The following is a 114,392-nucleotide window of genomic DNA, read 5'->3' as shown; positions in this document are numbered from 1 at the left end:
TTGATATTGAAGGCCGGTACGCCGTAATCGTTCTCCGCCGCATGGTCGAGCAATTGACGCAACGTGATCCGAGCCATCTGTCTTTTTCTCCCGTTTGGGCCTGCAGGCCCGCTAGCTACTTGCCGACTGACTACTTGACGCGCAAGACCTCGACGCCGGGCAGGGGCTTGCCTTCCATCCATTCAAGAAATGCGCCACCTGCGGTCGAGACATAGCTGAAATTGCCGGCCACCCCGGCCTGGTTGAGGGCCGCGACGGTGTCGCCGCCGCCCGCAATCGAGATCAGCTTCTTGGCCTTGGTGCGCTCGGCGGCATGCTTGGCGGCCGCGACCGTGCCGCGGTCGAAGGGCTGCAGCTCGAAGGCGCCGAGCGGTCCGTTCCAGACCAGCGTCGCCGCATCGTCGATCGCCGCATGGATGCGGGCGATCGATTGCGGGCCGACGTCGAGGATCATGCCGTCGGCCGGGATCGCGTCGAGGCCATAGGCGTGCGACGGCGCATTGGCAGCGAAGTGGAAGGCGACGGTGGCATCGACGGGCAGGATGATGGCGCAGTTCGCGGCGTCCGCCTTCTCCATGATGCGCAGCGCGGTCGCGGCCAGATCCTTCTCCGCCAGTGACTTGCCGATCCCGACGCCTTGGGCGTGCAGGAAGGTGTTGGCCATGCCGCCGCCGATCACCAGCGCGTCGACTTTGCTCACGAGGTTTTCGAGCAGATCGATCTTGGTCGAGACCTTTGCGCCGCCGATGATCGCGATGACGGGCTTGGTCGGTGAACCCAGCGCCTTCTCCAGCGCGACGAGTTCGGCCTGCATGGTGCGGCCGGCATAGGCCGGCAGCTTGTGGCCGAGGCCTTCGGTCGTGGCATGGGCGCGGTGCGCCGCGGAGAAGGCGTCATTGACCCAGATGTCGCCGAGCTTGGCGAGCTCGGCGACGAAGGCCGGATCGTTCTTTTCCTCTTCCTTGTGGAAGCGGGTGTTTTCCAGGCAGAGGATGTCGCCATCGTTCAGCGCCGCCACGGCCGTGGCCGCAGGCTCGCCGATGCAGTCGTCGGCAAAGGCGACGGGCTTCTTCACGACCTTCGACAGCGCCTCGGCGACGGGCTTGAGCGACTCCTTGGGATCGCGCCCCTTCGGCCGGCCGAAATGCGCGAGCAAAATGACCTTACCGCCCTTGTCGGAGATTTCCGTGATGGTCGGCGCGACGCGCTCGAGCCTTGTTGCGTCGCTGACGCGCCCGTTCTCCATGGGCACGTTGAGATCGACGCGCAGCAGCACGCGCTTGCCCTTCACGTCGACGTCGTCGAGGCTGCGGAATGTTTTGGTCATCTTTGGCTCTCTTGTCCCGGGCGCACTGCGGCGCGAAGTGCCGCTGTGCAGAACCGGGGCCTGCGGTGTGGCATGGGTCCCGGCTCTGCGGCGCGCCGTGAAGACACGCTGCGCCGCGTCCGGGACACGAGGCCTTGGCTCAGATCACCTTGCTCATCGCAACAGCGGTGTCCGCCATGCGGTTCGAAAAACCCCACTCGTTGTCGTACCAGGACATCACGCGCACCAGCGTGCCGTTCTGCACTTTGGTCTGGTCCATGTGGAAGGTCGAGGAGTGCGGATCGTGGTTGAAGTCGATCGAGACGTTCGGCGCCGTGGTGTAGCCGAGGATGCCCTTGAGCTGCTGCTCGGAAGCGCGTTTCATCGCCTCGTTGATTTCCTTCGGATCGGTGGCGCGCTTGGCGACGATCTTGAGGTCGACGACCGAGACGTTCGGGGTCGGCACGCGGATCGCGACGCCGTCGAGCTTGCCCTTCAACTCCGGCAGCACGAGGCCGATCGCCTTGGCGGCACCGGTCGAGGTCGGGATCATCGACATCGCCGCCGCGCGGCCGCGATAGAGATCCTTGTGCATGGTGTCCAGCGTCGGCTGGTCGCCGGTATAGGCGTGGATCGTGGTCATGAAGCCGGTCTCGATGCCGACCAGGTCGTTCAGCACCTTGGCGATCGGCGCGAGGCAGTTGGTGGTGCAGGAGCCGTTGGAGACGACCAGATGACCCCTGGTCAGCGTGTCGTGGTTGACGCCGTAGACGATGGTCGCATCGGCGCCGTCGGCAGGTGCGGAGACCAGCACGCGCTTGGCGCCGGCGGTCAGATGCGCGGAGGCCTTCTCCTTAGCGGTGAAGATGCCGGTGCACTCCATCGCGATGTCGATGCCGAGATCCTTCCAGGGCAGCTTCGAGGGATCGCGCTCGGCGGTCACCTTGATCTTGTTACCGCCGAGGCTGATGGTGTCGCCATCGACGGTCACGGTGCCGGGGAAGCGGCCATGGACGCTATCGAAGCGGAGCAGATGGGCGTTGGTCTCGACCGGGCCGAGATCGTTGATGCCGACGACCTCGATGTCCTTGCGGCCGGACTCGACGATAGCCCGCAGGATGTTACGACCGATGCGGCCAAAACCGTTAATTCCAACGCGGACTACCATGTTTCGTCTCCTTATGACCGTTCGATGACGTCTGCTTCAATGACATCCGTTCTTCCCGCACAACGCGCTTAGCGCGCCTGTGAGGGTTTTTTTAGGGCGGACGCCCGGTTCGGCCGGGCGGTGCTTGATCATATGAGGAGTTACGTAATCCTTTTTTTTGGCAAGCTCAACTCTCAGGACACGCGCTTCAGCACAGCGTTAACCGCAGCCTCGGTGGTAATGCCGAAGTGCTTGTAAAGGTCCTTTGCCGGCCCGCTCTCGCCGAAGGAATGCATGCCGACAAATTCGCCGTCCTGGCCGATCACGGCATCCCAGCCCCAGCGTACCGCGGCCTCGATCGCGACCTTCACCGGCGCGTTGCCGATGATCGCCGCTCGCTTCGCCTCTGGTTGCGCTAACAACAGCTCGAGCGAGGGGACCGAGACAACCCGCGACGCGATGCCGCGCTCGGCAAGCTGCTTCTGGGCGGCGACCGCAATCTCGACCTCGGAGCCGGACGCGAACAGCGTCGCCTTGGCCTCGCCCTGGGCGGCGACCAATTCATAGGCGCCCTGCTGGCAGGGATTTTCGTTTGGCGCGTTGGTGCGCAGTTGCGGCAGGTTCTGCCGCGTCAGCGCCAGCACGGTCGGGCCGTCGATGCGGTTCAGCGCCAACTCCCAGCACTCGGCGACTTCGACGGAATCGCAGGGGCGGAACACGCGCATGTTCGGAATGGCGCGAAGCGCGGCGAGATGCTCGACCGGCTGATGGGTCGGGCCGTCTTCGCCGAGCCCGATGGAATCGTGGGTCATCACGTAGACGACGCCGGCGCCCATCAAGGCGGCAAGGCGCATCGCCGGCCGTGCGTAGTCGGTGAACACCAGGAAGGTCGCGCCGTTCGGCGCGAAACCGCCGTGCAGAAAGATGCCGTTCATGGCGGCGGCCATGCCGTGCTCGCGGATGCCGTAATGGATGAAGCGGCCCTTCGGCGTTTTGGCGGAGAAGGCCGTCGCCGACTTCGCCTTGTTGTTGTTGGAGCCGGTGAGGTCGGCCGAGCCCGCCAGGAATTCCATCGGCATCGCGCTGGCGATGACTTCGATCACGGCTTCCGAGGATTTGCGGGTCGCCGCCACCATCGGCTTTTCCAGCAGCTCCTTCTTGTAGGCGCGCACCGCCTTCGCGAGTGACGCCGGACGCTCATGGCGCAACCGGCGCTCGAACTCGGCGCGCTTGCGGCTGCCGAGCTCTCCGAGCCTTGCTTCCCATTCCTGTCGTGCCGCCGCGCCGCGGCTGCCGGCTTCGCGCCAGGCTTTGAGCACATCATCGGGCACCGTGAACGGCTCGAGCGAGATGCCGAGATTCTCCTTGGCGGCCTTGAGTTCGTCGGCGCCGAGCGCCTCGCCATGCGCCTTTGCCGTGCCGGCCTTGTGCGGCGCGCCGAAGCCGATGGTGGTGCGGCAGGCGATCAGCGTCGGCTTGCTGGATTTCTTGGCGCGGGTGATCGCGGCGGCGATCGCCGCCTGGTCCTGGCCGTTGATCTTCTCGGCGGCCCAGCCCGCGGATTTGAAGCGCTTCACCTGGTCGACGGAATCGGAGATCGAGGTCGGGCCGTCGATCGAGATGCCGTTGTCGTCGTAGAGCACGATCATCTTGTTGAGCTTCCAGTGCCCGGCCATCGCGATCGCTTCCTGCGACACGCCCTCCATCAGGTCGCCATCGGAGGCGAGCACGAAGGTGTGGTGGTCGACGATCTTCTTGCCGAACTCGGCGGCGAGCATCTTCTCGGCGAGCGCCATGCCGACCGCGGTCGAGATGCCCTGGCCCAGCGGGCCCGTCGTGGTCTCGATGCCGTTGGTGCGGAAATTCTCGGGGTGTCCGGGGGTCAGCGAATCGACCTGGCGGAACTGCTTGATCTGGTCCAGCGTCATCTCGGAATTGCCGGTCAGATAGAGCAGCGCATAGAGCAGCATCGAACCGTGGCCGGCCGAGAGCACGAAGCGGTCGCGGTCGGGCCAGCTCGGTGCGGTTGCATCGAATTTCAGGAACTGGGTGAACAGCACCGTGGCCATGTCGGCCGCGCCCATCGGCAGGCCGGGATGGCCCGACTTCGCCTTCTCGACCGCGTCCATCGCGAGGCCGCGGATCGCATTGGCCATACGGGTGTGGTCGACCTGCGTATGGGCCATACGGGTGGCATCGAGCTGCATCATGATGAAAATCCGTCTGGAATGAGGTGCTTGATGGCCGTGTGCGCCGCGCTGGATCGAGCCTGGCGGTCACGGGAGGTTGGGGGCTGGATAGCATCTCGGTTCCGGGAGTCCAAGGCAATCAAACGCCGGTTTGGCCGCAAAAGTTGCTTACGGCATGATCCGGAAAAGCCGCAGCCGGAGATGGTGCGGGCCAGGAACCAGCCGGCCGGCATGCTCAAGGCCGATCTATCGGTGCATAGTTTCGCGGCGACGTTGCGATTTGCTAGCTTGCCACGTAAATTTCTGCTTCTAACCGCTTGCCGAACCGAGTCTTTTGCCGGCGGCAAGCCCCGATGCAAAGGCCACCAAGGTCCGCCGCTGAGCGCATGAACGATCGCGTTTCCAACAGTTCCGCCATGACGGAATCGTCTGCCGTCGAGATCGAGATCGCGACCCGCAGGCTCATGGCGGCGCTCGACTCGCTCGAGAGCGCGGTCGAGCGTCGGCGCGATGCCGATCGCGACGAGAACGAGCTCGCGACGCGAATCCAGGCGCTGGGCGCAGACCGTTCGCGGCTTGCCGACGAACTCGACGGCGCGTTGGTCAAGGCGCGCAAGCTCGAGCGTACCAATCGCGAGATCGCCGACAGGCTGGACTCCGCGATCGTCACGATACGCTCGGTGCTTGATACCGGAGAGGACGGATGAGCCACATCAACGTCACCATCAACGGCCGGCAATACCGCATGGCCTGCGAGGAGGGCCAGGAGGTGCGGCTGCTGAAGCTGGCCGAAAGTCTGGAGACGCGAATCCAGTCGCTGCGTGGAAAGTTCGGCGAGATCGGCGATGCGCGCCTCACCGTGATGGCGGCGCTGACCGTCTGCGACGAGTTGGTCGATGCCGGCAATCGCATCCGCACCATGGAGCAGGAGTTGACCGAACTGCGGGATTTCCGCAATGCCGCCGTCGAGCGCGCCCGGATGACCCAGACTGCGGTGGTCAATGCGCTGAACGCCGCAGCCGAACGTATCGAGAAGTCGACCCAGGTCCTGAACCGCACCGTCGGCAACGGGATTGCGATCGGCTGACGCTGGGCTTCTTCTGGTCCGTCCTTCGAGACGCCCGCCTTCGGCGGGCCCTCAGGATGAGGCCCTGCTTTGCGGCGAACTATCGACCCTCATGGTGAGAGCCCGCCCCAAGCGGGCGTCTCGAACCATGCAGGCCGAGTATTCACCGCGACCCGGCAGCCATTGCGGATCGCTATGGCGATTCGTCAGTATCGTTGTTACATTGCGCAGGCGAGGCTGCGACGCGCGTCCGGAGCCATATATCCCCGGGGCCTTATCGATCCTTTAGGGAACTGTCCCTGGCCGGGCCCGTGGGCCCGGACATATGGTGCCCACCTACTTTCGTAGGGAACTCCGGGATCGAGTGCTTCAACGGCGTCTGCGGCTTCGCACTTTTGTCTGCTTGGTTTGTGCTTGTTGAAACGACTGCGGCCAGTTCAACAGGTGTCATGCCCCGGCTCGACCGGGGCATCCAGTACGCCGCGGCCTTTGTGTGAATCACCACCGCCTCTGGAATACTGGATCACCCGCATTCGCGGGTGATGACGTGGGGACCAACGCACATGTCCAATTCCAAAGCCGAACTCCGTGCCAAAGCCCTCGCGGCGCGCGACGGGCTGAGCGAGAAGAAGCGCAGTACCGCCGCCGCAAAGCTCGCCAAGCGCGGGCTGCCGTTCAAGCTCTTGCCCGGCAGCATCGTCTCCGGCTATTCGCCGATCCGCAGCGAGATCGATCCGATGCCGCTGCTGAAGAGGCTCGCCGAGGAGGGCGCAAAGCTGGCGCTGCCTTGCGTCACTGCGCGCGGCCAGTCGCTGGTCTTCCGCATCTTTTATCCGAACGACCGCCTGATGCTTGGCCCGCTCGGTATTCCCGAGCCGTCGCCGGCTGCGGCCGAAGTCGTCCCCGACATCATGCTGACGCCGCTCGCCGCCTTCGATCGTCTCGGCCATCGCATCGGCTACGGTGCGGGGCACTACGACCACACCTTCGCGCACTTGCGCAAGGCCAAGCAGATCGTCGGCATCGGGCTTGCTTTTGCGGCGCAGGAGATCAAGGCGGTTCCGGCACTATCGCACGACGTGGCGCTGGATTATGTGCTAACGGAATCGGACGTGTTTGATTTCCGGAGTTCTGAAGTTGCGCATTCTCTTCGTGGGTGATGTCGTCGGCCGTACCGGGCGCAACGCCATCGCCGAATATCTGCCCGGCATGGTCAAGGACTGGTCGCTCGATTTCGTCGTCGTCAACGGCGAGAATTCTGCCGGGGGGTTCGGCATCACCGAGGCGATCTATCAGGAATTTCTCGATGCCGGCGCCGACGCGGTGACGCTCGGCAACCACTCCTGGGACCAGCGCGAGGCGCTGGTGTTCATTGAACGCGCCGAGCGCCTGGTGCGGCCGACGAACTATCCGCGCGGCACGCCCGGCCGCGGCGCAGCCCTGGTCGAGACCAAGAACGGCAAGCATGCGCTGGTGGTCAACGCGCTCGGCCGCGTCTTCATGACCCCGTTCGACGATCCCTTTGCGGCGCTGGAGCGCGAGCTCGGCGCCTGTCCGCTCGGCGTTGCCGCCGATGCCATCGTCGTCGATTTTCATTGCGAGGCGAGCAGCGAGAAGCAGGGCATCGGCTTCTTCTGCGACGGCCGCGCCAGCCTCGTCGTCGGCACCCACACCCACGTGCCGACCGCCGACCACCAGATCCTGTCCGGCGGCACCGCCTACATGACCGACGCCGGCATGACCGGCGACTACGATTCCATCATCGGCATGCAGAAGGAAGAACCGCTGCGGAGGTTCACCTCCGGGATACCGTCAGGCCGTTTCGAGCCGGCGGCGGGCGTGGCGACGCTCAGCGGCGTCGCGGTGGAGACCGACGATGCGACGGGCCTCGCACTGCGGATTGCGCCGGTGCGCGCGGGTGGCCGGCTTGAGCCGGCGACGCCGAAGTTTTGGTTGAGCTGAATTCTCTCGTGCGGCAAATGCCGCCGCACCTTCTCCCCTTGTGGGAGAAGGTGGCGCGAAGCGCCGGATGAGGGGTTGCTTCCGCGAATTCAAATGCGAGTTGGACGCGCTGAGAGAACCCCTCACCCGGCTTCGCTTCGCGAAGCCACCCTCTCCCACAAGGGGAGAGGGTGCAGTGGCGCTTGTGGCGAGATTTACTCCGCCGTCTGCTCCCTCAACTCCGCCACATCCTTCGCCGTCAGCTTCGAGCCCTTCACGCCAAACCGCGCCATCACATAGTTGGCGACAGCCGCGATCTCGTCGTCGCTGAAGGCGTTGCCGAACGCCGGCATCGACAGCGCACCGTCGGGCGTGCGCCGCTTGCTGCCCGACATCACGATCTGCGCGACGTTGATGGCGGCGGGATCGTTCACGGCCCAGGTGCCGGTCAGCGTCGCCATCGGCGACAGCGGGCTCGCGCCGCTCCAGCCGTGGCAGCTGACGCAGGCGCCCGCGAATACCTTCTTGCCGCGCGCATCCGCCGTGACGCCGTCCTTGTGCGAGGCGGGTGCGAAGGGCGCCGTGCCGGCGGGCAGGTCGGGCGAGGGCACCGGCGGCACGCTGCGCAGGTAGACCACGATGCTGCTTATGTCTTCAGGGGCGAATTGGCTGAAGCTGTGATCGACCGCTTCACCCATCGGACCCGAGGCCGAGCCGTGGCCCGGTGCGTGGCCGAGCGACAGATACGAGATCAGATCCTCGTCGCGCCAATTGCCGAGCCCGATCGCCTTGTCCGAGGAGATGTTGAAGGCCCGCCAGCCCGCCGTGATCGCGCCGGCGAACTTCTTGCGGTTGTCCAGCGCGAAGCCGAGATTGCGCGGCGTATGGCACTCGTCGCAATGCGCCAGCGCCTCCGCCAGATACGCACCGCGATATCATGCAATGACGAAATTCGTGCGATTGGGAAAGTCAGGCGACGGCGAGCACGGTGCGCTTCCGACAGGATCAATCAGAACGGCCCACAGCTGCATCGGCGATGCGATAGCCAGCCTGCGCGACAATGGCATCATGTGCCTGTTTTGCCCGACGGGGCAACGGTTTTACCAGGCGCCTAAGCCAACGGCTTCATCAGTCGCCTAAGCCATTGATTCCGCGCGCACCGGCTACTGTGCATGGGGTTGTTTTGCAGCTTTTTGATGCAGGGACGCCACAGCGCTGTCGCGCGATGCGCATCGCGGCCGTCAGCTCTGCCGAAAGCCCATTCGGAATGCGCCCCAGTGTCTGCCGCGGATCATGATCGGCGACGACAGGTCCTTCATCAGCACGAATTGCCCGCCGCCCATGTCGCGGCGATAGGTTTGCAGCAGGAACGGCTTCGTGTTCGCCGCGACCTTCTGCACCGCCCGATCGGTGAACAGGCGGCGGTTGCGGCAATTGGCGTTATTCCAGACCGGGTCCTTGCCCTGTGGCAGGCGGTAGTTCGGATTGTGGGTCGGCAGATAGCCGCCTTTGGCCCAGGCGACGCAGAACACGATGCGGGGATCGGATTTCTGGATCGGGTCCTGGATCGCGGGCAGCACGCGATCGGTGAATTCGACGTAGTTGGTGAGATATTGTTTGGGATCGGTGCCGGCGATCTCCCGATACTTTTCGTCCATCAGCTGATCGAGGCTGATCTCGCCGCGGTCGATCGCGCCCTCGAACTCGGCCGAGATCTGCTTTGCGGTATCGACGACGGCGCGGATCAAGGGGGCATCCGACGTCTCGACGCCGCTGTCGGCGATCAGTGCGATCAGGCCTTCGGAGGTGTCGAGCAGTTTTGTCACCCGCTGGTCGGCGTTCTTGAGATCGCGGGAGGAGAGGTCGACGCCCTTGGCGAGTTCGCTGAGCTCGCCAATGACGGTGTCGCAATGACCGAGATTGGAGGTCGCGGCGCGCGTGACGCTATCGATCTCGGCTTCCACCGAGGCAAAGCCCCGCTGCACGCGTGAGATGATGCCGGAGATCTGCTGGGCGCCTTCACCCGCGGTCTTGGCACGCAGCGAGGCGTCGCTGCTCTCGCCGATCAGGCCTTCGATCTGGCCGTCGAGATCGCGCACTGTGTCGGAGATCTGGTGCGTCGCCTGGCGGGTCGCCTCCGCGAGGTTCTTCACTTCGCTTGCGACCACGGCGAAGCCGCGGCCGGCATTGCCGGCGCGCGCCGCTTCGATCGTTGCGTTGAGCGCGAGCAGATTGGTCTGCTTGGCGATGGCTTCGATCGAGCCGGACACCTTGGCGACCTGCGCCAGCGCGGACCCGACCGCGCTGAGCCGCGCCTCGATCCTGCCGACAGCCGCGACGAGCTCCGCGATATGGCTGACCGCCGTGTCGACGGCGTTGCGTGACTGGGCGATCTCGCCGACCGCAGCCGAGGTGGTCGATTGCACCGCCTGCGATGCATTGGCGATGTCGTGGTTGGCCGAGACCATCGTCTCGGCCGTCTCCTGAAGGTGATGGAATCGTTCAGACTGGTTCGCAACACGGCTTGCGACCTCCTGGACGTTGCCGGCGATGTCGGCAAGCTCCACGCCGAGGCCGCCGATCCGGTCGGCAAGCTGGTCGATCAGGCGCTCGGCCAGTGTCCGGTTCGATCCGGTGTCCAATACTGCAAGCTGCGCGACGGACATGTTTGGGCTTCCTCCAGTCAGAGCCGTTCGCCGGCCCTCCGCGGCATTCCCATTCCAATTCCGACTCTAAAGGATGATTCGCGCCTGGCGTCTTGCCTGAGCGTGCACTCAAGCGAGAACAATTGTCATCGCGCCCTTGGGTCCTTGTTCGCGCATGGTCTTTCCGAAGAACCGCGGCACGCTTTTTCGGATCATGCGCTAGAGCTTGTAGGCCGTCCTGAATCCGCCCCAGTGCCGGCCCTGCACGCGTATCGGAACGTCGATCTCGCGCATCATGACCGTGTTTCCGTTGCCCATGTCGCGTGCGTAGCTCTGCACCAGATACGAGCGCAGGTTGTGCGCGGCTGCCAACCCCGCCGGATCGTTGAAAATCCGCCGGTTGCGGCTGTTGGCCGTGTTCCAGGCGGCGTCGCCCGGCCGCTGCGGATGCGAATAGATCTTGTTGTGCACCGGCAGGAAGCCGTTGCGGTCGACCATGGCGCAGAACGCCATGCGCGGCTCCTTGGCCAAAAATGCTTCCTGGAACGGCGGCAGCGCGCGGTCGGCCCAGTCCAGATATCTCGTGCGGTACTGCTGCGGATTCGTGCCGGCGATTTCGACGTAATCGGTGTCGAAGAGGTCGTCGATCTTGACCTCGCCGCGCGCGACCGCCTGCTCGAAAATCCTGGTCAGCGCGGTGCCCGCCTCCATGGCGCGGGTGACGTACTCCGTGTTCTCCTCGTGGATCGACCAGAGCTTGTCCTCGATCTTCTCGCTGAGTTCGGCATTGGGGCTGACGAATTGCGTGCGGGCGCCGGCCTTGGTCTGCTCGACCACGCGCAGCCGGCAGGCGCCGACATCTTCGAGGCGGCCGTCGATGATCGCCTGCGCCGCGAGCCGGCCTGCGTCCGCGCCGCCGATCAGCACGCCGTCCATCGAGATCTCGTAGACCGGCAGAACTCCGCGCGCAGTTTCGAGCTTGAGGTGGCAGGGCAATCGCTCGGTCTTGCGGCGATCGTCGTGCTCGCTCTGCCGGAGCAGGATCGCGCAGCGCGATTTCAGCTTCTGGGCGAAGGTGGTGACGGCCTTGCCGGCACTGGCGACGTTCTCGCCGTGAGTCTCGGCAGCCTTGGTCGCGGCATCGATCTCGGCCGCGCTCTCGCCGACCGAGATGATGAACTGCGACGCGCTGGCGGCGTTGCTGGAAACCTCGCCGGTGGTCGCGTTCTGCTCGGCAACCGCGCCGTTGACGGTGTCGAACACGGGGCGAATCGCTTCGATCGCCTGCGAGATGCGGTGCACCGCGTCCGCAGAGCCGGCGGCGTCGCGCTGGAGCGCGTCGATCTTCTTGGTGATCTCTTCCGTTGCGCCCTGGGTCTGCACCGCGAGCGCCTTGACCTCGGTAGCGACGACCGCGAAGCCCTTTCCGGCAGCGCCGGCGCGCGCCGCCTCGATGGTCGAGTTGAGCGCGAGCAGCGTCGTCTGCCGTGCGATCTGCGCGATCAGGTTGACGACATTGCCGATCGCCGCGGATGACTCGCGCAGCCGGTCGACATTGGCGCGAGCCTCCTGCGCCGCGGCGCTGGCCTGGTCGGCGAGCTTGCCGGCCTCGCGGACCTGCGCGCCGATTCCGTGCGCTGACTGGGTGAACTTGTCGGCGGCCTCTGCGAAGGTGGCGGCGTTCGATTGCGCGGAATTGGTCCGGCCGGTCAATGCGTCGGTGCGCTGGCGGATATCGGCAAGCGTCGCCGCGGTCGCCTCCGCGCCGCCGGCCACCGAATTGGCGGCGCGCTCGAGCTGGCGAATCATCGCTCCCAACTCGAGTTCCAGCAGTTCGAGGATTTCCCTGGCCGAATCGCTCTCGGCGGCCAGCGCAGGCGCGGAATTGGCGGCCGGCTGCGCAGCCGGCGGGGCTGCCACCGGTGCGGTCAAATCCGGCAGACGTTTCCTAAACAGTCCGAACGCCATCAGGTCTCTCTTGTCGGGGGACGGGCGGGGGCTATTTTCGCAAGCCGAAATGAAGTCAGGGTTAACGATGCCTGACATCTGGACACGAGCCACTACGCTATTACCTTGAAGTAGACCCTTTCATTCCGGCGGGTTGGCAGCCTATAAGGCCGCGCTTCCCACTCTCGCTGGCGGACGCTTCCCGTAAGAGACCAAGAGACCACGCATGGCCGGACATTCCCAATTCAAGAACATCATGCACCGCAAGGGGCGGCAGGATGCCCAGAAGTCGAAGCTGTTCGGCAAGCTGGCGCGGGAAATCACCGTTGCGGCCAAGCTCGGGACGCCCGATCCCAACATGAATCCGCGCCTGCGTGCGGCGATCACCGCAGCGCGCCAGGAGAACATGCCGAAGGACAATATTGAGCGCGCCGTCAAGAAGGCGCTCGGCAATGAGAGCGAGAACTATGACGAGATCCGCTACGAGGGCTATGGTCCCGGCGGCGTCGCCGTCATCGTCGAGGCCCTGACCGACAACCGCAACCGCGCCGCCTCCGACATCCGCTCCTTCTTCACCAAGTCCGGCGGCAATCTCGGCGAAACCGGCTCGGTGTCCTTCATGTTCGATCGCACCGGCATCATCGAATATGACCGCAGTGTCGCCTCCGACGATGCGGTGCTGGATGCGGCAATCGAGGCCGGTGCCGACGACGTCATCTCCGGCGAGAGCGGCCACGAGATCTACGCCTCGACCGAAAGCTATCGCGACGTTGCCAAGGCGCTGGAAGCCAAATTCGGCGAGCCGCGCAAGGCCGCGCTGATCTGGAAGCCGCAAAACACGGTCGCCGTGGATGACGAGACCGGCGAGAAGCTGCTCAAGCTGATGGACCTGCTCAACGAGCACGACGACGTCCAGCACGTCTACGCCAATTTCGAGGTCTCGGACGCGCTGATGGCGAAGATGGGCGGGTAGGGCCGTCCGTCTGCTCCACTCTCCGCTGTCATCGTCCGGCTTGACCGGGCAATCCAGTATTTCAGAGGCCGGGATGGGATGCGGATAAGCTGCGGCGTACTGGATACCCCGCTTTCGCGGGGTACGACGGCATGTGTTATGGCTCGCAGCGCGGACTCCGCCAGCATAGCTCGCTTTCCCCGGGGACTTCCGTTCTGTTTCTGTTTCGCTCCTCCCGGTCAGCCGCTATCACTGGCCCATGACCGCGCTCCCGATTCGCGTCCCCGTTCGCATCATCGGCATCGACCCCGGCCTGCGCCGCACCGGCTGGGGCGTGATCGAGTCCGAGGGCAATCGCCTCGTCTACGTCGCCTGCGGTTCGGTGGAACCGCCGGACGACCTGCCGCTGGCAAGCCGCCTGCTCGCGATCCATGAAGGGCTTGCGGCCGTTCTCTCCAACCACAAACCGGTGGAAGCCGCGGTCGAGCAGACTTTCGTCAACAAGGACGGCGTTGCGACGCTTAAGCTTGGCCAGGCCCGCGGGGTCGCTATGCTGGCGCCTGCGATGTTCGGCATCAGTGTCGCCGAATACGCGCCGAACCAGGTCAAGAAGACGGTGGTCGGCGCAGGCCACGCCGACAAGCAGCAGATCGCGATGATGCTGAAGATTTTGCTGCCAAAAGCCGAGCCGCCGTCAGCGGACGCCGCCGACGCGCTGGCCGTCGCCATCACCCACGCCCATCATCGCCAGAACACGGCGCTGCGCCTGAAGGTGGTGGGAATATGATTGTTCGCCACGCATCACCGTCGTCATGCCCGGCCTTGTGCCGGGCATCCACGTGCTTTCTTGCCGATGTCAAAGGCGTGGATGGCCGGGACAAGCCCGGCCATGACGAGCGAGACTTGCCTGCCGCCGCCGGGGAATCAATATGATCGGCAAGCTCAAGGGCCTGATCGATTCCTACGGCGAGGATTTCGTCATCCTCGACGTCGGCGGAGTCGGCTATCAGGTGCATTGCTCGACACGCACGCTGCAGCATCTGCCCTCGCCGGGCGAGGCCGCCGTGCTGTCGATCGAGACATACGTCCGCGAAGACCAGATCAAGCTGTTCGGTTTTCGCACCGATCAGGAGCGCGAGTGGTTTCGCCTGCTCCAGACCGTGCAAGGCGTCGGGGCCAAGGTCGCGCTGGCCGTGCTCGGCACCCTGGCGCCGGCCGATCTCGCCAACGCCATCGCGCTGCGTGACAAGGCCGCCGTGGCGCGCACGCCAGGCGTCGGCCCCAAGGTGGCCGAGCGTATCGTCACCGAATTGAAGGACAAGGCGCCGGCCTTTGCCAATGTCGATCCGGCGGTGGTGCATCTCGCCGGTGCCGTCGACGACCAGCGCGCGCCGCGACCCGTCGCGGATGCGATTTCCGCGCTGGTCAATCTCGGTTATGGTCAGCCGCAGGCCGCCGCCGCGATTGCTTCGGCATCGCGCAGCGCCGGTGCGAATGCCGAGACGGCGCAACTCATTCGGCTTGGGTTGAAGGAGCTCGCGAAGTGAGCGACCCGAAGGCAAACCGCATGGTCACGCCCGAGCGCCGCAGCGATGATGTCGGCGACACCACACTGCGGCCGCAATCACTGTCCGATTTCGTCGGCCAGCAGCAGGCGCGCAAGAATCTCTCGATCTTCATCGAGGCGGCCCGCAAGCGCGGCGAGGCGCTGGATCACGTGCTGTTCGTCGGTCCCCCCGGCCTCGGCAAGACCACGCTGGCGCAGATCGTGGCGAAGGAGCTTGGCGTCGGCTTTCGCGCCACGTCAGGCCCGGTGATCGCCAAGGCCGGCGATCTCGCCGCGCTGCTGACCAATCTGGAAGAGCGCGACGTGCTTTTCATCGACGAGATCCATCGGCTCAGCCCGGCGGTGGAAGAGGTGCTCTATCCCGCGATGGAGGATTTTCAACTCGATCTCATCATCGGCGAGGGCCCGGCGGCGCGCTCGGTCAAGATCGAGCTGTCAAAATTCACCCTCGTTGGCGCCACTACGCGCGCCGGTCTTCTGACCAATCCCTTGCGCGATCGTTTCGGCATTCCGGTCCGGCTCAACTTCTATACGATCGAGGAGTTGGAAAGCATCGTCACCCGCGGCGCGCGCGTGCTCAATGTCGGCATGAGCGCGGACGGCGCCAACGAGATCGCGCGCCGCGCCCGCGGCACGCCGCGCATCGCCGGCCGCCTGCTGCGGCGCGTGCGCGATTTTGCCTCAGCCGCCGATGCCGCCTCGATCGATCGCAAGATCGCGGACCACGCACTGAGCGCGCTCGAGGTCGACGCCGCCGGCCTCGATGCCATGGACCGCCGCTACCTCACGACCATCGCGCAGAACTATGGCGGCGGCCCGGTGGGCGTCGAGACCATGGCCGCTGCGCTGTCCGAGCCGCGCGATGCGATCGAGGACATCATCGAGCCCTATCTGATCCAGTGCGGCTATCTCCAGCGCACCCCGCGCGGCCGCCTGCTCACCTCGCACGCCTTCCGCCATCTCGGCATCAGCGAACCCTCGCGCGATGCGGCGCAGTTCGGCCTGTTCGGCACGGATGAGAGCGACGACTGATCTGAGCAAATGCCTATTGCCCCGATCGTCATGAACTGCCGGTAATCTTCGTGCAGACGGTCTGCACATGCGCACCCCAATTTCGCTCCAATCGGGCCGCATCACGGAACGTGCATCACGACTGGGCCTCCATGATCACGCGCCGTCATCTCATCCGTTCCATCGGCGGTCTGTCCGCCCTCGGCATCTCGACCGCCGCCTATGGCGTCGGTGTCGAGCCGGTGCTGCGGCTTCGCGTCACCCGCTATCATCCGACGCCGCGGCAGTGGCCGGCGGATTTTCCGCTGAAGATCGCGATGATCGCCGACATCCATGCCTGCGATCCCTGGATGCCGCTGGAGCGGATCGAGGCGATCGTCGACCGCACCAACGCGCTGAAGGCCGACCTCATCGTGCTGCTCGGCGACTACGTCGCCGGTCTACACCAGGTCACGCGCATCATTCCGTCCAACGAATGGGCCAGAATGCTGGCCGGCCTCAAGGCGCCGCTCGGCGTCCATGCCGTCATGGGCAATCACGATTATTGGGACGACAGAACCGTGCAGCAGACAGGGCACGGGACGACGATCGCGCATCGTGCGCTGGAGGCAGCCGGCATTCCCGTCTACGAGAATGACGCCGTGCGTCTTACCAAGGACGGCCGCCCGTTCTGGCTCGCCGGCCTCGGCGATCAGCTCGCCTTTCTGCCGGCGCGGCGCTTCCGGAGCACGGGACGCTTCGGCGCCGACGATCTCACCGCGACGCTGGCAAAGATTACCGACGACGCGCCGGTGATCCTGCTCGCGCATGAGCCCAACATCGCGCCACGCGTGCCCGCGCGCGTCGCGCTGCAACTGTCCGGCCACACCCATGGCGGCCAGATCCGCCTGCTCGGCTGGTCGCCGGCCGTTTCGCCGCAGCATGGCCTCCGGCTTGCCTATGGCCATTTCCGGCTGAAATGCGACGTCATCATCTCCGGCGGCCTCGGTTGCAGCATCATCCCGGTCCGCGTCGGCGTGCCGCCCGAGATCGTCGAGGTGACGCTGGGGCGGGCGGCGCAGGTTGTGTCCTAGCCTGCTTGCGCGGCCGGCCGTTTTTGCGCAAAACGGGCCGGTAGCGAACAGCAAAGAGGCTCGCGACGTGACAGCTCATCTCGACGGCGAGATCCGCGACGGCCGCCACCACATGCAGGTCCGCGTCTATTACGAGGACACGGATTTTTCCGGCATCGTCTATCACGCCAATTATCTGCGCTTCATGGAGCGCGGGCGCACCAATCATCTGCGGCTGATGGGCGCCGAGCAGCAGGCGCTGTTCGAGCAGGCCGAGGCGGAAGACGCGAGCTTCGCTTTCGTGGTGCGCTCGATGCATCTGGACTTCCTCAAGTCTGCGCGGATGGACGACGTGCTCGACGTCGTGACCTGGCCGATCGCGGTGAAGGGAGCCTCCATCATGCTGGCGCAGGAAGTGCGGCGCGGCGGCGACGTGCTGGTCAAGGCCGAGGTGAGGGTCGCCTTCATCAGCGGCGGCCGCGCCCAGCCCATCCCGAAATCGATCCGCACGCTGATGAAGGCCAATGTGATTTCGTGATCGGGCGATAGCAGATGGCCTATCGACAGCGCCGCGCAGAGAGGGATCGCCGGTTTCACCGGCCGGCGCCGTGGCCGCGGCCACAGGATGTGGCGGGGCTGGGGGAGAGTCCGTTCTAGATTTGGAGAAAACGCTCATTCCTCATGGTGAGGAGCCGCGAAGCGGCGACTCGAACCATGCAGGCCTAGTTGCTGCATCTTGGCCTCTATCCTTCGAGACGCGCGCAACAGCGCGCGCCTCAGGATGAGGAGATGGATTTTCTCGCCAGAAACCTTGTGATCGCGCCGCCCAGCTTCGCGCTGTCCAGCGGCTCCGTCAGTGACACCCTCGCCGTGGCGACCACTGCATCCGGCGCCTTGCCGTCGCGCAGCTCGCAGCAGACCTTGGCAAACCCCACGTCGAATTCCGGATGCGGTTGTACGGTCAGCGTTGCGCCGTTGGCGTAGAGCAGGCCGGCATGCGGCGTGAAGTCGGATGAAAGGATGGTGAGCGCACCCTCCGGCGCCTCGATCACCTGGTCCTGATGCGAGGCGGCGATGGCAAGCTGCTCGCCGTCGATGACGCCGTTGTCCGGCAGCACGCGGTAGACGTGACGCCCGATGCCCCAGCCCTGCTCCGATTGGCGCACCGTGCCGCCGAGCGCCTGCGCGATCAGCTGATGGCCGAAGCAGACGCCGACCATCGGTGTCTTGTTCGCATAGGCCTTGCGCACGAACTCTTCCAACAGCGCGATCCAGTCGAGTCCGTCATAAACGCCGGCGGCCGCGCCGGTGATCAGGATCGCCTCGATCCCGCGCGGATCGGGGAGTGCGTCGCCATTGGGGATGCTGACGATGTCGAGCGTGACTGTCGGGTCCTCGGCACGGACCATGCGTTCGAACATGTCCGGAAACGAGCCGTGGCGCTCACGATATTTTTGCGGGACCTTTCCCGTCTCGATGATGGTGATGCGTGCCATGTGTCGTCACGTAAGTGATTGCGCGTGTCGTCGCAAGCTCAGTCGGCTCCTGTCCCGTGTTCGTGTGGCGTCGCGTGCTCCAGCAGCGCGCTCTCCTGGCGCACCTCGCCGAGAAACGCCTTTGCCAGGCGCGACAGCGGCTCGGCTTCGGACCATAGCATGTAGGCGACAGCGTGCGTCGTCGGCGTGAACGGCCGCACGACCAGGCCATGGCCGCCATTTTGCCGCGGCGAGAATGGATCGACAACCGCGGCGCCGACACCGGCGGCGGCGAGCACGCAGGCCGTGTTGCAATAGCGCACCTCCACGGTCGGCTGGAACGGCGCGCTAGCGCGAGCAAAACTGTCGCGCACGGCTTCGCCCAGCCGCGTGCCGCGCTCCAGCCCGATGAAGGGCAGGCCGGACAGGTCCGCCGCCGAGATGACCGGTTTGTCGCCGAGCGGATGCTGCGGCGGCAGCACGCAGACCATCTCGCCGGTGTGCACCACCTCATGCGCGATGCCGGGATGATGCGTCAGCCCGAGCGCGAAGCCGAGCTCGGCGACATGGCTCAGCACGCCCTCGATGATGCCCTCGTAGCGCCGCACGTCAAAGAACACGCGCGTCTCCGGCCGGCGGCGCAGGAAGCCAGATAGCGCGGATGGAATGATGCTGTAGGCGAGCGGCGGCGTCGCCACGATCGCAAGATGCCCCGATCGATTCTCGCGCAGATCGCGCACCCGGTTCTCGAGTTTTGCATGCAGCGCGAAGATCGCCTCGCTCTCCTTGTAGAGCGCCATCGCCTCGGCGGTCGGAAACAGCCGATTATTGACGCGCTCGAATAGCGCAAAGCCTGCCTGCGCCTCCATCGTCTTCAGCGCGTTGCTGACTGCGGGCTGCGACAGCGCCAGTTCGTCCGCCGCCGCTACCGTGGTGCGGTGGCGGATGACGGCACGCAGGATCTCGAGCTGGCGCAGGTTCATATCACTGCCGATTATACTCAGCGCTAAAAGATCATAGCAGAATGAATTGCTTTTGCAGCCCCGCTTGCGCGTAATGGCCGCGGATTTGCACGCTGGATCAAAGGGTTCATTCGCCCATTGAGGCAGCATTGCGCACAGATTGGAGGCAATTTTGGTTCGTGTCCTTCGCGCCGCCGCCGCCCAGATGGGGCCGACGCAAAAAGCAGATTCGCGCGAGCATACGCTTGGCCGGATGCTCAATTTGCTGGAGGAGGTGGCTGGCCGCGGCGCGAGCCTCGTGGTGTTTCCGGAGCTTGCCTTTACTACCTTCTTTCCGCGCTGGCTGCTGGAGGGCGAGGCGCTCGACCAGTACTTCGAGCGCAGCATTCCGAATCCGGCTATCGCAAAGCTGTTCGACCGCGCGCGTGCGCTGCGTGTCGGCTTCTATGTCGGCTATGCCGAGCTGACGCCGGACCACCGTCGCTACAATTGCGCCATTCTGGTCGACCGCGACGGCGAGATTCTCGGCCGCTATCGCAAGGTGCATCTGCCGGGCTCGGTCGAGCCGCGGCCGGGTGCGCGCTACCAGCAGCTCGAGAAGCGTTATTTCGACTATGGCGACCTCGGCTTTCCCGCGTTCCGCGCCGGGTCGGCCTGGGCGCATGCGATCATGGGCATGATGATCTGCAATGACCGCCGCTGGCCGGAATCCTGGCGCGTGCTCGGCCTGCAAGGCGTCGAGCTGGTCTGCATCGGCTACAATTCGGCGGCGTACGATCCCAACGGCGGCTCCACGGAAGACGCCTCCTTGCGTACCTTCCACTCCACACTGGTGACGCAGGCCAACGCCTATATGAACGCGACCTGGGCGATCTCGGTCGCGAAGGCGGGCGAGGAGGATGGCTCCGGGCTGATCGGCGGCTCCTGCATCGTCGATCCCAATGGTTGCATCGTCGCGCAGGCTGCGACCCTCACAGACGAGGTGATCGTCGCCGACATCGATCTCGATCTCTGCCGTCAGGGCAAGGACAAGATGTTCAATTTCGCGGCCCATCGGCGGCCGGAGCAATACAGGGTGATCACCGAACGTGCCGGGGTCATCGCGCCGGCCGTGCTTGATGCGGACTGACCAAATGGCACGGCGCTGGCAAGGGGTTGGCAAAGGAAAAGATTGGCAAAGGAGCTGACATGACACGCCTCTCGCTTTCTCTCGGTCTCGCCGCGCTGGCTGCCGTCGCTGCTGCGCAAGCGGCGGAGCTTCCAGCGGAGATCAAACAGGCGGGCACTTTGCGGCTCACGGTCAATTCCACCTACGCGCCGATGGAATATCGCGATCCCGCGACCAGCGAGCTGGTCGGGCTCGATATCGATCTCGCGGGCGAGCTGGCCAAGCGGCTGGGCGGCCTCAAGATTATCTGGAGCGAGACGCCGTTCGCCGAGCTGATCCCCTCGCTCCAGACCAGGCGCGCCGATTTCATCATCTCCGGTATCTCGGATCGCGCCTCGCGGCGCGAGACCGCCGATTTCGTCGATTACCTCGCGACAGGGCCGCAGTTCTTCGTGATGGCGGAGAGCGAGGCGAAGGCCGCGAGCGATCTCTGCGGCAAGAAGGTCGGCACTACGCGCAGCACCAGTTTTCCGGTCGAGATCGAGAAGTGGAGCAAGCAGAATTGCGAGACGGGCGGCAAGCCGGCGATCCAGTACGTCCCGGGTGAGAACTCGATCGACGTCCGCAACCAGCTCAAGCAGGGCCGGATCGATGCGGCCGTGCAGGGCAGCGAGACACTTCCTTACGCGCAGACGCAAGAGCCCGGCAAATACCGCGTGGTCGGCGAGCCCTTCGCCAAGGGCTATCAGGGCATCATGTTCCGAAAGGATGATGCAGCTTTGCGTGATCTGGTGACCGGAAAGCTCACCGCCATGATCGCCGATGGCTCCTACAAGGCGGTTCTCGACAAATGGGGTCTGGGCGCGAACGCGGTCGCCCAGCCGATGCTGAACGCGGCGCCGCAATGAAGCCGGCGCCGGCACTCGCAGAGGGATTTCCCGACCTGTCGGGCATGCGGATCGCGCGCGAGCCGCACTGGTTTCGCTGGCTGAGCGCAGCCTTGATCGTGCTCGTGCTGGCGGCGATCGGCCGCGCATTTGCAGGCGGCCAGATCGAATGGTCCTATGTCAGCCGCTTCCTGACCGCCAAGGTGATCCTGGAAGGCATCGTCAACACCATGGTGATGGCGGTGCTGGCGATGGCGCTCGGCATCTTTCTTGGCGTGGTCGTCGCGATCATGCGGTTGTCGCCGAATCCGGTGCTGAAGACGGTCGCTGCCGGCTACACTTGGCTGTTTCGCGGCACGCCGCTGATCCTGCAACTGCTGCTGTGGTTCAACCTCGCACTGGTGTTTCCGACCATCGGCATTCCCGGCCTATGGAGCGGCCGCGCCGTCGATGTCATGACGCCGTTCCTCGCCGCGCTGCTCGGGCTCGGCATCAACCAGGGCGCCTATACCTCGGAGGTGATGCGCGCCGGCATGCTCTCTGTCGACATCGGGCAATACGAGGCGGCTCAGGCGATCGGCATGGGCCGGCTGCGCGCGCTGCGCCGGATCATCCTGCCGCAGGCGATGCGCGTGGTGATCCCGCCGCTCGGCAACGAGTTCATCGGCATGGTGAAGGCGACGTCGCTCGCGAGCGTGATCCAGTATCCGGAAGTGCTGCACAACGCGGAAAACATCTACTACGCCAACTCCCGCGTGATCGAGCTCCTGATCGTCGCCGGGCTCTGGTACCTGCTCGTCGTCTCGATCCTGACGCCGCTCCAGATGCTGCTCGAACGCCGCTTCGCGCGCGGCACTTTGCAGTTCGCCCGATGACAAAACCCCTCGTCGCGATCCGCTCCGTTGCCAAGAATTTTGGTGAGTTTCAGGCTCTCAAGAGTGTTTCGCTCGACATCTGGCCCGGCGAGGTGATGTGTCTGATTGGGGCGTCGGGTTCGGGCAAGACCACGCTGCTTCGTTGCATCAACCAGCTCGCCGCGATCGACGGTGGCGGCATCTGGCTCGACGGCGAGTTATTGGGCGTGCGCGAGCAGGGCGGCCGGCTCCATCGGCTCAGCGAGCGCGAGATCGGGCGGCAGCGGCTGAAGACCGGTATGGTGTTCCAGCGCTTCAATTTGTTTCCGCACAAGACGGCGCTTGAGAATATCACCGAAGGTCCGCTTCAGGTCCATGGCCGCAAGTTCGACGAGGTGCGCGCCGAGGCGGTCGAGCTGCTACGGCGCGTCGGACTATCGGCCAAGGCCGATGCCTATCCCGCGCAGCTCTCCGGCGGCCAGCAGCAACGCGTGGCCATTGCGCGAGCGCTCGCCATGAAGCCGATGCTGATGCTGTTCGACGAGCCAACCAGCGCGCTCGATCCGGAGCTTGTCGGCGAGGTGCTTGCGGTGATGAAAGAGCTGGCGAAGAGCGGCATGACCATGATGGTGGTGACGCACGAACTCGGCTTCGCGCGCGAGGTCGCTGACCGCGTCGTCTATATGGACCAGGGCGCGATCATCGAGCAAGGCCGCGCCTCGGACGTCTTGGGCGCGCCGCGCGAGGAGCGCACCAAGGCATTTCTATCGGCAGTAATCTGAACAGTGACCTGAATTGGGGGCGTGTTGATGAAGAGACTTTTCGTTGCGGCGGCGCTGGTTGGTGCCATGACCGTCTCCGCGATGGCCATCGAGCTGCCGGCTGAGCTCAGCAAGCGCGGCAGCATCAAGATCGCGCTGGTGCCGAACTATCCGCCGATGGAGTTCCGAGATCCCGCCACCAGCACGCTATCCGGCTTCGACATCGATTTCGGCGAAGCGATCGGCCGCAAGCTCGGCGTCAAGATCGAATGGCAGGAGACCAGCTTCGACCAGTTCATGCCGTCGATCTCGACCGGCCGCGTCGATGCGATCCTGTCCGGCTTCACCGATTACGCCAGCCGGCACGAGACGGCGACCTTCATCGATTATCTGCGGAGCGGGCCGGCCTTCTTCGTGCAGCAGTCGCGTGCGGCCGAGTTCAAGGACATGCCCGCGCTGTGCGGCAAGAAGGTTGGCGCCAGCCGCCGCACCATGTTCCCGGCCATGATCACGTCCTGGAGCGAGAAGAGCTGCGGCAGCACGCCGATCCAGGTCGTCGGCACCGACGGCTCGGCCGACGCCCGCACCCAACTCAAGCAGGGCCGCATCGACGCCGCCGTGCAGGGCAACGAGACGCTGCCCTACATCATGGATCTCGAACCCGGCGCCTATGCGCCGGTCGGCACCGCGATCGCGCGGCAATTCACCGGCATTGCCCTGCCGGTCAAGGAAAAGGCGCTGCAGCAAGCCATGCTGGAGGCCGTCGATGCGCTGATCGCCGACGGCACCTATCGGACGCTGCTGGCGAAATGGAAACTGAGCGATAACGCAATAGAGAAGGCGACCATCAATGCTGGACAGTAAGGCACTCCAGAGCATCCCGATCGTTCCGGCCAACACCGCGGATCCCGCGCCGGACTATCCCTGGCCGAAATCCCATACCTCGGCAATGTTCCTGTCGTTCGACGTGGATGCCGAGAGCGCGTGGACGAGCAAGGACGCCGTGCATGCACAGCGGCTCATCACCATGAGCTATGGCGGCTACGAGGCGCGCGTCGGTACGCCGAAGCTCTTGGAGCTGCTCGATCAGCTCGATCTCAAGGCCACCTTCTTCGTCACGGGATGGTCGGTCGACGCGCATCCGGCGATGGCCGAATCCATCCTCAAGGCCGGTCACGAGATCGGCCATCACGGCTATCATCACCTGTTGCCCGATCCCGGCGATCCCTGGATCGAGGAGGAGCTGGAGCGCGGCTTCGAGGCGCTGAAGCGCCGGCTCGGCGTCAGGCCGACCGGCTACCGCGCCCCTTATGGCGAGTTCACCGAGGAGCTGCGCGCCGCGCTGGTGCGCCACGGCATCGTCTACACGTCCTCGTTCCGCGATGACGTACGGCCCTATCGCCATCGCCTGGCCGACGGCAAGCCCGGCACGATCGAGCTGCCGGTGACCGCAAGCTATGACGACTGGATGCACGGCCTCTCCGCCCGCTTCAGCCCGCGCTCGATCTTCCCCAAGGAGCATGTGCTCTCGATCTGGAAGGACGAGCTCGACGAAACCAGGGACTGGGGCGCGATGGTGACGACGGTGCTGCATCCGCAATGCAGCGGCCGCCCGATGCGGCTGCGCCTGCTGCGCGAATTCCTGACCTACGCGAAATCGTGCCCCGACGTGTGGATCACGACCGGCGAGAAGATTGCGGCCAACTTCCTGCGCCACGAGGCGGCCAACCGTTGAGCAGCGCCATGACCCGTCGCCGCATCCTCGTCATCAATCCGAACTCCTCCGCGTCGGTGACGGCGGCGATCGACGATGCGGTCGCACCGCTGCGCATCGCAGGCGGACCGGAGATCGATGTGGTCGGCCTTGCCGAGGGGCCGCCCGGCATCAGCTCGCAGCGCGATGCTGACAGCGTGGTCATGCCGCTTGTGAGCCGCGTCGCGCGCGATGATGCGGATGCCTTCGTGCTGGCCTGCTTCAGCGACCCCGGCCTGCATGCGGTGCGCGAGGCGGCGGGCGGCCGCCCCGTGATAGGCATCGCCGAGTGCGGGATTTTTCGCGCCCTGATGCTCGGCGAACGCTTTGGAATCATCGCGCTGTCGCCGTCGAGCATTCGCCGCCAGCAGCGCATGGTGCGGCTGATGGGCGTCGACAGCCGCTATGCCGGAAGCTGGTCGGTGGGCGCCAGTGCTGCGGAAACGGCGGGCGCTGACATTCGCGGCAGGTTGATCGAGGCCGGCCGCGCGCTGGTCACGCAGTGCCGCGCCGATGTCGTGGTGATGGGCTGCGCCGGCATGGCCGCGCATCGGTCTGCGATCGCGGAGGCCATCGGCGTGCCCGTGGTCGAGCCGGCGCAGCAGGCGGTCGCGGCTGCGATCGGTGCGGTTTTGTTGAACGCCTGAAATGCCAATGATGCAGTTCGATCTCGTCAGGAGCCCCTCGTAATGCCCGTCTCCCGCCGCTCCTTGTTGAAGGCTGCAGCTGCCGTCCCGGCGCTCTCGTTTCCGGGCATCGTGCGCGCCGAAGCGCAGACCACGTTGCGCTTCATTCCGGTGATCGATCTCGCCTTTGTCGATCCCATCTATTCGACCGCGCAGGTGTCGCGAAACCACGGCTTCATGGTTTACGACACGCTCTACGGCATGAGCTCCTCGCTTCAGGTCTCGCCGCAGATGCTGTCCGGCCACGTCGTCTCCAGTGACCAGCTCCAGTGGGACCTTACGCTGCGCGATGGCCTGCTCTGGCACGATGGCGCACGCGTGCTTGCGCGCGACTGTGTCGCGAGCATCCGCCGCTGGGCCGCGCGCGACGGCTTTGGCGGCGAGCTGATGGAAGCGACTGACGAACTCTCGGCGGCCGACGACCGTACCATCCGCTTCCGCCTCAAGCGGCCGTTCCCGCTGCTGACGCAGGCGCTCGGCAAGGCCGCGATCAACGCCTGCTTCATGATGCCGGAGCGGCTAGCGAGCCAGGATCCGTTCAAGCCGCTGACCGAGGTGGTCGGCAGCGGTCCGTTCCGCTATCTCGCCGACGAGCGCGTGCAGGGCGCCCGCAACGCCTATGCCCACTTCGAGCGCTACCAGCCACGCACCGACGGCAAGCCGGATTGGACCGCGGGACCGAAGATCGTGCATTACGACCGCGTGGTCTGGACCACCACGCCCGATGCCGGCACCGGCGTCGCCGCGCTCCAGACCGGCGAACAGGACTGGCAGGAAACCACGCCGCACGACCTGCTTCCCGTCATCAAGGCCGCCGGCGACATCGAGACGCGCATCCTCGATCCCAGAGGTTACGCCTGCATGCTGCGCCTCAATCACCTCCAGCCGCCGTTCGACAATCCGGCCATCCGCCGCGCGCTGCTGGGGGCGATCGATCAGTCCGCGTTCATGACGGCAGTCGCCGGTACCGACCCGGCGTTTCAGGTGTCGCCGATCGGCTACTTCGCGCCGGGAACGCCGATGGCGAGCGAGGTCGGCCTCGATGTCTTCCGCGGCCCGCGCGACTACGCCAAGGTTAAAGCCGACCTGAAGGCCGCCGGTTATAACGGCGAGAAGATCGTGCTGCTGGTGCCCACCAACTCGCTCGCGCAGAAGCCGCTTGGCGAGATCGCGGTCGACAGCCTGCGCAAGGCCGGCATGAACGTCGAATATGCTGGGCTCGATTTCGCCGTGATATTGCAGCGCCAGCTTAAGAAGGATCCGATCGGGCAGGGCGGCTGGAGCGCTGCGGTGGGCAACTGGCAAGGCATCGACTGGCTCAACCCGGCCGGCAATACCAATCTGCGCGGCGAGGGCAAGGTCGCCGGCTGGTATGCGAGCGAGAAGATGGGCGGTCTGCGCAGCCAATGGCTGGCCGCCTCCGAGCTCGCCGAGCAGCAGCGCATCTGCCGCGGGATTCAGGCGGTGGCGTTCGAGGAAATCCCCTATATTCCGATCGGCCTGTACAAGCAGCCGACCGCCTATCGCAAGGCCATCACCGGCATTCTCGACGGCACCGCCGTCTTCTGGAACGTACGCCCCGCATGAGCACGATCGCAATCTTCGGCAGCTATGTGCTGTCACGCAAGGACGGCGCGCAGGACGTTCTGCGCGACCACTGGGTCCTGATCGAAGGCAAGAAGATCGCCGCGGTCACGCGCGACAGGCCGAGCGCGGATCAGGTCTACGATCGCCCCGGCCGCTTCGTGCTGCCGGGCCTGTTGAACCTGCACAATCACTGCTTCTCTGAGGCGGTGGCGCGCAGCCACACCGAGGACGGCAACGGCCGCCGCAACAACCAGAGCATCGTCTATACGGTACTGCTGCCGCTGACCAAGCGCGGCGCCGATCTGCTGTCGGCGGAGGAACGTCTCGCGGTGGCGCGGCTCGGCGTCCTCCAGCTTCTCAAAGGTGGCGCCACCACGGTGATGGAGCCATTCCGCAACTCGATTCCCGAGATGTTCGATGCCGCCGAGGAGATGGGCATCCGCTTCTACGGCGCGCCCTATCTCTTCTCCACCTCAGACGCCAAGGCCGGCCCCGATGGCGTGGTCCACTATGCCGGCGACGACGGCACCGCCGACATGGTGACCTGGGACGCGCTCTATCAGCGCTGGAACAATCGCGGCGACGGCCGCATCGGCCTTGCGATGAGCCCGCATGCCACCGACACTTGCGGCCCGGATTTGCTGAAGGCTTGCGCGACGCGTGCGCGCGAGCTTGGCGTGCCCATCACCACCCACATGGCGCAGAGCCGCGCCGAGGTCGAGACCATCGGCAAGCGCTATGGCGGCCGCACGCCAGCGCAATATCTGGACTGGCTCGGCCTGCTTGCGCCGGACCTGATGGCGGCGCATTGCATGTTCAGCACAGATGACGATCTCAAGCTGATGGCGGCGCGCAGCATGACCGTGCTGAACTGCCCCCGGGTGTTTGCGCGCGCCGGCATCACCGCAGCCTTCAGCCGGTTCGCAGAACACGGCGTCCGCACCGTGGTCGGCACCGACGGCTACAACATGGACCTGCTCGGCGAGCTCAACGCCGCCTCATTCATCTCCAAGACCACTTCGCAGCGCGCCGATGTCGCCAACTCGCCGGAGCTGATCGAGGCGAATACGGCGGTTGCCGCCGACGTCATCAGGCGGCCGGATCTCGGCCGGATCGAGCCGGGCGCAACCGCCGACCTCACCGTCGTCGACCTCACCCATCCGCATCTTCAACCGCTGTTCGACCCGCGCCGTGCGCTGATCGCGCTCGCCAACCGCGCCAATATCGATCAGGTCGTTGTCGATGGCCGCGTGCTGGTCGATGCCGGCCGTTATCTCGGCGCGGATGAAGCGGCAATTACGGCTGCAGGCACCGCGGCGATCGGCAAGATCTGGGATTTGCCGGAGGCACAGGCCGCGTTCAACGGCTGAGGCGCTTCGGGTCGCCACGAAGAAAGTGCGCTCCCTCTCCCGCTTGCGGGAGAGGGCGGGGGAGAGGGCTCTCTCCACAACGGGACACTCCCCGTGTGGAGATAGCCGTCACCCGGAGCTACGCGCCGACCTCTCCCGCAAGCGGGAGAGGTTGAACGAGCCCGCGGCTTGCATCGTCTAACCCAACGCCATTCCGTTTTGATCCTCGAATTCTCCAAGCGCCTTGCGCATGGTCTCGACGAGATCCAGGGCCACCGGTGAGGGGCTGCGCTGCGCGGGAAAGACGGCGGAGAATTCGAAGTCGATGCGCGGCAGGAAGCGGCGCACGACGACGCCGCGGGTGGAGAATTCCTGCGCGGTGAAGGGATCGCAGATCGAGACCCCGAGCCCCGACGACACCATGCCGCACATGATCTCCGACAGCGTCGTCTCGACCCGCAGCACGCGGCGGACGTCGCTGCGGTGAAAGACCTGGTCGACGAGGTGGCGACTTGACGACCCCGCTGACAGCGAGATGAACGTCTCACCCTCGAAATCGCGCGGCTCCAGCACTTCTTTTTTGGCCAGCCGATGTCCAGTCGGCAGCACCGCGACGCGCGCCAGTGACGGCAGCCGCAGGCTCGGCAGGCCGGAATGGGCGATCGGCACCTCGGCAAAGCCGATGTCGCATTGATTGTTCAGCACCCAGTCGACCACGATCGGCGAGATCACGCCGAAGAAGGCGAGGTTGAGGTTGGGCCGCTCTTTGAGGAAATGTCCGGCGAGCCGCGGCAAATAGCCGTTCGACAGCGCCGGCAGTGCAGCGATCCGCAGCGAGCCGGTGCGGCGGCCGCGGATCTCCTCGGCGGCGGCGGTGATGCGTTCGAGGCCGACGAACGATCGTTCGACTTCGGTGTAAAGCGCGGTTGCGGCGGCAGTCGGCACCAGCCCGGTGCCGCGCCGCTCGAACAACTCCATCTTAAGCAGCGCCTGGAAGTCGCGCAGCAGGCGGCTGACCGCTGGCTGGGTCACCGCCATCAGCGCCGCTGCCTCGGTCACGCTACCCGTCAGCATGGTCGCGCGGAAAGCTTCCACCTGCCGCGAATTGATCCGCGCCATTCTGATTTCCATTCATAATATTTAGGCATGCAGAAGGTGCCATTATTCATTGGACGATGGAAGTGAAGGTTTGCGATCTTTTTCATCAGAGCTGGAGACAGCCCGCTTTTTCGGCAATCTGGAGGGCTTCGAAGCTCTCCGGATTGCAGCAATACCGCTGGGCAGGGGCCGGAGCCCTGGACAGAGGGGAATTGCGCCGAAGGACAGGTGGGATGCGTTTTGGCCTCGCGAGACTCATCGGCACGTCACCTCATCCCGGTATTGGAGATCGGACCACATGAAGACTTTTCGCCTTCTGACAGCGGTCAGCATCGCAGCGCTCGCCGCCGCCCCGTCGATCGCCTCGGCGCAGCAGAAAACGCTCTACGTCGCCGGCTACGGCGGCTCGTTCGAGAAGACGATCCGCGACGAGGTGATCCCGTCCTTCGAGAAGGAGAACGGCGTCAAGGTCGAATACGTCGCCGGCAATTCCACCGACACGCTGGCAAAACTCCAGGCGCAGAAGGGCAATCAGCAGATCGACGTTGCCATCGTCGACGACGGCCCGATGTATCAGGCGATCCAGCTCGGCTTTTGCGGCAAGCTCGACGGCCTGCCGGCCGGTCTCTACGACACCGCCCGCTTCAAGGACGATCGCGCCGTCGCGATCGGCATCGTCGCGACCGGCCTGATGTACAACACCAAGGTGTTTGCGGAGAAGGGCTGGGCGCCGCCAACCTCCTGGAACGACCTCAAGGATACGAAATACGCCAAGCAGCTCGTCATCCCGCCGATCAACAACACCTACGGCCTAGAGGCGCTGGTGATGCTGTCGAAGATGAACGGCGGCGGCGAGTCCAATGTCGATTCCGGCTTCAAGATCTTCAAGAACGACATCAATCCGAACGTGCTGGCCTATGAGCCGTCGCCGGGCAAGATGACCGAGCTGTTCCAGTCCGGCCAGGCCGCGATCGCGGTGTGGGGCACCGGCCGCGTGCAGAGCTTTGCCAACACCGGCTTTCCGGTCGACTTCGTCTACCCGAAGGAAGGCGCGGCAACGCTGCTGACGACCGCCTGTCCCATCACCAAGCCCAACGCTTCGCCGCTGGCTTCGAGCTTCATCAAGATGCTGCTCGACCCAAAAATCCAGCTCGTGTTGTTGAAGGACTACGGCTACGGCCCGGTGCTGAAATCGCTCGTGATTCCGCCGGAGCTCGGCAAGATGGCGCCGATCGGCGAGCGCGCGGCAAAGCTCTACAATCCGGATTGGACGGTGATCAACGAGAAGCGCGAGGAGTGGACCAAGCGCTGGAATCGCGAGGTCGAGCGCTGATCGGTCACACCGGAGACAGTGCCGTGGCCTATCTCGAGCTCGATCGGGTCGCCAAGCAGTTCGGGGCGCAGACTGTGGTCGACGACTTCAGTCTTGCGGTGGGTAAGGGGGAGTTCATCTCCTTCCTCGGCCCCTCCGGCTGCGGCAAGACCACGACGTTGCAGATGATCGCGGGCTTCCTTGATCCCACGCGCGGCGTGATCCGCCTCGAGGGCAAGGACCTCACCGCGATCCATCCGGCCAAGCGCGGGCTCGGCATCGTGTTCCAGAGCTACGCGCTGTTCCCGCACATGACCGCGGCGGAGAACGTCGCCTTTGGCCTCGAGATGCGCAAGGTGGCGCGCGGTGAGCGGGCCGAGCGCGTCCGCGCCGCGCTCGCGATGGTCGGGCTCGCCGGCTATGAGGACCGTCACCCGCGCCGCATGTCCGGCGGCCAGCAACAGCGCGTGGCGCTGGCGCGTGCGCTGGTGATCAAGCCGAGCGTACTGCTGCTCGACGAGCCGTTGTCGAATCTCGACGCGAAGCTGCGCGAGGAGATGCAGATCGAGCTGCGCCAGATCCAGCGCACCATTGGCACCACCACGATCCTGGTCACACACGACCAGAACGAGGCGATGTCGCTGTCCGACCGCATCGTTGTGATGAGCCAGGGCCGCATCGAGCAGATCGCGACCCCGCAAGAGACCTATGAGCGTCCGGCCTCGGCCTTTGTCTCGCAGTTTCTCGGCAAGACCAACGATTTTGCCGCGACGATCGATCGGACCAGTGCGCCTGCGCGATTGATCGCCGGCTCGTGGAGCGCGCCGGCGCCTGCCGGACTCAGTGGCCCCGTGACGGTCAGCATTCGTCCCGAACGGATCGGGTTCGGCGATGCTGGCCTCACGGCAAAAATCGTCACCCGCATCTTCCAGGGCAATCACTGGCTGTTTCAATGCGAGAGCGAATGCGGTCCGGCGATCGTGATCCGCCAGAATGACGGCCAGTCCCAGCCGGTCGAAGGCGAGGCCGTTCGCCTTGCCTGGCGTCCGGAGGACATGAGCGTGCGCGGAGCCTCCGCATGAGCACGGCCGCCGAGGAACGCAGTGCGCGTGCGCCCTGGGCGCTGACGGCGCCTGCCTTGATGCTGTTCGTCGGCGTGCTGCTGATTCCGCTGGCGATGACGGTGATGCTGTCGTTCCACGATTGGGGCCAGTACAAGGGCATCGAGCCCGTCTTCATCCTCAAGAACTGGCGCGAGATCGCGACCGATTCCTATTACGCCGAGATGTTCGGGCGAACCTTTCGCATCGCGATCCTGACCACGCTGCTCACCGCGGTGTTGGGTGCGCCCGAAGCCTACATTCTCAACCGCATGAGCGGACGCTGGAAGAGCTTTTTCCTGCTCGTCATTCTCGGGCCGCTGCTGATCTCCGTCGTGGCGCGTACGCTTGGATGGGCGCTGTTGTTCGGCGGCAACAATGGGCTCGTCAACAAGCTCATGATGTCAGCCGGGCTGATCCGCTCCCCCATTCCCTTCATGTTCACCGAAACAGGCATGGTGGTTGCGCTGGCGCATGTGATGATGCCGTTCATGGTGCTGTCGGTGTGGGCGGCGCTGCAGCGGCTCGATCCGCAGATCGAGAATGCCGCGCTGTCGCTCGGCGCGAGCCCCGTGACCATCATCCGCCGCATCATCATGCCGCAGATCATGCCGGGTGTGCTGTCGGGCGCGATCATCGTGTTCTCGCTGTCGGCCAGCGCCTTCGCAACGCCGGCGATCATCGGCGGGCGCCGGCTCAAGGTCGCAGCGACGCTCGCTTATGACGAGTTTCTCAACACGCTGGACTGGCCGCTCGGGGCTGCGGTCGCCACGCTCTTGCTGGTGGCGCTGGTTCTGATCGTCGTCGGCAGCAACGCGCTGATCGAGCGGCGCTATGCCGAGGTGTTCCGATGAGACGGAACGGACCGCTCGCGCTGGTCTTCCACGCCATCTTCGTCATCGTCATGGTGGCGCCGATCCTGGTGGTCTGCCTCGTCGCCTTCACGCCGGAAGGCTATCTGTCGCTGCCGACCAACGGCTTCTCGCTGCGCTGGTTCAGGACAATCGCCAATTACCCAGAATTCATCCATGCCTTCTGGGTCAGCCTTGGTCTCGGCGCGCTGTCGTCCTTCGTCGCGCTGCTGTTCGCGGTCCCGGCGGCGCTGGCGATCGCGCGCTATCGTTTCTGCGGCCGCGATGCGCTCGCGGCGCTGTTCCTGTCGCCGCTGATGATCCCGCATGTCGTGCTCGGCATCGCCTTTCTGCGCTTCTTCACCTCGGCCGGTATGGGCGGAAGCTTTGCAGCGCTGATCATCGCGCATGTTATCATCGTGTTTCCGTTCGCGCTGCGGCTGACGCTGGCGGCTGCGACCGGCATGGACCTCGCGGTCGAGATGGCGGCGGTCTCGCTCGGCGCCGGCGGCTGGACATTGTTTCGGCGCGTCACACTGCCGTTGATCCTGCCCGGCGTCATCAGCGGCTGGGCGCTGGCCTTCATCCAGTCCTTCGACGATCTCACCATGACCGTCTTCCTTGCTGCACCCGGCACCGAGACGCTGCCGGTGCGCATGTTCCTCTACATCCAGGACAACATCGATCCGCTGGTGACGTCGGTCTCGGCCTGCGTGATCGCAATCACCATGACCGCCCTCATTCTGCTCGACCGCTTCTACGGGCTCGACCGCGTACTCGCCGGCAAGGGCGACACGGGACGATAGGAGAACTCATGTCTAGAGCGTTTTCGAGCGAAGTGGACGCCGGTTCGCGTGAAGAAAACGCGTCTAAACAAGAATCTGAAGTTCCGTTCCGATTCAATCGGAACGGAGCTTCTAGGGATTACGACGTCGCCGTCGTCGGCGGCGGATTGCTCGGCTCCGCCATCGCCTGGGGCCTCGGCCGGCTCGGCAAGAGCGTGGCCGTGCTCGACGAGGGCGACATCACCAAGCGCGCCTCGCGCGCGAACTTTGCGCTGGTCTGGGTGCAGAGCAAGGGCTTGGGCATGCCGGCCTATACGGTCTGGACCGTGCAGGCGTCACAGGCATGGAGCAGGCTTGCGGCGGAGTTGAAGCAGCAGACGGGGCTCGACGTCGCGCTTCAGCAGAATGGCGGCTTCCATCTGACGCTTGGCGAGGACGAATTCGGCCAGCGCACCGAGCTCGTCAAGCGCATGCACAATCAGGCTGGTGCCGCCGACTACAAGATGGAGATGTTGCCGGCCTCCGAGGTGAAGAAGGCGCTGCCGCTGATCGGTCCGGAGGTCTCCGGCGGCAGCTTTTGTCCGCTCGACGGCCACGTCAACTCGCTGCGCACGTTCCGTGCCTTCCACACCGGTTTCAAGGCATTCGGCATCGACTATCTTCCGGAGCGTCCGGTCTCGGCGATCAGCAAGAGCGGCGGTGAATTCCGCCTGACCACGCCAAAGGGCGAGCTTCGCGCCAGCAAAGTCGTGCTCGCCGCCGGCAATGCCAACCAGACGCTGGCGCCGATGGTCGGTCTCTACGCACCGATGGGCCCGACCCGCGGCCAGATCGTGGTGACCGAGCGGACCATGCCGTTCCTGCCGCATCCGCTGACCACGATCCGCCAAACCGACGAGGGCACGGTGATGATCGGCGACAGCAAGGAGGACGAGCTCGACGATCGCGCGCTGAAGCATTCCGTCAGCGCCGTGATGGCGGATCGCGCGCAGCGCATGTTCCCGCATCTGGCGCGGCTCAACGTGGTCAGGAGCTGGGCCGGCATCCGCGTCATGCCGCAGGACGGCTTTCCGATCTACGACCAGTCGGAAACCCATCCCGGCGCTTTCGTCGCCTGCTGCCATTCCGGCGTGACGCTCGCCTCCAACCACACCTTCGAGATCGCGCGCATGGTCGCCCAAGGCGCGCTCGAACCGGAGTTGGTCGGGGCGTTCTCGGCCAGCCGCTTCGGCGCGGGCGCGGCGAACACCAGCGGCTATTAGAGATTTTGAGAAGGAGCCAAGAGGCATCCCATGTTCAAGCGATCCGAACAGGACAAGCGACCGCCAGTGCAAATCTTTGTGGACGGCACGGCCATCACGGCGCGCCAGGGCGACACCGTCTCTGCTGCGTTGCTGGCCTCGAGCCGCGACGTGCGGAGGTCGACCGCAGTGAGCGGCGCGCCGCGTCTGCCCTACTGCATGATGGGCGTGTGCTTCGACTGTCTCGTCACCATCGATGGCGTCGGCAACCGCCAGGGCTGCCTCGTGCCCGTCGCCGAGGGCATGAGAATCGAGATCCAGAAGGGCAAGCGGGAGATCGGAAAATGACCATGGCTCCCAAGCGCGAAGCCTACGACGTCGTCGTGGTCGGAGCCGGGCCCGCGGGGCTCGCCGCCGCGGCGACATCGGCCGAAGCCGGCCTGTTAACCCTGTTGCTCGACGAGAACATCGGCCCGGGCGGCCAAGTCTATCGCGCCATCGCCTCGACGCCTGTGACCGAGCGCAATCAGCTCGGCGCCGACTACTGGGTGGGCGCCGACCTCGTGCAGGCGTTACGCACGAGTGATGCCGAGATCATCCAGCGTGCCACGGTCTGGAGCCTCGACCGCAATCTCGAGATCGCCGTCTCCGTCGGCGGTGCTTCCGCCTTCGTCAAGGCAAGGCGCGTGATCCTCGCCACCGGCGCGTTGGAGCGGCCATTTCCGATTCCGGGCTGGACCCTGCCGGGGGTGATGACCGCCGGCGCCGCGCAGACCATGCTCAAATCATCGGCCCTGGTGCCGGATGGCCGCACGGTGATCGCGGGGCAGGGGCCGCTGCTTTGGTTGCTCGCCGCACAGATCCTGCGCCTCGGCGGCCGCATCGACCGCATCCTCGACACCACCGAGCGCGGCAATTATTTCGCCGCGCTTCCGCACGTCTTCGCTTTCCTGACCTCGCCCTATTTCGCAAAGGGACTTGCGATGATGCGCGAGGTGCGGGCGAAGGTGCAGGTTGTCTCCGGCGTCACGGAGCTTGCCGCGTCCGGTGACGGCCAGCTCGCGAGTGTGAACTATGTAGCCGGTGGCAAGCGCGAGACCACCCCTGCGGACCTGCTGCTGCTGCATCAGGGCGTCGTGCCCAACGTCAATCTGGCGATGGCGGCCGGCATCGAGCATCGCTGGGACGATCTGCAATTGTGCTGGTCCCCGGTGCTCGATGCGAGCGGCAATTCGTCGGTCGCCGGTATCGCGATCGCCGGCGACGGCGCCGGCATCGGCGGCGCGGGCGCGGCCGTGGTGCGCGGCCGGATCGCCGCGCGCGCGGCGGTGGAGGCGCTGGCCCCTGCGGTCGCAGCGAAGCTGACGCCGATGGCGGCGTTGCGGGCCGATCTGGCCAAGGCCGAGCGCGGACGCATCTTCCTCGACACGCTGTTCCGGCCGGCACCGCAGTTCCGCATTCCCTCGGGCGACACCATCGTCTGCCGCTGCGAGGAGGTTACTGCCAAGGACATTCTCGATGCCGTCGCGATCGGCGCGACTGGACCCAATCAGCTCAAGGCCTATCGCCGCACCGGCATGGGCCCGTGCCAAGGCCGGCTCTGCGGCCTCACCGTCACCGAGCTGATGGCGCAGGCTCGGGCCAAGAGCCCGCAGGAGATCGGCTATTACCGGCTGCGCGCGCCGGTGAAGCCGATCACGCTCGCCGAGCTCGCCGCCGTCCCGAAGACCGAAGCCGATGTCAAGGCGGTGGTGCGCGGATGACAAGACACGTGGATGCGATCGTCGTCGGCGGCGGCATCCACGGATGCTCCACGGCGCTTCATCTGTGCCTCGCCGGCCTGAAGCCGGTGCTGATCGAGAAAGACTATGCCGGCCGGCACGCCTCCGGCGTCAATGCCGGCGGCGTGCGCCAGCTCGCGCGGCACATCCCCGAAATCCCGCTCTCGATCCGCTCGATGGGAATCTGGGAGAAGATCACCGATCTCCTCGACGACGATTGCAGCTTTGAGAGCCACGGCCAGGTGCTCGTCGCGGAGAACGAGGATGAGCTCGCCGCCTGCCGCGCGCGCGTGGCGGAGCTCAATGCGCTTGGCTTTGTCCATGAGGAGCTGATCGATGCGACAGAGTTGCGGCGGCTGGTGCCTGCCGTGGCCGACACCTGTCCCGGCGGTGTGGTCTCGCGCCGCGACGGCGCGGCCAATCCGGCGCAGGCGACGACAGCCTTCCGTCGCAAGGCCGAGCAGCTCGGCGCGACCGTGCATGAGGGTACGGCCGCCACGAACATCCGGCATAGCGATGGCATCTGGCACGTGGATGTCGGCGCCCAGAGCTACACCGCGCCGGTCTTGGTCAACGCCGCCGGCGCGTGGGCCGGAACAATCGCCGCTGCGCTCGGCGAGCCGGTGCCGGTCGAGACCGTGGCGCCGATGCTGATGATCACCTCGCGCGTGCCGCACTTCATCGACCCCGTCGTGATCCTGCGCGGGCGAAAACTCTCCTTCAAGCAATTCAAGAACGGCACCGTGCTGATCGGCGGCGGCCATCTGGCGACGCCCTATCAGGATCGCAACGAGACGGTGCTGGACTGGAAGAGCCTCGCGACCAGCGCTCGCACCGTGTTTGAGCTGTTTCCAGTGATGCGCGATGCGACGATCATGCGGGCCTGGGCCGGCATCGAGGCGAAGACTAAGGACGATCTTCCGGTGTTCGGGCCGAGTGCACGCCACAGGGGCCTCTATCACCAGTTCGGCTTCTCGCTGCACGGTTTCCAGCTCGGCCCCGGCGCCGGCGCCGTGATGGCGGAGCTGATCGTCAATGGCGGCACCCAGACCCGGATCGGCGATCTCAGCATCGACCGCTTTCATTCTCCCACGCTCTAGAACAAGAGGACATCATGAGCATCACCCGCAGCATCCGCACGCCCATCATGCACCGCGCCGTCGAGGCAGGCGGCTTCGTCTTCATCGGCGGCACCATCGCCGACGACACCTCTGTCTCGATGGGCGAGCAGACCCGCAACATCCTCGGCAAGATCGCCGGCTATCTGAAGGAGGCGGGCACGGACAAGAGCCGCGTCGTCAGCACCTCGATCTTCGTCACGGATCTGTCCAAGAAAAAGGAGATGGATGCAGTCTGGACTGAGTTCTTCGGTGACAATCTGCCGACGCGGGCCACCGTCGGTGTCGCCGATCTCGGCGGCGGCGCGCTGATCGAGGTGGTGGTCACCGCGCTGAAGGGCTGACCCGGTCAGTCCGATCTGGCGAACATCCCGACCAGGGTATCGCGCAGCCAGCGCTGCGCGGGGACCGTGTCGTTGCGCTGGTGCCAGAACAGGCTGACGATGCGCGGCGGCGCCTGGAGCGGAAGCGGCATCGCGTGCAGGAGCGGCGCATGGCGGGACTGCGAGCGCAGATCGCGCGGCAGTACGGCGATGAGGTCGGACTGCCGCACGATCTCGTAGGCGGCGCTGTAATGATTGACGGTTGCGACCAAATTGCGCGACAGCCCGCGCGAGGCAAGGAAGAGGTCGTAGGACGGCAGGGTCTTGCCGGCGAGGCTCACATCGACATGCCGGGCGTTGAGGAAAGCGCGCGTGCTCAGCCGCTTTTTGGCGGCGAATGGATGGTCGCGCCGCATGAAGCAGGCATAGTCGACGGTCCACAGCGAGCGTGAGCGAATGGCGGCCGGCTGCTGCGCCTCGTTGACATAAACGCTCAACACGCAGTCGACCCGGTTGTCCTCGAGCTGATCGGCGATCTCCAGGATGGTGTTGGGCACGGTATGAACGCGTGCCTTCGGCGCCGTCTCACTGAGGTGGTTCAGCAGGTTCGGCATCACCAGTGAGGCCACGTAGTCCGACATCGACAGGGTGAATTCGGTCTGCGCGCGACCAGGATCGAAGACCTGCTCGTCGAGCGCGCCGCGCACGCTCTCCAGCGCCTCGCCGATCGGCTGCCACAGCACCACGGCGCGCTGGGTGGGACGAATTCCAGTGCCTGACCTCACGAACAGAGGGTCCCCGAGTGCGCCGCGCAGCCGCGCCAGCGCGTTGCTGACGGCCGGCTGCGTCATCGTCAACGCGTTGGCGGCGCGGGTGACGCTGCCCTCGGTCATCAGCGCCTCGAAGACTTTCAGGAGGTTGAGGTCGAGCGCGCGGAATAACACGGAGCACATTCACCACAGTGATATATTAGATCATGATTATAAATTATGACGATAATGTCACTTTGTCTATGGTTCCCTGACGCGGCGTGCCGGGCCGTCGGAATCGAGGGGGACTTTTCATGTCGATGATATCGGCTCGCATCGAGCGCCTTCCGTTTGCACGCTTCCACACGCACCTGCTGCTGATGGGCGGGCTCGGCTACGCGTTCGACGCAATGGACGCGGCGGTGCTGGCCTTCATCCTGCCGGTGCTGCGCACCGCATGGAATCTCTCAAGCGTCCAGATCGGCGTGCTCGGCAGCAGCACCTATATCGGCTTCCTGTTCGGCGCGCTGCTCGCCGGCACGCTTGGCGACCTGATCGGCCGCCGCGCGGTGATGATGTCGGCGCTGGCGCTCTACTGCGCCGCATCGATTGTCAGTGCGACCGTCGACACTTGGCCGGCCTTCTTCGTCGCCCGTGTCGTCGCCGGCATGGGCACCGGCGCGGAGAGCGCGATCATCGCGCCTTACCTGGCGGAGTTCGTCGCGCGGCGCTACCGCGGCAGTTTCACCGGCGCGCTGGCCGGCTTCTTCTCCTTCGGCTTCGTCGCAGCCGCCTTGCTCGGCTACTTCATCGTTCCCGCCTATGAGAACGGCTGGCGCATCGTGCTGGTCATCACGGCGGTGCCGGTCGTCATGCTGCTGTGGTGGCGCAGGGCCTTGCCGGAATCGCCGCGCTGGCTCGAGAGCCGCGGACGGGAGAAGGAAGCGGAAGCCATCCTGGACAGGATCGAGGCAGGCTTTGCGCGCAACGGCCTTGTGCTGCCGCAGCCGGTCGTCGAAGCCATAGCGCCGGTCGGGACTGCCGGGACCCTGCTCGCCAATTTCGCGGCGCTGCTGGCGGGCCGGCAGGCGCGCATCACCATCATGACCTGGATCATGTGGCTTGCGATCACCTTCAGCTATTATTCGTTCTTCGTCTGGATCCCCGGGCTTCTGGTCCAGAACGGCATGAGCATCACCAAGAGCTTCGCCTACTCGATCGCGATCTATTGCGCGCAGATCCCCGGCTATTTCAGCGCCGCCTGGTTCAACGAGCGCGTCGGCCGGCAGGCGACGATTGCGTCCTATATGGTGCTCGGCGGCGTCAGCGCGCTCGGGCTCGCCTTCGCGCAGAGCGACCAGCACATCATGCTGGCGGGCATCCTGCTGTCCTTCTTCATGAACGGCACCTATGCGGGCGTCTATGCCTACACCGCCGAGGTGTTTCCGACGGCGGTCAGAACCACCGGCGCCGGACTCGCCTCCGCGATCGGCCGCATCGGCGCGATCGTCTCGCCGATCCTGGTCGGCTATCTCTATCCCAATTTCGGCTTCGCCGGCGTGTTTGGCCTCACCACCAGCGTGCTGCTGTTAGGTGCGCTCACCGTGGTGCTGATGGGGGTGCCGACGCGCGGCCGTTCGCTGGAAGAGATTGCGGCCGGTGAAGCCGCATGATCCGGACGCGACATCGCGCCGATCCCTTGCTCTGCGCCGTTGCGGCCGCGCAGGGCAGGCCGGATCAGCCGGATGCGCTGTTCGCGGCGCTCGACGACGCCGTGAAGGCGGCGATCGGGCACAAGCTGTTCACGATCCTGACATATGACGACCACAGCGGCGAAGCGGCGCGGGTTTATTCCAATCTCCCCGGCCCGTATCCTGCCGGCGGCCGCAAGCGCCTGGCGCCGGGCACCTGGACCGAGGCCGTTCTTGACCGCGGCGAAGCCTATATCGGGCGCACACAGGACGATCTCCGCACCGTGTTTTCCGATCACGAGTTGATCGCCTCGCTCGGCTGCGCCAGCGTGCTCAACATGCCCGTGCGCTGGCGCGGCCGCACGCTCGGCTCGCTCAACCTGCTCCACGAGGCGGACTGGTACGGCGAGGATGATATCGCCGCGTGCCTTCCGTTCGCCCAGTTCGCCTTGCCCGCGCTGCTCACACCATCCTGACCAGACAGGAACCGCCATGCCCAGCATTCTGCTCAAGAACGCCGCTCTGCTCGATCCGCTCAAGCCGGACCTGCTGGAAGGATATCATGTCCTGATCGAGGATCATCTGATCAAGGAGGTCTCCGACCGGCCATTATCGGCCTCCGCTGACCGCACCATCGATCTGAACGGCAAGACGCTGATGCCCGGCCTGATCGATCTGCACGTGCATGCGATCGCCGTCGAGCTCAATCTGGCGCAGCAGGTGCACATGCCCAACGTGCTGGTGACACTGCGCTCGACGCTGCTGCTCCGCGGCATGCTGCGGCGGGGTTTCACCACCGTCCGCGACGCCGGCGGCGCCGGCCATGCGCTGAAGCAAGCGATCGAGACCGGCCTCACCGATGGTCCGCGGCTGTTCGTCTCCGGCCGTGCGCTGAGCCAGACCGGCGGCCACGGCGACATGCGGGCGCGCTCGGATTATCTCGCCAGCGACGCGCCCTGTCCCTGCTGCGTGCGCGTCGGCGCGCTGGCGCGCGTTGCCGATGGTGTCGACGGTGTGCGCAAGGCCGCGCGCGAGGAGCTGCAGATGGGCGCCGACCAGATCAAGATCATGGCCTCGGGCGGCGTCGCATCGCCGACCGATCCGGTCGGCGCCTTCGGCTACTCCGAGGACGAGATCCGCGCCATCGTCGAGGAGGCGCGGGGCCGCCAGACCTATGTGCTCGCCCATGCCTATACCGCCGCGGCGATCGAGCGCGCCGTTCGCTGCGGCGTGCGCACCATCGAGCATGGCAACCTCGTCGACGAGCCGACCGCGCGCCTGATGGCCGGGAAGGGCGCCTATGTGGTGCCGACGCTCGTCACCTATGAGGCGCTGGCCAACGAGGGCGCACAGTATGGCCTGCCGCCCGAAAGCGTAGCCAAGATCGCCGACGTGCGCGACGCCGGCCTGCGCTCGCTCGAGATCTATCGCAAGGCCGGGGTGAAGATGGGGTTTGGCAGCGACCTGCTTGGACCGTCCCAGCGCCTGCAGAGCGACGAATTCCGCATCCGCGCCGAAATTCTCGGCGCGCGCGAGACCATTGCCAGCGCGACCGTGGTCGGGGCCGAGGTGCTCGGCATGGAGGGCAAGCTCGGCCGGATTGTGCCCGACGCTTTTGCGGACCTGCTGGTGGTCGAGGGCAACCCGTTGCGTGACGTTGCGTGCCTGCGCGGTCAGGGCGAGCGCATTCCACTGGTGATGAAGGCGGGCAAGATCCAGTTCGACAGGCTGGCCGCGTAGCCTGAGCGACGGGCAGCTATTTCGGGCAGCTCCCGCCTGTGTGCTGGGCGGGCCGACGCCACCATCGCTGCTGATCCTGGACGAGCCGACCAATCATCTGGCATCGAGTCCGTTGAAGCCGTCGAAGCAGGACTAAGCGCCTATGATGGTGCGTTGCTCGTCGTCAGTCATGATGAACCGTTCCTGCAGGCCATAGGAACCGCGCCGGCTCGATCTCGCCGGTCAGTTCGCCGCCCAATGGCGGGATCATTTGATCCCGCCTCACGATCCGGACATGGCTGCGAATTGTTCAAAAGCCCGACGCCCTGCCCCCAGCGCGCCGGGCGGAAAGATTGAATATCAATCCGTGATCCCAATGCCGCCAGTTGTGACTTGTGCCGCGCTGGTTTGCTACTCCGGGAAACTACCGCAACGGAACCGGGCTGCTGTTGTCTTCGATGGGCGCAGCCTCATGCGCGGCCGCCCGGTTCCAGGGCCTCGCCCATCTCGAACGGATGGGCCATGGTCTCATGCAGCGCGTTACGGTCGAGCTCGCCTTCGGAGATGCTGATGACGACGCAGGCGACGCCGTTGCCGATCAGATTGGTCAGCGCGCGGCATTCGCTCATGAACTTGTCGATGCCGACCAGGATCGCGATCGACTGGATCGGAATATCAGGCACAATCGACAGCGTTGCCGCGAGCGTGATGAAGCCGGCGCCGGTCACGCCCGAGGCGCCCTTCGAGGTGATCATGGCGATGCCGAGAATGCCGAGCTCCTGCCAGATCGTCAGATGGGTGTTGGTCGCCTGCGCCAGAAACAGCGTCGCCAGCGTCATGTAGATGTTGGTGCCGTCGAGATTGAAGCTGTAGCCGGTCGGGATCACGAGGCCGACCACCGAGCGCGAGGCGCCGAGATGCTCCATCTTCTGGATCATCTGCGGCAGCACCGTCTCCGACGACGAGGTGCCGAGCACGATTAGCAGCTCGTCCTTGATGTAGGCGATGAAGCGCAGGATCGAGAAGCCGGCGAGTCGCGCGATCGAGCCCAGCACGATCAGCACGAACAGGATGCTGGTGAGGTAGAACGTGCCGATCAGCGCGGCGAGGTTGAGCAGCGAGCCGAGGCCATAGGCGCCGACGGTGAACGCCATCGCTCCGAAGGCGCCGATCGGAGCGACGCGCACGATGATACGGATGATGCCGAAGAACATCTTTGCGGCCTTGTCGATGGCGTCCGCGATCGGTTCGCCGGCCTTGCCGAGGAACGCGATGGCGAAGCCCGACAGGATCGAGATCAGGAGCACCTGAAGCAAATCGCCGCGCGCGATCGCGCCGAGATAGCTGTCGGGAATGATCGCCATCAGATGGGCGACGATGCCCTCTTCCTTGGCCTTGGTGACATAGGTGGCCACCGACTTCGGATCGATCGTGGCCGGATCGATGTTGAAGCCGTGCCCGGGCTGAAGCACTTCGCCGACGAGCAGGCCGACCGCGAGCGCCACCGTCGAGACCGTCTCGAAATAGATCAGCGACTTCAGCCCGACCCGGCCGACGCGCTTGAGATCGCCCATTGATGAGATACCGTGCACCACGGTGCAGAAGATCACCGGCGCGATCATCATCTTGATCAGCGCGATGAAGCCGTCGCCGAGCGGCTTCATCGCCTTGCCGAGATCGGGATAGGAATAGCCGATGAGCACCCCGAGCGCGATCGCGATCAGGACCTGGATGTAAAGGATCTTGTACCAGGGCTGATGCCGGCGATGAATGGCTGGCTGGATCGCGATCTGTGTCATACTGTAGGCCCCGGAACATATTGGTCTGGCATGATTTACATCATGTGATCGTGACCGCCGAAGCGACAATCACATTTTTGTCGGATCGCACGAAGATCAACCGCTGTAGCGCAACTCGGGGGGAATATGTCGACCGCAACGGGCTCCAAAGAGCAAGCGCAAGACCGTTCTTCAAAGGGCTATTTTCCAAATTGGAAACTGAAGACCTCCGGCGTCATCATGCCCGAGGAGCGGTTGCCGCTGGGACAGACGATCGTCGCGGGCCTCCAGCACGGCGTCGCGATGTCGGGCGGAACCATCATCGCGCCGCTGCTGATGGGGTTTGATCCCAATGTTGCGCTGCTATTCTCCGGCATCGGCACGCTGATCTTTTTCGTGGTCGTGGCCGGACGTGTGCCGAGCTATCTCGGTTCGAGCTTCGCCTTCATCGCCGTCGTCATTGCCGCCACCGGCTATGCCGGCCACGGGCCGAACCCGAATCTGTCGGTTGCGCTCGGCGGTATCATCGGGGCCGGCGTGCTGTACGGACTGATCGCGCTGATCGTGATGTGGTCGGGCGTGGGTTGGATCGAGCGATTGATGCCGCCGGTCGTGACCGGCGCCGTGGTTGCCGCTATCGGCCTCAACCTCGCGCCGGTCGCCGTGAAGTCGGTGAGCGGCAGCACGTTCGATACGTGGATCGGGCTTTTGACCGTTCTGATCATCGGTGTGGTCGCCGTGGCCGCTCCCGGGCTTTGGCGGCGCCTGCCGATCATCCTGGGCGCGGTCGCCGGATATCTCATGTACTGGTTGCTCGCCAACGGCTTCGGCTTGGGCAAGCCGATCGACTTCGCGCAACTCTCGGCCGCGCCATGGATCGGCCTGCCGAATTTCACCACGCCGAGCTTCCAGGCCGATGCGATTGTCTTGATCACCCCGGTCGCGATCATCCTCGTCGCGGAGAACCTCGGCCACATCAAGGCCATCGGTGCGATGACGGGGCGGAGCCTCGATAGCTTCCTCGGACGCGCGTTCCTCGGCGACAGTTTTGCGACGATCGTGTCGGCCTGCGGCGGTGGCACCGGCGTCACCACTTATGCCGAGAACATCGGCGTCATGGCGGCGACGAAAGTCTATTCGACGCTGCTGTTTGCCGTCGCAGCCCTGGTGTCGATCCTACTCGGCTTCTCGCCGAAATTCGGTGCGCTCATCCTGTCGATTCCGGGTCCCGTCATCGGCGGCCTCTCGATCGTGCTGTTCGGTTTGATCGCCGCAATGGCAGGCCGGATCTGGGTCGAGAACAAAGTGGACTTTGCAAACCCGGCAAACCTGATCACCGTCGCCGTGGCGCTGACTGCCGGCGCCGGCGACCTCACGCTCAAATTCGGCGCGTTCACGATTGGCGGGATCGGCACTGCAACCTTCGGCGCCATCATCCTCTACCAGATCCTGACCTCGCCGCTCGCGCGCCGCGCGGAGTGACTCCCAGGAATGCAGTGAGGGATGGAACAAAATGCGCGTTCCGCCGATGATGAAACGTTCCGGAGAAAACTCATGCCACAGACCGATCGCTCGACCCAGTTTCCCTCGCGCCTTATCGGCCAATATGCGCTGGTGACCGGCGCCTCCCAAGGTATCGGGCGCGCCGTCGCCATCCGTCTCGCCCAGGAAGGCGCGATGGTTGCCATCAACTATTTCGGTCATCCCGAGCAGGCCGAGGAGACGCTCGCGCTCGCGCGCACCGCATCGAGCGATCGCGGCCACGGCAGACTCGATCATTTCATCGTCAAGGCCGATATCGGCAACGAGCAGGAAATCGCCGCGATGTTCGAGGCGGTCCTGGCGCGCTGGAAGCGGCTCGACTGTCTCGTCAACAATGCCGGCTTCCAGCGGGAATCGCCGAGCGAGGCGCTCGACGTCGAAACCTATCGCCGCATCATCGACGTCAATCTGAACGGCGCCGTGATCTGCGCGCAGAAGGCGCTGGCGCATTTCGTCGCCCGCGGCGGAGGCGGCAGCATCATCAACTGCTCGAGCGTGCACCAGATGATCCCGAAGCCCGGCTATCTCGCCTATTCGATCAGCAAGGGCGGCATGGCCAATCTGACGCGCACGCTGGCGCTCGAATTCGCCGGCCGTGGCATCCGCGTCAATGCGGTCGGGCCGGGTGCGATCGATACACCGATCAACGCGGCCTGGACTGGCGACCCCGAAAAGCGCGGCGTCGTCACAAGCCATATTCCGCTCGGTCGCGTCGGAACGCCGGAAGAGATCGCCGCCGTCTTCGCCTTCCTCGCCTCGGATGACGCGAGCTACATCACCGGACAAACGATCTACGCCTGCGGAGGCCTGACGTTGTTTCCGGAATTCCGCGAGAACTGGGCGAGCTAGCGCGCTTCCTGGCCCATCTGGCAAAAGCGGGCGCCGCAGACTACATCTGCGCCATGGCAAACGCTCCGCTGGCAAACCGTCCGCTTGAAGATTTCGTCGGCCGGCACGAACGTCTGTTCGTGCTGACTGGCGCCGGCTGTAGCACGAATTCGGGCATTCCCGACTATCGCGACAGTCACGGCAACTGGAAGCGGACCCAGCCGGTCAATTTCCAGGCCTTCATGTCGGACGAGCATACCCGCCGGCGCTATTGGGCCCGCAGCCTGATCGGATGGCGGCGGTTCGGCCAGGCGAGGCCGAACGATGCCCATCATGCGCTCGCCCGGCTCGAGGCGAGCGGGCGGTGCGAGATGCTGCTGACCCAGAACGTCGACCGGCTGCATCAATCCGCCGGCCATCGGCAGGTGATCGACCTGCACGGCCGGCTCGATCTGGTCCGCTGCATGGGGTGCGGACAGAAGATGCCGCGCAGCGAATTCCAGGATGCGCTCGGCCGCGCCAATGCGGAATGGCTGACGCTCGATGCTGCGGACGCGCCCGACGGCGACGCCGATCTCGAGCATGCGGATTTCTCGTCCTTCAATGTGCCGGCTTGCGACTCCTGCGGCGGCACGCTCAAGCCCGACGTCGTGTTCTTCGGCGAGAACGTGCCCCGCGACATCGTCGCGACCGCGCAGGATCATCTGGAGCAGGCCGACGCCATGCTGGTCGTCGGCTCCTCGCTGATGGTCTATTCCGGCTTTCGCTTCGTGCAGACGGCTGCGCGCCGGCAAATCCCGATCGCGGCGGTCAATCTGGGACGCACCCGCGCCGACGATCTGCTCACGCTTAAGGTCGAGGAGCGCTGCGAAGCGGCGCTTGCATTCCTGCTCTGAGGGCGCGCGAGGCGAACACGCCTTGCCTATTGCATGGGTGCCAAGCAGAATGGCGACGTGGCGCTGCGGGCGTGGTCGCTGGCACGGAAATTGCTGCGATTTTGTCCCCGGTCTTGACGATCAGCACGGAGAATTTTGGAATGGTTGAGGGAGCCGAAGTGCGGCTTGCCGTCGATATCGGTGGCACGTTCACGGATATCGTGCTGGACGTAGGTTTGGATCGCAAGACGCGCAAGGTGCTGACGACGCCGGCGCGTCCCGAGGAAGCGGTGCTGGCCGGGATGCGTCTCATTCTCGCCGATGCGCGCGCGCGCATCAGCGATATCGACGTCTTCATTCACGGCACCACACTCGCAACCAACGCCATCATCGAGCGGCGCGGCGCCAAGACCGCGCTGGTTGCGACCGAAGGCTTTCGCGACGTGCTCGATATCGGCACCGAGAGTCGCTACGACCAATACGATCTGTCCATCGACAAGCCGAAGCCGTTGGCGCCGCGCAGCCTTCGCTTCACCGTGCCCGAGCGCATCGACGCCCACGGCGCCGTTCGCCTCCCGCTCGACGAGATGGCGGTGCGCGTGCTCGCTCCGAAATTGCGCGCGTTGAACGTCGAGAGCGTCGCGATCGCCTTCCTGCATTCCTACGCCAATCCCGAGCACGAGCGCCGTGCGGCTGCGATCTTGCAGGAGGAAATGCCCGGAGTCTCGGTGACAGTGTCGTCCGCGGTGTGTCCGGAGATCCGCGAATATGAGCGCACCTCCACCGCAGTGGCCAATGCCTATGTGCAACCCCTGATCGACGGCTATCTTGCGCGCATGGCGGATGCATTGCTGGTCGAACAGTTCCGCGGCGCGATTTACCTTGTCACCTCGGGCGGCGGCGTGACCTCGATCGAGACGGCGCGGCGCTTTCCGGTGCGCCTGGTCGAATCCGGGCCTGCGGGGGGCGCCATCTTTGCAGCGCAAATCGCTGCGCGTCTTGGCGAGAGCAGGGTGCTCTCGTTCGACATGGGCGGCACCACGGCAAAAATCTGCCTGATCGAGAAATACCAACCCGAGACCTCGCGCGTGTTCGAGGTCGATCGCGCCGCACGCTTCCTCAAGGGCTCCGGCCTGCCGGTGCGCATTCCCGTGATCGAGATGGTCGAGATCGGCGCCGGCGGCGGTTCGATCGCCCATGTCGACGCCATGAAGCGCGTCACCGTCGGTCCCGAGAGCGCCTCGTCGGAGCCGGGACCTGCCTGCTACGGCCGCGGCGGCTTGCGGCCCGCCGTGACGGACGCGGATGTCGCGCTCGGCCTGATCGATCCCGACGCCTTTGCGGGCGGCACGATCAGGCTCAGCCCGGAGCTGTCGAAGCAGGCGCTGCTGCGTGCCGTCGGCGAGCCGCTGGGTCTATCGGCGGAAACCGCGGCCTATGCCGTGCACGAAGTCGTCTGCGAGAACATGGCGAGCGCGGCGCGCGTGCACGCGGTCGAGCGCGGCGCGGTGGTCGGGCAGCACACGCTGATCGCCTTCGGGGGCGCTGCACCGCTGCATGCGGCGCGCGTCGCCGAGAAGATCGGCGTTTCCCGGGTGATCGTACCGTCGAACGCCGGTGTCGGCTCGGCCGTCGGCTTTCTTGCGGCCCCGATCGCCTATGAGCTGGTGCGCAGCCGCCACGTCCGGCTCGACGATTTCGACACCGAGGCGGTCTCCGACCTGTTGCAGGAGATGGCGACCGAAGCGCGCGCGCTGGTCGAGCCGGGCGCCGCAGGGGCGCCGATGCGCGAGCGGCGCGCCGCTTTCATGCGCTATGTCGGCCAGGGCCATGAGATCTCGGTCGCGCTGCCGAACCGGCGGCTGGCGACAGCCGATCTCGCCGGCCTGCGCCAACAGTTCGAGGCTGACTATGCGGCGATGTTCGAACGCTCGATCCCCGGCGCCGCGATCGAGGTGCTGAGCTGGTCGGTGCTCGCCGCCACCGAGGCGCGCAATCCGCCCCGCGTCACCGATGTGGCACGTATGCCCGCCGGCAAGGCGTCCGGCAGCCGAAAGTTCTTCGATGGCCGGGCCGGGGAGGTGATCGAGATTCCGCTCTATCGCCGCGAGGACATGGCGCCGGGTGCGACGATCGCAGGCCCGGCGGTGATCGCGGAGGACGAGACCTCGACCTTCGTCTCCACCAGTTTTGACGCCCATATCGACGGTGCCGGCAGCATCGTCATGGAACGGAAGGCGGCGTAACCATGAGCAAGCCAAGCGGCGCGAGCCTGATCGATCTCCAGATCATGTGGCACCGGCTGATCGCCGTGGTCGAGGAACAGGCGCAGGTGCTTTTGCGCACGGCCTTCAGCCCGATCGTGCGCGAATGCGGCGACCTCTCGGCCGGCGTGTTCGACCTCAAGGGGCGAATGCTGGCGCAGGCGGTGACGGGCACGCCTGGCCACGTCAACTCGATGGCGGAATCGGTCAAGCACTTCATCGCGCATTTTCCGCTTGAGACGATGAAGGAGGGCGACGCCTACATTACCAACGATCCCTGGATGGGCACCGGCCATCTTAATGACTTCGTCGTCACCACGCCCTGCTTCAAGGACGGCAAGCCGGTCGCGCTGTTCTCCTGCACCAGCCATCTCATGGACATCGGCGGCATCGGCTTCGGACCTGATGCCACCGACGTGTTCATGGAGGGGCTCTATATCCCGATGCTGAAGCTGATCGACCAGGGCGTCGTCAACGAGACGCTGATGGCGATGATCCGCACCAACACCCGGCTGCCGATCGACACCGAGGGCGACACCTATTCGCTCGCGGGCTGCAATGACGTCGGCTGCGAGCGCCTGGTCGAGATGATGACCGAGTTCGGCATCGACACGCTCGACGGGCTCGGCGACTACATCTGCGACCGGTCGCGTGAGGCCGTGCTCGCCGAGATCGCAAAACTGCCGAAGGGAAGCTGGCGCAACAGCATGGTCGTCGACGGCTACGACGCGCCAGTGACGCTGGCCGCGACGCTGACGATTTCGGACGCGGGCATCCACGTTGATTTCGACGGCACCTCGCCGGCCTCGAAGTTCGGCATCAACGTGCCCTTGTCCTACACCACGGCCTACACCGTGTTCGGCCTCGGCTGCGTCGTCGCCTCGCAGATTCCGAACAATGCCGGTTCGCTCTCGCCGCTGACGGTGTCGGCTCCCCCTGGCGCGATCCTGAATGCGCCGAAGCCCGCCCCTGTCGCCTCGCGGCACATCATCGGCCAGATGCTGCCCGACGTCGTGTTCGGCTGCCTGCGCCAGATCATCCCCGAGGACGTGCCGGCGGAAGGCACCTCCTGCCTTTGGAATCTCAACGTGCGCGGACAGACTCGCAGCGGCGCCGGCGGCAATTACGGATTCTCGATGGCGGTGACCAGCAATGGCGGCACCGGCGCGCGCTTTGCGAAGGACGGGCTGTCGGCCACCGCCTATCCCAGCGGCGTGCGCGGCACGCCGGTCGAGATCGCGGAGACGCAGACGCCGCTGATCTTCTGGCGCAAGGAGCTGCGCCCGGATTCCGGCGGGGCAGGGCGCACCCGCGGCGGCCTCGGCCAGATCATCGAGGTCGGCAGCGGCGTCGATGCTCCCTTCGACATCCTGGCCGCGTTCGACCGCATCGAGCATCCGCCGCGCGGCCGCGACGGCGGCCATGACGGCGAGGCTGGCTATGTCGGCCTCAAGTCCGGAAAGAAGCTGCGCGGCAAGGGCTTTCAGCAGGTGCCGCCGGACGACAGGCTGGTGGTCCTGACGCCCGGCGGCGCCGGCATCGGCGATCCCCGGCAGCGCGCCCCGACGGCGGTCAACGACGATGTCGAGAGCGGCCTGGTGTCCTCGGACAATGCAGTTGCGGTTTACGGATACGCGCGGTGATGAGCCGGCGTTGTGCGCAGGTAACGAACGGAGAGACGGAATGATCACGCGACGGAGCTTCACCGCAGGCGCAGCGACGCTGCTCGCTGCCGGCCATATCTCGACCCGCGCGCGGGCTGCAACGGTGAGCTGGGATATGTCGACGGTCTGGCCCGACGGAAATTTCCACACCCAGAACGCTTTTGCCTTCGCCGAGGAAGTGAAGAAGCAGACCGGCGGCGGCGTCGCGATCACCGTGAAAGCCGGCGGCCAGCTCGGCTTCAAGGGACCCGAGCACTTGCGCGCCGTGCGCGACGGCCTGGTGCCGCTCGCCGACGTCCTCAACATCCAGCAGGTTGGCGACGAGCCCTTCATGGGCGTCGAGAGCATCCCGTTCCTGTGCAGCTCGATGGACGAATTGAAAGTGCTGCACAAATATGTGCGGCCCGAATACGAGAAGGTCGCCGCACGCAACAATCAGAAGATCCTCTACATCGTGCCGTGGCCGACGCAGTATCTGCACCTCAAGGTGAAGGTCGCCGATGTCGACGGATTGAAGAACATCAAGATCCGTGTGCCCGACAAGAACGCCGTCGACATGCTGGCCGTGGTCGGCATGGCACCGGTGATGATCCCCTGGGGCGAGACGATTCCCGCGCTGGCCTCCGGCGCGGTATCAGGCGTCTCTACGTCCGCGGTGTCGGGCGTCGACGGAAAATTCTGGGAATTCTTGAAATTCATCTACCCGACCAATCACGTCTGGTCGTCGCAAATGCTCACCGTCAATCTCGATTCCTGGAAGGCGCTCTCCGGCGATCAGCAGCAACTGGTTTCCGGCATTGCTGCGAAGATGGAGCCGGCCTTCTGGGCAAACTCGCTCAAGGCCGACGTCGACAGCCTCAACCGCCTGAAGGCGGGAGGCATGGAGGTGGTGCCGGTCTCGGATGCGATGATGACCGACATCCGCAACAAGACCGCGCCGCAGCTCGACGCTTTCCTCAAGCGCGTGCCGGCGGCGGACAAGCCGGTGCGGGCCTATCTCGCCGATATGAAGCGCTGAGGTTATGGCCAGCGTCGCGCCTGCAGCTCCCCGAAGCCTGAACGCGGCGGCGCCGGCGCCGCTGCGGATTCTGCTCGACGGCATCGACCGGCTCGGGCGGCTCGACGGCTGGATCGGCGGTGGCTGTCTGCTCACGCTGACGCTGTTGATGCTGTGCGAGGTCGCAACCCGTTTCCTGTCGAACTTCCTATCGTTCTTTCCACCGACGATTTCGATCGCCTGGGAATATTCCTCCTACCTGATGGCGGCGTCGTTCACCTTCGGCGCGGCGATGACGCTGCGCGTCGGCGGCCACATCCGCGTCGTGCTGCTGCTGAAGAACGTGCCGCCGTCGGTTCAGCGTGCGATGGAAGTCCTCTCGGCGGCCGCCGGCTTTGCCTTCATGGCGTTCCTGACCTCGGCGATGGCAAAATTCGCCTTCGGCGCGTTCGTCCGCGGACAGGTGTCGACCTCGAGCGACACCCCGCTGTGGTTTCCGCAAGGAGTCGTCACCTTCGGCATGCTGCTGCTCACGCTCCAGTTTCTGGCGCGCGCGATCCAGGCGGTGCTCGGCCTGCCGCTGGAGGATCACCGCATGAAGGCCTCTCCCGTCGAATGACTGCACTGCTCGCCATCGGACAAAAGATCACATGACCATCGAAGTCGTCAGCCTGTTCGTGATCCTGTTCGCGCTACTGGCGGGAGGCGTGTGGATCGGCCTGACGCTGGCGCTCACCGCGACGCTGCTGCTCGCGATGTTCCGCTCGATCCCGCTCGACAAGCTGCTGCCGCAATACGCCTGGAACATCCTGACCACACAGGAGTTGCTGGCGCTGCCGTTGTTCATTCTGATGGGCGAACTGTTGTTCCGCACGCGCCTGTCGCGCTCGCTGTTCCAGGGGCTCGCGCCATGGGCCGGGTTGCTGCCGGGCCGGCTTCTGCATGTGAACGTGATCGGCTGCACCATCTTCGCGGCGATCTCGGGCTCCTCGGCGGCGACCACGCAGGTGATCGGCCGCATGTCGCTCAACGAACTCGTGCGCCGCGGCTATTCGCGCGACATCGCGATCGGCTCGCTTGCCGGCGCCGGCACGCTCGGCTTTTTGATTCCGCCGTCCAACATCATGATCATCTACGGCGTGCTCGGCGACGTTTCGATCCTGAAGCTCTTCACCGCGGGTGTGTTGCCCGGCCTGTTGCTGGCGGCCACCTTCATGGGCTGGGTGATGCTACACACGACGCTCGACGGCACGCTGGTGCCGGAGACGGAAGCAAAGCTGTCGCAGGTGCCATGGCGCGAACGCTTCGCCGCGTTGAAGGATCTTGCGCCGGCGCTGTTCCTGATCGCCTGTGTGCTCGGCTCGATGTATGGCGGGCTTGCGACGCCGTCGGAGGCCGCCGCCGTCGGCGTGCTCGGCGCAGCGCTGGTCGCCTGGGCACAGGGCTCGATGTCTCAGCAGGTGATCCGCGACGTGCTGATCGGCTCGGTCGTGACCTGCTCGATGATCGCGCTGATCGTCCTCGGCGCGTCGATCCTCGGCAACGCGGCCGCCTTCCTCGGCATTCCGCAGGCGGTCGCTGCGTTCGTGAAGGGGCTCGGCTTGTCGCCGTTCATGTTGATCGTCGCGCTGATCGTCTTCTATCTGATCCTCGGCTGCTTCCTCGACGGCTTCTCGATGATCGTGATGACGCTGCCGATCGTGCTGCCGATCGTGAAGGGGGCCGGCTTCGACGAGATCTGGTTCGGCGTCTTCCTCGTGCTCGCGGTCGAGATGGCGCAGATCACCCCGCCGGTCGGTTTCAACCTGTTCGTCATCCAGGGCCTGACCGACGATGGCCTCGGCTACATCGCGCGCGTCACGATGCCTTATCTCATCATCATGGTCGGGTTCGTGCTGCTGCTGACGCTCTGGCCCGGCATCGTCACGATCCTGCCGCGGCTGCTGTACGGATAAACCTGCGCTGCCCTGGCGCGGTCGGGAGAAGAGGGCAATACACACCGAGTTTGCCGGCCGCCATGATGTCGAAGGCGCAGAAGGTTCTTTATTTGGACATGCCTCGCACTGCGAGGGAACGTTGGATGGCGCGTCGGCATTGAGAGGCGTCGGCACTCCAGCCGGCTCATGATGGAGGAGATCAATTCATGAGGAAGCTTCTTCTATCGGCGGCGGTCAGCGCCGCAATGTTAGCTGGCGGCACATTCGCAAACGCGCAAGGAACTTCGACGGGTGGGTCGAGCGGCCACGATCTCAAGCAATGCTGGGACGTGAGCAGTAAGGTGGTCCGCGACATGAGTGGCACCACTGCAACTGGACCGTCTGGAAACACTACGGTTGGTTCAACAACATCGCCGGGAGCAAGCTCTGGCACTACTTCTTCTTCTACTGCTCCTTCTTCCGCTACCAGCGCCAATGCCAATGCTTCGGCACGCCCCGCAGGAATGCCAGACTGCTAGCCTTCCGTTCACGGCGAGCTACAGAGCCACGACGGTGACTCCCCCCGCTTTACGGGGGTTTTCTTTTGTTTACTGGCCAGCCAACGCCGCGGTTGATGGCGCGGTCGTGGAGAACCGCTCCTGAGACTAGCGCCGTGCTGCCGGCAAGCCGCCAGTCGCTCCTTCGAATGTGGGTTTCTGCTCACTGAAGGCAGCAGGCAAATCGTCGTTGATGAATAGGTAAGCCGGTCTGTCGTTCCGCGTGACTATCGCATGCGCATCGCCGTTGCACTCCATGCGATCCGGCGTACTCTATGTGTCGAGCAGGAGGCAACAGCAGCCACGCCCAACGAACGTAGCTTAGTAGCTTCTTTGTAGCTTCTTTGGCGATCTTCGCTGGAGAGATCGAAATTTGCTGAGGCTCGTACAGGGAGGAACCGACGGGTACTGAATCCAATCACACCACGCGGTCGGCTTTGAGAATAATGCAGTCAAATAATCGCAAAAGCGGGAGGACGTGCACATGAAAAAGCGGTGGCGAAAATCAGGTCTTGTTGTTATCGGCGCGACGCTGATCGCGTCGTCAGCCCTGGCTCAATCGGTGGATACTGCGCGGATCGCGTCCGCCGGTCAGAACGATTGGCTGACCTATCACGGTTCATACAAATCCTATCACTACAGCCCGCTTGCGCAGATCAATGCAAGCAATGTCGGCAATCTGAGCGTCGCCTGGATGCATATTCCTGGACGCTCTACCCGTGGCCTGCAATCAATGCCGCTCGTGGCTGATGGCGTGCTCTACTACACGGGTTCTTACAGCCGGGTTTTTGCGCTCAACGGCGCGACGGGCGAGGTGATCTGGTCCCATTTTCCGGAACTGGACGAGGTGCTGATCGCGCGCCAGACCCATTCTCCCTACAACCGCGGCGTGGCGCTCGGCGAGGGCAAGGTCTTTGTCGGCACCATGGATGGCAGGCTTCTCGGTCTGGATATGAAGTCGGGGAAGGTCCTCTGGGAAACCAGGCTAATCGACTCGCAGAAGCTCACGGTCGGTTTTACCGGTGCGCCGCTTTACGCGAAGGGTACGGTGATCATCGGAGCGCAAGGCGGTGAATGGCCGGGCCGCGGCCCGATCTTCGCCGTGGATGCCACCACTGGAAAGAAGAAGTGGGAATTCCTGACGGTTGCAGGCACCGACGAGGCCATGAAGACGTGGGGAAGCGACTCCTGGCGCACGGGCGGGGGCGGCGGCTGGATGCCGGGCACTTACGATTCCGAGACCAACACCATCCTGTGGGGCACCGCAAATCCGGCGCCGCTCTACGATTGGTCGGGCGCCGACTACAAGACGCAAGGTGCGCGTCCCGGCGACAATCTCTATACGAGTTCAGTGATCGGTCTCGACATCGATACCGGAAAGCTGAAATTCTATCATCAGGAGTTGCCGCACGACGCTTGGGACTTTGACAGCGCCGTCGGCGAGTTTGTGATGCTGGAACGCGACGGCCAAAAGTTCGTGGTCCATCCGAACAAGGGCGGTTTCGTCTTCGTCTACGACCGCAATCTCGCCGTGAAGAATGTCTGGCGGCTCGTTGAGAACATCAATTTCGTCAAGGATATTGACAAGACGGGCGCTCTGATCGGCCGCCGCGACTTCACCGCGGGGAAAGTCACCGAACCGCCGCTGTGCCCATTCATTGGTGGCGGCGTCAGCTGGAACGCCGGCTCGTACAATCCGAAGACCGGCCTCTACTACAAGATCGGCCAGGAATGGTGCATGACGCTCGACGTCCAGAAGACGACGCCGGTCACCACGCCCCAGGTCCAGCTCAACATCGGCGCTGATTTCAAGATGGCGCCCCCTCCGGGCGGCGAGATTTATGGACATCTCGACGCGCGCGATCCCATCACCGGGGCCAAGAAGTGGGAGGTTCGCTATCCCGAGCCGCCGCTTGGGAGTGTCCTGTCGACCGCAGGCAATCTCGTATTCGTGCCCGACTCCCGCGGCATCCTCCATGCCTACGATGCTGAAACCGGGACGGAGCTGTGGAATCACAACAACGGCACCGGCCATCAGGGCGGCATCGTCAGCTATTCCGTCAACGGCAAGCAGTACATTGCCGTGGCCGCAGGCTTTGGCGGCATGCTGGCGGACGAGTACGCGCCAAACTTCGGCGGCGTGTACAAGAGCATGCCGCGTGACGACGGGGCGCTCGTCGTCTTCAGCCTGAAATAGGTCGTCGCAGATTGCCGGGGAGCAGGCGCAAGCTTGCTCCCCGTGCATTGAAGTTGCGGGCGTGCTTCAGGACATGGAGCTGGATATCTTGAAATTGCATATGATGAAGTTCACCGCACTGCTATCGGGGGTGCTGGGCGTCTCGTCGCTCTGTGCTGCACCGGTTCAAGCGCAGTCTGCTACCCCTGCACCCGACAACGGGACATTCGACGTCGAGCAATTGTTCGCGGGGACTTGCGGCTTTTGTCACTCCGACGGCGGCCGGACCGCCGGCAAGGGACCGCAACTGATGAATTCGCCACGCGACGACGACTTTCTTCACAACCGCATCAAGAACGGCAAGTCTGGCGCGATGCCGGCATTCGGCGGGGCCTTCACCGACGCGCAGATCGACCAGATCATCAAATATATCCGTGCCTTGAAGCCGCGCGAGGGCTGAATCGCCGAGGCCTGGTCCACCGATGCGAGGATGCGGAATGAAGGCAATTCTCTCGCTTATGGTTGGTGCCGTCATCGGACTGTGGGGGCCGGTGCAGGCGCGAACCCTGGACGCGATCCGTTCGTCCAGCGTACTCGGGTTATGCGCCCATCCCAATTCGCTTCCGTTCGCGAGCAAGGCCGGCGATCCTCCCGGCTTTCAGGTTGAATTGGGCCAGGCGCTGGCACGCGAGCTCGGCGTCTCGCTGCGGCTCGACTGGATCATCACCCAATACCAGATGCGGAGCACCGGCTGTGACATACTTCTCGATGTCATTGCCGACCGTGAGGCGCAAGGCGAAACCCGCTTGAGGATCTCAAAACCGTATTATCGCACGGGCGTCGCACTCGCCGTGCCGCCATTCAGCACGCTCGCCTCGTTCCAGAGCCTCAACGAGCATACCAAGGTTGGGGTGCAGGTCGGATCCGTCGCGGCCATGATCATCAGTCGACGGCACGTGCCTACATCGACCTTCGGCTTCGAGAGCGACAGCCTCGATGCCCTGTTAAACCATGAGATCGATGCCGCTGCGGTTACTCCCACGGCGGCGAGCTATTTCAATCTGACGCATCCGGACAAGGCACTCCGCATCCTGGATCGTGACGAGAGCGTAACCGATCTCAACTGGAACGTTGCCGTCGGCATGGTCCGTCCGGATGATGCGTTCCGCGAAGCCATCGATGGAGCCCTCGAACGATTGCGAAACGACGGCGCGATCGATCGGATATACGGCCGCTACGGGGTCGTACTGCAAGCGCCGAGGTAGCAGCCATCGTCCCGGCCGCCGTTGCCGGGACGATCTCTCGAATGTCGCTACGCCGCCGCCTTCTTCCGCGCCTGTTCGGCCTTGTACAGCTCGAACTCCTCCGCGATCGCCTTCGCGATCGAAGGCCGCTGCCGCAGACGCTCATAGTAGGCCTTCACGTTCGGCCATTTCGCGAGCTCGATCGGCGGCGTCGCCATGGTCCAGTTGATCACCGTGACGAGGTAGGCGTCGGCGACGCTGAAATGATCGAGCAGGAATTCGCGGTCTTTCAGGTAGTTGTCGAGATAGTCGAGCCGCGACAGGTTCTTCTCCAGCACGTAGGCTTTTGCTTCCTGCGGCGCCTTGCGGTCGAGCACGGGCACGAACAGGCCCTTGTGCAGCTCGGTCCCGATGAAGCAGAGCCATTGATGCAGGCGCGTGCGCTCGATGCCGGGTCGCGTGCCGATGCCGGACTGCGGAAAGAGGTCCGCGACATATTGCAGGATTGCGGCGTTCTCGGTCAGCACCACGCCCTCGTCGGTGCGCAGCGTCGGCACCAGGCCAATCGGGTTCACGGTGCGAAAGTCGGAGCCGTCGTTCAGCACTGTCTTGGTCGACGGGTCGATTTCGAGATAGTTCGCCTCGGCGCCGGCTTCATACAGCGCGACGCGGGTCGCCATCGAACAGGCGAGCGGCGAGAAATAGAGATCCATCTGTAGCCTCCTTGGGCAAATTCCCTGGGTGTTTCTTCGGAACTCAACCTGGCCAGATTGATTTTTGTACTGTCTTGCATATTATATCGATGGTCAAGGATTATTTTGCGAAATGGTACAAAAACATAAGGGGCCGCCCGCGGCGGCATCCGAGCAACCCAAGCGACGCGGCCGTCCGCGCGCGTACGAGCCTGACGTCGCGCTCGGCAAGGCACTCGACCTGTTCCGCACGCAGGGTTTTGCCGCGACCTCGCTCGACGATCTCAGTGAAGCCACCGGGATGAACCGGCCGAGCCTCTATGGCGCCTTCGGCGACAAGCGCGAGCTCTACATCAAGAGCTACCAGCGCTACCGCGACGACGCGCGCGCCTCGATGACCGAGATCTTTCGCGAGGAGATGCCGCTGCGACAGCGTCTGGAGGGCATCTTCGCCTGCGCGCTGAACATCTATCTCTCAGGCGAGACCGGTCCGCGCGGCTGCTTCACGGTGGTCACCGCGGCATCCGAAGCGGTCAGCGATCCCGACATCCGCGCCATGGTGCTGGAGGGTCTGTCCGAGCTCGATAAGGCCTTTGCCAATTGCTTCCGCCGCGCCAAGGAAAAGGGCGAATTGCCCGAGACCGCCGATCCAACCGTGCTGGCGCAACTCGCGTCCGCCACCGTCCACACCATCGCCATCCGCTCGCGTGCGCGCGTGCCGCGCAAGGAGCTGGAGGCAATCGTGACGGGTGCGATTGATGTGATGGTGGGGGCGAAAGCTAACTCTGCCGTCGTCCCGGCCTAGTGCGCAATTGCGCACGGGGGGCCGGGACCCATAACCACAGGGAGTAGTTTGACGAAGACTCTCGGTTAAGTGTTTAACCGGTACTTGCACCGCGCCTTATCGATGGATCACGCGGTATGGATCCCGGCCCCCCGTGCGCAATTGCGCACTAGGCCGGGACGACAACGAGTTTGTAGTGAGATATCCCGCATCCGCTACGCCGCGCGGATATGTGCGAGGAAGCGGTCCACCTCATCGCGCAGCCGTTGCGACTGTTTCGACAGCTCGACCGCCGAGCCCAGCACTTCCTCCGCCGCCGTGCCCGTGGCGGCGATGCCGTCGGTGACGCCGGCGATGTTCTGCGAGACTTCGCCGGTGCGGGCCGCGGCCTGCTGGACGTTTTGTGCGATCTCCTGGGTTGCCGTGCCCTGCTGGCCGACGGCGGCAGCGATTGCGGCCGATATTTCGTCGACTTGCTGAATCGTCGCGCAAATCGACTGGATGCCTTCCACGGCGCCACTGGTCTCGCCTTGCACGGCCGTGACCTGCGCACCGATCTCCTCGGTTGCCTTCGCGGTCTGGGTTGCCAGCGCCTTCACTTCGGAGGCGACGACGGCGAAGCCGCGGCCGGCCTCGCCCGCGCGCGCCGCCTCGATGGTGGCGTTGAGCGCCAGCAAATTGGTCTGCCCCGCGATGCCGCTGATGAACGAGACGACGTCGCCGATCTTCTGGGCCGCCTCGGCCAGGCTCTGCACGCGTGCATTGGACTGCCGTCCGTCGCTCGCGGCCTTGCCCACCACCTCGGTCGCATGAGCCAGCCGCCGGCTGATCTCGGTCATCGACGACGACAATTCTTCGGCGGCGGCCGCGACCGTCTGTACGTTCTCCGAGGCGAGCGCCGAGGCCGATGACACCGTGCGCGTCTGCTGCCGCGACTGCTCGACGATGGCCGACATCGAGCGCGCCGTGTGCTCCATCTCGACCGCGGCCGCGGACACCGTGGTGACGACGTCGCGGATGCTGGCCTCGAAATTGTCGGCGAGCGCGGCGAAGGCGCGCCGCTTCTCCGCTTCGGACTGCGCCTTGGCGTCGGCCTGGTCGGCCTGGAGCTTGTTGAAGTTGACCGCATTGTCGCGGAATACCGCAACCGCCTTCACCATCGCGCCGACCTCGTCATTCGCCTTGCTGGCGGGGATGGCGACGTCGAGCCGACCGTCCGCGAGCTCGCGCATCACGGAGGTGATGGACAGGATCGGGCGCGAAATGCTCCGGGCAATGAGATAGCCGACGATCGCTGCCAGCACGAGTCCGAGCGCGGCGATGCCGATCGCCAGCAGCCAGGCGCGGTCGGCGGAGGCCTCGTAGTCGCCATTGTCCATCACCAGCTCGACCGCGCCGAGCGGCTTGCCGGAAAAGTCCTTTATCGGTCCGAGTAGCGCGGCGACCGGCGTGCCCTCGAGGTTGGCCCGCCGCACGGTGAAGCCACCCTCGGTGGCGCGGCCGTACTCGGCCGCATCGAAGAAGCTCCTGCCCTTCAGCGTGCCGCCGAACAGCTTGAAGCCGCTGCCGTCGACAAGATGGAAAGCGACGTCGACATGGCGGTTGGTCTTGAAGTCGTCGAGGAACGGCTGGCCGAAGGTCAGGCCGAACTCGACGCTGCCGAGATGCTTGCCGCTTTGCGCGATGGGCACCACGCCGCGAATCCCGAGTCCGGCGACCCCGCCTTCGAGGCCGACCACGACCCTGCGCTCCTGGTTGGCGATAAGTACGGTCTTGCGGAAGCCCGAAAGGTCGTCGCCGAATTTGGCGGGCTGGTGCACGCGCAGATACGACGTCGCCGGCGGCACGTGGAACTGGAACTGATCGACGCCATAGTCCGACTTGATGGCCGCGAATACGGGCCCGAACAGCCGCACCAGCGCCTCGCGGTCCTGCTTTGCCATGGCCTCCTGCGTCGCCGGCATCGCCGCCGCCACGGCGCTCATCGCGGCGGCGCGGTGCGATTCCTCGGCGATGCGCGATTGCAGGGCGTCGTAATGGCTGCGTAGCTCGCGCTGGTCGGCGCGATCGATGATGCCGGCGATGATCCACATCGCCCCGAGCACGGCAAAGAGCGCCGTCGCCGCCGCCGTCACCGCCAGCGCAACCGTGATCCGCATCCTGAGGTCGAGTGTCGCCCGCATGTCCGACTCGTTCTTTGCGCGTTGGTCAAGAACGTCTATCAACTTCTCGCTAAGAGAGGGTGAACGGGAGTGGGGGGAGCAGTGGTTGTGCGGGCAATTTGGGACGGCGGCTCGAGCCAAATGAAGAATGTCGTCCCGGCCTAGTGCGCAATTGCGCACGGGGGGCCGGGACCCATAACCACAGGATTCAATTTGGCGAAGACCCGTCGTTCGGGACTCGTACCGCCCACACCCGGTAGATTCCGCGGTATGGGTCCCGGCCTTCGCCGGGACGACACTGACTGTGAGGCGCCTGCGCTCTCCAAAATCCAGGGCGCCTAATACCCCCGTGCGCGGTCCACCACATTCTCCAGCGCGCCGCCGGCCTCGAACCGCGCGATCTGCTCGGCGACATAGGCTGAGATTGCTTCCGCGTCGGTGTCGGCGGCGTTGTGCGGCGTCAGCACCACCTTGGGATGGGTCCAGAGCCGGCTGTCCGCGGGCAGCGGCTCCTGCACGAAGACGTCGAGCGAGGCGGCACCCAGCGTGCCGTCGTCGAGGCAGGCGAGAATATCGGTCTCGTTCTGAAGGCCGCCGCGGCCGGCATTGATCACGACGGGCGCGCCGAGCGGGCTTTTGCGGCTGAGCTTTGCGAATACGTCGCGGTTGAGGATGCCGTGTGTGTCCGGGGTCAGCGGCAGCAGGCAGACCAGGATGTCGGTTGCGCGCAGGAACGCATCGATCTGCGCGGCGCCGTGGAAGCACGCGACTCCCTCGATGGCACGCGGACTGCGGCTCCAGCCCGCGACACAGAAGCCAAGCCGCCGCAGCACGTCGGCCGCGTCGGCGCCGAGCGTGCCGAGCCCCATGATTCCAACCGTGACGGCGCTCGCCGGCCCCTGATATTTCGGCTCCCAGCGCTTCTCACGCTGCGACTGCCGCAGGTAAAGCTCCTGGCGATGGTGCATCAGCACGTGCAGCACGACATATTCGGTCATGCGGCCCGTGAGGTCCGGCACGGCGACGCGGACCAGCGGCACATCGGGTAGGCTCTTGTCCGCCATCAGAGCATCGACGCCCGCGCCGAGATTGAAGATCGCACGCAGATTGGAGAAGGCGCCAAGGTCGCCCGGCACCGGCTTCCATACCGCGGCATAGTGCACTTCCGCGGGATCGAGCCCGGCATCGGGCAGCAGCACCACGCGGCGGCCGCCACAGACCGCGTCGAACCGGGCCTTCCAGCGCTCCGGCAGCCAATTCTGCTGCGTGCTGTTGATCAGGACGGCCAGTGTGCCTTTGGTCATTCATGTGCCTCGTCGGTTCCGCTTTGAAAGGCCCTCCTTGGCATGAACGGGCGGATTTTTCCTGCAAATTATTTCCGCAATCCTGTCGGGGCGAGGCATATTGGTTCGTCTTCAGAACAAGAGTTCAAGGAAAGTACGACCCATGCTCTACGCCATTCTTTGCTATCACGATGAGGACTTCGTCGGCTCCTGGAGCAAGGACCAGGACCAGGCCGTGATGAAGAAGCTCGCCGTGGTGCAGGACAAGCTCACCAAGGAGGGCCGGCTCGGGCCGGTGGCTCGGTTGTTGCCGACCACCGCGGCGGCGACGCTGCGCAAGGAGGATCCGCCGCTGGTGCTCGACGGTCCCTATGCCGAGACCAAGGAGCAATTGCTCGGCTTCTACATCGTCGACTGCAAGAATCTCGACGACGCGCTCGACGTCGCGCGCGACCTTGGTGCCGCTAATCCCGGCGGCGCCTACGAAGTGCGCCCCGTCGGCGTGTTCAGGCCCGGAGGAAATCTGACGTGAGCGAGGCCGATACTGCCTGGATCGAGACCGCGCTGACCTCGGCGCGACCCCAGGCCGTCGGCGCGCTGCTCCGCTACTTCCGCGATCTCGATACCGCGGAGGAGGCTTTCCAGAACGCGTGCCTGCGCGCGCTGAAGACCTGGCCGCAGAATGGACCGCCGCGCGACCCCGCGGCCTGGCTTATCATGGTCGGCCGCAACGTCGCGATCGACGAGGTCCGCCGCGCGCGCAAGCAGGCGCCGTTGCCGGAAGACGACCAGGCGATCTCCGATCTCGACGATGCCGAAGGCGCGCTCGCCGAGCGGCTCGACGGCTCGCACTATCGCGATGATATTTTGCGGCTGATGTTCATCTGCTGCCATCCGCAACTGCCGGCGACTCAGCAGATCGCACTCGCGCTGCGCATCGTATCGGGATTGACGGTGAAGCAGATCGCACGCGCCTTCCTGGTGTCGGATGCGGCGATGGAGCAGCGCATCACCCGCGCCAAGGCGAAAGTCGCAGAGGCCGGCGTGCCGTTCGAGGCGCCCGGCCCGCTCGAGCGCTCCGAGCGGCTCGCCGGCGTCGCGGCGATGATCTACCTGATCTTCAACGAAGGCTATTCGGCGAGCGGCGATACTGCGGAGATCCGCAAGCCGCTGTGCGAAGAGGCGATCCGGCTGGCGCGGCTGTTGCTGCGGCTGTTCCAGAGCGAGCCGGAGATCATGGGGCTGACGGCGCTGCTGCTGTTGCAGCATGCGCGCAGCAACGCGCGCTTTGCCGACGACGGCTCGCTGATTCTGCTGGACGACCAGGACCGCTCGCTGTGGAACGGCACCATGATCGCGGAAGGATTGGCGTTGATCGACAAGGCGATGCGCCACCGCCGCAGCGGGCCCTACCAGATCCAGGCCGCAATCGCCGCGCTGCATGCGCGCGCGGCAACGCCGGCAGAAACCGACTGGGCGCAGATCGATCTGCTCTACGGCGCGCTGGAGTTGGTGCAACCCTCGCCGGTGGTGACGCTCAACCGGGCGGTGGCTGTCTCCAAGGTGCGGGGGCCGCAGGCCGCGCTGGACGTGATCGAGCCGCTGGCGCCGAAACTTGCCAACTACTTCCATTTCTACGGCGTGCGCGGCGCCTTCCTGATGCAACTCGGCCGCAACGACGAAGCTCGCATCGCCTTCGACCGCGCCATCGCGCTTGCCAACACCTCGGCCGAGGCCGCCCACATCCGCATGCATATTGACCGTCTGATCAGGGACAGCCAGCCAAAGGACGTTAACGGCGGCGCCAGGCAGGGCGCGAAGACGAAATAGGGCGGGCCTACATCAACGTCGTCATAGCCGGGCTTGTCCCGGCCATCCAGGTTCTGTCTTGCTCTCCGAGTACGTGGATGCCCGGGACATAGGCGAGCGGAAGCGACGCCGTCCTTCGGACGGCTATGCCCGGGCATGACGCGAGGTTGGCAGCATGCCAAAAAAGTTCTGTTCCGTGTTGTCGGCCCTAGCCCGTCCACTTCGTCCTAAGCCTGTATCCCGGGAGCCATTGATGCTAAAAGCAGTTGCCATCGTCGCCGTCGTGTTCGCGGTCGGTATAGCTGCCGTCCTCGTGCTGGCGCTGACCAAGTCCGACACTTTCCGTGTCGAACGCAGCCTCGCCGTGAAGGCGCCGGCCGATGCGATCTATACGCAGGTCGCCGATTTCCACCGCTGGACCGGTTGGTCGCCCTATGAGGGCCGGGATCCCGCCATGAAGCGGACGTTCGGCGGCGCGGCGCAGGGCAATGGCGCCGCCTATGCCTGGGACGGAAACAACAATGTCGGTGCCGGCCACATGGAAATCCTCGAGGCGAATGCGCCGTCGAAACTTCGCATCAAGCTCGATTTCGAACGTCCCTTCGAAGGCCACAACACCGCCGAGTTCACTTTTGTGCCGCAAGGCGATGCAACACTGGTCACATGGGCGATGTACGGTCCGGCCCCGTTCATGTCCAAGGTCATGCAGGTCTTCATCAACATGGACAGCATGATCGGCAAGGACTTCGAGGCTGGCCTCGCCCGCCTGAAGAAGCTCACCGAGAAGTAGCGAGCCTCACTGCCAGAAGGTGAAACAAGGAGAGAAACGATGCTCAATCCCTATCTGTTCTATCAGGACACCTGCGAAGCGGCGTTCAACTATTACGCCAAGGTTCTCGGCGGAAAGATCGATGCGATGATGCGCGCCTCCGACGCGCCGCCGGACGTGCCCGCCGCACCCGGCCGCGAGAAGACGATCATGCATGCACGGATGTCGCTGCCCGGCGGCAGCGTGCTGATGGCCTCCGACGCGCCGCCGGAGCATGTTCAGAAGCCGCAGGGCTTTTCGATCTCGCTGACCGTCGCCGACGGCGGTACGGTCACCATGCCCTTCGGCAAGACGTTCTGGGCCAAAGGCTTTGGCATGTGCGTCGACAAGTTCGGCATTCCCTGGATGGTGAACTGCCCGGCGGAAGGGATGTGAGCGCGGGCGTGATCGCCCGATGCATCAACTGGCGCCCCCCTTCTCTCTGCGTTGTTGCGGGAGAGGGGGAGCGCATGAGTTGTCAGTGCGTGCGCTCGGCCGTGGGTTCCCTCAACGGACCGATCCCGTCACGTCTTCGCTTGGCGGCGGAACGCAGCGAGGGCAGATCACGAGCTTCGTGCCGAGCTGTCTGTCATTCTCCGCTTCGATCTCGTCATGGACTGCCCACCATGCATCGGAGTACGGGCGCAACGTAGCCAGCACTCTTTCCCGTTCCCGATTGGGATCGCTCGCGGCGGGTGCTTGATTCACCACACGACGCTTCGTGACGGGGGGCCGGTTCGGATCCTGGCCGAGGCCGTCCCATGCGATGGGGCGGCGCTCCTGCGCCGCCGCCACTGTGTATCCCGTGATCGCTGCGCAGAAAGTGAGCAGGATAAAGCCGTGTCGAATCATGCCGGGCCTTCGGTGCAGTACGCGTCACGCAAACATCCACGTGGGAAACTTTGCATCGCGTCCGTCAATGGAACTTAAGGGAAACAACGTAGCCGGCATGGCCGAATATCGAATCATGCTTCGCATTACATTGCGAGAGCAGTGAGGCCGCTTCGTGAAAGGTGCGGCCCGCATCGCACAACAATTGGCGCAAGATTAGGCTGTGAACTCCGCGTCAGAATCGTTAATTGTCGTTCATAAAATCTACAAACTAGGGTGGGGCGTGACTTGGAAGGGGAGCGACCGATGGCGGCGGCGCTGCAAATCAATTTTGCTCTGTGGGGAATGCTGATCTGCGCAAGCATGAAGCTGGCGCCGTTGATTCAGACTTTCCTTTAGAAGAACAACCAGTCTGTGATGATCACGGCTCCCTCTACGAGCACGTAGAGCCAGCCAACGGTTGCGACTGCGCTCGCGGAGAGAAACGTCAGCGCGAAAGCAAGCTCGCTTCCCGATGCTGGTCATGAACGCCTCCGCCAACATCCGAGTTCGTGGCGTCGGATGTGCCAAGCCAACTTGACCTTAGTGTGGCGCAGTTCGCAGATGCAGCACATTTCACCGACGCTGCGCGTCGCGTCAGCTCATGAGCAATGCGGGCTAATCGTCCGACACCGGCGTGTTGATCCGCGTCACGCTGCTGCGGGCCGTCGAATCGTCATCGGCAGCGCGAAAAGATCGCGGCGAGATCGCGCCCCTTCAATACGAGCAACCGCGATGTGAGGCCGCCGTGGCGGCTGATCCAGTCGCGCACCGGACCTGGATAGGCTTGCAGCACCGCTTCGGACGCTTCCGGCTCGGCATAGAACCGCCCGCGCCGGTCGACCGAACGTGCCGCATGGAAGCCGAGCGCGGCGCGCTTCGTGACACAGATGCGCTCACCCGGCACGATGCTCAGCACCAGCGTGCAAGCGGACAGGCAGGGCCCGTCGATCACCACGCGCTCGCCGCTTTCGCGCACCTTCTCGAACAGATCGAGGAACGTCCCGACCTGGCCGCCCGGACTCTGTATGATGCGGATTTCGGCGGCAGCGGGTGTGGCGGCGAACATTACCGCTGCGAGCGCCCAGGTCTTGACGATCGTCGTGATATGCATGGAACGCTCCACGAACTCGATCCCCAGGGCCTACGCATTGCGGCGCTGTCCGCGCAGCGTCGGCAGACCGATGCCGGCCGCATCGAAGCCGCCATCGACGGCCAAAATTTGGCCGGTGATGTAGCTGGACCGTTCCGAGCACAGGAAGAAAATCGCTTCCGCGAGTTCCTCTTCCAGGCCGTAGCGGTTGAGTGGAATGGCATCGTGATAGTCGGCGCGGATCTCCGGCGAATGCACCTGCTTGGCCATCGCGGTGTCGACCGGCCCCGGCGCCACCGCGTTGACGCGGATGTTGAGGGACGCGAGCTCAACCGCGAGCTGCTTGGTCAGATGCGCAAGCCCGGCCTTGCTGGTGCCGTAGGCCGAGCGCAGCGTCGAGGCCCGCACCGCTGAGATCGAGGTGATGTTGACGATGGCGCCGCCGCTGCGGTCGCGCATCAGGGGCACGGCCGCCTTGGTGCAGAGAAACGGGCCGGTGAGGTTGACTTCGAGCACGCGGCGCCAGTCGGCGTCCGATGTCTCCATCAGCGGCGCGAACACCGCAATCCCGGCATTGTTCACCAGTGCGTCGAGCCGGCCGAACTGCCGCTCGATCGTCTTGATCGCGGCGCCGACCGCGGCCACGTCCGAGACGTCGCAAGTCAGCGCCAGCGTCGCCTCGCTTTGGCCGATCTCGGCGACCGCGCGGCCGAGCAATTCGCGCTCGATATCGAGCAGCGCCACCCGCCAGCCCTCGGCCAGAAATTTTTTCGCGGTCGCAAGTCCGATGCCGCGCGCGGCTCCGGTGACGAGGGCGACTTTTTGCGGGGCTTGCGGCATTTTGCTGATCTATCCAGTGTCCGGGAGGTCGGTTGCGCGCGAGCGCCGGCTCCTTTTACTTCGCTTTCGCTCTGATGAGAAAGGCCCAGCCCCGCCAATCGAGCGGAACGGGCGCGATCGGCAGAAAGGCCGCAGCGCAAGCTGCCGAAAATATTCTACGTTCCGGCAACGCAACGCTTGGCGCGATGTCGGACCGGCCACCGCTGCATCGTCTTTCAACGGGGTGTTGCCGAGGAGACCGATCGATGCCTGACGACCGCGAGAGCCTGATCCGGAAGCTATTTGCCGCCTACCTTGCCAACGACCGGCAACGGGTTGCCGACGCGCTGGCCGACGAGTTCCGCTTCACCAGCCCTTTCGACGACGATCTCGACAAGGCGGCATATTTCGAGCGCTGCTGGAGGGATACCGGCTGGATCGCGCGTCATGACATCGAGCGCATCTTCGTCGCCGGCGACGAGGCCTTCGTCACCTATCGCTGCCTGGCAACGGATGGCAGGAGCTTTCGCAACACCGAGTTCCTGACATTTGAAGGCGGCAAGGTGCGCCGCATCGATGTCTATTTCGGCGCCGCCTTCCAGGACGGCCACTTCGTGCCGCAGTCGCGCTAGCGGGCGGCCGAGACCTTCGGCACAAGACGTCTGCAACAAGACCTCCGGGCCAAGACCTCCAAAATAATTCTACCCCCGGTGTCGGTCTTGTAAGAGGGCGCTCGTCTTACAGGGGAGTGCGAGCCAGCTCGGCCCCCAAGAATGTCGGCGACGCTGGCCGCCATGGATGAATGGATTCCGGGCCTGCGCCTTGCGGCGCATCCCGGAACGACGAGAAAGGCGAGGAACACCCCATGCGATTCATGATGCTGATGATCCCGCTCGGTTACGAGACCGCGCCGCCGGACGTTCAACTCGATCCCGAGCGCGTCGCCGCGATGATGCGCTACAATGAGGCGCTGAAGGATGCGGGCATCCTGATCACCCTCGACGGCCTGCATCCGCCGTCGACGGGTGCGCGTATCTCGTTTGCAACGGGCGAGCCGATTGTGACCGACGGTCCCTTCGCCGAGGTCAAGGAAGTCCTGGGCGGCTACTGGATGATCGAGGTTGCCTCGCGCGACGAAGCCATCGCCTGGGCGAAGAAATGTCCGGCCTCGCCCAACGAAATCATCGAGATCCGGCAGGTGCAGGAGATGAGCGACTTTCCGCCTGAGGTGCAGCAAGCCGCCGCGGGCTTCGCCGACCTGATGAACAAATAGCCAAGATGGCGGCCACGGCCGAAGCCCGAATTTTTGTCGGACCCATCAAACCTGAGGAGACACCCATGAGCACCGAACACACGTTTCTTGCCATCTATCTCGGCAGCAAGACCGGCACAAAGATGGCGGCCTGGCAGGCGATGCCTGAGGCTGAACGGAAGGCGAAGGAGCAGGAGGGCATGGCCGCCTGGCACGGCTGGGTCGAGAAGCACAAGGCCGTCATCGTCGAGATGGGCGGCCCGCTCGGCAAGACCCGGAGGATCGACGCCGGCGGTGTCACCGAGGTCAGCAATGCGCTGACCGGATTCACGGTGGTCCGCGCCGCTTCGCAGGAGGCTGCCGCAGAGCTGTTCAAGAACCACCCGCATTTTGCGATCTTCCCGGGCGAGGCGATCGAGGTCATGCCGGTGCTGCCGATCCCGGGCCGCTAGTCGCCCCGCAACGGCGGGACATGCAGTTCATCAAATCCCGCCTGCGCTAGTGACCTTCACGTCCAGCTCATGTAAAAGCCGTTCACATGAGCTGGCGCAAGGAGACGCGCCGCGCCGAGCGCGGCTATCACCACGGCAATCTGAAGGAAGCCTTGTTGCAGGCCGCCCTCGGATTGATCGCCGAGAAGGGCGCCGCCGGGTTCACCTTTGCCGACGCCGCGCGCATGGCCGGCGTCAGCGCCGCCGCGCCGTACCGCCATTTCCGCGATCGTGACGAACTGCTGTCCTCGATCGCACAGCGCGGCTTCGAGCAGTTCGAAGCGCGCCTGACCGCGGCCTGGGACGACGGCCGGCCTGATACGGTCACGGCGTTCGAACGCGTCGGCAAAGCCTATCTCGCTTTTGCCCGCGAGGAGCCCGCCTTCTACAACGCGATGTTCGAATCGGGCCTGCCGGTCGATGCCAATCCGGCGCTCCAGGCTGCCAGCGAACGCGCTTTCAACATCATTCGCGCTGCGGCCGAACGGCTTGCGGCCCTGGCACCGCCCGGTACGCCGCGACCGCCGGCGCTGATGATGGCGCTGCACATCTGGTCGATGGCGCACGGCGTGGCCTCGCTGTTCTCGCGTGGCGATGCGGCGCGACGAAAACTGCCGATGTCGCCGGATGAGCTGCTTGAAGCCGAGGTGCTGATCTATCTGCGTGGGCTCGGCTTCCCGACCGACCGGCGACCGCCTGCGAAAAGCGCCGAGCCGCCGCCGGTGCCGCCGGTGGCACCCTCCGGTTCTGGCGTGCCGCCCGGCGGCCCCTGGGGCAAGCCGAAATAAAATTGCGCAAATAAATGGCCTGCCCTGTCAGGCGGCCGGCTTGACAAAATCGCGGGATGGTCTAGCTATGTAAATGTTATTTACATTCACAACGGCGCTGATGCCGTCATGGAGAAGGAAATGGCCTACACCGCTGATGTCAATCGATGGCGCGGCCCTTCGGACCAACACTACGAGCGCCCTCACATGCTCGATACGCCCTGGCACCCCGGCTGGATCGCGGTGACCATCCTCGGCTTCATCATCTGGTGGCCGATCGGACTTGCCCTTCTCTTTTTCACACTCGGGAGCCGAAGAATGTCGTGCTGGAATCACTCGGATCGCTGGCAGAACAAAATGGAGCGGATGCAGTACAAGATGGACCGCATGCGCGGCCGCATGGAGCGTCGCGGCTTCGGCTTTGGCTTCGGCCCGCCCTCGAGCGGCAACCGCGCCTTCGACGAATATCGCACCGAGACGCTGCAGCGGCTCGAGGAGGAGCAGGTCGAGTTCAAGAACTTCCTCGACCGTCTGCGCCACGCCAAGGACAAGGAAGAGTTCGACCAGTTCATGGCGCAGCACAAGACCCGTCCGACCCCGCCGCCGCCGACCGACCAGCCGCAAGGTTGATCCGGAGGCCGACCTGGAAGCCGACATCTCGCAAAGCCTTCAGGCGCATGCCCCCAAAGTCCTGATGGCCCCGAGCCGCCCGCCTGCGCATCCCGCAGGCGGGCGGTTTGGTTTTGAGGGGAATGCGGCTGGCGGCCGCGACATTCAGAGCGTCTTGGTCAGCTCGCCGTGGCAAGCTGTGCGCGAACCGACGTCAGGAAATGTTCGTAAGCGTGATCCACGATCTCGTTGAGCGAACGCGTTCGCGCGAACATCGCCTTGGCCTCGGCAAGGAACTCGTCGCGGGTCGGTATCTTCGGCAAATGCAGGTGCGTCAGCGCATCGACGCCTTCATGGGCGCGATTGAGGATCTCCTGCAGCGTTGGCCATTGCAATTGGGCCAGATCGGCGCGGCGCCGTGCCGACGAGATCGCATCCGCCAGAGTCTGTGCATCGAACCGTCCGGCCAGTTCGCGGGCCGCGCGGTTGATCACGCGAGCACCGAGCGGCTGCTCGTTGCGCAGCACCTGTTCGGGCGGCGCCTTCATGTTCCAGACGATGCCGATCCAGGACAAGACCTTCAGGATGTAATAGGTCACGTCGATTTCCCACCAGCGAAAGCCCTGTCGCACGCTGCTCTGGTAGGCGTGGTGATTGTTGTGCCAGCCTTCGCCAAGCGTGAACAACGCCAGCAGCCAGTTGTTGCGGGAGTCGTCGCCGGTCACGTAGCGCTTGCGTCCATGCACATGGGCGAGCGAGTTGATGCAGAAGGTCGCGTGATAGAGCAGCACAGTGCTCCAGAGGAAGCCGACGACCAGACCGGACCAGCCCGCAATCAGGAAGCAGAGCGCAGCAAGCGCAACGGCCGGCAGGAGCTCCAGCCGATGCAGCCACATCAGCTCCGGATAGTCCGCGAGATCGCCGACCTTCACCAGATCGGTCGCGTCGTGCTGCCGGTGGAAAATCCAGCCGACATGGCTGTACAGGAAACCGCGGTGACGCGGCGAATGCACGTCGATTTCGGTATCGGAATGCAGATGATGGTGTCGATGCTTGGCCGCCCACCACAAAACGCTCTTCTGCGCAGTGCTCTGGGCGAGGCAGGCGAGGATGAACTGAAAGACCCGGCTGGTCGCAAACGCGCGATGCGAAAAGTAGCGATGGTAGCCTGCTCCGATCGCAAACATCCGCACGACGTACAGTGACACGCAGATCGCGAGGGCCTGCCACGTGATGCCGGTCCAGATGGCCGCAACGCAGCTGAGATGGACCAGCAGGAACGGCAGGGCGGAGGGATACATGACGTCGTCGTGGTGGTCGTCGGCGGGGGCGTTGGGCGACATATTTCAGCGAGACCTTGGATGAGGCGGGTGTGGAATTTGCTCGGACGCGCCAAGGCGTCCCGCGTGCGAAAATCCCTGGGGTGGCGGACCACCGCGGGGTCTTGAACGAGATGTTTTGAGGGTACATCCCTGGTCAAGCAGTGCGGCGGAGTTGGTCGCCGCTCACAGGGCGTGCAGATTGTCCGGGGTCGAGTTGCCCATCGAGGTCATATGCAGTCTGCCCAAGTTGTTGGCTGAGATGTCGTTGGCCGACACACTCCTGGCCGAAACTCGATCATTTATATGGTTGCACATGACTGCCATGCAAGCTCGTAGTCTCACGGGAGCTGCGATGCGGCGTCGCGGTTGCCGCCGACGCAGCCTGGTGCGCGGGGAGCGCCGACGGCCTATATTCGATTCACAAGGAGCGAGGCGGCGATGGCGCTGCAAGTCTGGCGCGTCTCTGTTTCAGAACGAGGCGTCGAACGTCTTGCAGGTCAGCATTCATCCGGCAGCACACATCGGGACCAATTGCCCCGAACCCGCCTCGGCGGCCTGCCCCGCCAATCGAACCACCGGCTTTCAATCTCCGGGGACTGCAATGAAGCCGGCAAATCGTGATCGGCGTCGCAGTGCCGCTGCTCAAGCCGCGCGCCGGCCCTCGCTGCCATGCTGCGGCGTGACCGGCTCCGAACTGGTCTGGCCCGGTGCGTCCAGCACGGCAACGTGGTGCCGGTGGACCATCTCCCAGCCCTTCCATCCCGTGAACAGGAGGATGCCGACGACGACCAAAGAGAGCACCACGCCCCACGGCTTGATCGCGGCCTCCGCGCCTTGGGCATAGCGGAGATAGAAGTTGATCAGGGCCAGCACGACCGCCGCGAGATTGCCGGCCATATGGTACCAGGCGTCATTGAGGCTGCGAATGCGGGGCTCGCTGAAGAAGTCCGTAAAGCCGGCCACGGCGGCAACGAGCGCCATGACGATACCGGCGCCGATCAGCCACATCGCCGCCCTGGCCCAGAAGCCATCGCCGGTGCCAATGAACGCCAGATCGGCGATCGGCGCGCTGACCAGGAATGCCACGGGAAACGGGATAATCATCGGGTGGAGCGGGTGATCGCCGATGGCGGCGGTCGTCTTGGGGTTGATGGTCATGGCAAAACCTCGGAAGGTGATTTTCGGGACAATTTTCCGGATGATCGCTGGTTCCTCCCCAGGAAGCTGGGCTTCGCTTCTCTTTCGGCGTGCGGTAAAGGGACGGAACTGCATCTCCCTGTTGGGGGCGCCACGCACCTGCCCCCAACCGCCTGCACTGGCTACCTTTCCCGCAGCCAAATTCGGTCCCGGTAACCGCGCATTAACCAACGCCGGGCTCTGGTAATTGCGGACAATCGCGCCCAAAGCCCGAAGTCAAGGCCTTGGGTCGGGGCCCTTAGTTTTGACATCTTGGCAGGGAATGCAGACGGCCGGCTTTGGACGAGCCCTGCACCCCAGAAAAGACCAGGCTTTAAGCGGGCTTGCCGGCTGTGCCGGTTGGCGCGGCTGTTGGGGAACCGGCAGCCATATGCTGCCGGGGGACGTTGGATAACGATCGCCTTGAGAGGATACTGCTTATGAATCCGGCCGACGTGGCTCAGTCAGCCCTTCCGGTTGCCGCTTCCGCGGACGTGTCGCTGATTGCGCTGTTCTGGCAGGCTCACTGGATCGTGAAAGCCGTCATGCTGGGACTTCTGTCCTGCTCGGTCTGGGTCTGGGCGATCGCGATCGACAAGATTTTCCTGTTTGCCCGCACCCGCCGCTCGATGGACCGCTTCGAACAGGCCTTCTGGTCCGGCGAGTCGATCGAGGAACTCTATCGCACGCTCTCGGCCAAGCCGACGCATTCGATGGCGGCCTGCTTCGTGGCGGCGATGCGGGAGTGGAAGCGCTCGTTCGAAAGCCATGCGCGCTCGGTCGCGGGTCTTCAGATGCGTATCGACAAGGTGATGAACGTCTCGATCGCGCGCGAGGTCGAGCGGCTGGAGCGCCGGCTTCTGGTGCTCGCGACGGTCGGCTCGGCCGGGCCCTTCGTCGGCCTGTTCGGCACGGTCTGGGGCATCATGTCGAGCTTCCAATCGATCGCGGCGTCGAAAAATACCTCTCTGGCGGTGGTCGCCCCCGGCATCGCCGAGGCGCTGTTTGCGACCGCCGTCGGTCTGATCGCCGCCATTCCTGCCACTATTTTCTATAATAAGTTCACCTCCGAGGTGAACCGGCAGGCCCAGCGGCTCGAAGGCTTCGCGGATGAATTTTCAGCCATTCTGTCGCGTCAGATCGACGAGCGGGGCTGACGACGGCATGTATAGTGTCAGGGCACATTTGGGCAGCAGATCATGGGCATGAACGTAGCCAGTTCGTCCGGCGGCGGGCGCCGCAGCCGGCGCAAGCCGGTCATGGCCGAGATCAACGTCACGCCGATGGTCGACGTGATGCTGGTGCTGCTCATCATCTTCATGGTCTCGGCGCCGCTGCTCACGGTCGGCGTGCCGCTCGACCTGCCGCAGACCCAGGCCAAGAGCCTCGAGCAGAACGACCAGAAGCCGATCCAGATGTCCGTCGACATCAAGGGCAAGGTGTTCATCGCCGACGCCGAGATCGCGATCAACGAACTGGTGCCGAAGCTCAAAGCGATCACGGATGCGCGCGGCGGGCTCGAGGAACGCATCTACCTGCGCGCCGACAAGAAGGCAGATTACGGGACCGTGGCCAAGGTGATGGGCTTGTTGTCCGGCGCCGGATTCAAGAAGCTGGCGCTGGTCACGGAAGTGGAGCAGGGGTCCTAAGCCGGTGAAGGTGAATGTCGACAAGACATTGGTTGCGTCAATCGCCCTCCACGTCCTCGTGATCGGATGGGGGCTGGTCACCTTTAGCAGCAGGGCTTTCGTCGCGCCGGAAGAGTCGCTCCCGATCGACATCATCTCCAGCGACCAGCTCGCGCAGATCACCGCTGGGCAGAAGACTGGCGAAAAGGACAAGCCGAAGCCCAAGGTCGAGAAGATCGCGGAGGCCAAGCCCGAAGAGGACGCCGTCGGCAAGGTCACCGAGAAGAAAGAGCTGATCAAGACCAACTCGACCCCGGAGCCGCCGCCAAAGCCCGTCGAGAAGCCGGTCGAGAAGAAGCCCGAGCCGCCGAAGCCGGTCGCCGAGGCCAAGCCGAAAGAAGAGCCGAAGCCGCAGGAAAAGAAGCCTGATCCGGCCAAGGAAGATCCGATTGCCGAGCTCCAGAAGAAGCTGGAGACCAAGAAGCCGCCGCCCAAGCCGCCGGAGCCCAAGGTCGCGGCGGTGCAGCAGCAGCCCAAGCCCAAGGAGCGCCCGTTCGATCCGGCGCAGATCCAGCGCGAACTCGACAAGCGCGCAACGACCCGGCACGAGCTCACCGGGACGACAATGAATGCATCCGCTTCGCTGGGATCGACGACCGGGACCGCCGTTACCAACGTTGCGACCTGGCGAGGCGCTTTCCAGGGTGCGGTCAAGCGCTGCTTCACGCCCACCTATAACGGGCAGGACGCCGATCAGTACGAGGCCGACATCGATATTCCCATGAAGATCGATGGATCGCTCGCGTCCGAGCCCATCGTCGTCGCGGTGAGGGGACCCTCGCGATCCATTGCGCAGGCCGTGGCGGAGAGCGCCAAGCGCGCCATCGTGCAGTGTCAGGTCTATTCGTTCATGCCAAAGCAGCAGTACGACAGCTGGAAGCTCATTCCGATGACATTCGGCCTGAAAGATATGTTGTGACATCCGAACAAAAGAATTTTGCGATGAATGACGTCCGATCGATGAACCGCCGCCGCTTCATGACCCTGACCGGATCGACGCTTGCGATGCTCGGGGGCGGACGGGCCTTCGCCCAGCAGGCCCAGCCGCGGCTCCGCATCGACCCCACCGAATTTCAGCCTGTACCGATCGCGATCACCAACTTCCTGCCGGGCTCACCGTCCGACGGCGACGTCGGTAACGGCGTCACCCAGGTCATCACGAACAATCTCAAGCGCTCGGGCCTGTTTGCCCCGATCGACCAGGCTGCGTTCATTGAGCGCATCAGCAACATCGACGTGGCGCCGCAATTCCAGAACTGGAAGACCATCAACGCGCAGGCGCTGGTCACCGGCCGCATGACGCGGCAGCCGGACGGCCGGCTCAAGGCCGAATTCCGCCTCTGGGACGTGGTCTCCGGCCAGCAGCTCGCCGGCCAGCAATATTTCACCTCGCCGGAATATTGGCGCCGCATCGCGCATATCATCTCCGACCAGATCTATGAGCGGATGACCGGTGAGAAGGGCTATTTCGACAGCCGCGTGGTGTTCGTGGACGAGACCGGTCCGAAGGAGCGGCGCGTCAAGCGGCTCGCGATCATGGACCAGGACGGCGCTAATGTGCGCTATTTGACCCGCGGTGCCGAACTCGTGCTGACGCCGCGCTTCTCGCCGAACTCGCAAGAGATCACCTACATGGAGTTCGGCCAGGGCGATCCGAAGGTCTATCTCTACAACATCGAGACCGGGCAGCGCGAAATCGTCGGCAACTTCCCTGGGATGACCTTTGCGCCGCGGTTCTCGCCGGACGGCCAGCGCGTCATCATGAGCCTGCAGCAGGGCGGCAATTCCAACCTGTTCGTGATGGACCTGCGCTCGCGCTCGACCACGCGCCTCACCGACACGCCGGCGATCGACACTTCTCCTTCTTACTCCCCCGATGGCACTCGCATCTGCTTCGAGTCCGATCGCGGCGGCAGGCCGCAGATCTACGTGATGGCCGCGGGCGGCGGCGCGGCGCAGCGCATCTCCTTCTCCAAGGACGACACCAACGCCAGCTACTCGACGCCGGTGTGGTCGCCGCGCGGCGACTACATCGCGTTCACCAAGCAGGGCGGCGGGCAGTTCTCGATCGGCGTCATCAAGCCGGACGGCACCGGCGAGCGGCTCCTCACCTCTGGCTACCATAATGAGGGGCCGACCTTCTCGCCGAACGGTCGCGTGCTGATGTTCTTCCGCGATCCCGGCGGCGCCGGCGGACCGTCGCTGTTCTCCGTCGATATCTCGGGCCGCAACGAACTTAAGGTGCCGACGCCGGGCTTCGCGTCCGATCCGGCGTGGTCGCCGCTGCTATCCTCAACGTCCGGTCAGTAGCGGCCGGACCTCGGCGCGCGTTCGCTTGAACGCGCGCCTTTTTTCGAAAACTTTGCGAGATGTTTGTCCGCGGCAACAAATCTTTAAGGTTGTGCCCGGCAAACTTTTCCCAGTGCTTTGTTTCTATTGGCTTATTTCGATTGTTGAGGGTTCAAAACAACTCGACTTTAACGATGTTCCCTCAGAAAGACTTCACCTGAACTAGGTAGAAGTACGCGCCGGACAGGATGCGCGTACAAATCAGATGCAGTTCGACAGCCAGAGCGGAGAGATCGATCAAAAGTCCTCGCCGAACCTTTCGGCGGCGCTGATCGATTCACTGTTCGAAGCGTCCGGCCCGTTGCTCGCTGGTATAGTCTTCGTCGCATTTGCGGCAAGCCTGACGGCGCTGAAGACGGGACAAAGTATGCTTTGGGCATGCGTCCTGTTTCTTATCGTCGCGGGCGCGATCCGGGTGTTCGATCTCCGGCGCTTCAGCCCCCGCAAATCGGCCCTCACTGCCGAAGAAGCCGGCAAGTGGCAGAAGCGCTACCGAGTTGGAGCACTGATCCAGGCTGCTGCTATCGGCACGTGGTGTTCGGTCGCCCTATTGAGCAACGACGATGCCGTAGTCCACCTCATTGCCCTGTCCGTCACCACCGGCATTGTGGCGGGCGGAGCGGCCAGGGCCTACGGGCGGCCGTCGATATTTCACCAGCAGGCCATGCTTCAGTTCGGTCCGGCGGTGATCGCACTGGCGGTGCGCGGCACGCCGTACTACATCGCCATGGCGTTCGTGAGCGCCGCGTTTTTGCTTGCCGTGATGCAACTTTCGGCCAATCTGCACAGAATATTCATGCGCGCGGTCGTGGCGCGGGGACGCGAAGCGGCGCTTGCGGGCCAGTTCGACACGGCTTTGAACAACATGCCGCACGGGCTTTGCATGTTCCGTGTTGACGGACAGCTGGCGGTCATGAACCATCGCTTCGGCGCGATGATGAACCTGCCGCCGGCTATCACGCAGAGTGGCACTAATGCGCGTGACATCGTTGCGGCGTGCGTGGCCGCCGGATCCGTGTCGGCCGCCAGCGGCGAGTTGATCGTCGCTGCCGTCGAGAGTTCGCAGGCCAAAGAGATCATCACCTCCGATCCCGACATGCAGCGAAACCGCTCACTGTCCTGGACGACCCAGCCAATGGCCGACGGCGGCGCGGTGGTGCTGCTCGAGGACATCACGGAGCGGCGCAGCGCCGAGGCCAAGATTACGCACCTGGCACGCTACGACGATCTCACGGCGCTGCCCAATCGCGTCCATTTCCGCGATGAGATCGAGAGGCTGCTGGCGGACTCGCAGCACGCCGCGTCCCTTTCGGCGCTTCTGTTCATCGACCTCGACCAGTTCAAGCAGGTCAACGACACGCTGGGTCATCCCTGCGGCGACCAGCTTCTATGCGCGGTCGCCAACCGCCTGCGCGAAATGTTGCGGCCGGAGGATTTCGTCGCCCGCTTCGGCGGCGACGAATTCGTCGTGTTCCAGCAGAACATCTCTTCGCCCGAGGACGCCGCGAGTCTTGCCCGGCGTATCGTCGAGCGATTGAGCGAGCGTTACCGCATCGATAATCACCTGGTCGAGATCGGTGCCAGCGTCGGGATCGCGCTAACCTCGCCGGACGGGACCAGCGCCGATACGCTGCTCAAGAACGCCGACATGGCGCTGTACCGTGCTAAGGCCGACGGCCGCGGCACCTTCTGCTTTTTCCGCGACGAGATGGCGGCGACCGTCGAGGCCCGCCGCATTCTCGAGCTTGACCTGCGCAAGGCGCTCGCCAACGAGGAATTCGAGCTGTTCTACCAGCCACTGGTCAATTTGAAGTCGGGCAAGATCACCACCTGCGAGGCGCTGCTGCGCTGGAATCATCCGGTGCGCGGGACGGTCTCGCCGGTCGACATCATTCCGGTCGCCGAGGACATGGGCCTGATCGTCGATCTCGGCCGCTGGATCCTGCGCCGCGCCTGCATGGAATGCATGAAGTGGCCCGAAGGCGTCAGCGTCGCCGTCAACTTCTCGCCGCAGCAATTCCACCAGCGCGACGTGCTGAGCGAGATCCGCTACGCGCTCGAGGTCTCGGGGCTTCCCGCCCATCGGCTGGAGATCGAGATCACCGAGTCCTCGCTGTTGCACAACACCCAGCTCACTCATGACATCCTGTCGCAATTGCATGCGCTCGGCGTGCGCATCTCGCTGGATGATTTCGGCACCGGCTATTCGAGCCTCAGCTATCTGCACAACTTCCCGATGCAGAAGGTCAAGATCGACCGCTCCTTCCTCGAGGGCATCGACACTGACCGCCCGCTGACGCTGCTGCGCGGCGTGGCGAGGCTATCCGCCGACCTCGGCATGTCCGTGGTTGTAGAGGGGATCGAGACCAGCGAGCAGCTCGAGCTCATCAGCGCCGATGGCACCGTCACGGAAGCGCAGGGCTATCTGTTCAGCCGTCCGGTCCCTGCGGTGCGGGTCCGCCAATTGCTCAATGCCTCGCATGGCAACCGCATGCAGGACCAGCTGATCGTCGTCTCCTCGCGGTCACTCGCCTAATTCGCGCGACGCGCGATCCTCACAGATTTTGATTTGAGACCAGGCTGTACCCGTGGTTTTGCGGGCCGCAAAGGTTAACCTTACCTCCCCTAAAGCTTTGCAATCTTGTTAAGAAACCATTAATCTTTGCATACTCGCGTAAGTTGATTGAACGTTTGGGAGTAATCGGATGTCGTCTCAAGTCGAGCCACGCAGGCCGTCGCTGGTGCGCGGTGCGGCGCTGTTCGATCGCATCGATTACCGGCTGATCGAGACTCCCGAGGACAGAGAGTCCATCTACCTGCTGCGTTACAAGGCGTATCTGAATAGCGGATTGATTTTGCCGTCAGAGACTCGTCGCGTTTGCGATGTCTATGACGATGCGCCCAACGTCTGGATATTCGGCGTTTACGTTGACGGAGAGCTATGCAGTTCCGTCCGCATCCACGTCCTGACGTCGGAATGCCGCATGTCCTATTCAACCGAATTGTATGGCGATGTTCTTCATAGGCGCCTCGATCGGGGCGAGGTTTTCGTGGATCCAGCGCGGCTTGCCGCGGATCCCGAAAAAGCCAAGGGACTCCCAGAGCTTCCCTATTTGACCCTGCGGCTGGCCTATCTGGCTTGCGAATATTTCAATGCCGATACGGGCCTTGCGATGGTGCGCCCCGATCACCAGCCGTTCTACCGGCGCGTGTTCCTGCATGAGCCCGTCGCCGAACCGCGCGCGTTTCCGGGCTGGCATACGATGAAGACGTCCTTGATGGCGTCCGATTTCCAGAACCTTCGGGAAAAGGTGCTGACACGCTTTCCCATTATGCGCTCGAACGCGTTCGAACGGCGGATGCTGTTCGAACGGAGCAGCCAGAGGAAGGCTGCGTTGCGGCCGGTGCTCGTTGCGGGCGCTGCAGCGCAGGCATGATCCGGTTCACCTCAATCATCAGGTTCCGCCGGCAGTCGGGGCGCACGATGGCCGTGGCCCATATTACCGGCAAAAGCGGTTCTTTCGGCGCCTAAGAGGGCTTGCCTTCACCCTCGCGCCACATTTACAACCCATTAACCATGGTGGTTGCTTTTCGCCGGTGGGGGGCATTTGACCGGCTCTGGCAACGTCCCATCAAGGTTGACGGAACGTTCGCTTAACCAACCCCCTGTAGACCGGACAGCAGTGGACTAACGTGAGCGTGGAGGCTCCGGAATGAAACATCCTATGCGCATCCTCCAGGGATTGAAGCTGGCTGCGGTGCTCGCGGTCGCGCTGTCGATGGGCGCCTGCGCCAACAAGAACCTGGGTGCCGATGCGATGGCCAGCGCGGCGACGCCTGGCAGTCAGCAGGACTTCGTGGTGAACGTGGGCGACCGCGTGTTCTTCGAAAGCGACCAGACCGACCTGACCCCGCAGGCGATCGTGACCCTGGAGAAGCAGGCGCAGTGGCTCCAGAGCTATCCGCGCTACAGCTTCACCATCGAAGGTCACGCCGACGAGCGCGGCACCCGCGAGTACAACATCGCACTCGGCGCCCGCAGAGCCCAATCGGTGCGCTCGTTCCTGGCCTCGCGCGGCATCGACCCGAACCGCATGCGCACCATCTCCTACGGCAAGGAGCGGCCGGTCGCCGTCTGCAACGACATCTCCTGCTGGTCGCAGAATCGCCGTGCCGTCACCGTGCTGAACGCGAGCTCCTAGACAGCCGCCCGCTCCACGACCAGGAAGCAATTTGCCGGCGCCCTCTCGGGCGCCGGTTTCGTGTCAGCGTCCTGTGATAGAAACCCCTTTGTTCGAGTCACATTTTTGGCGTACTCCCCTTCAATGTGTGGCGCGTCGAAGGTTCCGTCGCAGGCCAGTTTCGCTTTCGTCGTCAGGGTAAAATGTCATCGAAATTCAAGGCAATTACCGGCACCGTGGCGATCGCCGCGCTGCTCTCTCTGTGCTCGCCCGTCCTCGCGCAGTCGGACGATGCCGACCCTGAAATGCGGATCGAGCGGCTGGAGAACCAGCTGCGCCAGCTCACCGGCCAGAACGAAGAGCTGCAATATCGTAACCGCCAGCTTGAAGAGCGCCTCCGTCAGTTCGAAGGCGGCGCACAAGCCGCCCCCGGACAGCCGCCGGCGCAGCCCAACACCGCAGCCGTGCCGCCCGCCCAGTCCGCGCCGGTCTATCGCCAGCAGCAGCAACCCTCCCAGCCGAGCTACGAGCCGCAGATTGCAGCTCCGGCCCCGATCGTTCAGGAACCGCCTCAGCCGGGCGCACCCGGCACGCGCCGCCGCGGCGATGCGTTCGACCCGAGCCAGAATCCGAGCGCGCCCGGCGCGCCGCGCGCGCTCGGCGGCGGACAGCAGCCGATGACGGCAGGAGCCCCGGTCGGGGCACCCGGCGGGCGCGGCGCCGGCGAACCGCTCGATCTCGCCAACACCGGCGGGCGCATCCCGCAAGCTGCCGCGCCGGCGCCGACCCAGCCCGGCTATCCCGCGCCGGCGGGCGGCGGCCTCGCCACGCTGCCGCCCTCGGCATCGCCGCGCGACGAGTTCGACCTCGGCATTGGCTACATGCAGCGCAAGGACTATGCGCTCGCCGAGCAGACCATGAAGACCTTTGCGCAGAAATATCCGAGCGATCCGCTGCTCGGCGACGCGCAATACTGGCTCGGCGAGAGCTACTTCCAGCGCCAGCAATATCGCGACTCCGCCGAAGCCTTCCTCGCCGTCACCACCAAATACGAGAAGTCGGCCAAGGCGCCGGATGCCCTGCTGCGGCTCGGCCAGTCGCTCGCCGCGCTGAAGGAGAAGGAGGCCGCCTGCGCCGCCTTCGGCGAGGTCGGCCGCAAATATCCGCGCGCCTCTGCCGGCGTTAAAGCCGCGGTCGACCGCGAGCAGAAGCGGGTGAAGTGCTAGAGCCTAAGGACCGCGTTCGCGCGAAATGCGGAGCGGTTTTCCCTCGCGACAATCGCGGAGCGCGTTTGCGCGAGGTCCTGACAATACGGCCGGAGCTGCGCTAAACAGGCGGTCCATCCTCGGACGATTGCAGCGTCATGTCAGACGACAACTCACCGATTTCGGCGCGCGAGGCCAGGCGGCTGTTCGCCGATCTCAAAAAAGCGCCGGCGCTGGTGCTCGCGGTCTCCGGCGGGCCCGACTCGGTCGCGCTGATGTGGCTTGCGGCGCGCTGGCAGCGCAGCCTTGCGCGCGGGCCTCGACTGCTGGTCGTCACCGTCGATCACGGCCTGCGGCCCGAGGCGGCGCGCGAGGCGCGCGAGGTCAAGCGACAGGCCGCGGCTCTCGGATTGACGCACCGGACCTTGCGCTGGCGTGGGGCAAAGCCGAAGACGGGGCTGCCTGCCGCTGCGCGCGAAGCCCGCTACCGCCTGCTCGCACAAGCCGCCCGTGCGGCCGGCGCGAGCCACGTGTTGACCGCGCACACCCGTGACGACCAGGCCGAGACCTTGTTGATGCGGCTGCTCCGCGGCAGCGGAATTGCCGGGCTGTCGGCGATGGCGCGCCTGGCGGAGCGGGACGGCATCGTGCTGGCGCGCCCGCTGCTCGACGTCCCGAAGTCGCAGCTCGTTGCGACCCTGAAGCGGGCCAAGCTCGGCTTTACCGACGATCCCACCAACCGCGATACTGCCTTCACCCGGCCGCGGCTGCGCGCGCTGTTGCCGCAGCTCGCAACCGAGGGCGGCGATATCCGAAATCTAGCGCGGCTCGCTGCGCGGCTGGCGCGGGCCAATGCGGCTGTCGAGGTGCTGGCCGACGGCGCCGAGCGTTTCCTTCGCCTGCGGGATCGCGGCGATGCGCCGCATGACCCGGGTGCGCGAAGCTTCGAAGCCGCTGGCTTCGCCGCTCTGCCGGAAGAGGTTCGATTGCGGCTGCTGCTGCGGACTATCAACGCTCTCGGTCATGAGGGGCCGGCGGAACTCGGCAAGGTCGAATCCCTCCTGGCTGCGCTCGATCAGGCCATTGCGTCAGGCGCCCGTACAGCCACAAAGGGCCGGCCAAGGCTGAAGCAGACGCTTGCGGGAGCCTTGATCAGCCTTGCCGGGGGGCGTATCCACATTGCGCCGGCGCCGGCCCGGCGGCGCAAGGAACGGATCAGGAAAGCGGATCCGGGCGGATGCGGATCATGACACCGGCCGTATTGAGCCCGCACCGTCAGGCCAGCCTTAACCAGGCGGGAAAAACCCCGACCCGGGCGCCATTATTTCAGCGGGAATCGGACTAAGATGGGATAAATAGTCCCACCTCGTTCCCTTGGCAGCGACCGGGACGGCACCTAAATTGTATGCGTCTAACCGAGAGGATTCCTTGGGGATTTACTCGCGCTGTCCGAGTAACTGCCCGAGTAACTGCCCAAGGATCAGGGCCGCGATCCGCGCGACCACGAAGGAAGATCGATGAACGCCAATCTGCGCAATTTCGCCCTCTGGGTCATCATTGTTTTGCTGCTGTTGGCGTTGTTCACGCTCTTCCAGAATCCGGGTCAGCGCGCCTCGTCCCAGGACATCGCCTTCTCGCAGCTTCTGAGCGAGGTCGATCGGGGGAATGTGCGCGACGTGGTGATCCAGGGTCCGGATATTCACGGCACCTTCACCAACGGCTCGAGCTTCCAGACCTATGCGCCGAACGATCCGACGCTGGTGAAGCGCCTCTATGACAGCAAGGTCCAGATCTCTGCGAAGCCGCCGGGCGACAACGTGCCGTGGTTCGTTTCGCTGCTGGTCTCCTGGCTGCCGTTCATCGCGCTGATCGGCGTGTGGATCTTCCTGTCGCGGCAGATGCAGGGCGGCGCCGGCAAGGCGATGGGCTTTGGCAAGTCGCGTGCGAAGATGCTCACTGAGGCGCATGGCCGCGTCACGTTCGAGGACGTCGCCGGCGTCGACGAGGCCAAGCAGGACCTCCAGGAGATCGTCGAATTCCTGCGCGATCCCGGCAAATTCCAGCGCCTCGGCGGCCGCATTCCGCGCGGCGTGCTGCTGGTCGGCCCTCCTGGCACCGGCAAGACGCTAATCGCACGCGCGGTTGCCGGCGAAGCCAACGTGCCGTTCTTCACCATCTCGGGCTCTGACTTCGTCGAGATGTTCGTCGGCGTCGGTGCTTCTCGCGTGCGCGACATGTTCGAGCAGGCCAAGAAGAACGCGCCCTGCATCATCTTCATCGACGAAATCGACGCGGTCGGTCGTCACCGCGGCGCCGGTCTCGGTGGCGGCAATGACGAGCGCGAGCAGACGCTGAACCAGTTGCTGGTCGAGATGGACGGCTTCGAGGCCAATGAAGGCGTGATCCTGATCGCCGCGACCAACCGTCCCGACGTGCTCGATCCCGCGCTGCTGCGTCCCGGCCGGTTCGATCGCCAGGTCGTGGTGCCGAACCCGGATGTCGTCGGCCGCGAGCAGATCCTGAAGGTTCACGTTCGCAAGGTGCCGCTGGCGCCGGATATCAACCTCAAGACCATCGCGCGCGGCACGCCGGGTTTCTCCGGCGCAGACCTGATGAACCTGGTCAACGAGGCCGCCCTGACAGCCGCCCGCCGCAACAAGCGGATGGTGACCCAGGCCGAGTTCGAGGAAGCCAAGGACAAGGTGATGATGGGCGCCGAGCGCAAGTCGCTCGTCATGACCGAGGAAGAGAAGCTGCTGACGGCCTATCACGAGGGCGGTCACGCCATCGTCGGCCTCAACGTCGTCGCGACCGATCCGATCCACAAGGCGACAATCATTCCGCGCGGCCGTGCGCTCGGCATGGTGATGCAGCTGCCCGAGCGCGACAAGCTGTCGATGTCGCTGGAGCAGATGACGTCGCGCCTCGCCATCATGATGGGCGGCCGCGTTGCCGAAGAGCTGATCTTCGGCCGTGAAAAGGTGACTTCGGGTGCGTCGTCCGACATCGAGCAGGCGACGCGGCTGGCGCGGATGATGGTGACGCGCTGGGGCCTTTCCGAGGCGCTCGGCACCGTGTCCTATGGCGAAAACCAGGACGAGGTTTTCCTCGGGATGTCGGTGTCGCGCACCCAGAACGCATCGGAGGCGACGGTTCAGAAGATCGACACCGAGATCCGGCGTTTCGTGGAAGAAGGCTACAACGAAGCGACGCGCATTCTCACCGAGAAGCGCGCCGATCTTGAAGCGCTCGCGAAGGGCCTGCTCGAATTCGAGACGCTCTCCGGCGACGAGATCATCGACCTGCTCAAGGGCAAGAAGCCGAACCGCGAGTCCGTGCTCGAGCCGACCACGCCGCGCGCCTCCGCCGTGCCCCCGGCCGGCAAGTCGCGCCCGCGTCCAGATCCGGATCCCGGCCTGGAGCCGCAGCCGCAGGCCTGATCGCAAGCGGCAGATCGAATTGAAAAACGCGGCGGAAACGCCGCGTTTTTTGTTGGCCGGGTCTCGTGCCCCGGACGCAGCGCAGCGTCCCTTCGACGGTGCGCTGCTGAGCCGGGGCCCATGCCGCAGCGGTTCGCGTGGCATTCTGGGTCCCGGCTCTACGCAGCAATGCCAAGAGCGTTGCAGCGCGTCCGGGACACGAGCGGGACGCGCGCGATGGCCTTCTCGCTGGCCTTGGCCGCCCTGTCCGGGGTCGGCACCTTCTGCCAAAGCGCCAGGAACCATTCGTCGGCGACATCGTCGGTCAACTTGGTGGCTTGGGGATAATAGCGCCACAACTGCTGACGAAGGCGGTTGGCGAGACGAGTGCGCTCCTGCTGCAGTTCGTCGGCCATGCGCGACCACTCGCGCAGTTCGATCATCGTCGGATCGTCGACCACAAGCCGGCGGAAGGCCGCGCGGTCCGTGCGCAGCGAGTCTGCGAGCACATGGGCATCGCGGCGGTCGTCCTTGGCACCAGCTACCGTGAAGCGATCACGGAAGCGGTCGAGCTGCTTGGGATTGATGGCAAACACCGCAAACCCGTGCTCGAGCAACATCTCCACCACCGGGCCGTGCGGCATCTCGATCGCCACGGCGATCTGTCCCGGTGCGGCCTTGGTCTTCTCAAGCAACCAGTCACACAACTCCGTCAGCCCAGCGCCGCCATGGGCGAACTCGCGCCGGGCAACCTGTCTTCCTTCGGCATCCAGCAGGCCAACGCTATGGCTCTGCATTGCCCAGTCGATCCCGGCGAACCAGTGTACATCTTCGATCATTGTTGGGACCTCCTCGCTCTCCAGGCGGGCCACCGCGATCCTGATCAATCCCTGTACCGGCGCTCTCGGGCGCGACCTCCTACTGGATCTCGATCACGGCCGCTCCGCCGGGGCGTGGTTCCTACGAAGGTGCTCAAGGCACAGGTGGGCAAGGCTGCTCCCGGCAGATCGGCCCGCACGGCCAGTCTACGTCGCGACAAAAGTGGTGGGCACGCTACGCTTTTGCCCACCCTACGATCCTCTCACTTCGCCGCCGGCCTCTCCCCGCCACGCTCCAGAAAACGCAGCACATCGTCGGTGAACTGCTCCGGATCCTGCAGGAACGAGAAGTGGCTGACCTCCGGCTGGATCAGCAGGCCCGCCCCCGGAATGTTCGCTGCCATGAACTCGGTGTTCTCGCGCTTGATCGCCTCGTCGTGATCGCCGTCCACGATCCAGGTCGGGACCTTGATCGCCGCAAGATCTGACGCCGTCCATTTCGGCTGGCTCTCCCACATCTTGGTGATGTCAGCGACGAAGCTCTTGTACTCCGTCGGGGTCGGCGAGAGGCGCTTGTACTCCTCTCCGGCCCTCGCAATGTATGCGTTGAAGACGTCGCTTGACGCAATATCCGCGACGCCCGACGGATCCGAGTTCGCTGCGAAGGCGAACAGCTTGCTCACCCGCTCCGGGTGTTTCATGGCAATGTCGAGGCCGATGATCGCGCCGTCGCTCCAGCCCACGATCGCTGTTTTCCTGATCTTGAGATGGTCGAGCAGCCCGACCGCGTCCGAGGCCATCAGGTCGTAGCCATATGGCTCCCGGTTGCGGCTGCTGCGCCCGTGCCCGCGGCTCTCCATGACGATGACCTGATAGCGCCGCTGCAGCGCACGGACCTGGTGGCCCCAGTAGTTGGCGTTGGCGAGGCCGCCATGCAGCAACAGGACGGGCTGGCCGCGGCCGAACACGGCGTACCAGACCTTGACACCGTTGACGGGCGCGAAGCCGCTCTGTGTTGCCTTGGGCAATGTCGGCGTCGGCGGTAGGCTCAGCCACTGCGGCGCCGCGTGCGCCGCTGTGATCGAGACCATGACGAGAAATGCGGTGAAAAGATTGCGAAACGGCATGACACGCTCTCCTGTTCGACCGTCGGATATTAGCGCAGGCCAAAGTGGCTGCGTTACGTGCCAAGATAGAACGTAGGGTAGGTTAGCCCTGCGGTTGCACGAAGCACAGTCCGCTGGCGTAACCCACCACTTCTGTCGCAATCCGTGGCGCGGCAGGTTACGCCTTTCGCCGTCGCGTGCTGAATGAGCGTGAACATAGAGGTGAATCGCCGACGAATCTCAATTCTCAAGGGCCAATTAATCCGCCATTAGCGTTTTCCAGGTTAGTTCTGCTGTTGTCCGTCTCCATCGCTCCGCGGGCCCGGACCAGCCAGTTGCTTGAAAGCGGGCGGTACACGGCGCTTAACCGAGGCTGATCCGCAGCCGTTAGTTCCTCCGGCACCCCCATGGCGGACGTCAACATCACCTCTGACTTGGTCCGCTGCGATCGCGCGGCCAGCGTCCCGAATTTCTGGTTTGAGACATTCTCGATCGCCGTGTTTGCGTCGGCGATATCCGTGCTGCGCACTGGATTTGTCTTCGGACTGACCAACAACCTCTATCATTTGCCGATCGTCGCCGGTCTCTACAATGAGCCGCAGTATCATGACGACGGGCATATCCAGTCGTTGCGCTACTTCGCTTCCGGCGTCTGGCTGATGTTGAGCGACACCGAAAAATATATCGGCAGCGTTCCGTTGCTGTTCTTCATTCTGTTTTTCCTCTCCCGGCTGGTCAGCTTTGTCGGGTTCCTCTGCTGCGCCTCCCTGCTCGGGGTGACGGAAAGACGCGACAAGATCGTCTTCAGTCTGATTCTCTGCTTCACCGCGTTTCTTGACGGCTACAGCTACGCCGGCTCCGGTGGCCTGTTCATCAACTACTTCACCCATTCGGAGATCGCGAATGGTGTGGCTCTTATGGCGATCTACTTTGCCGCACGAGGCCGCTTCATGGCAGCGGCCGTTGCTATTGGCATAACGTTCTTCATCAACGCCTTCTTTGCGGTTTGGCTCGTGCCGCCGGTGGCGCTGATCGGGATCTGTCGCCTGTCGCAGCGGAAAGCCACATTCGGCGAAATCTCTTCGCGTGTGCTGATCGGCCTCATCTTGTGCTTGCCGCTTGCGCTTGTCGTGCTGCGCGGGTTTCTCTCAAATCCGGAGTTTGGTCATCCGCCAAGCCTCGGTTTTACGAGTTTCCTTCGCGAGTATTTTCCTGGGCATGTGTTGATAGACTCGACCTCGCTCGGCGACATCGTGGGGCTGTCGGGCGTCACTCTCATCGGAGCGCTTGCGCTGTTCTGGCCGAGGTCGGCCGCCCCCGAATTGCGGGCAGCCTATCTCGGCGCAATTCTGGTCTATCTGATCGGCATCGCGCTTCCGTACATCACCGAATCGCCAGTTATTCTCAGTCTTAATCTGCTGCGTTCGAGCACGATCATCCATCTGCTTGCCGCACTGGCGATTGCGGCACTGGCGACGAACTGGTTGCGGCACGACAAGGAGACGACTTTCCTTCCTGCCTGTCTTATCGTGCTGTTCTTGACCTTCGATGGCTGGATCGGTCTGGGTTTGGTCACGGCCGTCTTGGTCGTTGTTCTTCGAACAATTGTACCGGGACCGGCCCCATCCTATCAGCGCACCATGGGCTATCTGGTTGTCGCCACGGCTGTTCTCGTCGCATACCCGCTCGCCATCTGGTCCGGCGTCAACTTCGAACGAATCTGCAATGAGGCGGTCGCGGAGTGGGCCGAAATTGGCAAGTGGGCGCGGAATAACACGCCTGCGACCGCAACCTTCCTGACGCCAAGAAGGTCGGAGCTCGACGGTCGGGCTGAAGTGAGCATTGCGGACATGGCGCTTGATCGTGAAGGGGTATTTGAATGGGCCTCACATCGCCGCGTCTGGGTCGATTTCAAGCGTGGCGGATCGTCGATGTTGACGCCGTCTTATTATCCGACGTGGCGAAGCAGGTTGACGGATGTCGAGAGCTTGAATTCGCTCGCGGAGCGGATGGCCTATGCGTCGCGCAACGGCATCGGCTATGTCATCGATATCTGTCAGAGCCCGGAATCAGGGAACGGCGTCATCTTTCGAACGAAGCGGCTCTGCGTATTCTCGACGGAGACAAGCGGACCTACGATCCGGAAGGATGCATCGTCGGCGATGAAACGACTTGCCGGCTGAGCATCGAGCTCTGCATGCCTGGCGACAACGCGCCAAGGACGACGCGCCAAGGCGGATAATTGAAGGCGCGGCTTGCGCGCTCTCTCACTTGCGCACGCGCCAGACCGTCCAGCCGGATTTCGACACTGCCTGGACCGGCTCCAGATAGTCTGGAGCTTCGCCGCGGCCGAGATGCGCGGCCAGCCCGTCCGGCGCGATGCGGACGAGATCCTGCTGATCGGCAGAGCCGTTGCAGGTCAGGATGTAATCGACCTGTCGCTCACTGAGCATTGCACGGGCGGCTTCCGGTGTTGCCATCATTGTATGCACCATGACGAGGTTGCCGTCATTGTTGCGGTGGTAGGGACCAGCGAACACGAAATGTCCCGTCGCGGCCAGGATCGCAGGACCCGAATCGATCGGCGCCATCACCCGCCCCGGCGGCAGGGTGGCGAGAGGTGCGGCGCTGGAGATGGTCTGGCAGGAAGCGGTCGGATCGGCTACCGCGATCTTGTGTCCGCCCGTGCCGGCAGCGAATGCCGGCCAGACCACAAAGCCGATGCCGCCAAGTGTGGCGGGCGACACGAGCAGTGCCATGTACAGCAGCCGCCAGCCGGCCGCGGCATCCGCGCGAAGCCTTGCAATTCCGATGACGCATAGCGGGGCGGCAACGATGTTGGCGGCGGCGGCGCCGCGCAATTCCCACAGGCTTACGCCGAACAGCGCTACGAGCGTGACGGTCGAAACGATCCAGCGAAAGCGCGTCTGGCGTGTGCCGCCGATAATACCTGCAACGCACAGGCCGAGCGTCAACAATGGAAAAGCATAATACGCCAGCAGTTTTTGCGGCTGCAGCTGTGCCAGCTCCGTCACCGGAATGGTCTCGGCGACGCGGTCGAGCCAGAAGCTGACGAGCAGGGGATCGACCTGCGCATAGGGCGACGCAATGCAGCTCGGATAGGACTTGAAAAATGCGCCCAGCAGGAGCGCGCCGGCAAGTGCAGCCGCCCCCAGCCGCGTCCACAAGGTCGGGCGCAGGCGGCTAACGCCGGCAACCGCGAGCAGCGCCACGCCGCCGCCTGCGGACAGGAGCAGGATGGGGCCTCCGAAGGCATCGCAGACCGGTCTGGCAAGATCGTTCATCGGAAGCAGCAGGAGCGCGAGCAGCAGCGACGACCCGGCGAGGCTTGCACCAAAAGCGCAGGCGGAGTGCAGGACCTCAGTGCCCTTCCAGATCAGGAGTCCCAGCACAGCCGCGCTCGCCAGGGCGATGGCAGGCAGCATTTCCAATCCGATCGCCAGCGAAAGCGCCGCAAGGAATCCCGCCAAGGCCGCTTTGGCTGCACGGTGCTCCAAATCGGAGACGCAGAGCACGAAGCCGAGCAGCAGCACGATCTGCAGATTGTGATGATCGATCGCGCCGGCGCGAAAGTGCATCAGGGCAGGAATCGACAGCGCCGTGACCAGAATCGCTGCGAGCCGTGTCTGCGGCCGGTCGGCCGCGGCGCTTGCCTGACTTGCGATTGTCGCTGCAAGCCATAGCGCGGCGCCCATCAGCAGCGACGGCCACAGCACCAGCGTGAGCGCTTCGGAATAGTGCTGGCCGAGCAGAGGGCGAAACAGCAGGATCAGCATCGCCAAGGGCGCATCGACGATGCGGGACCAGTGCATGGCAGCTCCGGGCGGGTCGAGCCGGTATTGCGTCAGGTCGAACCAGTCCTGTCCGGCGAGAAGATCTCGCACTTCGACCAGACGCATCGCGTCGTCGGTCGACAGCATGTCGAACACGCCGGACTTGATCGCAGGAAGTCCGAGCGCCGCCACGATCACCGCCCAGGCGATCGCGAGCATGGTCGCAGGCTTCGGAGCAGCTGTGGAGCGTTGCTCGGCCGGCGGGACGAGGTGCGGCATTGTCCAGCGCCTCAATTTGATATTGCGGGCATCGGCGTGGTATCCGCGCTCCGGTCGTCCCGCACATGGATCACCGCGATATCGTCCGTATAGATCCGCTTCCAGCCCTTGAGATGATCGAGGATCTGGGGACCAGGAGCATCGGCAACCAGGAGCGTCGCGTCGATCTTGTACTCGTCGAGCAGGCGAGGAAGCAGCTCAGGCGTTTTCCCCTCCGTCGCCTTGAAGAAGTCCATGACGAACTTTTCGCCATAGAGCTCGGCGCGGCCGTCAGCGAAGACCGGGATATCGCGCGAGATCAGATAACCGCCGAACTGATAGGCGTTGAAGATGCGCTGTGCCTTGCGCTGCTGGAGCAGGTCGACCGCCGCAACCGGTGTCTGCGCCATCGTGAAGGTGAAGCGGTGGTGCCCCATATAGATCGACGTCGAGGTCCAGGCCGCGGCTACGATCATCAGCGCGCCAAGCGTAGTCACATAGCGGGCCGGCCAGCCGTCGGTCCCGGCTGGGTCCGACGCCGGGCGCGCGGACATCTGGCCAAGCGGCTTCGCCAGCACCAGCGGCACCAGGAATGCGAAGGCTTCGATGCTCCTGACATGGGTCAGCGCGCTCCAGGTCAGGAACAGGATCAGGAAGATCCGGGGCGCCGAGAGCACAAGGCCGCGATAGTAACCGAGCGCGATCAGGCCGAGCAGTGCGCCCTCGAACGCCGTGAACGAGGAAAAGTTCGCCGGCATCCATTCGAAGATCACCGTCAACAGCTCGCCGAGGCTGAGGATGTTGGTCGCGCCCAGTGGCGTCCTCCAGCCGTAGGGCGTACAGCAGCTCGCGACCAGCGCGCCGATGCCGAACAGCACCCAGCGCATGAACAGCTGAAGCCGTCGTCCCTTTTCAGCATGCTCGACCGCCTCGAGCGCGATCGGGCCGATCAGCGCCAGACCGAGCACAAAGCCGCCATGCAGGTTCGCCCAGAGCGCCATCAGGGGCAGCCAGCCCCAGGACGGCGCGCTCCTGCGGTCCGCAGCCGCCATCAGCAGGCCAACCCAGGCCAGCATGACGGGCAGCGCCAGGATATGCGGTCGTGCCAGGACATGATGCAGCGACAGCAGCAGTGCCAGCATTGTAAACAGCACCGAGCGCGGAATCTCGAGCTGTGCGTCGAGCAGATAGACGAAGATTGCGGCGGTGAGCGCGATCGTGGTCGCGGTGAGGATCACCGGTCCGGCCCAGTCCCATTGCGCATAGGAGAAGGCGAACAGCACCTGCGACAGCCACGACGTCGAGATCCAGGGTGCGCCTGGCCGCGTGAAGGAATAGAAGTCGGTGTAGGGCAGGGCACGGTGATCGAGAATCCATTGCCCGATCTTGATCTGCCAGAATGAATCGGAATCCATCAGCAGCGTGTCGCCGACATAGACGAAGAAGAGGTAGGTGGCCGCACCGACACACAGCGGCACCAGCGCTCGCGCGCGGCTCTGCACCGCGATGCCGTTGGCGAAGGAAAGGGACATGCCGCCTCGTCGTCCTGCTTGTTCTTGTCGGGCTGGAAGAGCAGGCCGCATTGGACCATGGCGGTGATAACTTCGGGTAAATCGCCGAAGGCGGCCGCACCGGATGTCTCGACAATTTAACGGATTGTTTTCAATTTCGGTTTACCATCGCCCGGTACACGCAAACCGCTCCGGGTTTCCGCAGTCGAATTAACTGCGGCGCAATTCTTTGCCTCTAGGTTCGGTTTCATGGTCGGGCGGCGCTGGGAAGCCGAAAAGACCAGATCAGTTGTAGCCACGTGTAGTTTTTGGAGCAATCTATGAAGAACCTCGTTTCGCGTTTCGTGAAGGACGAATCCGGCGCCACCGCGATTGAATACGGCCTGATCGCCGCCGGCATCGCGCTGGCGATCATCACCGTCGTCAACAACCTCGGCAGCACGATGAACACCAAGTTTGGTTCGATCTCGTCCAGCCTCAAGTAAGACCGGAAGAACCGGAAATTCAAAGAGCCCCGTCCTGGACGGGGCTCTTTTCTTTTGGGCGAACGACGTCAGAAACAGACTGCCCCGCTCTATGGCAAGAGGCGGCGCAATTGCGGTCTATTGCGCTGCTATTCCGCAAGGCCGGATTGCCAGGCCGGTGAAGCAGGCGCGGCAGAAACAGGCATCTTCCCGTCGAGCCATGCGAGATGGAGTTTTGCCGCCCATATCGCCGACGCGGCGACTGCGATGCCGCCGGCAATGTCGATGATGTAGTGCGCGCCGATCACCGGCGTCGCCGCGATCATCAGCAGGTTGAGCGCGGCCGCGATGCCCCCGATGCCACGCACCGGCCACAGCGCCCACACGTAGAGCACGGCGGATGCGGCGTGAAAGCTCGGAAACGAGACGATGCCGGACAGGAAGAACGGTCGGAGTTCGTGCAGGCTGCCGTCTCGGAGTGCGAGGATGTCACGCAGTTGCCCGGCATAGACCGCGGTGTTGATCTCGGGGAAATGTGCGGCCGGCAGTTGCAGTCCGTAATAAGTGCCGATCGCCGGTACTACGGCGGAGATCGCGATGGCGACCGCGAGCGCGAGGCTCATCGCAAGCATGAAAAGTTGCAGCCGCACATAGCGCGCCGTCAGTGCCAGCACGAGAGGGATGCCGAGCAGCGGCCATTTGATCAGCCCGTAGCCGCGGGCGAGAGCGTTCGCGAGCCAGGGATGGTCGTTGACGTATCGCGCGATCGGTTCGGGATCGAGACCGAGCGCGCGGTCGATCGCAAGCAGCGCCTGGTCCTGCAGCGGCCAGTTCAGCTTGCCAGCGACGTAGCTGAGCGGTCCGACGATGGCGCAGGTGAGGATGACCTGTCCGATCGTGCCGAGCGAGAACACAAGCTTCGGATACGCAAGCTCGCCTTTAGCCATCCGGTGGCAATAGACGATCGCGAGCAGGAACGCGGCGGTCGCCAGCGTCAGGCCGTAGGCGACCGGCTCGAGACTCAGCTGGGTGATGGGAAGGCCGAGCGCCAGCAGGCTGCCCATGGCCGCGATAGGAAGCCAGTTCAGCTGGAAGAGCCGCCAAGCCGTCCGGGAGTCAGTGTCGATCATGCTGCACCGAGGTCAAATCGCAGTACCAAGGTACAGTCGTTGGTACACGCTAAAATAGATATAACGGATGCTCTCGCCTTTTCGCCAACCCGTTCGATACACTTTTAGATGTTTCGCGATCCCGCCGCTTTGATGTGACGCTTCAAGCATTTCATCTTGTCATCCTCCCTGAATAGTTGTTCAGTCCTTGCGGGGCGATTTGCAGCTATTGCAGTGACGAAGCGTTCGGCCGCGGGCGTGCGGCAAGCGTGTGGGACAGGAAGCGCGCCATGGTTTATCGGCGGACGCATCAAGTGGTTAAGCGCCTGGCGGCCCGGCGCAGTGCGATCCTCGCTGCGGCGCGCGAGGCTGCGGCGGAAGGCGGGATGGCGGCGGTGCAGATCGCGCCAGTCGCGGTCCGGGCCAATGTCGCGGCGGGCACCGTCTACCGCTACTTCCCCTCCAAGGCCGAACTGATCTCCGAATTGATTGCCGAGGTGTCGCGCGACGAGCTCGCGGCGATCCGGCGGGCGGCCGATGCCGCACCCGGCCCATCCTCGGCGCTGGCGGCTGCCGTGACCACGGTTGCGGTCCACACCCTGTCACAGCGCAGGCTGGCCTGGGGCATCCTGGCCGAGCCGGTCGATGTCGATGTCAGCGCCTCGCGCCTCGCCAGCCGCCGCGAAATCGCCGGCGAGATCGCAGCGAGGATCGACGCTGCCGTGCGCGCCGGTCATTTGCCGGCGCAGGACACTGCGCTCGCCGCCACCGCGCTGCTCGGTGCGCTGCACGAGGCACTGGTAGGGCCGCTTGCGCCCGACAATCTCGATGATCCCGCCAAGATGCGCGACGCCGTGCAGACCGTGACGCTGCTGGCGCTGCGCGCCGTCGGCGTCATGGATGCCCGCGCCCGCGGCCTGGTGGTGCAGCAGACGCTGCTGCCGGCCACGAAAGCGCTGGTCGGGGCCTAAAAATCGCTGCGCGACCGAGGCGGAGGCCTCAATCCGCTCAGGCCGTTGCCGGAGCGTCAGTTTTCAGAAAACAGCAGCACGCTCGCCGGAATGGCCGGCTACTGTGCATGGGGTTGTTTTCGCGCTTTTTTGTCGTGCGCGTCCGGAATGACGCACGGACTAGATATTGGCCTCGCCCTCGGGACCGACGGAGGCGATGCGCACCATGTTGGTGGTGCCGGGGATGCCGAGCGGCACGCCGGCGACGATGATCACGCGCTGGCCGGCGCGGACAAAGCCATCACGGAACGCGATCTGGCCGGCGCGGCTCACCATGTCGTCCTGGTCCCGCGCGTCCTCCGCCACCACGCAATGCACGCCCCAGACGACGGCGAGCCGGCGTCCGGCCGTGATGTTCGGCGTGATCGCTACGATCGGCGGCTTCGGCCGCTCGCGTGCCACCCGCGTCGCGGTCGAGCCCGAGCTGGTCCAGCAGATCAGGGCCGGCAGGTCGAGCGTCTCGGCGATCTGCCGCGCGGCGTCCGCGATGGCATCGCCGGCGGTGGATTCCGGCGCGGGCCGCTGCGCGGTGAGCACGTCCCGATAGGTCGGGTCGCGCTCGACCTCCTCGCCGATACGGTTCATGGTCGAGACCGCCTCGACCGGGAATTTGCCGGCCGCCGATTCCGCCGACAGCATGATGGCGTCGGCGCCTTCATAGACGGCGGTGGCGACGTCGGAGACCTCGGCGCGGGTCGGCACCGGCGACTGGATCATCGATTCCAGCATTTGCGTCGCGATCACCACCGGCTTGCCGGCGCGCCGTGCCATCCGCGTCATCTGCTTCTGAAGGCTCGGCACGCGTTCCAGCGGCAGCTCGACGCCGAGGTCGCCGCGCGCCACCATCAGCGCGTCGGAGGCCTCGATGATCTCGGCGAGGCGGTCGATCGCCTGCGGCTTCTCGATCTTGGCCATCACGGCGGCGCGGCCGCGGATCATCTTCTTGGCCTCGGTGACGTCGTCGGCGCGCTGTACGAAGGAGAGCGCAATCCAGTCGACGCCGGTGACCAGCGCCGCCTCGAGATCGGCGCGGTCCTTCGGCGTCATCGCCGAGACCGGCAGATCCGTGTCGGGCAGGCTGACGCCCTTGCGGTCGGACATCCGGCCGCCGACCACGACGCGGGTCACCGCGCGCTCCTTGGTGGTCTCCTCCGCGATCAGCCGCACCTTGCCGTCGTCGAGCAGCAGCGCATGGCCCGGCCGCAGCGCAGCAAGTATTTCCGGATGCGGGAGATGGACACGCGTGGTGTCGCCCGGCGTCTTGTCGGAATCGAGGGTGAAGATCTGGCCGTTCTGGAGCTGGACCGCACCCTCGGCGAATGAGCCAAGACGGAGCTTCGGGCCCTGGAGATCGACCAGGATGCCGATCGGGCGCCCGTAGCTGCTCTCGACATTGCGGATCGTGGCGACCAGCTCCCGCATCTTGTCATGCGGGGTGTGGCTCATGTTGATGCGGAAGAGGTCGGCACCGGCCTCGAACAGGCGGCGGATCATCGCGAGATCTGAAGAGGCGGGTCCCAGGGTCGCGAGAATCTTGATACGGCGAAGTCGCCTCATGGCTTATTTCCAGGCGGGGGCGGAGCGGCCGGTGGGAGGCCGGGCGAGCCCGGGGGCGTACCACCCGGCGGGCCATTGGGCAAACCTGGAACTCCGCCCGGGCCAACCGTGCCGGGCATGCCCGGTACGCGCTGCTGCGCCGGCTGCTCGTTGGCATCGGTGAGCTGTACCGTCCAGGCCCGCTGCTCGCCGGTATCGACCTCGAAATAGCCGGTCCGGTCATAGCCGCGCGCCAGGCAGTCCTCGGTGCCGCGAATGGTGAATTCCTTGTCGCGCGAGCACATGAAGGCCTGGCCCGACCATTCGCCGCCGCGGTCATAGTCGATCGCGTAGATGTAGTAGTAGCGGGCGACCAGCGTTCCCCGCAGCAGCGTCTCGCAGGAGCGGGACGAGATGTTCCACCAGCCCTCGGTGGTCCAGCCCTCGGCGTCCTTGTAGCCGAGCGCAATGCCGACCCGGCTCGAGGTGTTGTTGCAGAGGCGGAAGTCCGCGGACGCGGGACCGTTCCAGAGGCAGAACAGGGCAACCACCAGCACCGGGGCGAACCGGGCGAGCAGGCGAACAGGGGAACGGGGAGATTCGGCGATCATTGTCGCGGAAGCTATATCAGATCATTGACGATTTGGCGTAGGGGTGCGGAACCGGCCCAAGCCGGCTCTGCTCCCGTGTGCGCCGCGATATGGCAAAATCTGTGACAGGACCCCACCTGATCCCGTAAGGGTTTAGCCAGACAACGGGCCACGGCCGGGGAAGCGAACGATGGCAATCGACGACAAGACCAGAACGGAGCTCGAGGCAGCCGCTTTCCGGCGCCTGGTCGAGCATCTGCGGACGCGGACGGACGTCCAGAACATCGATCTGATGAATCTGGCCGGCTTCTGCCGCAACTGCCTGTCCAACTGGCTCAAGGACGCCGCGGATGCCCAGGGCGTCGCCTTGAGCAAGGACGAGAGCCGGGAAGCCGTCTACGGCATGCCCTACGAGACCTGGAAGTCGAAACACCAGGGCACGGCCACGCCCGAGCAGATCGAGGCGATGAAGAAGGTTCATCCCGGGCACTGAGTTCGCCCGGCCGTCCGGCTCGTCCCATCTCGGCGCCAGACCCCTGAGTCGTGCGCGACACAACCGGATTCTTGCTTCGGTGCACGAAAGTGTGGGCGCGCTGTGGACGAGCGCGATGCTGCCTTGAATGCGAGGGTCGCCAACTCTAAGGGTCTAACCAGCACGCGCGGTGACGATGCCGGCGTCACCTCGTTTTGCCAGTTTCATTAGGAGTACCAAGATGGCCACCTCCGCCGCCGTCCGCGACGACGAGCCCGCGACGAAATTTGCCAAGGACCAGCTCAAATCCATCATCGAGCGCATCGAGCGGCTGGAGGAGGAGAAGAAGGCGATTTCCGACGACATCCGCGACGTCTATGCCGAGAGCAAGGGCAACGGCTACGACGTCAAGGCGCTGCGCACCATCGTGCGCCTGCGCAAGCAGGATCCCAACGAGCGCGCCGAAGCCGAGACGATCCTCGAGACCTATATGCAGGCGCTCGGCATGCTCTGAGGCGCCGCGCCGGTTGGCGTTGCAGCGCACCAAGCTTGGGCAAAATCCCGTCGTCTGCTAGAATGCTCGGTGAAGGGACCGAGTAATGGACGTGCCCGGACCAGAGCGCAGGCTCGCGGCGGTTCTCGCGACTGATATGGTCGGCTTTAGCCGGCTCATGGAGGTCGACGAAGGGGGTACCCTTGCGCGCCTCAAGACCCATCGGGTCGAGCTCATCGATCCAGCCATTGCCAAAAATCGCGGTCGCATCATCAAGACGACCGGCGACGGGATGCTCGCCGAATTCCATAGCGTCGTCGATGCCGTGCTATGTGCCGCCGAAGTTCAGCGCCGCATGGCACGGCGCAATGCCGACGTTCCGCCGCCGCGATGGATACAATTCCGCATCGGCATCAATCTCGGCGATGTAATCGTCGATCAAAACGACATATTCGGCGACGGCGTCAACGTCGCAGCGCGACTTGAAGCCTTGGCCGAGCCTGGAGGAATCTGCGTTTCAGGCGCGGTGCGTGATCAGGTCGGCGACCGGCTGGACGGGGTTCAATTCGACGATCTCGGCGAACAGAGCGTCAAAAACATCGCCCGCCCGATCCGCGTCTTCCGCGTTCGGCTGGCGGAGGGCCCTGCAAGCCCGCCCGATGGGGCAAAGGCTGCTGCTATGGCACCGGGTATCTCGAAGAAGCCGTCCATCGCCGTGCTGCCGTTCGCCAACATGAGTGGCGATCCCGAACAGGAGTTCTTCGCGGACGGTCTTACTGAAGACATCATTACGGAGCTTTCACGCTTCCACGACCTGCTTGTCATCTCCCGCAACTCGACCTTCGTCTACAAGGGCAAGGCCGTAAAGGTCCAGGCCATCGGCCGTGAGTTCGGAGTCGACTACGTCATTGAGGGCAGCGTGCGGAAGGCCGGAGGGCGCGTACGCGTCACCGTGCAGCTGATCGATGCGGAAACCGACCGCCATATTTGGGCCGAACGCTACGACCGCGAGCTCCAGGATATTTTTGCCATCCAGGACGAGATGACCCGCGCGATCGCCGCGACGCTCCCCGGTCGCGTGGAAGCAGCAACGCACGACCGCACCAAGCGCAAGCCGACCGATAATATGGCCGCCTACGAATGCGTGCTGGCGGCAAAGCTCCTGCATCACCGTTCGACCCGCGAAGACAACGCTCAGGCGCAGATGCTGCTTAACCGAGCGCTGGCGATGGATCCGAACTATGCCCACGCCCACGCGTGGAAGGCATGCGTGCTCGGCCAGTGCTGGATCTACGGCTGGTGCGCTGATCGCGATGCGACATTTGAACAGGTGGCTTCGGAACTCGAGACCGCGTTGGCGCTCGATGACAATGATGCGGACGTGCACCGGATCCTCGCCGCGCTCAATCTGACGCGCCACGATTACGAACGAGCCACGTATCATCAGGAGCGTGCGCTCGCCCTCAACCCGAATTACGATCTAGTGGTCGTGCAGCAGGGAGAGCTTCTGACCTGGCTGGGTCTGCCTGAGGAAGGCATCGACTGGATCAAGAAAGCGATGCGCCTCAACCCTTATCATCCCGAGCGCTTCTGGAGCCATCTGGGCCGTGCTTATTACTGCGCGGAGAAGTACGCCGATGCCGCTGAGGCCTTTTCAAGGATCACACGAGCCGACTATACCCATCACGCGTTCCTCGCGGCGACATTCGCGCAGATGAACAATCCCGTCGCGGCTGGAGCTCATGCCGCCGAGGTGCTGAAGCGCGAACCAGGATTCTCGGTGGCAGCCCATCTTGCAACCCTGCACTACAAGCGCGAAGTCGACCGCCAACGCCATGAAGCTGGCCTCGTCAGGGCCGGCCTGCCGGCATGATCGATTCGAGTGGGAAAGAAGGCAGGGGACCGCTTTGCGGGCCCCGAGCTCTCAGCGCAGCGCCGCCGTGCGCACGACGAAGGACGTCGTATCGAGCTTCGCAGTCGCGGTGCCCGAGAAGCTGTCGCAGGACAGGCCCTGCATCGGATCGTCAACAAAGCCCATCGCGATCACGGACTGCGGCTTGACGAAATAGGCGCGCATCGCCGCCATGTCGAGCTCGCCCATCAGCGTGACCGACATCGAGCGGCTGGCGCTCGGCGACAGCATCACGATCTTGAGCCAGATGCTCTCGCCCTTGGCCGCGGAGAGCCGGGTCGCAGTTGCGACCATGCCGTCGATGCGCTTGCCGACCACCGTGTTAATCTCGGTCGCGGGCGCGAGGTTGCGGGACGCGGGGCGGGCGGAGCGCGGGATCGGCGCGGAGGCGGCGACCACGTTGGCGCGGTCGACCGGCGAGGCGGAGGCCGGTGCGTAGGCCAGCGCCTGATAGGCCGACGACGATACGCTTGCGGTCGGCTGCGGGTCGGTGGCGAGCGCCTGGCGCGCCTTCAGCGCGGCGACCTGAGCCGGCGTTGCCTGCTGCGGCGTGGCCGGGAAATCCCAGAAGCCGCGGGCATTGATGATGTCTGCCGGGGTCTCCGGCTTGGCGGCAGCCGGCCTGTCAGCCACGGGCGCGGGCTTCGGCTTGGGCGGCGCAACGATTTGCGCATCCGCCGAGGCGAGCTGGAGCGTGGCGGCGACTGGCTTGGCGCGCGGCGTCGGCACCGGATCGGAGGACTTGGCTGCGGCTGCGACCAGGGTCGGCGCGGACGGTTTGGAGGCCGCGGCGGGGCCGCCCTCGTCATCCTCGTCGCTGCTGCTGGTGGCCGGAGCCGACTTGCCCCTGAACAGCGCGGCGAAGAAATTCGGCTTGCTGCCGGCGTTCTCGCCACTGCCGCGCCGCTCAATGTCAGCCTTGGCGAGCTCATAGCCCTTCAGCGGCGTGCCGTCGGTCGGGAGATGGACCGTGCGGCCGTCCGGGAAGACGCGGGCGAGCTGGTCATGCGTCATGCGCGGCCAGTGCCGGATGCTGCCGGTGTCGAGATGCACGAAGGGCGAGCCGGAGGTCGGATAGAAGCCGACGCCGCCGCGCTGCAGGCGCAGGCCGGCGAAGCGGATCTGCTCCAGCGGCACGCCCGGAATGTGGAAGTCCATCGCATGTCCCAGCATGTGCTGGCTGAAGCGCGCAACACCCGAGGAGCGGCGGCGGAGCATGGCGTTGGTGGCGGGGGAGCGGTAGGAGGAGATGATCTGGATCGGCTGCTTGGCGTCGACGTCGCGATAGACTTCCCAGAGGATGTCGAAGAGGTGACGGTCCATGACCGTCTCATCCTGGGTGCGCCAGTCGCGCAGGAAATGATTGAGCTGCTTCAGCGCCGCTTCGTCGAAGCGCCCGTCGCGCTTGAAGGTGACGGTGAGATCTTCGCCGGAATGGGTGTGGTGGAAGGAGAGCGTCTTGGTCTCGTTCAGCGCGGCGGCGTCGTGAACTGAACCCGCCGCAGCAAACAGCAATACGGATGCGAGGCCGATCCGCGATCCAGCCTTCACGCCCGCATGGGACAACGACAGCACAGCGAATTGGCGTGCGAGACCAGTCAGCACGTTAGAGCCCACCCAGTCGACCAGCGTTCAAAATGGACTCTCCCGCCAACCCCGTTAGCGCGCGAAAGAGGATGAACGCTTTGTTAAAGCGAGAAGGTTAATTTGAGGTTGACCTTCCCGCCCCCAAACCAAGTCAGAATGCAAACCTAACCGGTTGAGTGTGGCGAAAAAACGCCCGCTGCCCGAGTTCGGGTCGAGAATGGTTAACGTTAAGCGACCCCATCGAGAGGATGATGTCGCTGTTTTGATTGAAGAATTTCAGGAAGACTGATCAGGAAGGACTCAGCGGGTGAACACCCGCTGCTGCTGCGGACGGCGACCAACTGGAGCCGGCGGCGGGGTCGGCGCCCCGAACAGCCGCTCGAAGAAGTTCAGGCCGGACGAGCCGCCGCCATTGTTGGCTATCGCCACGCCGGACGGCAGCGTCGTCGCCGGGCGCGAATAGCTCGGCTGGGAGTGAGCCACGACGTTCTCGAGATCCTTGCCGCGGTTGTTCTTCAGGATGTTGATCATGGTCGCGTCGCGGCCATAGACGTCCTTGCGGAATTGCAGCTTGCCGGCATCGTCCACGAACGCGGTCTGATAGGTGATGTTGACCGGGATCGGCGTCGGGAATTTCAGGTCGATCTCGCTCTTGCCGTACATGCTGCGCACGCGCTCCGGCGTGTACTTCTCGTTCGGCATGGCAATATTGAGCAGAACGGATGCGTACTGATCCGGATTCTGCACGCGCATGCAGCCATGGCTGAAGGCGCGCTCGTCCCGTGCGAACAGATTCTTGTCCGGCGTGTCGTGCTGATAAACCAGGAACTTGTTCGGGAAGTTGAAGCGGATGCGGCCGAGGGCGTTCGCTTCACCCGGCGGCTGCGAGATATGCACCGAACCGTCGCGATTCTGTTCGAGCTTGAGGCCCATGCGCTGAAGCACGGTCGGGTCCTGCTGAAGCGCCGGCAGATATTCGTTGTAGACGATCGAGGGCGGCACGTTCCAGGTCGGGTTGACCGTGATGTACTTCATCGTCTCGGTGAGGAGCGGCGTGGCGTGCTGGCCCGGCTTGCCGGTGACGACGCGGGTGGTCCAGACCTGCTGGCCACGCTGCATCACCTTCAGCGTATAGTCGGGAATGTTGAGGATGACATAGGCGTCGCCCAACGCGGGCACGCCGAGGTCACGCGGCAGCCAGCGCCAGCGCTCCATATTCACCAGCACGACGTCGATCTGCTTGTCGCGCTTCGGGCTGTTGAGCGCCTTGACGGTCTTGTCGTCGAGGATGCCGGTCGCCTTGATCTCGGCGCCGTCCTGGAATTTTCGGACGGCCTCTGCGACCGTGGCGTCATAGCGGGTGTCGCTGGCATTTTCGGCAATGCCGAGCTTGGCGCGCAGCTGCGGCACGCGCGGATCTTCCACGACGATCTCCGCCTGCTTCTTGCCGCGGGCCGGCGTGTACTTCAATGCGGGGCCGTCGGCGATCTCGATCACCGGGCCGTCGGTCTGGCCGCGCAACTGTGCGAGCTTCGCCTTCAGTTCTTTGTAGAGCTTCTGCGGCGGATTGTAGCTGTCGAGCGCCGCGGAGGCATCAGTTGAGGTCGTCACCTTGGCGAGCACGTCGTTCGGGTCGACAGGATGCTCGGGATAAAGGATGTCGGCGCTGACTTGGGACCAGTGCATGCGGCCGCTCTGGGCCTGGCGTGCATAGTCGAACATGCTGGCGGTGAGCTTCAGCTCGGCATCGGCGAGGGCGTCGGGCGTCGTGGCGGCGGCGAAATCCGGCACCGGATAGTCGGCGGGATTGAGGCCGTCGGAGGCCGCATCCTTCAGCCGGGCGATCACGCCCCTGGCCGCAGCGGTGAGGCTGCCGCCCTGTGTCCAGACCGGCGCGTAGTCGCGCGCACCGTAAAATTTCTCGACAGCGGCGCGCTCGTTCTTGCGGTCGAAATGGCGCGAGGTCTTGGCGCCGATGATGTCCTTGAGCTTGTCGGCGACCGGCTGGTCGGCGGCGGGAACGTTGCTCGCGGCCTTCACCGGCTCGGACGCCGGGGTTGCGGCGGCGGCAGCGGGCGCCGCGGGAGCGGCCGGCGCTGTTGCAGTGTCAGCTTTGGCGGGCTCGGACTTTGCGGGCTCGGACTTTGCGGGTTCTGTCTTGGCTGTTTCGCTCTTTGGCGCCTCAGTTGCGGGCGTGGTCGCGACCTCGGAGGGCTTGGTCTCGACCTTGTCTGGAGCTGGCGCAGCTTCCGCCTTCACGGCGTCCTTGGCCGGCTCCTTCGCGGGGTCCTGAACCGTAGCGGTGGTGTCGAGCTTGATATCGGCTGCGCTCGGGGGCGGGACGTTTGCGGGCTCGGGGCGCGGGATCGCGGCTTCGATCGCGAGCTCGGCGGCGCTGCTGCGCGCCTGATCCTGCGCCAGGGCTGAGCTGGCCGACACCGTGAGGAAGGTCGCCGCGACCGCCATCAAGACGCGGTCAAAGCCTGCACGGTGGTTCAAACAGTCACGCATTGTGTCACACCCCTTGGGTGAACCGCCCCTGGTGGAACGGCTTTGTTATGTCTTTTCAGCTTCGGCTAAACCGCGCCGGCCTCTCGCAAGTTGCACGCCTGCACGCAACGATTCTTACGCAGACGATATACAGGCCCCGTTTTTGCAGCCAGCGTTACCCGGGACAACTCACGACAAACTGACTTCAAGGAAGCCCCTTTGCAACGGATAGTGCGCTTCTGCCACGCAGTTTTCCCTTTGTCTGTCACTTCCAAGTCACGGTTCGAATCGCAGTCGAATTCTTTCGTCATGCGAATGGTTTAATGCGACATCGCACGATCGGGCAGCCGGCCGTTGGCAGCGCTGCTCAGTGCGTCTCCTCGCCGCTTTTGCCGCCATGTCCGGGCACGCCGGCTTCATCGAGTTTTCGGTAGAGTGTGGACCGGCCGATTTTGAGGCGGCGGGCGACCTCCGACATCTGTCCGCGGTAATGCGAGATCGCAAAGCGGATGATCTCGTTCTCCATCTCCTCCAGCGGACGGACATCGCCGGTCGCGGTCAGCATGGCCAGGGTTCCTGTCGAGGGTAGGGGTGCAATCGGTATTTCATTACCCGAGACCAGCGAGGGCGCCGCAATCGGCTCGAGCATCAGCGGCGCGGTCGGAATCTCGCTTGCCACGTGCTGATGCGAGGCGAGCAGCGGGAAATCGCCGAGGCCGAGCTGGTCGCCGTCGCTCATCACCACCGCGCGGTAGACCGCGTTTTCGAGCTGGCGGATATTGCCCGGCCATTCGAGCTCCGAAAGATGCGCCACCGCCTCGCCGCTGATGCCTGCGATGGGGCGGTTTTCTTCGGCGGCAAAGCGCGCCAGGAAATGCCGCAAGAGATGCGGAATGTCCTCGCGGCGGGCCCGCAGCGAAGGGATCGTCAGCGGCAGCACGTGCAGACGATAAAACAAATCCTCGCGGAAATGGCCCTGCTTCACCCGCTCCAAAAGCCTGCGGTTGGTCGCCGAGATGATGCGGACATCGACCTTGACCGGCTTGCGGCCGCCGACCGCCTCCACCGCGCCCTCCTGGAGCGCGCGGAGCAGCTTGACCTGCGCGGTCAGCGGCAGCTCGCTGACCTCGTCCAGAAACAGCGTGCCGCCATGGGCTTCGACGAACTTGCCCATGTGCCGTTCGGTGGCGCCGGTGAAGGCGCCTTTCTCGTGGCCGAACAGGATCGACTCGACGAGGTTGTCGGGGATCGCGCCGCAATTGACCGCAACGAACGGCTTTGCCTTGCGCTCGCCGCTGCCATGGATGGCGCGTGCGAACATCTCCTTGCCGACGCCGGACTCGCCCTCGATCAGCACGGGTATCGACGAGCCCGCTGCCTTCTGCGCGGTCCGCATCACGCTCGCCATCGCCTCGGCGCGGGTGACGATGTCCGCGAAGGTCAGCCGTCCCTCGCGGCTGTGACGAATGCGCTGCAATTCACCCTTGAGCGCGGAGGCGTTGAGCGCATTGCGAAGCGAGACCTGGAGCCGCTCCATGCCGACCGGCTTGACCACGAAATCGGCAGCACCCGCGCGCATCGCCGAGATCACGTTATCGATGCCGCCATGGGCGGTCTGCACGATCACTGGAATGGTCAGCCCGGCTTCGCGGATCTTCGCCAGCACGCCCATGCCGTCGAGGCCGGGCATCACCAGATCGAGCACCATGGCATCGATGGCGGGCGCGTCGGGGGCGGTGAGGATGGCAATCGCGGCATCGCCGGAGTCCACGACGATCGTCTCATAGCCGCATTTCTGCACCATGTTCTCGACCAGCCGGCGGGATACAGCGTCGTCATCGGCGATCAAAATACTGGCAGCCATGGTGTTCCCCGCACGCTACTACTATCTGTCTCGAATCGGGGCACTCTGGCCGAAGCCGATTAACGCACTCTTAAACCTTGATGGCCCCGCCCGCCGCCGCGATTGTTGAACACAGGTTTCCCACACAATGAATTCGCGCTCCAAATCCGCTCGTAATAAATCCGCTCGTACCAAGCCCGCCCTCGGCAAGCCGACCACCAAGAACTCCGCCGGCAAATCCCCTCCCAAGGCAAAATCCTCCAGGCCTGCGAGCAAGACCGCCAAGCTTCCGGAGTGGAACCTCGCCGATCTCTATTCAGGGATCGATGCTCCGGAAGTGGCGCGCGATCTCGAAAGGATGGACGCCGATTGCGTCGCGTTCGAGACGGACTACAAGGGCAAGCTCGCGACAGGAACAGCAAACGAAGATGGCGGAAAATGGCTCGCGGAGGCCGTGCGACGCTATGAGTTGATCGACGACCTCGCCGGCCGTCTCGGCTCCTATGCCGGTCTGGTCCATGCCGGCGACAGCGTTGATCCCAAGATTTCAAAGTTTTACGGCGACGTCTCCGAGCGTCTGACGGCTGCGTCCACCCACCTTCTGTTCTTCGCGCTCGAACTCAATCGCATCGATGACGATATTTTGACCGGCGCGATGCAGGCGCCGGAGCTGGCGCATTACCGTCCCTGGATCGAGGATTTGCGCAAGGAGAAGCCGTATCAGCTCGACGACAAGCTCGAGCAGCTCTTCCTGGAGAAGGCGCAGACCGCCTATTCCGCCTGGAACAGGCTGTTCGACCAGACCATCTCGGGTCTTCGCTTCAAGATCGGTGCAAAGGAGCTGGCGATCGAGCCGACGCTGAATTTGCTGCAGGACCGCGACGGCGCCAAGCGCAGGAGCGCGGCGCAAGCGCTGGGAAAAACCTTCAAGGCCAATGAGCGCACCTTCGCACTGATCACCAACACCCTCGCCAAGGACAAGGACATTTCCGATCGCTGGCGCGGCTTCAAGGACGTCGCGGATTCCCGGCATCTGAACAACCGCGTCGAGCGCGAGGTCGTGGATGCGCTGGTCGCCTCCGTGCGCGCGGCCTATCCAAAGCTGTCGCATCGCTACTACGCGCTTAAGGCGCGCTGGTTCAAGAAGAAGCGGCTCGCCCATTGGGACCGCAATGCGCCGCTGCCCTTTGCCACGACCGGCACCATCGCCTGGCCCGAGGCGCGCAACGTGGTGCTATCGGCCTATCGCGGCTTCTCGCCTGACATGGCCGACATCGCCGAGCGCTTCTTCACCGACCGCTGGATTGATGCGCCGGTGCGCCCGGGCAAGGCACCGGGCGCCTTCTCGCATCCGACAACGCCGTCGGCGCACCCCTATGTGCTGATGAACTACCAGGGCAAGCCGCGCGACGTAATGACGCTCGCCCACGAACTCGGCCACGGCGTGCACCAGGTGCTGGCGGCCAAGAACGGTGCGCTGATGGCGCCGACGCCGCTGACGCTGGCGGAGACCGCGAGCGTATTCGGCGAGATGCTCACGTTCAAACGGCTCCTGGCGCAGACCAAAAATGCAAAACAGCGTCAGGCCCTGCTCGCCGGCAAGGTCGAGGACATGATCAACACCGTGGTGCGGCAGATCGCGTTCTATTCGTTCGAGCGCGCGGTCCACAGCGAGCGCAAGAACGGCGAGCTCACCGCGACGCGGCTCGGCGAGATCTGGCTCTCGGTGCAAGGCGAGAGCCTGGGGCCGGCGATCGAGATCAAGGCGGGCTACGAGAACTACTGGATGTACATCCCGCACTTCATCCATTCGCCGTTCTACGTCTACGCCTATGCGTTCGGCGATTGTCTCGTGAACTCGCTCTATGCCGTCTACGAGAACGCGGCCGAAGGCTTTGCCGAACGCTATCTCGGCATGCTCGCCGCCGGCGGCACCAAGCATTATTCCGAGCTGCTGCGTCCGTTCGGGCTGGATGCCAAAGACCCAAAATTCTGGGATGGCGGTCTTTCGGTCATTGCCGGCATGATCGACGAGCTCGAGGGCCTCGGCTGAGGCGACGTCGCGCGTTCCTCGGAGCGCGTGGCTGCGACCTGATGTCTGCGACACCGGCTGCTCAGCGGAGCTACGCCGGATAGAGGCGTAAGCTGCGTCTTGGCACATTCATGCCGAACGGGGGCGTTGCAAATATTTGTAGCGCTGTGAGTTCCAATCCGCGACTCCACTCTCCCTGGCGGTCCTCGCGATCGTCTTGATATTTGCTACGTGGGATTGAACGTTCGCGCGGCCCGCAAGACTAACCTTGATAGACTGCGGATATAATTTTCAACTATTGATTGTGGATCGGTCGATTTTTGCCTGGGGAGACGCCCATGCGCGATCAAGGGCCCGCCGCGCCGGTTCCCGAAGCACGAAATACTGCAGCGGTCGATGAGGAGACGCCCTGGTGCGAGAAGCACCATCAAATCGTCCGCGACGAGATCGCGGCAATCAACACGCGGCGTGAGCCGGAACGGCGCCTCGATTCCGCTACCCTGGAGCCTTGCCAGTTGCTCGACGTCGTCGGGCTCGCGTTGTCCGGCGGCGGCATCCGCTCGTCGGCCCTTTGCCTCGGCGTGCTACAAGCCTTGAATCACCACAACCTGATCGGGCGGATCGACTATCTCTCCACGGTGTCGGGTGGCGGCTATATCGGCACTTCGCTCAGCGCGACCATGACGGCGGCAGGGCGGTTTGTATTCGGTGAAAGGCCGGTCGCAGGTACCGTAACCGCTGCCGAAATCAGCGACACGCCTTCGGTCGGACATCTCCGCAACTATTCCAACTATCTGATCCCCGCCGGCGCACGCGATCTTCTGACCGGATTTGCGATTGTCGTGCGCGGCCTGGTGGCCAATATCGGCCTGACGTTGCCCATCGTGCTGCTGCTTGCCGCCGTCACCATATGGTCGACGCCGTTGCGCAGTTGCCTGACGGTCGCGAACGTCCTTGGTATCGGCCTCAACGATCGCAAATTGTGCGAATTGCATGATTTTGGCAGCATCGATCGTTACGGCTTCAGCGCCTTTGGCGCGGCCGCGGCGCTGGTGCTGCTTCTCTGCAGCGGGCTGACCTATTTGAGCTCCCGTTCCGTTCGCGGCAATGGCCCCAGCATCGTTTGCGCCTACCTCGCCGGTATAGCCTTGCTGCTCGGCGTCGCCTGCGACTTTGCACGATTTCTCAAGGTCCAGCACTTTGCGCTGAGCCTGGCCGTCGCCATCATCGGGGTCGTCCTGTTTTTCGGATGGGCACTCAAGCAGTCGTTCGCGAGCCCGGGAAAGCGGCAGGAATTTCGCTCGCATTGGCCGAGCATGGGGGCGACCTTTCTGGTGCTGCTGGCGGCGATCGCCTTCTTCGAATTTCAGCCTTTCATGCTGGAGCAGATGTTTGATGTTGCCGAGAGCAGCGCAATCGGTGGACCGGCTGCCGCTGTTGCAATCACCTGGATCAAGTCGCTCGCGGCAGCCGCTGCGCCAATCGGCATCATCGTCACCGCATTCAGGCAGCAGTTCGCTGAACTGTTGAAGGGCAACAGCGTATCTTCGCAATGGGGATCGCTGGTGCTCGCGGTCGTCGCCAAGGTGGCGCTTTGGATTGCGGGCCTCGCACTTCCGCTCATCATCTGGGTCGCATACCTCTATCTGTCGTATTGGGGCATCGCCAACGACTTGTTCGAGAGGTGCCCGTCGGCTCTAGGGGCTACTTCCCAAAGAGAGTGCCTGGTCAAAGCCAAATCGAATACGTCGTCCGGGAGTTTGGCAGGCAAGATCCAGTTCGATGCCAGCAAGGGCACCCTGTCAGCCGAGATTACGCCGCAGGCCGCGCCGCCGGTCGTGGCCGATACCGAGCGGTTGACACCCACTTGGCATGCCCCGGCATGGCTCGAATTCCTGGCCCAGAAAGCGGGGCATCTGGTTCAGGCCCGCATTCCCAGTCTGTTCCAGGGCTCGGCCTCGGAACTCAGCTACTCGTTCAGTCTTCCGATGGTGATCCTCTACACGTTTGCCGGGCTCCTGTTGTTCGCCATCTCGTTCTGCCTGACGCCGAATGCGAACTCGCTGCATCGGCTCTATCGCGATCGGCTGAGCAAGGCTTTCCTGTTCGATCCGACTCGTTCGGCCGACGGCGGCATCGCCCGGGCCGAAGCCAGCCTCGATCAGGGGCGTGATTTCAGGGCGCTCGATCGCATGAAGTTGACCGATCTCTATGCCGCTCCGACCGAGACCGCCCGTATTCCGGGGCAGCCGGCAACGCCGACGTTGCGCGGGCCGTATCAACTCATCAATACTGCGCTGAATATTCAAGGCTCGGACTTTGCCAACCGGCGTGGCCGCAACGCGGACTTCTTCATGTTCTCCGCCCTGAACGTCGGTAGCGAGGCAACGGGCTATGCATCCACCGGCTTGCTGCAGGACGATGAGCAAAGTCTCGACCTTGCGACGGCAATGGCGATTTCCGGCGCGGCGGCTTCCTCGAACATGGGCTCGAACTCGATCAAGGCGCTGACACCCACACTTGCGCTTCTCAACGTACGGCTGGGCTACTGGCTGAAGAACCCGCGTTACGTCGACGCGCGCGTGCGGCCGCAGCGCCGCTCCACGCCGCTTTATTTCTGGTCCGAAATCTCGGGGCGCCTGTACGAGAATAGCGACAGTGTCTACCTGACGGACGGTGGCCACATCGAAAATCTTGGCGTCTACGAGCTGTTGCGCCGCCGCTGCAAGGTGATCATCGCGGTGGACGCGGAAGCCGATGCGCCGATGAATTTCGGCTCGCTGATGACGTTGCAGCGCTACGCCCGTATTGATCTCGGCGTCCGGATCGATCTTCCATGGACGCCGATTCGCGAACGCACACGCGCGCTGATGGCGCGCAATGCCGACAAGGCTGGCGATCCGTCGTCTCCTCCCGACGTGGACGATGACGCTCCGCAAGACCACGTTCACGTCGCAATCGGCAGCATCGATTATGGCGGAGAGGAGAAGGGCTATCTCGTCTATGTCAAATCTTCGCTCACCAGCGACGAGAACGACTACATCCGGGACTACGCGCGGCGGAATGATCGCTTTCCGCACGAGACCACTGGTGATCAGTTCTTCTCGGAGGAGCAGTTCGAGGTCTATCGTGCGCTTGGTTTCCACATGACCCATGGTTTCCTCGCCGGCGATCACCCCGTCGCGGTCGGTCCCGGCACCGCCCCGCGTACGGCGCGATTCACCGAGGCGGGCGAGAAGGCGATCGACGAGGTCCGCCGTTCCCTGGGCTGGCCCGTCGTCGAGCGGCCCACGGTCATGGCGGGCACGATCGCCGGGCTGGATCAGGGGTAAGGATGGCGGTAAACCATTTGTTGAACGGTCTGACGAGCTGTGTTATACATATGTATAACATGCGAGTTGGAGGCTGGCCATGAAGATCGAGATCAAGAAGATCGGCAATTCGGATGGTCTGCTGCTGCCCCGGGAGTTGATGCAGCGGCTCGATCTCAAGCGCGGACAGCAATTGCACATTGTGGAATTGCCCGGCGGGGGCTTTCAGGCCGTGCCGTACGATCCTGATTTCGAGCGAACGATGGAAATCGCCGACGAGGTGATGGACAAGTATCGCGATACACTCGCTGCGCTCGCCAAATAATCGGCTCCAGATAATCGGCTATGGCATGAGTGATCCTCAGGAGCCGCTCTGGATCACCTACGAGCAGGCTGTCGCGCTTCACGGTCGACAACTCCGCCGTTTCGGCGGCGCGCCGGGATTGCGCGACGAAGGCATGTTGCGCTCGGCGCTGGATCGACCGATCAACAAATGGCGTTACGAACAGGCGCCCTTGGACGAGCTTGCCGCCGCCTATGCATTCGGGCTCGCAAAGAATCACGCATTCGTAGATGGAAACAAGCGCATTGCCTTCATGGCGATGATGGTCTTTCTGCGCAAGAACGGCGTGGCGTTCAGTCCCGATCCGGCAGAAGCGACAACCATCATCCTCTCCCTTGCCGCCGGCGAAGTCAGCGAGCAGAGCCTTGCGCGCTGGATCCGCGACAATTGGAATTCCAAATGACCTGATTTGCCGGAAAACCGCTCATTGGTGCCGTTGCCCTGCCCGAAGGTTTGCGGTATTGCCAGCCGGGAATTGACTTTCGACTGGGGACATCCATGGCTGACCATAGCGAAGTGGCATACACCACCGCCGACGGCAATGACTACGTTGCCCACGAGCAGACCTATGAGGGCTTCATCAAGCTGGTGAAGTACGGCACGGCCTCGGTCGCGCTCATCGTGATCCTGATGGCGATCTTCCTGACCTGATCCATCGCCGGCCGTACCGCCAATGCCGGCGGTGCCCAGAAAATTTGCACACAAGCCGGTTCTAAAACCGGTATCCAACGTTGCGGGAGTAACGCTAAGTTCGCGTGCGCGTTTTTTCCCGCGTCGCCGGAGGGCCTATGAAGATCGCCGTTGCCAAGGAAATCGATCCGTCGGAGCCGCGAGTCGCCGCTTCGCCCGATACGGTGAAGAAGTTTAAGGCGTTGGGCGCCGAGATCGCGGTCGAGCCAGGTGCCGGGCTCAAGTCCGGCCTGCCGGATTCCGAATTCACGGCGGTCGGCGCCACCGTCAGCGCGGATGCGCTGAAGGATGCCGACATCATCATCAAGGTGAAGCGGCCCGAGGCCTCCGAGCTCGCGCAGTACAAGCGCGGCGCGCTCGTCATCGCCATCATGGATCCCTATGGCAACG

General features: G+C 64.4%; 103 protein-coding genes, 1 other RNA gene and 2 pseudogenes (1 of these 106 running past the window's edge). 76 read left to right on the top strand and 30 right to left on the bottom strand.

Features of this window, described 5'->3' with window-relative positions; all coding sequences use genetic code 11:
* From fba to tkt, 4 genes are all read right to left on the bottom strand, one after another.
* Positions 1–77, bottom strand: partial view of a class II fructose-bisphosphate aldolase gene (gene fba / locus GWG65_RS11220; protein WP_275195641.1) — the 5' portion only. Its footprint begins 991 nt before the window's first position; only the first 77 of its 1,068 coding nucleotides appear in the window; its start codon is at positions 75–77; its stop codon lies beyond the left edge, outside the window.
* Positions 78–130: 53 nt separating this feature from the next.
* Complete coding sequence (locus GWG65_RS11215) at positions 131–1,327, bottom strand: phosphoglycerate kinase (protein WP_275195640.1); 1,197 nt, start codon at positions 1,325–1,327, stop codon at positions 131–133.
* 139 nt (positions 1,328–1,466) lie between these two features.
* A complete protein-coding gene (gap, locus tag GWG65_RS11210; RefSeq protein WP_275195639.1) occupies positions 1,467–2,474 on the bottom strand; it encodes a type I glyceraldehyde-3-phosphate dehydrogenase in 1,008 nt (335 codons plus the stop codon).
* Positions 2,475–2,647: 173 nt separating this feature from the next.
* Positions 2,648–4,663 carry a transketolase gene (gene tkt / locus GWG65_RS11205; protein ID WP_275195638.1) on the bottom strand — a complete coding sequence of 672 codons (2,016 nt, stop codon included), beginning with the start codon at positions 4,661–4,663 and terminating at the stop codon, positions 2,648–2,650.
* A 395-nt stretch (positions 4,664–5,058) separates the two neighbouring features.
* On the opposite strand from tkt, the gene GWG65_RS11200 reads away from it, so the two are divergent.
* The 5 genes from GWG65_RS11200 (at position 5,059) to GWG65_RS11180 (ending at position 7,670) form a co-directional block, all read left to right on the top strand.
* A complete protein-coding gene (locus GWG65_RS11200; protein ID WP_148738729.1) occupies positions 5,059–5,349 on the top strand; it encodes a DUF4164 domain-containing protein in 291 nt (96 codons plus the stop codon).
* Complete coding sequence (locus GWG65_RS11195; RefSeq protein ID WP_148738730.1) at positions 5,346–5,729, top strand: cell division protein ZapA; 384 nt, start codon at positions 5,346–5,348, stop codon at positions 5,727–5,729. The genes GWG65_RS11200 and GWG65_RS11195 overlap by 4 nt, the downstream gene beginning before the upstream one ends.
* Before the next feature lie 210 nt (positions 5,730–5,939).
* Positions 5,940–6,100, top strand: a non-coding RNA gene (gene ssrS, locus GWG65_RS11190) — 6S RNA.
* A gap of 171 nt (positions 6,101–6,271) precedes the next feature.
* Positions 6,272–6,868, top strand: a complete 597-nt coding sequence (locus GWG65_RS11185; protein WP_275195637.1) for a 5-formyltetrahydrofolate cyclo-ligase — start codon at positions 6,272–6,274, stop codon at positions 6,866–6,868.
* Positions 6,846–7,670 carry a TIGR00282 family metallophosphoesterase gene (locus GWG65_RS11180; RefSeq protein ID WP_275195636.1) on the top strand — a complete coding sequence of 275 codons (825 nt, stop codon included), beginning with the start codon at positions 6,846–6,848 and terminating at the stop codon, positions 7,668–7,670. Before GWG65_RS11185 ends, GWG65_RS11180 begins: the two co-directional genes overlap by 23 nt.
* A gap of 194 nt (positions 7,671–7,864) precedes the next feature.
* Here the strand turns inward: GWG65_RS11180 and GWG65_RS11175 are convergent, their stop codons facing one another.
* From GWG65_RS11175 to GWG65_RS11165, 3 genes are all read right to left on the bottom strand, one after another.
* Entirely contained in the window at positions 7,865–8,347 is a 483-nt protein-coding gene (locus GWG65_RS11175; protein WP_275195635.1) for a cytochrome c, read from the bottom strand.
* A 543-nt stretch (positions 8,348–8,890) separates the two neighbouring features.
* Positions 8,891–10,315 carry a methyl-accepting chemotaxis protein gene (locus tag GWG65_RS11170; protein ID WP_275195634.1) on the bottom strand — a complete coding sequence of 475 codons (1,425 nt, stop codon included), beginning with the start codon at positions 10,313–10,315 and terminating at the stop codon, positions 8,891–8,893.
* A gap of 198 nt (positions 10,316–10,513) precedes the next feature.
* A complete protein-coding gene (locus tag GWG65_RS11165) occupies positions 10,514–12,262 on the bottom strand; it encodes a methyl-accepting chemotaxis protein (RefSeq protein ID WP_275195633.1) in 1,749 nt (582 codons plus the stop codon).
* Between the two features lie 205 nt (positions 12,263–12,467).
* On the opposite strand from GWG65_RS11165, the gene GWG65_RS11160 reads away from it, so the two are divergent.
* The 6 genes from GWG65_RS11160 (at position 12,468) to ybgC (ending at position 17,361) form a co-directional block, all read left to right on the top strand.
* A complete protein-coding gene (locus GWG65_RS11160; RefSeq protein ID WP_275195632.1) occupies positions 12,468–13,214 on the top strand; it encodes a YebC/PmpR family DNA-binding transcriptional regulator in 747 nt (248 codons plus the stop codon).
* Between the two features lie 238 nt (positions 13,215–13,452).
* Entirely contained in the window at positions 13,453–13,980 is a 528-nt protein-coding gene (gene ruvC, locus GWG65_RS11155; protein WP_275195631.1) for a crossover junction endodeoxyribonuclease RuvC, read from the top strand.
* Between the two features lie 142 nt (positions 13,981–14,122).
* Positions 14,123–14,740 (top strand): Holliday junction branch migration protein RuvA, encoded by a 618-nt coding sequence (ruvA, locus tag GWG65_RS11150; RefSeq protein WP_275195630.1) that lies wholly within the window; start codon positions 14,123–14,125, stop codon positions 14,738–14,740.
* The gene (ruvB, locus tag GWG65_RS11145; protein ID WP_275195629.1) at positions 14,737–15,792 is read left to right on the top strand and encodes a Holliday junction branch migration DNA helicase RuvB; all 1,056 of its coding nucleotides are present in this window, start codon (positions 14,737–14,739) and stop codon (positions 15,790–15,792) included. The genes ruvA and ruvB overlap by 4 nt, the downstream gene beginning before the upstream one ends.
* A gap of 131 nt (positions 15,793–15,923) precedes the next feature.
* Positions 15,924–16,844: a metallophosphoesterase gene (locus GWG65_RS11140; protein ID WP_275195628.1), complete on the top strand. Its 921-nt coding sequence runs from the start codon at positions 15,924–15,926 to the stop codon at positions 16,842–16,844.
* A gap of 67 nt (positions 16,845–16,911) precedes the next feature.
* The gene (gene ybgC / locus GWG65_RS11135) at positions 16,912–17,361 is read left to right on the top strand and encodes a tol-pal system-associated acyl-CoA thioesterase (RefSeq protein WP_275195627.1); all 450 of its coding nucleotides are present in this window, start codon (positions 16,912–16,914) and stop codon (positions 17,359–17,361) included.
* Positions 17,362–17,599: 238 nt separating this feature from the next.
* On the opposite strand, the gene GWG65_RS11130 is transcribed toward ybgC, so the two are convergent.
* Entirely contained in the window at positions 17,600–18,319 is a 720-nt protein-coding gene (locus GWG65_RS11130) for a type 1 glutamine amidotransferase (protein ID WP_275195626.1), read from the bottom strand.
* A gap of 38 nt (positions 18,320–18,357) precedes the next feature.
* Positions 18,358–19,281, bottom strand: coding sequence for a LysR family transcriptional regulator (locus GWG65_RS11125; RefSeq protein ID WP_275195625.1), 924 nt, complete (start codon positions 19,279–19,281; stop codon positions 18,358–18,360).
* 151 nt (positions 19,282–19,432) lie between these two features.
* On the opposite strand from GWG65_RS11125, the gene GWG65_RS11120 reads away from it, so the two are divergent.
* From GWG65_RS11120 to GWG65_RS11080, 9 genes are read left to right on the top strand one after another with little or no spacing between them, the layout of a single operon-like run.
* A complete protein-coding gene (locus tag GWG65_RS11120; protein WP_275195624.1) occupies positions 19,433–20,389 on the top strand; it encodes an N-carbamoyl-D-amino-acid hydrolase in 957 nt (318 codons plus the stop codon).
* Positions 20,390–20,448: 59 nt separating this feature from the next.
* A complete protein-coding gene (locus GWG65_RS11115) occupies positions 20,449–21,276 on the top strand; it encodes an ABC transporter substrate-binding protein (RefSeq protein WP_275195623.1) in 828 nt (275 codons plus the stop codon).
* Positions 21,273–22,130: an amino acid ABC transporter permease gene (locus GWG65_RS11110; protein ID WP_275195622.1), complete on the top strand. Its 858-nt coding sequence runs from the start codon at positions 21,273–21,275 to the stop codon at positions 22,128–22,130. The genes GWG65_RS11115 and GWG65_RS11110 overlap by 4 nt, the downstream gene beginning before the upstream one ends.
* Entirely contained in the window at positions 22,127–22,891 is a 765-nt protein-coding gene (locus GWG65_RS11105; RefSeq protein ID WP_275195621.1) for an amino acid ABC transporter ATP-binding protein, read from the top strand. Before GWG65_RS11110 ends, GWG65_RS11105 begins: the two co-directional genes overlap by 4 nt.
* A gap of 27 nt (positions 22,892–22,918) precedes the next feature.
* Positions 22,919–23,734, top strand: a complete 816-nt coding sequence (locus GWG65_RS11100) for an ABC transporter substrate-binding protein (protein ID WP_275195620.1) — start codon at positions 22,919–22,921, stop codon at positions 23,732–23,734.
* Positions 23,721–24,605: a polysaccharide deacetylase gene (locus GWG65_RS11095; protein WP_275195619.1), complete on the top strand. Its 885-nt coding sequence runs from the start codon at positions 23,721–23,723 to the stop codon at positions 24,603–24,605. The genes GWG65_RS11100 and GWG65_RS11095 overlap by 14 nt, the downstream gene beginning before the upstream one ends.
* A gap of 8 nt (positions 24,606–24,613) precedes the next feature.
* Positions 24,614–25,270, top strand: coding sequence for an aspartate/glutamate racemase family protein (locus GWG65_RS11090; protein WP_275195618.1), 657 nt, complete (start codon positions 24,614–24,616; stop codon positions 25,268–25,270).
* 42 nt (positions 25,271–25,312) lie between these two features.
* Entirely contained in the window at positions 25,313–26,896 is a 1,584-nt protein-coding gene (locus GWG65_RS11085; RefSeq protein ID WP_275195617.1) for an ABC transporter substrate-binding protein, read from the top strand.
* The gene (locus tag GWG65_RS11080; protein ID WP_275195616.1) at positions 26,893–28,266 is read left to right on the top strand and encodes an amidohydrolase family protein; all 1,374 of its coding nucleotides are present in this window, start codon (positions 26,893–26,895) and stop codon (positions 28,264–28,266) included. Before GWG65_RS11085 ends, GWG65_RS11080 begins: the two co-directional genes overlap by 4 nt.
* A 177-nt stretch (positions 28,267–28,443) precedes the next feature.
* Here GWG65_RS11080 and GWG65_RS11075 read toward each other — a convergent pair whose 3' ends face one another.
* Positions 28,444–29,364 (bottom strand): LysR substrate-binding domain-containing protein, encoded by a 921-nt coding sequence (locus GWG65_RS11075; RefSeq protein WP_275195615.1) that lies wholly within the window; start codon positions 29,362–29,364, stop codon positions 28,444–28,446.
* Between the two features lie 277 nt (positions 29,365–29,641).
* On the opposite strand from GWG65_RS11075, the gene GWG65_RS11070 reads away from it, so the two are divergent.
* Genes GWG65_RS11070 through GWG65_RS11030 form a run of 9 tightly spaced genes read left to right on the top strand, consistent with a single transcriptional unit; the run spans position 29,642 to position 37,875 of the window.
* Positions 29,642–30,676 (top strand): ABC transporter substrate-binding protein, encoded by a 1,035-nt coding sequence (locus GWG65_RS11070; RefSeq protein WP_275195614.1) that lies wholly within the window; start codon positions 29,642–29,644, stop codon positions 30,674–30,676.
* A 23-nt stretch (positions 30,677–30,699) separates the two neighbouring features.
* The gene (locus GWG65_RS11065) at positions 30,700–31,737 is read left to right on the top strand and encodes an ABC transporter ATP-binding protein (protein WP_275195613.1); all 1,038 of its coding nucleotides are present in this window, start codon (positions 30,700–30,702) and stop codon (positions 31,735–31,737) included.
* Positions 31,734–32,609: an ABC transporter permease gene (locus GWG65_RS11060; protein ID WP_275195612.1), complete on the top strand. Its 876-nt coding sequence runs from the start codon at positions 31,734–31,736 to the stop codon at positions 32,607–32,609. Before GWG65_RS11065 ends, GWG65_RS11060 begins: the two co-directional genes overlap by 4 nt.
* Positions 32,606–33,412, top strand: a complete 807-nt coding sequence (locus tag GWG65_RS11055) for an ABC transporter permease (protein WP_275195611.1) — start codon at positions 32,606–32,608, stop codon at positions 33,410–33,412. Before GWG65_RS11060 ends, GWG65_RS11055 begins: the two co-directional genes overlap by 4 nt.
* A gap of 8 nt (positions 33,413–33,420) precedes the next feature.
* A complete protein-coding gene (locus GWG65_RS11050; protein ID WP_275195610.1) occupies positions 33,421–34,653 on the top strand; it encodes an FAD-dependent oxidoreductase in 1,233 nt (410 codons plus the stop codon).
* Between the two features lie 30 nt (positions 34,654–34,683).
* Positions 34,684–34,980: a (2Fe-2S)-binding protein gene (locus GWG65_RS11045; RefSeq protein ID WP_275195609.1), complete on the top strand. Its 297-nt coding sequence runs from the start codon at positions 34,684–34,686 to the stop codon at positions 34,978–34,980.
* Positions 34,977–36,395, top strand: a complete 1,419-nt coding sequence (locus tag GWG65_RS11040) for an FAD-dependent oxidoreductase (protein ID WP_275195608.1) — start codon at positions 34,977–34,979, stop codon at positions 36,393–36,395. Before GWG65_RS11045 ends, GWG65_RS11040 begins: the two co-directional genes overlap by 4 nt.
* Positions 36,392–37,513 carry an FAD-dependent oxidoreductase gene (locus GWG65_RS11035; RefSeq protein ID WP_275195607.1) on the top strand — a complete coding sequence of 374 codons (1,122 nt, stop codon included), beginning with the start codon at positions 36,392–36,394 and terminating at the stop codon, positions 37,511–37,513. The genes GWG65_RS11040 and GWG65_RS11035 overlap by 4 nt, the downstream gene beginning before the upstream one ends.
* A 14-nt stretch (positions 37,514–37,527) precedes the next feature.
* Positions 37,528–37,875, top strand: a complete 348-nt coding sequence (locus GWG65_RS11030; RefSeq protein WP_247390723.1) for a RidA family protein — start codon at positions 37,528–37,530, stop codon at positions 37,873–37,875.
* A gap of 5 nt (positions 37,876–37,880) precedes the next feature.
* On the opposite strand, the gene GWG65_RS11025 is transcribed toward GWG65_RS11030, so the two are convergent.
* Positions 37,881–38,807: a LysR family transcriptional regulator gene (locus GWG65_RS11025; RefSeq protein ID WP_275195606.1), complete on the bottom strand. Its 927-nt coding sequence runs from the start codon at positions 38,805–38,807 to the stop codon at positions 37,881–37,883.
* A gap of 110 nt (positions 38,808–38,917) precedes the next feature.
* Here GWG65_RS11025 and GWG65_RS11020 point away from each other — a divergent pair, with 110 nt between their 5' ends.
* The 4 genes and pseudogenes from GWG65_RS11020 to GWG65_RS11005 all read left to right on the top strand — a co-directional run.
* Entirely contained in the window at positions 38,918–40,276 is a 1,359-nt protein-coding gene (locus tag GWG65_RS11020; RefSeq protein ID WP_275195605.1) for an MFS transporter, read from the top strand.
* Positions 40,273–40,770, top strand: coding sequence for a GAF domain-containing protein (locus GWG65_RS11015; protein WP_275195604.1), 498 nt, complete (start codon positions 40,273–40,275; stop codon positions 40,768–40,770). Before GWG65_RS11020 ends, GWG65_RS11015 begins: the two co-directional genes overlap by 4 nt.
* 16 nt (positions 40,771–40,786) lie before the next feature.
* Positions 40,787–42,034 carry an amidohydrolase family protein gene (locus GWG65_RS11010; RefSeq protein ID WP_275195603.1) on the top strand — a complete coding sequence of 416 codons (1,248 nt, stop codon included), beginning with the start codon at positions 40,787–40,789 and terminating at the stop codon, positions 42,032–42,034.
* Positions 42,033–42,232 (top strand): annotated as a pseudogene (locus GWG65_RS11005) (ABC transporter ATP-binding protein); the annotation flags it as partial. The gene GWG65_RS11010 and the pseudogene GWG65_RS11005, both read left to right, overlap by 2 nt.
* Positions 42,233–42,483: 251 nt before the next feature.
* Here GWG65_RS11005 and GWG65_RS11000 read toward each other — a convergent pair.
* Positions 42,484–43,812: a dicarboxylate/amino acid:cation symporter gene (locus GWG65_RS11000; RefSeq protein ID WP_275195602.1), complete on the bottom strand. Its 1,329-nt coding sequence runs from the start codon at positions 43,810–43,812 to the stop codon at positions 42,484–42,486.
* A gap of 126 nt (positions 43,813–43,938) precedes the next feature.
* On the opposite strand from GWG65_RS11000, the gene GWG65_RS10995 reads away from it, so the two are divergent.
* From GWG65_RS10995 to GWG65_RS10945, 11 genes are all read left to right on the top strand, one after another.
* Positions 43,939–45,273, top strand: a complete 1,335-nt coding sequence (locus GWG65_RS10995) for a solute carrier family 23 protein (RefSeq protein ID WP_275195601.1) — start codon at positions 43,939–43,941, stop codon at positions 45,271–45,273.
* A 72-nt stretch (positions 45,274–45,345) separates the two neighbouring features.
* Positions 45,346–46,182 (top strand): SDR family oxidoreductase, encoded by an 837-nt coding sequence (locus tag GWG65_RS10990; RefSeq protein WP_275195600.1) that lies wholly within the window; start codon positions 45,346–45,348, stop codon positions 46,180–46,182.
* Between the two features lie 53 nt (positions 46,183–46,235).
* Positions 46,236–47,057 carry an NAD-dependent protein deacetylase gene (locus GWG65_RS10985; RefSeq protein ID WP_275195599.1) on the top strand — a complete coding sequence of 274 codons (822 nt, stop codon included), beginning with the start codon at positions 46,236–46,238 and terminating at the stop codon, positions 47,055–47,057.
* A gap of 140 nt (positions 47,058–47,197) precedes the next feature.
* The gene (locus tag GWG65_RS10980) at positions 47,198–49,282 is read left to right on the top strand and encodes a hydantoinase/oxoprolinase family protein (protein ID WP_275195598.1); all 2,085 of its coding nucleotides are present in this window, start codon (positions 47,198–47,200) and stop codon (positions 49,280–49,282) included.
* 2 nt (positions 49,283–49,284) lie between these two features.
* A complete protein-coding gene (locus tag GWG65_RS10975; protein WP_275195597.1) occupies positions 49,285–50,943 on the top strand; it encodes a hydantoinase B/oxoprolinase family protein in 1,659 nt (552 codons plus the stop codon).
* A gap of 40 nt (positions 50,944–50,983) precedes the next feature.
* On the top strand, positions 50,984–51,982 hold the full coding sequence (locus tag GWG65_RS10970; protein ID WP_275195596.1) for a TRAP transporter substrate-binding protein: 999 nt from the start codon (positions 50,984–50,986) through the stop codon (positions 51,980–51,982).
* Positions 51,983–51,986: 4 nt separating this feature from the next.
* Complete coding sequence (locus tag GWG65_RS10965; RefSeq protein ID WP_275195595.1) at positions 51,987–52,580, top strand: TRAP transporter small permease; 594 nt, start codon at positions 51,987–51,989, stop codon at positions 52,578–52,580.
* Positions 52,581–52,611: 31 nt separating this feature from the next.
* Complete coding sequence (locus GWG65_RS10960) at positions 52,612–53,916, top strand: TRAP transporter large permease subunit (protein ID WP_275195594.1); 1,305 nt, start codon at positions 52,612–52,614, stop codon at positions 53,914–53,916.
* A 1,002-nt stretch (positions 53,917–54,918) separates the two neighbouring features.
* Entirely contained in the window at positions 54,919–56,631 is a 1,713-nt protein-coding gene (locus GWG65_RS10955) for a PQQ-binding-like beta-propeller repeat protein (RefSeq protein WP_275195593.1), read from the top strand.
* An 88-nt stretch (positions 56,632–56,719) separates the two neighbouring features.
* Positions 56,720–57,070, top strand: a complete 351-nt coding sequence (locus GWG65_RS10950) for a cytochrome c (RefSeq protein WP_275195592.1) — start codon at positions 56,720–56,722, stop codon at positions 57,068–57,070.
* Between the two features lie 37 nt (positions 57,071–57,107).
* Positions 57,108–57,875 (top strand): transporter substrate-binding domain-containing protein, encoded by a 768-nt coding sequence (locus GWG65_RS10945; RefSeq protein ID WP_275195591.1) that lies wholly within the window; start codon positions 57,108–57,110, stop codon positions 57,873–57,875.
* Between the two features lie 47 nt (positions 57,876–57,922).
* Here the strand turns inward: GWG65_RS10945 and GWG65_RS10940 are convergent, their stop codons facing one another.
* On the bottom strand, positions 57,923–58,567 hold the full coding sequence (locus GWG65_RS10940) for a glutathione binding-like protein (protein WP_275195590.1): 645 nt from the start codon (positions 58,565–58,567) through the stop codon (positions 57,923–57,925).
* A gap of 112 nt (positions 58,568–58,679) precedes the next feature.
* Here GWG65_RS10940 and GWG65_RS10935 point away from each other — a divergent pair, with 112 nt between their 5' ends.
* A complete protein-coding gene (locus tag GWG65_RS10935; protein WP_275195589.1) occupies positions 58,680–59,351 on the top strand; it encodes a TetR/AcrR family transcriptional regulator in 672 nt (223 codons plus the stop codon).
* A 194-nt stretch (positions 59,352–59,545) separates the two neighbouring features.
* Here the strand turns inward: GWG65_RS10935 and GWG65_RS10930 are convergent, their stop codons facing one another.
* A complete protein-coding gene (locus tag GWG65_RS10930) occupies positions 59,546–61,513 on the bottom strand; it encodes a methyl-accepting chemotaxis protein (RefSeq protein WP_275195588.1) in 1,968 nt (655 codons plus the stop codon).
* Positions 61,514–61,830: 317 nt separating this feature from the next.
* Positions 61,831–62,796 (bottom strand): glyoxylate/hydroxypyruvate reductase A, encoded by a 966-nt coding sequence (locus GWG65_RS10925; protein WP_275195587.1) that lies wholly within the window; start codon positions 62,794–62,796, stop codon positions 61,831–61,833.
* 142 nt (positions 62,797–62,938) lie between these two features.
* Between GWG65_RS10925 and GWG65_RS10920 the strand changes: the two genes are divergently transcribed.
* From GWG65_RS10920 to GWG65_RS10905, 4 genes are all read left to right on the top strand, one after another.
* Positions 62,939–63,307 (top strand): YciI family protein, encoded by a 369-nt coding sequence (locus tag GWG65_RS10920; protein WP_148742971.1) that lies wholly within the window; start codon positions 62,939–62,941, stop codon positions 63,305–63,307.
* Positions 63,304–64,605 (top strand): RNA polymerase sigma factor, encoded by a 1,302-nt coding sequence (locus GWG65_RS10915; protein WP_275195586.1) that lies wholly within the window; start codon positions 63,304–63,306, stop codon positions 64,603–64,605. The genes GWG65_RS10920 and GWG65_RS10915 overlap by 4 nt, the downstream gene beginning before the upstream one ends.
* A gap of 232 nt (positions 64,606–64,837) precedes the next feature.
* Complete coding sequence (locus tag GWG65_RS10910; RefSeq protein WP_275195585.1) at positions 64,838–65,374, top strand: SRPBCC family protein; 537 nt, start codon at positions 64,838–64,840, stop codon at positions 65,372–65,374.
* A 39-nt stretch (positions 65,375–65,413) separates the two neighbouring features.
* Positions 65,414–65,788 carry a VOC family protein gene (locus GWG65_RS10905; RefSeq protein WP_275195584.1) on the top strand — a complete coding sequence of 125 codons (375 nt, stop codon included), beginning with the start codon at positions 65,414–65,416 and terminating at the stop codon, positions 65,786–65,788.
* A 111-nt stretch (positions 65,789–65,899) separates the two neighbouring features.
* On the opposite strand, the gene GWG65_RS10900 is transcribed toward GWG65_RS10905, so the two are convergent.
* The 3 genes from GWG65_RS10900 to GWG65_RS10890 form a co-directional block, all read right to left on the bottom strand.
* Positions 65,900–66,244, bottom strand: coding sequence for a hypothetical protein (locus GWG65_RS10900; RefSeq protein ID WP_275195583.1), 345 nt, complete (start codon positions 66,242–66,244; stop codon positions 65,900–65,902).
* A gap of 694 nt (positions 66,245–66,938) precedes the next feature.
* Entirely contained in the window at positions 66,939–67,331 is a 393-nt protein-coding gene (locus tag GWG65_RS10895; protein ID WP_275195745.1) for a hypothetical protein, read from the bottom strand.
* A gap of 75 nt (positions 67,332–67,406) precedes the next feature.
* Positions 67,407–68,195: an SDR family oxidoreductase gene (locus GWG65_RS10890; protein WP_275195582.1), complete on the bottom strand. Its 789-nt coding sequence runs from the start codon at positions 68,193–68,195 to the stop codon at positions 67,407–67,409.
* A gap of 245 nt (positions 68,196–68,440) precedes the next feature.
* On the opposite strand from GWG65_RS10890, the gene GWG65_RS10885 reads away from it, so the two are divergent.
* The 5 genes from GWG65_RS10885 to GWG65_RS10865 all read left to right on the top strand — a co-directional run bounded on the left by GWG65_RS10885 (position 68,441) and on the right by GWG65_RS10865 (position 71,314).
* Complete coding sequence (locus tag GWG65_RS10885; protein WP_275195581.1) at positions 68,441–68,806, top strand: nuclear transport factor 2 family protein; 366 nt, start codon at positions 68,441–68,443, stop codon at positions 68,804–68,806.
* Between the two features lie 233 nt (positions 68,807–69,039).
* A complete protein-coding gene (locus GWG65_RS10880; RefSeq protein WP_275195580.1) occupies positions 69,040–69,447 on the top strand; it encodes a YciI family protein in 408 nt (135 codons plus the stop codon).
* A 65-nt stretch (positions 69,448–69,512) separates the two neighbouring features.
* Entirely contained in the window at positions 69,513–69,878 is a 366-nt protein-coding gene (locus GWG65_RS10875; RefSeq protein ID WP_275195579.1) for a YciI family protein, read from the top strand.
* 86 nt (positions 69,879–69,964) lie between these two features.
* On the top strand, positions 69,965–70,705 hold the full coding sequence (locus GWG65_RS10870; protein ID WP_275195578.1) for a TetR/AcrR family transcriptional regulator: 741 nt from the start codon (positions 69,965–69,967) through the stop codon (positions 70,703–70,705).
* A 120-nt stretch (positions 70,706–70,825) separates the two neighbouring features.
* Positions 70,826–71,314 carry a DUF2852 domain-containing protein gene (locus GWG65_RS10865; protein ID WP_275195577.1) on the top strand — a complete coding sequence of 163 codons (489 nt, stop codon included), beginning with the start codon at positions 70,826–70,828 and terminating at the stop codon, positions 71,312–71,314.
* Between the two features lie 158 nt (positions 71,315–71,472).
* Here GWG65_RS10865 and GWG65_RS10860 read toward each other — a convergent pair whose 3' ends face one another.
* Positions 71,473–72,636 carry an acyl-CoA desaturase gene (locus GWG65_RS10860; protein ID WP_275195576.1) on the bottom strand — a complete coding sequence of 388 codons (1,164 nt, stop codon included), beginning with the start codon at positions 72,634–72,636 and terminating at the stop codon, positions 71,473–71,475.
* 621 nt (positions 72,637–73,257) lie between these two features.
* A complete protein-coding gene (locus GWG65_RS10855) occupies positions 73,258–73,773 on the bottom strand; it encodes a DUF2231 domain-containing protein (protein ID WP_275195744.1) in 516 nt (171 codons plus the stop codon).
* 458 nt (positions 73,774–74,231) lie between these two features.
* Between GWG65_RS10855 and tolQ the strand changes: the two genes are divergently transcribed.
* The 10 genes from tolQ to ftsH all read left to right on the top strand — a co-directional run bounded on the left by tolQ (position 74,232) and on the right by ftsH (position 86,654).
* Entirely contained in the window at positions 74,232–74,948 is a 717-nt protein-coding gene (tolQ, locus tag GWG65_RS10850) for a protein TolQ (RefSeq protein WP_018641591.1), read from the top strand.
* Positions 74,949–74,990: 42 nt separating this feature from the next.
* Complete coding sequence (tolR, locus tag GWG65_RS10845; RefSeq protein WP_275195575.1) at positions 74,991–75,440, top strand: protein TolR; 450 nt, start codon at positions 74,991–74,993, stop codon at positions 75,438–75,440.
* A 4-nt stretch (positions 75,441–75,444) separates the two neighbouring features.
* Positions 75,445–76,398, top strand: coding sequence for a protein TolA (locus GWG65_RS10840; RefSeq protein WP_275195574.1), 954 nt, complete (start codon positions 75,445–75,447; stop codon positions 76,396–76,398).
* Between the two features lie 41 nt (positions 76,399–76,439).
* A complete protein-coding gene (tolB, locus tag GWG65_RS10835; RefSeq protein WP_275195743.1) occupies positions 76,440–77,789 on the top strand; it encodes a Tol-Pal system beta propeller repeat protein TolB in 1,350 nt (449 codons plus the stop codon).
* Positions 77,790–78,033: 244 nt separating this feature from the next.
* Positions 78,034–80,364, top strand: coding sequence for an EAL domain-containing protein (locus GWG65_RS10830; protein ID WP_275195573.1), 2,331 nt, complete (start codon positions 78,034–78,036; stop codon positions 80,362–80,364).
* Positions 80,365–80,533: 169 nt separating this feature from the next.
* Positions 80,534–81,265 (top strand): hypothetical protein, encoded by a 732-nt coding sequence (locus GWG65_RS10825; RefSeq protein ID WP_275195572.1) that lies wholly within the window; start codon positions 80,534–80,536, stop codon positions 81,263–81,265.
* 276 nt (positions 81,266–81,541) lie between these two features.
* A complete protein-coding gene (gene pal, locus GWG65_RS10820; protein ID WP_148742946.1) occupies positions 81,542–82,030 on the top strand; it encodes a peptidoglycan-associated lipoprotein Pal in 489 nt (162 codons plus the stop codon).
* Positions 82,031–82,212: 182 nt separating this feature from the next.
* A complete protein-coding gene (gene ybgF, locus GWG65_RS10815) occupies positions 82,213–83,235 on the top strand; it encodes a tol-pal system protein YbgF (RefSeq protein WP_275195571.1) in 1,023 nt (340 codons plus the stop codon).
* A gap of 137 nt (positions 83,236–83,372) precedes the next feature.
* Complete coding sequence (tilS, locus tag GWG65_RS10810; protein ID WP_275195570.1) at positions 83,373–84,464, top strand: tRNA lysidine(34) synthetase TilS; 1,092 nt, start codon at positions 83,373–83,375, stop codon at positions 84,462–84,464.
* A gap of 267 nt (positions 84,465–84,731) precedes the next feature.
* Positions 84,732–86,654, top strand: coding sequence for an ATP-dependent zinc metalloprotease FtsH (gene ftsH, locus GWG65_RS10805; RefSeq protein WP_014439804.1), 1,923 nt, complete (start codon positions 84,732–84,734; stop codon positions 86,652–86,654).
* Positions 86,655–86,812: 158 nt separating this feature from the next.
* On the opposite strand, the gene GWG65_RS10800 is transcribed toward ftsH, so the two are convergent.
* Both GWG65_RS10800 and GWG65_RS10795 read right to left on the bottom strand, forming a co-directional pair.
* A complete protein-coding gene (locus tag GWG65_RS10800) occupies positions 86,813–87,520 on the bottom strand; it encodes an IS110 family transposase (RefSeq protein WP_275195569.1) in 708 nt (235 codons plus the stop codon).
* Positions 87,521–87,714: 194 nt separating this feature from the next.
* Entirely contained in the window at positions 87,715–88,578 is an 864-nt protein-coding gene (locus tag GWG65_RS10795) for an alpha/beta hydrolase (protein ID WP_275195568.1), read from the bottom strand.
* Positions 88,579–88,964: 386 nt separating this feature from the next.
* On the opposite strand from GWG65_RS10795, the gene GWG65_RS10790 reads away from it, so the two are divergent.
* Entirely contained in the window at positions 88,965–90,740 is a 1,776-nt protein-coding gene (locus GWG65_RS10790) for a DUF6798 domain-containing protein (protein WP_275195567.1), read from the top strand.
* A gap of 84 nt (positions 90,741–90,824) precedes the next feature.
* On the opposite strand, the gene GWG65_RS10785 is transcribed toward GWG65_RS10790, so the two are convergent.
* Both GWG65_RS10785 and GWG65_RS10780 read right to left on the bottom strand, forming a co-directional pair.
* A complete protein-coding gene (locus GWG65_RS10785; protein ID WP_275195566.1) occupies positions 90,825–92,630 on the bottom strand; it encodes a hypothetical protein in 1,806 nt (601 codons plus the stop codon).
* Between the two features lie 11 nt (positions 92,631–92,641).
* Positions 92,642–94,141: a hypothetical protein gene (locus GWG65_RS10780; RefSeq protein ID WP_275195565.1), complete on the bottom strand. Its 1,500-nt coding sequence runs from the start codon at positions 94,139–94,141 to the stop codon at positions 92,642–92,644.
* Between the two features lie 299 nt (positions 94,142–94,440).
* Here GWG65_RS10780 and GWG65_RS10775 point away from each other — a divergent pair, with 299 nt between their 5' ends.
* Positions 94,441–94,605, top strand: a complete 165-nt coding sequence (locus tag GWG65_RS10775) for a Flp family type IVb pilin (protein WP_145632694.1) — start codon at positions 94,441–94,443, stop codon at positions 94,603–94,605.
* 128 nt (positions 94,606–94,733) lie between these two features.
* Here the strand turns inward: GWG65_RS10775 and GWG65_RS10770 are convergent, their stop codons facing one another.
* Positions 94,734–95,714, bottom strand: coding sequence for a phosphatase PAP2 family protein (locus tag GWG65_RS10770; protein ID WP_275195564.1), 981 nt, complete (start codon positions 95,712–95,714; stop codon positions 94,734–94,736).
* A gap of 269 nt (positions 95,715–95,983) precedes the next feature.
* Between GWG65_RS10770 and GWG65_RS10765 the strand changes: the two genes are divergently transcribed.
* Positions 95,984–96,664: a TetR/AcrR family transcriptional regulator gene (locus GWG65_RS10765; protein WP_275195563.1), complete on the top strand. Its 681-nt coding sequence runs from the start codon at positions 95,984–95,986 to the stop codon at positions 96,662–96,664.
* 159 nt (positions 96,665–96,823) lie between these two features.
* Here GWG65_RS10765 and pyk read toward each other — a convergent pair whose 3' ends face one another.
* Together pyk and GWG65_RS10755 are read right to left on the bottom strand one after the other, a co-directional pair.
* Positions 96,824–98,260 carry a pyruvate kinase gene (pyk, locus tag GWG65_RS10760; RefSeq protein WP_275195562.1) on the bottom strand — a complete coding sequence of 479 codons (1,437 nt, stop codon included), beginning with the start codon at positions 98,258–98,260 and terminating at the stop codon, positions 96,824–96,826.
* On the bottom strand, positions 98,257–98,850 hold the full coding sequence (locus GWG65_RS10755; protein WP_275195561.1) for a DUF1036 domain-containing protein: 594 nt from the start codon (positions 98,848–98,850) through the stop codon (positions 98,257–98,259). The genes pyk and GWG65_RS10755 overlap by 4 nt, the downstream gene beginning before the upstream one ends.
* Positions 98,851–99,019: 169 nt before the next feature.
* On the opposite strand from GWG65_RS10755, the gene GWG65_RS10750 reads away from it, so the two are divergent.
* The 3 genes from GWG65_RS10750 to GWG65_RS10740 all read left to right on the top strand — a co-directional run bounded on the left by GWG65_RS10750 (position 99,020) and on the right by GWG65_RS10740 (position 101,667).
* Positions 99,020–99,322: a DUF1244 domain-containing protein gene (locus GWG65_RS10750; RefSeq protein WP_275195560.1), complete on the top strand. Its 303-nt coding sequence runs from the start codon at positions 99,020–99,022 to the stop codon at positions 99,320–99,322.
* A gap of 220 nt (positions 99,323–99,542) precedes the next feature.
* The gene (locus GWG65_RS10745; RefSeq protein ID WP_018641571.1) at positions 99,543–99,815 is read left to right on the top strand and encodes a DUF2312 domain-containing protein; all 273 of its coding nucleotides are present in this window, start codon (positions 99,543–99,545) and stop codon (positions 99,813–99,815) included.
* An 85-nt stretch (positions 99,816–99,900) separates the two neighbouring features.
* On the top strand, positions 99,901–101,667 hold the full coding sequence (locus GWG65_RS10740) for an adenylate/guanylate cyclase domain-containing protein (RefSeq protein WP_275195559.1): 1,767 nt from the start codon (positions 99,901–99,903) through the stop codon (positions 101,665–101,667).
* A gap of 51 nt (positions 101,668–101,718) precedes the next feature.
* Here the strand turns inward: GWG65_RS10740 and GWG65_RS10735 are convergent, their stop codons facing one another.
* The 3 genes from GWG65_RS10735 to GWG65_RS10725 form a co-directional block, all read right to left on the bottom strand.
* On the bottom strand, positions 101,719–103,311 hold the full coding sequence (locus GWG65_RS10735) for a DUF882 domain-containing protein (protein WP_275195558.1): 1,593 nt from the start codon (positions 103,309–103,311) through the stop codon (positions 101,719–101,721).
* Between the two features lie 282 nt (positions 103,312–103,593).
* A complete protein-coding gene (locus GWG65_RS10730; RefSeq protein WP_275195557.1) occupies positions 103,594–105,804 on the bottom strand; it encodes a L,D-transpeptidase family protein in 2,211 nt (736 codons plus the stop codon).
* A gap of 346 nt (positions 105,805–106,150) precedes the next feature.
* Positions 106,151–107,647: a sigma-54 dependent transcriptional regulator gene (locus tag GWG65_RS10725; RefSeq protein WP_275195556.1), complete on the bottom strand. Its 1,497-nt coding sequence runs from the start codon at positions 107,645–107,647 to the stop codon at positions 106,151–106,153.
* A gap of 127 nt (positions 107,648–107,774) precedes the next feature.
* Between GWG65_RS10725 and GWG65_RS10720 the strand changes: the two genes are divergently transcribed.
* The 6 genes and pseudogenes from GWG65_RS10720 to GWG65_RS10695 all read left to right on the top strand — a co-directional run.
* Entirely contained in the window at positions 107,775–109,679 is a 1,905-nt protein-coding gene (locus GWG65_RS10720) for a M3 family oligoendopeptidase (RefSeq protein ID WP_275195555.1), read from the top strand.
* A gap of 317 nt (positions 109,680–109,996) precedes the next feature.
* Positions 109,997–112,990: a cell division protein gene (locus tag GWG65_RS10715; RefSeq protein ID WP_275195554.1), complete on the top strand. Its 2,994-nt coding sequence runs from the start codon at positions 109,997–109,999 to the stop codon at positions 112,988–112,990.
* Between the two features lie 79 nt (positions 112,991–113,069).
* Positions 113,070–113,294, top strand: a complete 225-nt coding sequence (locus tag GWG65_RS10710; RefSeq protein WP_275195553.1) for an AbrB family transcriptional regulator — start codon at positions 113,070–113,072, stop codon at positions 113,292–113,294.
* Between the two features lie 25 nt (positions 113,295–113,319).
* Positions 113,320–113,715 carry a type II toxin-antitoxin system death-on-curing family toxin gene (locus GWG65_RS10705; protein WP_275195552.1) on the top strand — a complete coding sequence of 132 codons (396 nt, stop codon included), beginning with the start codon at positions 113,320–113,322 and terminating at the stop codon, positions 113,713–113,715.
* 95 nt (positions 113,716–113,810) lie between these two features.
* Entirely contained in the window at positions 113,811–113,963 is a 153-nt protein-coding gene (locus tag GWG65_RS10700; RefSeq protein ID WP_008136857.1) for an aa3-type cytochrome c oxidase subunit IV, read from the top strand.
* Positions 113,964–114,100: 137 nt separating this feature from the next.
* Positions 114,101–114,392: pseudogene (locus GWG65_RS10695) on the top strand (NAD(P)(+) transhydrogenase (Re/Si-specific) subunit alpha); the annotation flags it as partial.

This window comes from Bradyrhizobium sp. CSA207 (genome assembly GCF_029051685.1).
Lineage (GTDB): Bacteria > Pseudomonadota > Alphaproteobacteria > Rhizobiales > Xanthobacteraceae > Bradyrhizobium.
This window is presented reverse-complemented; position numbering and strand designations above follow the sequence as displayed.

Bases quoted from the DNA above. Each gene is read 5' to 3' on its own strand.
- GWG65_RS11130 (WP_275195626.1), bottom strand. From the start codon at position 18,319: ATGGCACGCATCACCATCATCGAGACGGGAAAGGTCCCGCAAAAATAT.
- GWG65_RS11035 (WP_275195607.1), top strand. From the start codon at position 36,392: ATGACAAGACACGTGGATGCGATCGTCGTCGGCGGCGGCATCCACGGA.
- pyk (WP_275195562.1), bottom strand. From the start codon at position 98,260: ATGAGGCGACTTCGCCGTATCAAGATTCTCGCGACCCTGGGACCCGCC.
- GWG65_RS10910 (WP_275195585.1), top strand. From the start codon at position 64,838: ATGCTAAAAGCAGTTGCCATCGTCGCCGTCGTGTTCGCGGTCGGTATA.
- tolR (WP_275195575.1), top strand. From the start codon at position 74,991: ATGGGCATGAACGTAGCCAGTTCGTCCGGCGGCGGGCGCCGCAGCCGG.
- GWG65_RS10780 (WP_275195565.1), bottom strand. From the start codon at position 94,141: ATGTCCCTTTCCTTCGCCAACGGCATCGCGGTGCAGAGCCGCGCGCGA.
- GWG65_RS10935 (WP_275195589.1), top strand. From the start codon at position 58,680: ATGGTACAAAAACATAAGGGGCCGCCCGCGGCGGCATCCGAGCAACCC.
- GWG65_RS11075 (WP_275195615.1), bottom strand. From the start codon at position 29,364: ATGGCGCGGATCAATTCGCGGCAGGTGGAAGCTTTCCGCGCGACCATG.
- GWG65_RS10900 (WP_275195583.1), bottom strand. From the start codon at position 66,244: ATGATTCGACACGGCTTTATCCTGCTCACTTTCTGCGCAGCGATCACG.
- GWG65_RS10855 (WP_275195744.1), bottom strand. From the start codon at position 73,773: ATGACCATCAACCCCAAGACGACCGCCGCCATCGGCGATCACCCGCTC.
- GWG65_RS10925 (WP_275195587.1), bottom strand. From the start codon at position 62,796: ATGACCAAAGGCACACTGGCCGTCCTGATCAACAGCACGCAGCAGAAT.
- GWG65_RS11085 (WP_275195617.1), top strand. From the start codon at position 25,313: ATGCCCGTCTCCCGCCGCTCCTTGTTGAAGGCTGCAGCTGCCGTCCCG.
- GWG65_RS10770 (WP_275195564.1), bottom strand. From the start codon at position 95,714: ATGATCGACACTGACTCCCGGACGGCTTGGCGGCTCTTCCAGCTGAAC.
- GWG65_RS11055 (WP_275195611.1), top strand. From the start codon at position 32,606: ATGAGACGGAACGGACCGCTCGCGCTGGTCTTCCACGCCATCTTCGTC.
- GWG65_RS10720 (WP_275195555.1), top strand. From the start codon at position 107,775: ATGAATTCGCGCTCCAAATCCGCTCGTAATAAATCCGCTCGTACCAAG.
- GWG65_RS11175 (WP_275195635.1), bottom strand. From the start codon at position 8,347: ATGGGTGAAGCGGTCGATCACAGCTTCAGCCAATTCGCCCCTGAAGAC.
- GWG65_RS11215 (WP_275195640.1), bottom strand. From the start codon at position 1,327: ATGACCAAAACATTCCGCAGCCTCGACGACGTCGACGTGAAGGGCAAG.
- GWG65_RS11070 (WP_275195614.1), top strand. From the start codon at position 29,642: ATGAAGACTTTTCGCCTTCTGACAGCGGTCAGCATCGCAGCGCTCGCC.
- GWG65_RS10980 (WP_275195598.1), top strand. From the start codon at position 47,198: ATGGTTGAGGGAGCCGAAGTGCGGCTTGCCGTCGATATCGGTGGCACG.
- GWG65_RS10895 (WP_275195745.1), bottom strand. From the start codon at position 67,331: ATGTTCGCCGCCACACCCGCTGCCGCCGAAATCCGCATCATACAGAGT.
- GWG65_RS11030 (WP_247390723.1), top strand. From the start codon at position 37,528: ATGAGCATCACCCGCAGCATCCGCACGCCCATCATGCACCGCGCCGTC.
- ftsH (WP_014439804.1), top strand. From the start codon at position 84,732: ATGAACGCCAATCTGCGCAATTTCGCCCTCTGGGTCATCATTGTTTTG.
- pal (WP_148742946.1), top strand. From the start codon at position 81,542: ATGAAACATCCTATGCGCATCCTCCAGGGATTGAAGCTGGCTGCGGTG.
- GWG65_RS11185 (WP_275195637.1), top strand. From the start codon at position 6,272: ATGTCCAATTCCAAAGCCGAACTCCGTGCCAAAGCCCTCGCGGCGCGC.
- GWG65_RS11160 (WP_275195632.1), top strand. From the start codon at position 12,468: ATGGCCGGACATTCCCAATTCAAGAACATCATGCACCGCAAGGGGCGG.
- tilS (WP_275195570.1), top strand. From the start codon at position 83,373: ATGTCAGACGACAACTCACCGATTTCGGCGCGCGAGGCCAGGCGGCTG.
- GWG65_RS10740 (WP_275195559.1), top strand. From the start codon at position 99,901: ATGGACGTGCCCGGACCAGAGCGCAGGCTCGCGGCGGTTCTCGCGACT.
- GWG65_RS10890 (WP_275195582.1), bottom strand. From the start codon at position 68,195: ATGCCGCAAGCCCCGCAAAAAGTCGCCCTCGTCACCGGAGCCGCGCGC.
- GWG65_RS11195 (WP_148738730.1), top strand. From the start codon at position 5,346: ATGAGCCACATCAACGTCACCATCAACGGCCGGCAATACCGCATGGCC.
- GWG65_RS10790 (WP_275195567.1), top strand. From the start codon at position 88,965: ATGGCGGACGTCAACATCACCTCTGACTTGGTCCGCTGCGATCGCGCG.
- GWG65_RS10715 (WP_275195554.1), top strand. From the start codon at position 109,997: ATGCGCGATCAAGGGCCCGCCGCGCCGGTTCCCGAAGCACGAAATACT.
- GWG65_RS10700 (WP_008136857.1), top strand. From the start codon at position 113,811: ATGGCTGACCATAGCGAAGTGGCATACACCACCGCCGACGGCAATGAC.
- GWG65_RS11010 (WP_275195603.1), top strand. From the start codon at position 40,787: ATGCCCAGCATTCTGCTCAAGAACGCCGCTCTGCTCGATCCGCTCAAG.
- ruvA (WP_275195630.1), top strand. From the start codon at position 14,123: ATGATCGGCAAGCTCAAGGGCCTGATCGATTCCTACGGCGAGGATTTC.
- tkt (WP_275195638.1), bottom strand. From the start codon at position 4,663: ATGATGCAGCTCGATGCCACCCGTATGGCCCATACGCAGGTCGACCAC.
- GWG65_RS10750 (WP_275195560.1), top strand. From the start codon at position 99,020: ATGGCAATCGACGACAAGACCAGAACGGAGCTCGAGGCAGCCGCTTTC.
- GWG65_RS10755 (WP_275195561.1), bottom strand. From the start codon at position 98,850: ATGATCGCCGAATCTCCCCGTTCCCCTGTTCGCCTGCTCGCCCGGTTC.
- GWG65_RS10830 (WP_275195573.1), top strand. From the start codon at position 78,034: ATGCAGTTCGACAGCCAGAGCGGAGAGATCGATCAAAAGTCCTCGCCG.
- GWG65_RS10725 (WP_275195556.1), bottom strand. From the start codon at position 107,647: ATGGCTGCCAGTATTTTGATCGCCGATGACGACGCTGTATCCCGCCGG.
- GWG65_RS10860 (WP_275195576.1), bottom strand. From the start codon at position 72,636: ATGTCGCCCAACGCCCCCGCCGACGACCACCACGACGACGTCATGTAT.
- GWG65_RS10775 (WP_145632694.1), top strand. From the start codon at position 94,441: ATGAAGAACCTCGTTTCGCGTTTCGTGAAGGACGAATCCGGCGCCACC.
- GWG65_RS10930 (WP_275195588.1), bottom strand. From the start codon at position 61,513: ATGCGGGCGACACTCGACCTCAGGATGCGGATCACGGTTGCGCTGGCG.
- GWG65_RS10920 (WP_148742971.1), top strand. From the start codon at position 62,939: ATGCTCTACGCCATTCTTTGCTATCACGATGAGGACTTCGTCGGCTCC.
- GWG65_RS10885 (WP_275195581.1), top strand. From the start codon at position 68,441: ATGCCTGACGACCGCGAGAGCCTGATCCGGAAGCTATTTGCCGCCTAC.
- gap (WP_275195639.1), bottom strand. From the start codon at position 2,474: ATGGTAGTCCGCGTTGGAATTAACGGTTTTGGCCGCATCGGTCGTAAC.
- tolQ (WP_018641591.1), top strand. From the start codon at position 74,232: ATGAATCCGGCCGACGTGGCTCAGTCAGCCCTTCCGGTTGCCGCTTCC.
- GWG65_RS10880 (WP_275195580.1), top strand. From the start codon at position 69,040: ATGCGATTCATGATGCTGATGATCCCGCTCGGTTACGAGACCGCGCCG.
- GWG65_RS11080 (WP_275195616.1), top strand. From the start codon at position 26,893: ATGAGCACGATCGCAATCTTCGGCAGCTATGTGCTGTCACGCAAGGAC.
- GWG65_RS11015 (WP_275195604.1), top strand. From the start codon at position 40,273: ATGATCCGGACGCGACATCGCGCCGATCCCTTGCTCTGCGCCGTTGCG.
- GWG65_RS11060 (WP_275195612.1), top strand. From the start codon at position 31,734: ATGAGCACGGCCGCCGAGGAACGCAGTGCGCGTGCGCCCTGGGCGCTG.
- GWG65_RS11110 (WP_275195622.1), top strand. From the start codon at position 21,273: ATGAAGCCGGCGCCGGCACTCGCAGAGGGATTTCCCGACCTGTCGGGC.
- GWG65_RS10965 (WP_275195595.1), top strand. From the start codon at position 51,987: ATGGCCAGCGTCGCGCCTGCAGCTCCCCGAAGCCTGAACGCGGCGGCG.
- GWG65_RS10990 (WP_275195600.1), top strand. From the start codon at position 45,346: ATGCCACAGACCGATCGCTCGACCCAGTTTCCCTCGCGCCTTATCGGC.
- GWG65_RS10865 (WP_275195577.1), top strand. From the start codon at position 70,826: ATGGCCTACACCGCTGATGTCAATCGATGGCGCGGCCCTTCGGACCAA.
- ybgF (WP_275195571.1), top strand. From the start codon at position 82,213: ATGTCATCGAAATTCAAGGCAATTACCGGCACCGTGGCGATCGCCGCG.
- ruvC (WP_275195631.1), top strand. From the start codon at position 13,453: ATGACCGCGCTCCCGATTCGCGTCCCCGTTCGCATCATCGGCATCGAC.
- GWG65_RS11040 (WP_275195608.1), top strand. From the start codon at position 34,977: ATGACCATGGCTCCCAAGCGCGAAGCCTACGACGTCGTCGTGGTCGGA.
- GWG65_RS10960 (WP_275195594.1), top strand. From the start codon at position 52,612: ATGACCATCGAAGTCGTCAGCCTGTTCGTGATCCTGTTCGCGCTACTG.
- GWG65_RS11115 (WP_275195623.1), top strand. From the start codon at position 20,449: ATGACACGCCTCTCGCTTTCTCTCGGTCTCGCCGCGCTGGCTGCCGTC.
- GWG65_RS11050 (WP_275195610.1), top strand. From the start codon at position 33,421: ATGTCTAGAGCGTTTTCGAGCGAAGTGGACGCCGGTTCGCGTGAAGAA.
- GWG65_RS10765 (WP_275195563.1), top strand. From the start codon at position 95,984: ATGGTTTATCGGCGGACGCATCAAGTGGTTAAGCGCCTGGCGGCCCGG.
- GWG65_RS10785 (WP_275195566.1), bottom strand. From the start codon at position 92,630: ATGCCGCACCTCGTCCCGCCGGCCGAGCAACGCTCCACAGCTGCTCCG.
- GWG65_RS10795 (WP_275195568.1), bottom strand. From the start codon at position 88,578: ATGCCGTTTCGCAATCTTTTCACCGCATTTCTCGTCATGGTCTCGATC.
- GWG65_RS11100 (WP_275195620.1), top strand. From the start codon at position 22,919: ATGAAGAGACTTTTCGTTGCGGCGGCGCTGGTTGGTGCCATGACCGTC.
- GWG65_RS11165 (WP_275195633.1), bottom strand. From the start codon at position 12,262: ATGGCGTTCGGACTGTTTAGGAAACGTCTGCCGGATTTGACCGCACCG.
- GWG65_RS10995 (WP_275195601.1), top strand. From the start codon at position 43,939: ATGTCGACCGCAACGGGCTCCAAAGAGCAAGCGCAAGACCGTTCTTCA.
- GWG65_RS11170 (WP_275195634.1), bottom strand. From the start codon at position 10,315: ATGTCCGTCGCGCAGCTTGCAGTATTGGACACCGGATCGAACCGGACA.
- GWG65_RS10705 (WP_275195552.1), top strand. From the start codon at position 113,320: ATGAGTGATCCTCAGGAGCCGCTCTGGATCACCTACGAGCAGGCTGTC.
- GWG65_RS10870 (WP_275195578.1), top strand. From the start codon at position 69,965: ATGAGCTGGCGCAAGGAGACGCGCCGCGCCGAGCGCGGCTATCACCAC.
- GWG65_RS10875 (WP_275195579.1), top strand. From the start codon at position 69,513: ATGAGCACCGAACACACGTTTCTTGCCATCTATCTCGGCAGCAAGACC.
- GWG65_RS11045 (WP_275195609.1), top strand. From the start codon at position 34,684: ATGTTCAAGCGATCCGAACAGGACAAGCGACCGCCAGTGCAAATCTTT.
- GWG65_RS10970 (WP_275195596.1), top strand. From the start codon at position 50,984: ATGATCACGCGACGGAGCTTCACCGCAGGCGCAGCGACGCTGCTCGCT.
- GWG65_RS11025 (WP_275195606.1), bottom strand. From the start codon at position 38,807: ATGTGCTCCGTGTTATTCCGCGCGCTCGACCTCAACCTCCTGAAAGTC.
- tolB (WP_275195743.1), top strand. From the start codon at position 76,440: ATGAACCGCCGCCGCTTCATGACCCTGACCGGATCGACGCTTGCGATG.
- GWG65_RS10940 (WP_275195590.1), bottom strand. From the start codon at position 58,567: ATGGATCTCTATTTCTCGCCGCTCGCCTGTTCGATGGCGACCCGCGTC.
- GWG65_RS10745 (WP_018641571.1), top strand. From the start codon at position 99,543: ATGGCCACCTCCGCCGCCGTCCGCGACGACGAGCCCGCGACGAAATTT.
- GWG65_RS10975 (WP_275195597.1), top strand. From the start codon at position 49,285: ATGAGCAAGCCAAGCGGCGCGAGCCTGATCGATCTCCAGATCATGTGG.
- GWG65_RS10730 (WP_275195557.1), bottom strand. From the start codon at position 105,804: ATGCGTGACTGTTTGAACCACCGTGCAGGCTTTGACCGCGTCTTGATG.
- GWG65_RS11200 (WP_148738729.1), top strand. From the start codon at position 5,059: ATGACGGAATCGTCTGCCGTCGAGATCGAGATCGCGACCCGCAGGCTC.
- GWG65_RS10710 (WP_275195553.1), top strand. From the start codon at position 113,070: ATGAAGATCGAGATCAAGAAGATCGGCAATTCGGATGGTCTGCTGCTG.
- GWG65_RS11020 (WP_275195605.1), top strand. From the start codon at position 38,918: ATGTCGATGATATCGGCTCGCATCGAGCGCCTTCCGTTTGCACGCTTC.
- GWG65_RS10905 (WP_275195584.1), top strand. From the start codon at position 65,414: ATGCTCAATCCCTATCTGTTCTATCAGGACACCTGCGAAGCGGCGTTC.
- GWG65_RS11000 (WP_275195602.1), bottom strand. From the start codon at position 43,812: ATGACACAGATCGCGATCCAGCCAGCCATTCATCGCCGGCATCAGCCC.
- GWG65_RS10945 (WP_275195591.1), top strand. From the start codon at position 57,108: ATGAAGGCAATTCTCTCGCTTATGGTTGGTGCCGTCATCGGACTGTGG.
- GWG65_RS11090 (WP_275195618.1), top strand. From the start codon at position 24,614: ATGACCCGTCGCCGCATCCTCGTCATCAATCCGAACTCCTCCGCGTCG.
- GWG65_RS11140 (WP_275195628.1), top strand. From the start codon at position 15,924: ATGATCACGCGCCGTCATCTCATCCGTTCCATCGGCGGTCTGTCCGCC.
- GWG65_RS10985 (WP_275195599.1), top strand. From the start codon at position 46,236: ATGGCAAACGCTCCGCTGGCAAACCGTCCGCTTGAAGATTTCGTCGGC.
- GWG65_RS10955 (WP_275195593.1), top strand. From the start codon at position 54,919: ATGAAAAAGCGGTGGCGAAAATCAGGTCTTGTTGTTATCGGCGCGACG.
- GWG65_RS11095 (WP_275195619.1), top strand. From the start codon at position 23,721: ATGCTGGACAGTAAGGCACTCCAGAGCATCCCGATCGTTCCGGCCAAC.
- GWG65_RS11125 (WP_275195625.1), bottom strand. From the start codon at position 19,281: ATGAACCTGCGCCAGCTCGAGATCCTGCGTGCCGTCATCCGCCACCGC.
- GWG65_RS10825 (WP_275195572.1), top strand. From the start codon at position 80,534: ATGTCGTCTCAAGTCGAGCCACGCAGGCCGTCGCTGGTGCGCGGTGCG.
- GWG65_RS11105 (WP_275195621.1), top strand. From the start codon at position 22,127: ATGACAAAACCCCTCGTCGCGATCCGCTCCGTTGCCAAGAATTTTGGT.